Raw genomic sequence first — 115,343 nt, forward strand, 5'->3', positions numbered from 1 at the left:
CCGTTGGTCGGCAGGAACACCAGACCGGTGGCGTACTGCCCGGCCGGTGGCAGCGGGAAGTCGACCACCTCGCGCAGGAACGCGTCCGGCACCTGCAGCAGGATGCCGGCGCCGTCGCCGGTCGTGGTCTCGGCACCCCGGGCGCCGCGGTGGTCGAGCCGACACAGGGCGCCCAGGCCCTTGGCGACCACGTCGTGGCTGGGGCGGCCGTGCACGTCGGCCACGAACGCGACACCGCAGGAGTCGTGCTCGAAAGCGGGGTCGTAGAGGCCGACGGCGGCGGGAGCCGCGCTGAGGGGCTGCAGGGGGTGCGGGTACGGCGATGCCACCGGGCCTCCTGTCGTCACGGGGAAAGAACTTCGGTAGCGGAGGCGAGCGATGCCTCTTCCGAGCGGGACGACGTCGGCCCTGTCGCAGAACTGCAGTGCGATTGTTCGCTGCGGTGCGATGTTCGCTTGTTCGGCGGTGCACGGACTCCCTCGTGCCGTGCACGAGTATGGGGACGAGTCTGTGAGTGTTGAGTCTACGTTAACCGGCAGGGGTGTCCACCAGACACAGATTGATCACACGTCCGAATGCTGGGATGCTACTTCCCAGTCTGTGTTCACCGGGGTGGCGCGGCGCAGGCAGCCAGCAGGGTGTCCGTACGCATTGCGAACGAGTTTCAGTCAGATGACATCGACATCGGCCGCGTTAACAAACGGTGCCGACCTGCGGCGGGACCAGTTTCGACATTTCTGCCGATAGCAGGCTCAAACAGCCCTAGTCTGCGGCTGAGGGCCCGTACCGGGCCACTGCACGCGGGGTCCGACCTCGGCCGCCGACGCCGGCCGACCGCCGCCGGCTCCGCCCTGGCGGAAGGTGGGAGCACGTGAATCCGACCCTGCAGAACACACTCAGTGTGCTGTCGTACATAGCGCTCAAGGCCATCGCCTGCGCCGCGATCCTGATCGTCGGCTGGATCATCTCGAAGATCATCGGATCGCTCGTCGACAAGGGCCTGGCCAAGGCCAAGTTCAACCACCTGGCCCAGCGCACCCGCTTCGACCGCTGGACGGGCAAGTACACCGCCAGCGGGCTGGTGGGCAAGCTGGTCTACTACGCCCTGCTGCTGTTCACGTTCCAGATCGCGTTCAGCGTGTTCGGGCCCAACCCGATCAGCGACCTGATCGACACGGTCATCGCGTGGCTGCCGCGCCTGATCGTCGCCTGCGTGATCGTGGTGGTCGCGGTCGCGATCGCCAACGCGGTCTTCGACGTGATCACCAACGCGCTCTCGCACTTCTCGTACGGCCGGATGCTGGGCCGTATCGCCCAGGTCGCCATCATCGTGTTTGGCGCCATCGCCGCGCTCAACCAGATCGGCGTCGCCACCGTGCTCACCGCGCCGATCCTGTGGGCCATCCTCGGCACCATCTCCGGCATCCTGATCGTCGGCCTCGGCGGCGGCCTCATCCAGCCGATGCGGGCCCGCTGGGAGCGCATGCTCGACAAGGTCGAGGTGGAGGGCGGCCGCGTGTCGGCCCACCTGAAGGCCCGCGCGGCCGAGCAGCAGGCAGCGGTGGTCTCCGGCGCCAAGCCCGCCGGCGACGGCGGCATGATCCAGCCGCCGTACGCGGGGACCGCGCCGACCGACGTCAAGACCCCGTCGGACGCCCGCTCACTGTCCCAGGAGGCCGCCGAGCGGCTGAGCTCAGAACTCAAGCCCGGCCAGGACCGCTGACCCCGGCAACCCGCGAGGAAGGGCACCTTCTCCTCGCTTTCGCGGCAGAGGGTGCCCTTCTTGACCGGGTGCGCCTCAGGCGGCCGGGGGCTGCCACTGGGCGGCCGCCTCGGCCGCCTTGTCCAGGACGCGGGGTGCCAACGCGCCGAAGGCGCGATCGCGGGCGCGCGTCACCAGCGTGCCGCGCGGGGCCAGCACCGCACCCACCCGCTGGGTCTGCTTGCCGACCTGCGCCGCCCGCGGCCGCCGCGCCGCCGAGTACGCGGCCAGCGCCGCGTTCAGCCCCGGCCCCGGGATCGCCGACAGCACCATTGCCTTCAGCGTCGCCGCGTCCTCCAGCGCCAGGCCCGCGCCCTGGGTCAGGTGATGCGGCATCGCGTGCGCGGCGTCTCCGAGCAGCACGAACCCACCCGGCCCGCACGGGAACGCCAGCTCCGAGGGCAGCGGCCGCAGCTGGCGGCCGTCCTGCTGGACCAGGTCGTCGGGCTCGGTGGCCGCCAGCAGGTCCGAGATCGGCGCGTGCCAGCCCGCGAACCAGCGCTTGAGCAGGGTGAGCTGGGTGGCCTTGGACTCCGGCCGGGCCGCGCCCGCCACGGTGGCGGTCCAGTAGATGCCGCCGCGAGTGGAGGCGCCCGAGCTACCTCGCTGGCCGAGCGAGGCGGCCAGGAAGCGGTAGCCACCGCCCAGCGTCTCCCCCGCCAGGACCAGGTCGTCGGGCAGCTTCGGGGCGCGATACCAGGGAATGACCGCGCGCCAGGCGGCGTAGCCCGAGCTGACCGCGATGGACTGGGGCGCCAGCCGCGAGCGCAGTGCGCTGTCGGCGCCGTCGGCCGCGACGACCAGGTCGGCTTCCCAGGTCATCCGGCCGTCGCCGATCGCGGGCCGCTCGCCCGGCCGCGCCTGCACGGTGCGCACCGTGACGCCGGTACGGATCTCGATGTGGTCGCCCAGCCCGGCGATGAACGTGTCGTGCAGGTCCTCGGCGTGTACCACCACCGGCGCGGCCGCGCCCTGCGGCGCGGGCTGGGCCAGCCACTGGCCGTCGGCGCGGCGCAGACCGCCCGCGGGCACCGGGGTGGCGATCGCGTCCAGGCCCCCGCCCAGGCCCAGCGACCGCAGCGCGGCCACGGCGTTGGGCCACAGCAGCAGGGCGGCCGGGTCGGCGCGCAGCCGGTCGCCGCGCTCCAACAGGGTCACCCGCCAGCCGGTACGCGCCAGCGCACCGGCGGTGGCCAGTCCACCGACACCCGCTCCGACCACCACCGCGCTGCGCATCAGACCCAGCCCCCTGCCCATCCGCCGTTTCCGGCGCGGCCCGCCCCCGCGAGCCGCGCCGCTGCCGTCATTCGCGCGTCGACGTGCTGCTCTTGTGCTCGGCCTCGTCGTCGGTCGCGTGGTCGGACTCGGCCGGCTTGGCCGGGGTCACCACGGTGTCCTCGGGGCGGGTGCCGTTGGCCTGGAAGGCCTCGTACTGCGCCTGGGTCACCGACTGGAAGCCCTTGGCCGGGTTGCCCTCGGCGTCGATCGCCGGGATCAGGAACTCCTGCGCACCCTTGACCAGGAAGAAGTAGGCGGCCGCGGCCAGGAACACGATGATCGAGGTCCAGACGTTGAGGCGCATGCCACCGATCATGGTGGCCGCGTCGGTGCGCATCGCCTCGATCCAGCCGCGGCCCAGCGTGTAGAGCATGACGTACAGCGCGAAGGCGCGGCCCTTGCCGAACTTGAACTTGCGGTCCAGCGCGTATACGGCGCCCGCGACGCCGAGGTTCCACAGCAGCTCGTACAGGAACGTCGGGTGGTAGAGGCCCGGCAGCAGCACCGGCTCACCATCCGGCCCGGTCAGCGCCCGGCCCGGGGTCTCGTCCGACATCACGTGCACCTGCAGGCCCCAGGGCAGGTCGGTCTTGCCGCCGAAGAGCTCGTTGTTGAACCAGTTGCCCAGCCGGCCCACGGCCTGCGCCAGCGGCAACCCGACCGCGATGCAGTCGGCCACGAAGGTGAACCTGATGCCGAGCTGGCGGCAGGCCAGCCACGCGCCGACCGCGCCACCGGCGACGCCGCCCCAGATGCCGAGGCCGCCCTCCCAGATGTAGAGGGCCTTGACCAGGTTGCCCTCGGCGCCGAAGTAGGCGTCGGGCGAGGTGAGCACGTGGTAGATCCGGGCGCCGACGATGCCGAACGGCACCGCCCACACCGCGACGTCGAGCACGGCCCACGGCGGGGCGCCGCGGCTGCGCATGCGGCGGTCGGTGACGTAGCACGCGAGGATGATGCCGGCGATGATGCACAGGGCGTACGCGCGCAGCGGGACCGGTCCGAGGTGCCAGACCGCGGTAGACGGCGACGGGATGGAGGCGAGGTTCACGGGCACGAACGATACCGCCCCGACCCCCTTCCCCCACACCCCCGCCCGCCCCGACATTTAAGTCGATCATGAACTTATGGCACGGCTGAACGGCGTGTCACTGCCACAACTTCCTGATCGACCCAGGCGTGCCGGTGCGCGGAGTGCCGCGGACGGCAGGGAACCACGTCGATGTCCAGCGTGAAGGGGTCACCGACGGTGGCCCTTCCGGGACGCGGAGTTCAGGCAGGCATGGCTGTACTGCGGGCCGGCGGGGTCCGCCGCGCGTACCGCGGCCGATCGATCAGGAACCTGTGGCGGCGACACGCCGTCGAGCCGTGCCACAGGTTCATGATCGACGTGAAAGGGGCGGGATCGGTCAGGCGGAGAGGCCGGTGCGCAGGGCGGCGGTGAGGGTGCGCAGGGCGGGGAGGCCGCCGTCGGCCAGGGCCGAAACCAGGGCGCTGCCGACGATGACGCCGTCGGCGAAGGCGCCGACCTCGGCCGCCTGAGCCCCGTTGCGTACGCCGAGACCCACGCCGACCGGCAGGCTGCCCGACACCCGCTTGATCCGCTCGACCAGGGTCGGGGCGGCGCTGGAGGTGTTGTCGCGGGCACCGGTGACGCCCATGACCGCGGTCGCGTACACGAAGCCGCGGCAGTGCCCCACGGTCATCGCGATCCGCTCGTCGGTCGACGAGGGCGAGACCAGGAAGACCCGGTCGAGCTGGTGCGCGTCGGAGGCGGCCAGCCACTCGTCAGCCTCGTCCGGGATCAGATCCGGGGTGATCAGACCGGCGCCCCCGGCCGCGGCCAGGTCACGCGCGAACGCGTCCACGCCGTACCGCTCGACGGGGTTCCAGTAGGTCATCACCAGCACCGGCACGCCCAGGCCCGAGGTGGCCGCCACGGTGGCGAGCACGTCGCGGGTGCGCACCCCGTTGGCCAGGGCCGTCTCCGTGGCGCGCTGGATGACCGGGCCGTCCATGACCGGGTCGGAGTACGGCAGGCCGATCTCCACCACGTCGACCCCGGACTCGATCATCGCGGTGACCGCGGCGATGCCCTCGGCCACCGTCGGGAACCCGGCGGGCAGGTAGCCGACCAGGGCCGCCCGGCCCTCGGCCCGCGCCTTCTCGTACGCCACGCTGACGCTCATCGGACCTCGTCTCCCGAACCGAACAACCCGAAGTACTCGCCCGCGGTGTGCATGTCCTTGTCGCCGCGCCCGGACAGGTTGACGATGACGACCGGCTCGTGGCCCAGTTCCTCGCGCAGCGCCGGGATGACCTTGATGGCCCCGGCCAGCGCGTGCGCGCTCTCGATCGCCGGGATGATGCCCTCGGTGCGGCACAGCAGCGCGAACGCGTCCATCGCCTCGGCGTCGGTCACCGGGGAGTACCGGGCCCGGCCCTGCTGGTGCAGCCAGGCGTGCTCCGGGCCGACCGCCGGGTAGTCCAGGCCCGCCGAGATCGAGTGCGACTCGATGGTCTGGCCGTCGTCGTCCTGCAGCAGGAAGGTGCGGGCACCGTGCAGCACGCCGTGGCTGCCGCCGGTGATGCTGGCCGCGTGGCGGCCGGTCTCCACCCCGTCGCCGCCGGCCTCGAAGCCGTACAGGCGCACGTCGGCGTCCGGCACGAACGCGTGGAACACGCCGATGGCGTTGGAGCCGCCACCCACCGCCGCGGCGACCGCGTCGGGCAGCGCACCGGTCAGCGCCAGGCACTGCTCGCGGGCCTCCACGCCGATGCCCCGCACGAAGTCGCGCACCATGGCCGGGAACGGGTGCGGGCCCGCCGCGGTGCCCAGCAGGTAGTGGGTGCTGTCGACGTTGGTGACCCAGTCGCGCAGCGCCTCGTTGATGGCGTCCTTGAGCGTGCGCGAGCCGACCGTCACCGGAATGACCGTCGCGCCGAGCATCTTCATCCGGGCCACGTTCAGCGCCTGGCGCTTGGTGTCGACCTCGCCCATGTAGACCACGCACTCGAGGTCCAGGTACGCCGCGGCGGTGGCGCTGGCCACGCCGTGCTGGCCCGCGCCGGTCTCGGCGATCACCCGGGGCTTGCCCATGCGCTTGGTCAGCAGCGCCTGGCCGAGCACGTTGCGGACCTTGTGCGCGCCGGTGTGGTTGAGGTCCTCGCGCTTGAGCAGGATGCGGGCGCCACCGACGCGCTCCGACAGCCGGGTGGCGTCGTACAGCAGCGACGGGGTGCCCGCGTACTCGCGCAGCATCCGCTCGAATTCGCCGGTGAACTCGGGGTCTGCCATGGCCTTGCGGTAGTGCGCGTCCAGCTCGTCCAGCGCCGCGATCAGCGCCTCCGGCACGAAGCGGCCGCCGTACGGGCCGAAGTGGCCCTTCTCGTCGGGCAACATGCGCCCCTCCTCGGGCTGTTCCAGCCGTTCCTCGGCGACGAGGTTCAGCGTGTCGGGCGTGGCGTGGCCGGGTGGTTGCCCGCGTTGACCAGCTCGGCGACGGCGTCGCGGGGGCTCTTCTGGGTCACCAGGCCTTCACCGACCAGCACCGCGTCCGCACCGGCGGAGGCGTACTTGATCAGGTCGAGCGGACCCCGCACGCCGGACTCGGCGATCTTCACCACGTGGTTGGGCAGGCCGGGCGCGATGCGCTCGAACACCGACCGGTCCACCTCAAGTGTGCGCAGGTTGCGGGCGTTGACACCGATGACACGGGCGCCCGCCTCCAGCGCGCGGTCGGCCTCCTCCTCGGTGTGCACCTCGACCAGCGGGGTCATGCCCAGCGACTCGATGCGGTCGAGCAGGCCGGACAGCACCTTCTGCTCCAGCGCGGCCACGATCAGCAGCACCAGGTCGGCACCGTAGGCGCGCGCCTCGTGCACCTGGTACGCCGAGACGATGAAGTCCTTGCGCAGCACCGGGATGCCGATGCGGGCCCGGACGGCGGCCAGATCGTCCAGGGAACCGCCGAACCACCGGCCCTCGGTCAGCACGCTGACCGCGCGGGCGCCGCCCGCCTCGTACTCGGCGGCGAGTTCGGCCGGGTCGGGGATCTCCGCCAGCGGGCCCTTCGACGGCGACGAGCGCTTCACCTCGGCGATCACACCGACGCCGGAGCGGCGCAGGGCCGCGTACGCGTCCAGGGGCGGGGGGGCCGCCGCCGCGCGCTGCTTGATCTCGTCCAGGGACACCAGGCGCTGGCGCGCGTCGACGTCCTCACGGACCCCCGCGATGATCTCGTCGAGCACGCTGCCGCCGTTGTCGTGCGTCGATGCGTTCGGGCCCGGCTCACCTGGCTCCATGCTGCTCAGCTCCTCGGATGCCATGCGCAGACTGTAGGCATCGCCCCGGCGCGCAAGGTTAACGGGGTATGGCGTGCCTCACCTAGTGGGCTAGGGCATAATGCGCCGCTTCGCTGACTCACGTCATTCATTCGTCCCACCTAGCCTGGGCGTTGCGGACGAATTCGGCCAGCTTGGCGCCGTGCTCGACCCGGGCGCGGGTCGGGTCGGCCGCGATGCGCCGGGTCAGCCGCCGTATCCCCGCCGGGTCCTCGCCCGCGACCAGCACCAGGTTGCCGGTGCCCCGCCCGCGCAGCAGCGCCGCGTCGGCCACCACGGCGACCTGACCGAACGCCTCCCGCAGGGTGGCCGCCTGGCGGCGGGCGAACAGCAGCGGCGCGCTGTCCATCACGTTGGCCAGATACCAGCCGCCCGGGCGCAGCACCCGCCGCGCGGCCCGCGCGAACTCCACCGTCGTCACGTGGACGGGCACCCTCGAACCGGCGAAGATGTCGGCGACCACGACGTCGGTGCTGGCGGGCTCCGCCTCCGCCAGCGCGGTGCGGGCGTCGGCGATGACCAGCTCGGTGAGCTCGTCGGGCACCGGCAGCCGGGTCTGCACCAGCTCGGCCAACGCCCGGTCGATCTCCACCACCCGCTGGTGACTGCCCGGTCGCAGCACCGACAGACAGCGCGGCAGGGTGAGCGCGCCACCGCCCAGGTGCAGCAGGTCCAGCGCGCCCGCCGGGGCGACGGTGTCGATCACGTCGGCCAGGCGGCGGATGTAGTCGAACGCGATCAGGGTCGGGTCGTTGAGGTTGACGTGCGACTGCGCGGTGCCGTTGAGGCGCAGCAGCCACGCGTCGGGCAGGTCAGGGTCGGGGATCAGCTCGGCGGTGCCGGTGTCCACCCGTACGACCAGGGCCCGGTCACCGGTGCGCATCATCGGTCAGGTCCTCGCCCCGGTCCAGGGCGTCCCAAAGGTCCCGGGTGCCGGGCGCACCAGGCGCCGCGGTCGCGGCCCGACCGGTCGTGCCGTACCCCGCCGAGCGGCGCCAGTACCACGCCGCCACCGCGCCCGCGCCCACCGCGAGCAGCGCCGGGCGCAGCCACGGCACTGCCGCCCCCGGGGCAAACCACAGCACCACCAACGCCGCGAGCAGCGCGAGCAGCAGCCACCGCAGCCGGGGCATCGTGCGCGGCCGGGTCATCGAGCGGCCGCGGCGGTGTCGGCGGTGACGGGCAGCTCGTCGGTGAAGCAGGTGCGGGTACCGGTGTGGCAGGCCGGTCCGACCTGGTCGACCGAGAGCAGCAGCGCGTCGCCGTCGCAGTCGAGCGCGACCGACTTGACGTGCTGGATGTGGCCGGAGGTGTCGCCCTTGACCCAGTACTCCCCGCGGCTGCGCGACCAGTAGGTGGCCCGGCCGGTGGTCAGGGTGCGGTGCAGCGCCTCGTCGTCCATCCAGGCCAGCATGAGCACCTCGCCGGTGTCGTACTGCCGCACCACGGCCGCGACCAGCCCATCGCGGTCCCGCTTGAGCCTGCCTGCGATGTCCTGGTCGAGCTGTTCGATGCCTGCCACACCGCCATCCTCCCTCATCGCGGACCCGTCCCGTACGGCGGTGCGCCGCCGCCGGGGCATCCGTCCGAAAACGGGTGGGCCACATCACAGTTGTGCCCGCTGGTATGAAGCGCTTTCACAGCCCCTGGCGGTACGTTGACGGGCATCTACGCGCAGCGCCGCGTGCGGCGCGCCCCTCACCGCGAGAGCCGAGGAAGCATGACCAATCCCCACTTCTCGTCCATGCCACCACGCATCCCCTCCTACATTCCCCCGGCACCGCCCATTCCCCCCGCCGCGGAGTTCGCCGACCAGGAGCCCGACACCGCCGCGGCGTCCGACGCGGCCCTGCACGAACCGACCAGTGAACTGCCGACCCTGGTCCGACCGGCCGCACCGTCCGAGGACGACGCCGACACCCCGGAAGCCGCCGCCGACGACGCCCCCGCGGCAGTAGCCGAAGACGTCACCGCGGACGACGAGGCCGCGGCCCAGGAGGCCGTGGCTGACGAGGCCGTGGCTGACGAGGCCGAGATCGCGGAGGCCTACGAGGCGCAGGCCGAGGGTGAGAGCTCGGCCGAGGGCGCGAGCGACGTCGAGGACTCGGACGAGCCCGCTGCCGTGGTGGACGCCGACGACGCACCGCGGGCCGCGGTGGAGACGGACGAGGCCGAGGAAGCCGCGGTCGTCGAGTCCGCTGACACTGATGGCGGCGATGCGGCGGCCGAGACCGACGCGATCGCCGGTGAGTCGGCCGAGGCGGACACGGCGGCAGAGGAGTCCGCCGAGACCGACGCCGAAGCCGAGACCGCCGAGTTGGAGACCGCCGGGGCCCAATCGTCCGAAGCGGAGACTGCCGAGGCGGGCGACGAGGTCGACGCTTACGAGGCGAGCGGCGACGAGGCGAGCGTGACGGAACAGCCGGAGGCCAGCAGCGACGACACCGCCGAAGCCGACGCCGACGACCAGCCCGAGGCCAGCAGCGACGACACCGCCGAAGCCGACGCCGACGACCAGCCCGAGGCCAGCAGCGACGACACCGCCGAATCTGAGGTCGAGGACCAGCCCGAGGCCGTCAGCGGCGAGGCTGCCGAGGTCGATGACCAGCCTGAGTCGCAGACCGAGGCGGCGCAGGCCGACGAAACGGCGGAGGCTTACGCCGGGACGGCCGGGCTGGACGCGGATGCGGAGGGTGTGGCGGAGGCGGCGTCGGACGAGGGACCGGACGCCGAGGTCGACGAACAGCCTGCGGCCGAGGCTGGCCCGGACGAGGAGCCCGAGGCAGCGGCCTATGGCGAGGAGGCGGCAACGGAGGCTGCCGCGTCCGACGCCGTGGTCGACCAGCCCGAAGCCGCAGCGGACGGCGAGGGCGAGCAGGCCCAAGACGACCTCGGCGGTGAGCCGGAGGCCGAGGCGGCGACGTGGTACGAGGTGGCGACCGAGGCCGCGGTGGCGGAGTCCGGTGCGGCAGAGGGCGACGAGGCGGACGAGCCGGTCGCCGAAGTGGCGGCCGAGGTCGCGGAGGTCGCGGAGCCGGTCGCAACGGCGGAGGCCGAGGACAACCTGGAGGTCGACTACGTCGTCGTCCCGGTGACGGTCTGGCGGACGCTCGAGACCGCCGAACCGGTGGCGCAGGCAGAGGACGAGGCCGAGGACGAGGTCGTGGACGCGGTGTTCGACGCGGCCGACACCGACCTGACCGGGACCGCGTCAGCCGAGGCGGTGGCCGAGGCCGAGGGTGGGGTGGACGAGACGGTGGCGGCGGCCGAGGAGGTCGCGGCGCAGGATGAGCCGGTGGCGGCCGAGGAGACGTACGAGCTGGTCGCGATCACGGTCGTGGAGTCCGCCGCCGAGGAGGCCGAGACGACGCTGGTGGTCGTCGGGACCGATCTGGAGGAGGTGCTGTCGGTGGCGCCGACGGCCACCGCGCTGCGCCCGGGTGACCTGATCGAGACCCCGATCGCGATCTGGGAGTCCGACCAGGCGCAGCGGTTCCGGGATGCCTTCCGCGAGGTGCAGGCGCGCTTCGTGGACGAGCCGGAGGCGGCGCTGGGCGAGGCGCAGGAGCTGGTGACGCAGGCGGTGCAGACGCTGGCGTCGGCGCTGCTGGCGGAGCAGAACGGCCTCGATCCGCGTGAGGCGGCCGCCGCCGACACCGAGGCGATGCGGATCGCGATGCGCGGGTACCGGAACTTCCTGGAGCGCGTGCTCGCGCTCTGAGTTTTGGCAGTTTTGGCAGTTTCGGCAGTTTCGGCAGTTTCGGCAGTTTCGGGGAAAGTGCACCTATCCGACCCAGGATTCGTGCACTTTCGCCGAAACTGCACCGCACCCCCCGGGTACCCATGGAGCAGTGGGCTTGCGGGTGGCCGGGTAATTCATCTAGCGTTGAGTTCAACAAGTGTTGAATTAGGAGGATGTCGATGACAATCGCGATCGAGGTCGCCGACCTCGTCGTGCATCGGGGTTCCCGACCCGTGCTCCACGGCCTGACCTGCGCCATCGAGGCCGGGAGCATCACCGGGTTGCTGGGACCTTCGGGCAGCGGGAAGACCACGCTGATGCGGGCCGTGGTAGGCGTACAGGTGGTGCGGTCGGGCACGGTCACCGTGCTGGGTCACCCCGCGGGCCACACCGCGCTGCGCCGCCAGATCGGCTACCTGACCCAGGCCCCCAGTGTGTACGCGGACCTCACCGTCCGCGAGAACGCCCGCTACTTCGCCTCGCTCTACGGCCTGGGCGCGGCCGAGGCCGACGCCGCGGTCCGCGACGTGGGCCTGGCCGGGGCGGCCAAGCAGCTCGTCGGTGATCTTTCCGGCGGACAGCGCAGCCGCGCCTCGCTGGCCTGCGCGATCGTCAGCAAGCCGAAGGTGCTGATCCTGGACGAGCCCACGGTCGGGCAGGACCCGGTGCTGCGCGACGAGCTGTGGGCGCAGTTCCGCGGCCTGGCGGAGGCCGGGTCGACGGTGCTGGTGTCCAGTCACGTCATGGACGAGGCCAACCGCTGCGACCGACTGCTGCTCATCCGCGAGGGCCTGCTGATCGCCGACGACACCCCCAGCGCGGTCAAGGCCGCCGCCGGGACCGACGACCTCGATCAGGCCTTCCTCACCCTGATCCGCCGTCGGGAGGCGGTGCCCGCATGATCCTGCTGCACACCACCGGGCGCATCCTGCGCCAGTTGCGCCACGATCGTCGTACCGTCGCGATGCTCGTGGCCGTGCCCACCCTGCTGCTGACGCTGCTCTATTACATGTTCGACGGCCAGGGCATGGTCTTCGACCACCTTGCGCTGGTCATGCTCGGGGTCTTCCCGTTCATCATCATGTTCCTGATCACCAGCATCGCGATGCTGCGCGAGCGGACCACCGGCACGCTGGAGCGGCTGCTCACCACGCCGCTGCGCAAGACCGACCTGCTCTTCGGGTACGGCCTGGCGTTCGGTCTGGCCGCCGCGCTCCAGGCGGCGGTCGCCAGCGCGCTGGCGTACCTGCTGCTCGGGCTGGACACCCAGGGCAGCCCCGGGCTGGTCATCATGATCGCGGTGGCCAACGCCGTGCTGGGCATGGCGTTGGGCCTGCTGGCCAGCGCGTTCGCCAAGACCGAGTTCCAGGCGGTGCAGTTCATGCCGGTGGTGGCCATCCCGCAGCTGCTGCTGTGCGGGCTGTTCGTGCCGCGCGGGCAGATGGCCGGATGGCTGGAGGGAGTCAGCAACGCGCTGCCGCTGACGTACGCGGTCGAGGCGCTGCAGGAGGTCGGGGCGCACGCCGACGCGACCGGCACCATGTGGCGCGACTTCGCCGTGGTGGTTGGCGCGGTGCTCGTCGCGCTGCTCGCCGCGGCCGCGACGCTGCGCCGCCGCACCCCGTAGGCCGCGTCGGCGGCCCGGTCCGGAAGAATCGGACCGGACAGGGCCGCCGACGGGGGAAGGACCAGATGAAGCGCAGCCGTTCGGGGCGCCGACCGGGCAATCCCGACACCCGTGAGTCGATCCTGGCCGCGGCCCGGAACCTGTTCGCCGAACGCGGCTTCGACGCGGCGACGATGCGCGCGATCGGGGCCGAGGCCGAGGTCGACCCCGCCCTGGTGCACCACTACTTCGGCACCAAGGAGAAGCTGTTCATCGCGGCCATGCAGTTCCCGGTGGACCCGGAGACGCTGGTCTCGCAGGTGACCGCGGGCGGCAAGGAAGAGGCCGGGGCCCGGCTGGTGCGTACGTTCATCGGCATCTGGGACTCGCCGGTCGGCGCCATCGGGGCGTCGCTGCTGCGCTCGGCGGTGAGCAACGAGTGGACGCTCAAGCTGCTGCGCGAGTTCCTGACCACGCAGATCCTGCGCCGGGTGCTGGCCGAGCTGCAGCTCGACCCGGCGCAGGCACAACTGCGGGCGGGCCTGGTCGTGAGCCAGATCGGTGGGCTCGCGTTCGCCAGATACATTCTGAAGCTCGAACCGATCGCGTCGCTGCCACCCGAGCAACTCGTCGCCGCGATCGCCCCGACCGTCCAGCGCTACCTGACCGGCGAGCTCGACACCTCGGGCTCGGCCGCGGCGTAGTCGTCGGCGTCCACCTCGGTCAGGTGCCCGGCCGGGCACTGCAGCCGCACCTCGGCCACGTCCAGCCGGTACAGGCGGAACCCTCGTCCCACGTCGAGCAGGTCGCCGGCCGGGTTGGTCTCGGCGAACTCCAGCGCGGCGGCCCGAGCCGCCAGGCCCTCCAGCACCGACGCCCAGCCCGAGATCCAGACCCGGCTGCGGTCGTCGCCCACGGCGAGCACCAGCGCGATGTCCTCGTCGCCGTCGCGGGGCGTGAGCGCCTGGTCCAGCGCACCGGCCGCGCGGACGAGCAGTAGCGGGCGGCCCACTGAATTGACGGCGTGGCGCACCCGGAACGGGCTCTTGGCCCACGGCACCTGCGCGATACCGGCGTGGTGTCCGCAAACGAGAGTCCGGGCGATGGCGGCGGGGTGCGACACGGCGTACCTCCAACATAAGTTAGGCTAACCTTTGTTAGGCCAGCCTAACTCATACCAAACATCGCGCGTTGGAGGCACCCTCGTGAACCAGTCCCGGCCCAAGGCGAAGCTGTCGCGCGCACTGGGTATCCCGCTGACACCCAAGTGCGTCAAGTACTTCGAGCGTCGGCCCTTCCCGCCGGGCGTACACGGCCGGGCCCGCAAGAAGCCCTCCGACTACCAGGTCCGGCTGCTGGAGAAGCAGCGCCTGCGGCACCAGTACTTCATCAGCGAGACGCAGCTGCGCACCCAGTTCGACAAGGCCGCCCGGGGCGCGGGCAAGACCGGCGAGCGGCTGCTCGTCGCGCTGGAGTGCCGCCTGGACGCCCTCGTGCTGCGGGCCGGGTTCGCGCGCACCATCTACCAGGCGCGGCAGGCCGTGGCGCACGGGCACATCGAGGTCGACGGGCGCAAGGTGGACCGGCCGTCGTACCGGGTGGCACCGTGGCAGACGATCCGGGTCCGCGAGCGCAGCCGCGTCAAGCCGCCGTTCCAGGTCGCCGCCGCCGGGGCGCACCTGGACGGGCCGACCGCGCCGTACCTGGAGGTGTCGCTGTCGGACCTGCGCGCGACGCTGACCCGCGAGCCGCAGCGCAGCGAGATCCCGGTGAGCTGCGACGAGCAACTCGTCGTCGAGTTCTACTCCCGCTGACGCCCCGCTCCGCGCCCCCACCCCCGCCGCACGGCACGGACGTTAAGAAGGGCCCCTTCTACATCGCAAAGCGATAAGAAGGGGCCCTTCCTTACTCTCTCAGCGGGTTTGTTCGAGCCAGCTGGCGTAGAGCTTGGCGTAGATGGAATCGGGGTGGGTGACCAGCTCGTCGTGCGGGCCGCGCTGGACGACCACGCCCCGGTCGACGACGATCACCTCGTCGGCGGCCTGGGCCGTGGACAGGCGGTGCGCGATGGCGACCGTGGTGCGGCCCCGGGTGACGGCGTCGAGGGTGCGCTGCAGGCGCACCTCGGTGGCCGGGTCGACGGCACTGGTGGCCTCGTCGAGCACCAGCAGGTCCGGGTCGGCGACGTACGCCCGGACCAGCGCGACCAGCTGCCGCTCGCCCACGCTCAGCGCCTCACCCCGCTCGCCGACCTGGGTGTCCAGCCCGTTGGTGAGCCCCTGCGCCCAGTCGAGCAGGCCCAGCTCGGCGAAGGCGGCGGTGAGCTGCTCGTCGGTCAGGTCCGGGCGGGCGAAGCGCACGTTGTCGGCGATGGAGGCGTCGAACAGGAAGCCGTCCTGCGGCACCATCACCACCCGCGAGCGCAGCGAGCCGAAGCGCACCGAGGTCAGCGGGGTGCCGGACAGGTGCACCGCGCCGTCGGTCGGGTCCATCAGGCGGGTGAGCAGCTTGGCGAACGTGGTCTTGCCGCTGCCGGTCTCACCGACGACCGCGACCCTGGTCTTGGCCGGGATGTCCAGGTGCACCTCGTGCAGCACCCGGGGACCGGTCTTGCCCGGCTCGCCGCTGGGGTAGGCGAAGCTGACCCGGTCGAAGCGCACGTCCAGCGGGCCATCGGGCAGGTCGACGCCGTTGTGCGCGGGGTCGGCCACGTCGGGCTTCAGCTGCAGCACGTCCAGCACCCGGCTCCAGCCGGCGGTGGCGTTCTGCATCTCGTTGAGCACCTCGGTGGCGATCTGCACCGGCTGGATGAACAGCGTGACCAGGAACAGGTACGCCGTCAGCTTGCCCAGACTGATCTGCCCGTCGACGCCGAGCAGGGTGCCGACGACCACCACCGCGGCCAGGGCGAGCGCCGCGGCGACCTCGCCGGTGGAGAAGCTGGTGACGCTCAGTCGCAGGGCACGGCGCTGGGCGCCCTGGTAGTCGTCGATCGTCTCGGACAGCTTCGCGCCGCTGCGCTCGGAGATGCCGTACGCCCGGATGACGCTCGCGCCGACGACCGACTCGGAGACGGCGCCGAGCATGACGCCGATGCGGCGCCGGCTCTCCGCGTACGCCCCCGCCAGGCGCTTCTGGAACGCCCGGATGACCAGCACCGCAGGCAGGAACGCGGCCAGCACCACCAGCGTGAGCTTCCACGAGAAGATCGACATGACGATGGTGGTGACCACCAGCTGCCCGCCGTTGACCAGCAGGATCACCCCGCCCCACTGGAGGAACTGGGTGATGGTGTCGATGTCGCTGGTGACCCGCGAGACCAGGGTGCCGCGTCGCTCGGACTGCTGGTGCAGCATGGACAGGTCGTGGATGTGCCGGAACGCACGCACCCGCAGGTTGGCCAGCGCCGTCTCGCTCACCGTGAACAGCCGCCGCATCATGAAGTAGCCGCAGGTGGTGGTGACCGCCAGGATGCCCACCGTGATGGCGACGATCCGCAGGATCACGGCCATGTCGGCGCCGTCGGCGCTGAGGCCCTTGTCGATGCCCTGCTGGATGGCGACCGGTACGGCGACCCGGCCGACCATCGAGACCACCGCCAGCGCGACGGTTCCCGCGAGCCCGGCCCGCAGTTCGGGCGAGAGCGCCAGCCCTCGCCGCAGCGTCCGGAACGTGCCCGTCGGCTGCGCCTTGTTCTCTGCCTGCGCGGTCACGCCGCCACCTCTTCCTCACGTACAGCGGCGTCGTCGGAGTCGTAGCCGGCGTCCCGTTCCCGTTCGGCTTCGGCCTTCTCGTACGCGGTGACCAGGTCGGCGTAGCCGGTGACCGTCGACAGCAGCTCGTCGTGGGTGCCGTGGGCGACGACCCGACCCTGCTCGACGTAGATCACCTCGTCGGCCAGCGCGATGGTGGCCCGGCGGTACGCCACGACCAGGATCGACGCGGCGTGCGACGCCCCGCGCAGCGAGGCCAGGATGCGCGCCTCCACGCGCGGGTCGACGGCGCTGGTGGCGTCGTCGAGGATGAGCAGCCGGGGCTGCCCGGCCAGGGCACGGGCCAGGGTGACCCGCTGGCGCTGGCCGCCCGACAGGGACGTGCCCCGCTCGCCGAGCGCGGTGTCCAGGCCGTCGGGCAGGCGGGTGACGAAGGTGTCGGCCTGGGCGGTGGTCAGCGACTGCCACACCCGGTCGTCGTCGGCGCCGGGGCGGTCCAGCGCGACGTTGCCGCGCACCGTGTCGTCGAAGACGAACGCGATCTGCGGGACCAGCGCCACGGTCGCGGCGAGCGCGTCGGAGGACAGGTCCCGCACGTCGACGCCGTCGAGGGCGACGGTACCGTGCTGCGGGTCGAGCAGGCGGGTGGCCAGCGTGGCGATGGTCGACTTGCCGGAGCCGGTCGGGCCGACCAGGGCGACGGTCTTGCCCGCCGGGATGGTGAAGCTGACGTTGTGCAGCACCGGCTGGCCGGTGTCGTAACCGAAGTGCACCTGCTGGAAGCTCAGCCGCGCCGGGCCGGTGCCGGTGGCGCCGCCCGTGCCGTACGGCATCTCGCCGGTGGCCTCCAGCACCCGCTCCACCCGGTCCCAACCCGCTACCGCGCGGGGAAGGTCGCCCAGCACCCAGCCGATCGCCCGCACCGGGAACGCCAGCACCGTGAACAGGAAGGTCACCTGCACCAGTTGGCCCAGGTCGATCGCGCCCGCCTGAAGCCGCAGCGCGCCGACTACCAGCGCGGCCAGCGTGCCCAGGAACGGCAGCGACTCCATCAGCGGGTCGAACAGGCCACGCAGGCGCCCGACGCTGATCAGCGCGTCGCGCAGCTCGCGGGCGCGGACCTCGAACCTGCGGGTCTCCAGGTCCTCGCGGCCCATCGTCTTGACGACCAGCGCGCCGTCGAAGCTCTCGTGTGCGATCGCGCTGACCTCGGCGCGCAGATGCTGGGCGCGGGCGGTGCGCGGGGCCATCCGGCGGGAGAAGACCACGTTCATCACGAACAGGACCGGGAAGACGACCAGGCCGACCAGGGCCATCGCCCAGTCCACCAGGAACAGCGCGACCACTGCGGTGACCAGCATGAAGACGGTGCCCACGGCGAACGGCAGCGGCGCGACGGGCAGCCACGCGGCCTCGACGTCGGAGTTCGCGTTCGACAGCAGCGTGCCGGTGGCGTGGCGCTGGTGCCACGACAGCGGCAGGCGCAGGTAGCGGCCGGTCACCTCATGGCGGTAGCGGGCCTGCAGCGCGAACTGCATGAACCCGGCGCCGAGGCGGCGGCCGAAGATGCCGAGCACCCGGCCCAGCCCCATCGCGATCAGCACGGTCGCCGACAGGACCAGCGCCCCGGTGGTCACGTTGCCGCCGGGGGCCAGCGCCGGTGACACCACGTCCTCGACGATGTCGCCCACCACGAAGGCCTGGCCGATGACCAGGCTGCCGAACAGGCAACTGCCCACGACCGCGAGGGTGAAGCGGCGGGGCTCGTCCCGGATGCCGCGCCACATGACCCTGGCGCCGCGCGCCAGGACATCGCGTCCAGTGACCTGGGGTTTGGCCGTATCGGCCGGTTCGTCGGTCGTCACCTGTACTGCCCCGTCGATCGGTAAGTAATTAGCTTGGCTTCCTATCCTTACCGACTCGCCCCGCCGCAGGCGAGCGGGTTACCGCTGTGCCGGGCGTCACACTTGGACCCAGATCCGTAGTATCGCCGACATGACCCGGTACGCCCTCGCCGAAAGGCTAGCCCTGGCCGACCTGATGGCGGAGGTCGGACCAGACGCCCCCACCCTGTGCGGCGACTGGACCGTGCGGGACCTGCTGGCCCACCTGCTGCTGCGGGAGCGACGGCCGGACGCGGCGGGCGGCATCCTGATCAAGCGGCTGGCCGGGCGCACCGCGCGGGTGCAGCAGCGCATCGCCGGGCGCGACTTCGCCGAACTGCTGCGCGAGCTGCGCGACCCGCCGTGGTGGAGCCCGGTGAGCAACCCGCTGGTGGACGAGGCGGCCAACCTGACCGAGATGTTCATTCACCTGGAGGACGTACGCCGGGCGGCGCCGGGCTGGCTGCCGCGGGGCCTGTCCGCCGGGCTGACCGAGGCGCTGTGGCGGGCGGTGGGCCGCCAGGCCAAACTGACGTTGCGCCGCTACCCGGTGCAGGTGCGGGTGACGGCGCCCGGCCACGGGACGATCATCGTCGGGCGGCCCGGCACGCATCCGCTGTCACTGACCGGCACCCCGGGCGAGCTGCTGATGTTCCTGTCGGGGCGGCAGGCGCACGCGCGGGCCAGCGTGGACGGGACGCCCGAGCAGGCGGCCCGGTTGCGCACCGCGCGGCTGGGCGTCTGAGGGTGCCGGTGCTGCAGAAAGATCTTCGCGAGGGGTTCCGCGCGCCCGATCACGGCATTACCCTTCGGTAACACCCAAGTTAAAACGTGTCCCCCGTCACCGTTGCCTACCCCAGAGGCGGCCTTCACCCATGACTCTCGACGTGCCGTACCGTTCCATTCCGGACATGTTCCTGCGGCGGGTGGCGGCGTCGCCCGACGGACGCGCCTTCGGCGCGCCGGGCGCCGACGGCCAGCCCGTCTGGTTCACCTGGACGCAGATCGCCGCTCGGGCCAAGGCCATCGCGGCGGGGTTGACCACGCTGGGCGTCGGGCAGGAGGACCGCGTCGCGATCCTGTCCAGCACCCGGCTCGACTGGATCGTCGCCGACCTGGGCATCATGTGCTCCAGCGCCGCGACCACCACCGTCTACCCGACCACCGAGCCGGAGGACGCCTGCTTCATCGTCGCCGACTCGGGCTCGAAGGTGCTGTTCGCCGAGAACCCCGCCCAGGCCGCCAAGATGGACCCGGCCGCGGTGCCCACGCTGACCCAGGTGGTGCTCATCGACGGCGAGACCGACCCGGGCGCCGCGATCCCGCAACTGACCCTGGCCGAGCTGGAGCGGCGCGGCAACGAACTGCTGGCCGCGACGCCGGACCTGGTCGACACGATCGTCGCCGGGATCGCACCCGAGCACCTGGCCACCCTGATCTACACCTCCGGCACCACCGGCCGCCCGAAGGGCGTCGAGCTGCTGCACCGCGGCTGGTGCTGGGAGGGCGTGGCGCAGGCCGACGTCGGCGTGCTGCTGCCGACCGACGTGCAGTTCCTGTGGCTGCCGCTGTCGCACTCGTTCGGCAAGACGCTGATCTGCGGCATCCTGCACGTGGGCGTGCCGACGTACGTCGACGGGCGGGTCGACAAGATCATCGACAACCTGAGCCTGATCCGGCCGACGCTGATGTGCGCCGCGCCGCGCATCTTCGAGAAGGTCTACAACCGGGTCGTCACCCAGGCCACCTCGGCTGGCGGCCTCAAGGCGAAGATCTTCGGCTGGGCGGTGCGGGTCGGCCGCGAGAAGACCGCGCTGGAGCAGGCGGGCAAGCCGGTGCCGGGCGGGCTGAAGCGCAAGTACGGCATCGCGCACAAGCTGGTCTTCGTCAAGCTGCACGAGCGCCTCGGCGGCAACATCCGCTACATGGTCTCCGGCTCGGCCGCCCTGTCGGTGCCGATCGCCGAGTTCTTCGCCGCCGCCGGGCTGCCCATCAGCGAGGGCTACGGCCTGACCGAGAGCAGCGCGGGCAACTTCGTCAACCGCCCGAACCAGCTGAAGATCGGCACGGTGGGCCAGGTGCTGGCCGACCTCGAAGTGAAGATCGATGAGGACGGCGAGATCCTGCTGCGCGGCGCCCCGGTCATGCGCGGCTACCACAACCTGCCCGACGAGACCGCCTCGGTCTTCACCGAGGACGGGTTCTTCCGCACCGGCGACATCGGCGAGTTGGACGGTGCGGGGTACCTGAAGATCACGGACCGCAAGAAGGACCTGGTCAAGACCTCCGGCGGCAAGTACATCGCGCCCAGCCACATCGAGGGGCTGTTCAAGGCGCTGTGCCCGTACACCTCGCAGGTGCTGGTGATCGGCAACGCGCGCAACTACTGCAGCATGCTGGTCACGCTCGACCCGGAGTCGATCGTCGGCTGGGCGGCGGGCGGCCCGCTGGAGGGCAAGAGCTACGCCGAGATCGTCGGCTCCGACGAGGCGAAGGCCATGGTCAGCGGGCACATCGACGAGCTGAACGCCAAGCTGAACCGGTGGGAGACGATCAAGAAGTTCACCATCCTGCCGCGCGATCTCACCATCGAGTCGGGAGAGATCACCCCATCGCTGAAGTTGAAACGACGCACGGTGGAGACCAATTTCGCGTCAGAAATCGAGAAGATGTACCAGGGATCGCTCGTCGAGATCTGACTCGGCACCCGCGCAAGTGAGGTACGGAGGGGCGGCCACAAGCCGCCCCTCCGTTTTGCTCGCGTTCTACTGCTCAGGCGAGCATCTGCCTGCTCAGGCGATCAGGGCGGGCTCGCTCCACTGCGGACGGCCGGTGCGGTCCAGGTCGTAGCGGGCCGCGGCGATACGGCGTACGCCGTCGACCAGCTCCGGCACGGGCAGCGTGAACGGCAGCCGGACGAAGCGCTCCAGGGTGCCGTCGACGCCGAACCGCGGACCCGGTGCCAGGCGCACCCCCAGTGGCTCCACCGCCCGCGCCAGCGCGCTGGAGACCGGGCCGTCCAGCTCCGCCCACAGCGTCACCCCGCCCGAGGGCACGGTGACCCGCCAGGTGGGCAGGTGCTCGCGTACCGCGGCGACCAGGGCGTCCCGCTGGGCGGCCAACTGCGCCCGGCGCTGTGGAATCACCTCGTCGGCACGGGCCAGCAGCCGCACCGCCACCAGCTGGTCCAGCACCGGCCCGGCGGTGTCCACGCCGACGCGTACCGCCGCGAGGCGCTGCACGATCGGGGCCGACGCGCGGATCCAGCCGATCCGCAGCCCGCCCCAGAACGGCTTGCTCATGCCGCCGATGGTCAGCACCCGACCGTGCCGGTCGTACGAGGCCACCGCGGGTGGCAGCTGCTGCCCGTCCAGGGCGAGGTCGACGAAGGACTCGTCGATGACCAGGTCGGTGCCGGTGCGCTGGGCCGTGGCCACCAGCTGCTCGCGTAGGTGCTCGCCCATCACGTGGCCGGTCGGGTTGTGGAACTCCGGGATCAGGTACGCCAGCCCCGGCCGTGTCTGCCGCAGCGCACCCAGCAACAGCTCGGCGTCCCAGCCACCCTCGTTCAGTCCGTGCGTGCTGATCCGGGCCCGCCGCCCGGCCAGCGCCGCCAGCGCGTTCGGGTACGTCGGGGACTCCACCAGCACCTGCGCCCCGACCGGCACCTGCAGCCGCAGGATCAGGTCCAGGGCGTGCAGCACCCCGTTGGTGATCATGATCTGTTCGGGGCTGGTGGGCAGGCCGCGCGCGGCGTACTGCTCGGCGACCGCCTCGCGCAGCTCGAGGATGCCGCTCGGGTGGTACCCGGCCCCGCCCAGGTAGCGCGGCAGCTCCTCGACCGCCTCCCGGGAGGCCGCCAGCAGCGACTCCGGGGCGGCCAGCGCCGCGCAGCTCAGGTCGATCAGATCCAGGTCGTCGTCGGCCAGCCACAGGCCGCTGCTGGCCACCCGGTGCCCGCTGGGCAGTGTGGTCCAGCTCCCGGCGCCCCGGCGACTGGTCAGGTGGCCGGAGTCGCGCAACTCGCGGTAGGCGGCGCTGACCGTGGTGCGCGACACCTCCAGCGCCTCGGCCAGCTCACGCTCGGCGGGCAGCCGCACGCCCAGGGGCAGCCGGCCGTCGGCCAGCAGTCCGCGTACGGCCGAGGCGAGCGCGGCGTAGTCAGGGCTGCGGCGACGGGCGGGCAGGGCGTGCCAGCGGCCTAGCAGGCGGGCGAGCTGTCCGCCGCGTACCGAAACGCTCATGTCGCGCTCCCCACTCTTGCCGCAACCGTCCAGGTCAGCGATTTGACCCAAGCCACCTGGAGAGAATTGGCACTTCCTGACTCTTGAATTGGCCTCCAGACTGGCAGACATGACCGGCCCAAGCAAGCCACTGACCATGCCAACCGCCGCACCCCGCACTGGACACCGCCTCGCGCCCATGCCCCTGCGCGAGCGGCTGCCCCGTCGCCTGCTCCAGCTCACCGCCGGTCTGGCCGCGTACGGCGTCAGCATCAGCCTCATGCTCCACGCCCACCTCGGCAACCAGCCCTGGGACGTGCTCCACCAGGGCATCGCCCGCCACCTCGGCGTCACCGTCGGCACCGTGCTGATCGGCATGGGCGCGCTGGTGCTGCTGTGCTGGATCCCGCTGCGTCAGCGACCCGGCATCGGCACCATCGCCAACATCGTGGTCATCGGCCTGGTCGTCGACGCCGTGAACCCGCTGCTGCCGGACCTGGACCACGTCGCCGGGCGATGGGCGTTCATGCTCGGCGGGATCGTGCTGTGCGGCTTCGCCAGTGGCCTCTACATCGGAGCCAATCTGGGGCCGGGGCCGCGGGACGGGCTGATGACCGGCCTGGCCGCCCGCCGCTGGTCGCTGCGCGGCTGGCGCACCCTGCTGGAGGTGACCGTGGTCGTGGCCGGGGCACTGCTCGGCGGCACCGTCGGCATCGGCACCATCCTGTACGCCCTGGCCATCGGCCCCCTGGCCCAGTTCTTCCTGCCGATGCTCGCCGCCACCCCCCGTCGCGCCCCGGCCACACCCGTCGCCACCCCCGAACCCTGCCCCGCCTGACACCCTCTCCCTGTCGGGCCCTCCCCGTCGGGCCCTCCCCGCCGAGCCGCTTCGCGCCCGGCCGCACCCGCCGGGCACTTCGCGTCGGGCCGCATCGCGGCCGCCTGCGGCCAGCGCATGCAGTTTCGGGGAAGGTGCACAAATCTTGAGCAGCGTTCGCGCAGTTTCCCCGAAAGTGCACGCCGATCCGGGTGGGGCGGCGCGGCGCGGCGGGGGTGGCAGCATGATGATCCCTAATCGTGGACGCTGGGTGCTGCTATAGCGACACCCAGCGTCCACGATTAGGGATCATGCCGACCACACAAGATCATCAACGGTCGCGACGACCCTGGTGGCGCGCACAAGCCGAGTCGGTCCGGCAATCGGGGTCGCGCTGCGCCAAGGCGCGACACGGCCAGCCGGTGACGTGAAAGGTGACGAAGTCAGTCCTGCTCCACCAGGGGTGGCGGCGTCGTTCCGGCCGGGCCAGGGGTGGCAACACCGTTTCGGCCGTGTCAGGGGTGAGGGCGTCGGTTCGGCTGCGGCAGGGGGTCGGGTTCGGGGTCCGGGTCTCCTGACAGCGGAGCGGTGGCGGTCGGGCGCCAGACGTAGCGGCGGCTGAGCAGGCACGCGGTGGCGATCACCGTCACCAGCCAGGCGGCGCCGAGCGCGGCCCCGCCGATGACGTCGGTGAGCCAGTGCACGCCCAGATACACCCGGGAGAAGGCCACCAGCAGCACCACCAGCCCGGCCCCCAGCCACACCGCGACCCGGGCGCGGCCGCGTACCCGTAGGGAGATCAGCAGGGCGAGCAGGCCGTAGGCGGCGGCCGCCTGGGCGGTGTGCCCGGACGGGAACGCGTAGCCGCCTGCGGCGGTCAGCGCCTCGGACACCTCGGGCCGGGCTCGGGCCAGGGCCAGCTTGGCCACGCTGACCAGCGCGGCGGCGCCCACGGTCACCACGATCGCCAGCAGCGCCGTCCACCGCCGCGAGCGCCAGAGCGGAATGGCGACCGCGGTGGCCAGCAGCAGTGGGATGGTGACCCAGCCGCTGCCCAGCCAGGTAAGCAGCTGCAGGCAGTTCGTGAGCCAGCCGGTACGGTGCGCGACCAGCCAGCCGGTGACCGCGGGGTCCGTACTTCCGGATTCGTCCTGGGCCGCCAGGTCGTCGGCGAGCGAACCGAACACCCAGGCCGCGAGCACGACAGCTGCGGCGCCGAGAGCCAGCCAACGCCGCAGCAGACGATCAGGCAACGCACACCCTCCCGTAGCAGCCGGTGAGATACCTGGACAACCGGGCCAGCGCCGCCGCCGTCACGCCGGTCGCCCGCGCCCGCCGTCTGGTGCCCCGGTCGACTCTTCCGATCACATTCCGCCGGAGATCGCCGATCGCGGCCATCAACTCAGGTTCCCACCAGCGTCCGGACCACAAACGGCGATCATGAAGCCACGCGGCGCAGGCAGCCGCGCGGGCGGCAGCGCAGACAGCAGCGAAGCCGACGGCCCAGGCCGCCGCATAGGCAGCGGCCAAGCCGACCACGAAGGCAGCCGCAAAGGCAGCGGTGAAGGCGGCAAAGCCGACCGCGAAGGCGGCGCCGAAGCCGACCGTGAAGGCGACCGCGAAGGCGGCGTTGAAGGTGACCGGGAAGGCAGCCGCGACGGTGGCGGTGAAGGCGGCGGTGCCGTCGGCGGTGGCCGGGCGGCCCGGGGCGCCGGACGGCAGCGGCCCGTCCGGGGCGGTCGTCGCCGAGGCCCGGCCCGCCTTGCCCTTGCCGAAGCGCAGGTACAGCGCGGGCAGGACGAACAGGTTGAGCAGGGTCGAGGTGACCAGCCCGCCAAGGATGACCACGGCCATCGGGTGCTCGATCTCGTGCCCGGGGATGTCGCCGAGCGCGACCAGCGGCACCAGCGCCAGCCCGGTCGCCAGGGTGGTCATCAGGATCGGCGAGAGCCGCTCCTTGGCCCCGCGCAGCACCAGGCCCAGGCCGAACGGCTCGCCCTCTTCCCGTTCCAGGTGCTGGAAGTGGTTGATCAGCAGGATGCCGTTGCGGGCGGCGATGCCGAGCACGGTGAAGAAGCCCACCAGCGACCCGAGCGTGATCAGACCGCCGGTGAGGAAGGCGGCGAGCACGCCGCCGACCAGGGCCGAGGGCAGGGTGAGGAAGGACAGCAGGGCCAGCCGCCAGCTGTCGTACGACGCCTGGAGCAGGAAGAAGATCGCCACCACGGCCAGTACGGCGAACAGCAGCAGCCGCTTCTGGGCGGCCTGCCGTTCGGCGTACTCGCCGAGCAGTTCGGCGTGGTAGCCGCGCGGGAAGTCGACCTGCTCGGCCATCTTGGTCTCCAGCTCGTTGACGACCGAGCCGAGGTCGCGGCCGTGCACGTTGGCGCCGACATCGATCTTGCGGGAGGCGGCGTCGTGCTCGATCTGGTTGGGCGTCGCGGCGACCTTGACGGAGGCCACCTCGCTCAGCGGCACCGTGCCGCCACCGGGCACGTCGATCGGCAACTGCTTGATCGAGTCGACATTCTGCCTGGTCGCGGGCGTGCTCCACACGTTGACGTCGTATGCCTTGCCGTCGCGGAAGATGTCGCCGACCTCTTCCCCGGCCATCAGCGTGGCGGCGGCGCGGCGTACGTCACCGGGTTTGATCCCGAGCGCCTGCGCCTTGGCCAGGTCCACCTCGACCTGCACCTGTGGCACGTCGGCCTGCAGCGAGATGTGCTCGTCGACCACGCCGTCGATGCCGCCCAGGATGTCGCGCACCTGCTCGGCCTGTGCCTTCATGGTCTTCAGGTCCTCGCCGTAGATGCGCACCACGACCGCGTCGCCCGCGCCGGACAGCACCTCGCGCACCCGCTCCTTGAGGTAGGTCTGCACGTCGCGACGCAGGCCCGGGTAGCTCTGCACCACGGCTTCGATCTTCTTCAGCGTGGTGTCGTAGTCGGCCGACGGGTCGACGCTGATCCAGTTCTCGCCGAAGTTGACGCCCACGACCTCGTCGGCGATGAGCGCCTGGCCGATGTGGGCGCCGAAGTTGCGTACCCCCGGAATGGCCATCAGGTCCTTGCTGGCCTGCTGGGTGATGCGCACCTCCTCCGGGTGCGAGGCGCCCGGCTCGGTGACCCAGTGCATCAGGAAGTCGCGTTCCTTGAACGAGGGCAGCAGTGCCTGGCCGAGGCCCGGCAGCACCGCGACCCCGGCCAGCACGATGATCGCGACCAGGGCATACGCCCGCCCGGGGCGCTTGGTGATGCGCGCCAGCGCCGCCGTGTACCCGCGCTGCAGCCAGCGCACCAGCGGCGACTCGCGCCGCTCCAGCGGGGCCTTGCGCAGCAGGATCAGCGCCAGCGCCGGGGTGACCGTCAGCGCCACGACCATCGAGGCGAGCACCGCCAGCATGTACGCCAGCGCCAGCGGCCGGAAGAACGAGCCGGTCAGGCCCTCTAGGAAGAACACCGGGACGGCCGAGGCGATGATGATCAGGGTGGCGTAGACGATCGGGCCTCGGACCTCCAGCGACGCGTCGAGCACGGTCCTGGCGGTGGTGCGCAGCGAAGCGTCGGCGCCGTCGCGCCGGGTCTGGCGCAGCCGTCTGACGATGTTCTCGATGTCGATGATCGCGTCGTCGACGACCACGCCGACGGCGATCACCAGCCCGGCGAGGATCATGGTGTTGATGCCGAACCCGAACGCGTTGAGCAGCAGGGTCGCGGCGGTCAGCGACAGCGGGATGGCGATCAGGCTGATCAGCGCGGTACGCCACTCGAACAGGAACAGGGCCAGCACCAGCACGACCAGCAGGCAGCCCAGCGCCAGGGCGCGGCCCAGGTTGCCGATGGCGGTCTCCACGAAGGTGGCCGGCCGGAAGATCGTGGTGTCGACGTCGATGCCGGTCAGGCCGGGCGCGAGTTCCTTCATCGCCTCCTCGACGCCCTGGGTGACCTCCAGCGTGTTGCCCCAGGGCAGCTTCTCGACGATCAGCATCAGGCCGGGGCCGCCGTTGATGACGGCGTCGCCGATGAGCGGCTGGTGGTCCTCGGTGATGGTGGCGACGTCGGACAGCTTGACGGTCTGGCCGTCGCGTTCGGCCACCGGCACCTGGGCCAGGTCGGACGGCAGCACGATGGGCAGCACGTGCTGGATCGGCATGCGCTGGTTGGGCGTGTCCAGGTGGCCGCCGGTGCCGACGACGGCGCCCGCGGAGTAGCGCAGCAGGCCGGAGTCGAGCGCGTTCGCGGTCACCTCCATGACCTCGTCCAGGGTCACGTCGTGCTGCTTCATCCGCGCCGGGTCGACCTGGACCTGCATCATCTGGATGCGCTCGCCCCAGATGGCGACGTTGGCGACGCCGGGCACGCGCAGCAGGCGGTTGCGGATGGTCCAGTACGAGATCATCGACAGGTCGATCAGCGACCGGTCCGGCGAGGACAGCCCGATCTTCATGACGCGGCTGGTCGACGACAGCGGTTGCAGCATGAACGGCGGGCTGGCCCAGGTCGGCAGGGTGGCGGTCACGTCGTTGAGGCGCTCGGAGACCAGCTGCCGAGCCCGCAGCAGGTCGGTGCCGGGCTTGAAGATGAGCACGATCGACGACAGCTGCGGCACCGACTTGGACCGGATCGCGTCCAGCCCTTCGACGCCGTTGAGCGCCTGCTCCAGCGGCACGGTGACCAGCGATTCGACCTCAGCCGCGGACAGGCCCAGGCTGGGCGTCTGGATCTCCACCCGGGGCGGGGCGAACTCCGGGAAGACGTCCACCGGCATGTCGCGCAGCTGCCCGACGCCGAAGAACATCAGGCCGCAGGCGATCGCGACCACCAGGGCCCGGAACTTCAGGCTGGAACCGACGATCCACCGCATCATGGCCGCTGCCCCGTCACTTACCGACGCCGGTTTCCGCGCCGTACAGCTCGGCCACGCCCACGGTCACCACGGGCGTGCCCGCGGCCGGGCCCTGGGCGAGCAGCACCTTGTCGCCCTGGATCGCGGTCACTGTCAGCGGGTGGCGTACGAACGCCAGCGGGTGGTCGGTTGGCGTGTACGCCCAGGTGGTGCCGTCAGGCAGGTACATCAGCGCTGAGTACGGGATGGTGGTGATCGCGCGCTTGCCGGCCGTGGCCGCCGCGACCGGCTGCGTCTGCAGGCCCAGCCGTGCCGCGCCCTCCTCGGTGAGCACGACCTTCTTCTCGGTACGGCCCGGCAGCGCCTCCACCTTGGCCGGTTTGGGCGCCGCAGCCGTGCTCTCCGGTTCCCGCAGCACCGCCGCCACCCCCAGCCCGGCGACCAAGAACAGGCCCACCACCAGGGCGATGACGGTCCAGCGGTCCCACTTGCCGCCCCAACGCTTCACGACGGTCATCTCCTTCGGGCTCAGATCGCCTGCGGTTCGGCGGGCAGGGACAGCTCGTCGCGCAGGCTGTCGCGGCCGAACCGCAGGTACAGCGCGGGCACCACGAACAGGGCCAGCAGCAGCGCCACCACCAGACCGGCCAGCAGCACCCACACGATCGGGCGCAGCACCTCCAGCCCCGCCACCCAGCCCAGCAACAGCACCGGCAGCAGCGCGGCGGCCGTGGCGACCACGCTCACCAGCAGCGGTCCGGCCTGCTCGGCCGCGGCGCGGGCGACCAGTTCCGGCCCGAACGGCAGCCCCGGCGTGTCCGGGGTGCCGCGCTCCAGCCGCTGCGCGTGCTTGACCTGCTGCAGCACCATCCGCAGGCTGAGCCCGGCGATGGCGATGAACGCCGCCAGTGAGCTGATCGCGGTCAGCTGCGACCCGATCGCCCCGGCGACCAGCCCGCCCGCGACGGCCACCGGCAGCGTCAGGAACAGCAGCGTGGACAGCAGCCAGCTGCCGACGGCCGCCTGCAGCAGCAGGAAGATCAGGACCAGCGCGGCGAACGCGGCCAGCAGCAGCCGGTTCTGGTCGTCGATGCGGTGCTCGTACGCGCCGAGCAGCTCGGCGTGGTGCTCGAGCGGGAACGACACGTGCTCCAGCCGGTCGTCGACCTGCTGGACCACGGCCCGGTAGTCGCGGGCCTTGATCCCGGCGCTGACGTCGATGTAGCGCGACACCGAGTCGCGTTCGATCACGTTCGGCCCGGCCACCACGTTCACGTCGGCGACGTCACCCAGGCGCACCTGCCCGCCGGACGGCGTATTGATCATGAGGTCGCGTACGCCGGAGAGGCTGTTGCGCACCTCCGGGGTGCCCCAGACCACCACTTCGAAGACCTTCTGGTCCTCGAACAGGTTGCCGACCTGGATGCCCGACAGCATCGTCGCGGCGGCGCGGCGCACGTCACCGGGCTTGAGCCCGGCCTGCTGCGCCTTGGCCAGGTCCACCTTGACCTGCACCGTGGGCTGCTCGACCGGCAGATCGGCCTGCGGGTTCACCACGCCGTCGATCCCGCCGAGCAGGTCGCGCACCTCGACGGCCTTGGCCTTGAGCACGTTCAGGTCCTGACCGTAGACGCGGACCACGATCGCGTCGTCGGCGCCGGACAGCAGCTGCGTGATCCGCTGCTCCGGGTACGTGACCACGTCGGTGTCCAGCCCCGGGTAGCTGGCCACCAGCTCGCTGACCGCCTGGCGCGTCCGGTCGTAGTGGGCGCCGGGTTCGAGGGTCACCCACAGCTCCCCGGAGTCGACGTTGACGACCTGGTCGGAGGCGATCGCCCGGCCCAGGTGCGCGCCGACGTCGCGTACCCCCGGGATGGCCCGCAGCTCCTGGCTGGCCCGCTCGGTGACCCGGGTCATCTCCTGGGCCGACGTGCCCGGCACCGCGTCCCACTGGACCAGCAGGTTGCGCTCGCGCAGCGCCGGGATGGCCGACTGGGCCAGCGGCTGCAGCAGCGCCACCGCCCCGCCGAGCAGCACCAGCCCGGCCAGGCCGTACACCAGCGCCGGGCCGCGCAGCACCGCGGCGAGCCCGTCGGCGTAGACCCGGTGCCACCAGCTCAGCACCGGCGACCGGTGCCGCTCCAGCGGCGCCTCGCGCAGCAGCACCGCCGCCATCGCGGGCGTGAACGTCAGCGACACCAGCGACGAGGCGAGCACCACCGCGACGAACGCCAGCACCAGCGGCCGGAAGAACAGCCCGGTCAGCTCCGGGAGCAGCAGCAGCGGCGCGGCCGCGACCAGGATGATCAGCGTCGCGTACGTCATCGGGCCGCGCACCTCGAGCGCCGCGTCCAGGATGGTCCGGCCCGCCGAGATCTCCTGCCCGGTGTCGCGCCGGGCGATGCGGCGCTCGCGCAGGCGCCGGGACAGGTGCATGGTGTCGCCGACCGCGTCGGCGACCGCGAAGACCAGTCCGACCAGCACTCCGGCGATGAGCATGAACGTCAGGCCGTACCCGGCCAGACTCAGCACCACCCACGCCAGCGCGACCGACAGCACCACCGCGAGGAACGTGATCAGCGCGGCCCGCCACTCCCACAGCAGCAGGATCAGCACCAGCGCCAGCAGCACCAGCCCGAGCAGCGCGGCCAGGCCGACATTGCCCAGCGCGTGGTCGATGAAAGTCGCCGGCCGGTACATCTCGGAGTCGACCTGGATGCCGGTCAGGCCGGGCCGCAGCGACTCCAGCGCCGCCTCGACGCCGCGCGACACCTCGACCGTGTCGGCGTTGGGGAACTTCTCCACGACCAGCATCAGACCCGGTCCGCCGGACACCAGGGCGTCGCCGATCAGCGGCTGGTGGTCTTCGACCACGGTCGCCACGTCGCCCAGGCGCAGCCGCTTGCCCGACGCCTGGTCCTCGATCGTCACCTGGGCCAGGTCCTCCGGCGTACGGATCGGCAGAATGTGCTGGATGCCCAGCCGCTGGTTGGGCGTGTCGATGAAACCGCCGGTGCCCGGGGTCGACGCCTCCAGGAAGGTCAGCGGCGACACCCACAGCGAGTTGCCCGCCGTGGACACGACCTGGTTCAGCGTCACGCCGTTGGCGCGCAGCTTCTCGGGGTCGACCTGCACCTGCAACTGGCGCTCGCGGTGGCCCCAGACGGACACGTTGGCCACGCCGGGCACGCCGGTCAGCCGCGGCTTGACCACCCAGCGGGCCAGCACCGACATCTCGGTGAGCGACAGGTCCTTCGCGGTCAGGCCCACCATCATCACGCGGTTGGTGGACGACAGCGGCTGGAGCATCACCGGCGGGCTGGACACATTGGGCAGCGCGTGGGCCTGGGTGAGGCGCTCCTGGACCATCTGCCGGGCCCGGAACACGTCGGTGCCCGGTTCGAAGATCATCTCAATGGAGGACAGCCCCGGCACCGATTCGGAGTTGATGTCGTCGAGCCAGGCCACGCCGTTGAGCAGGTCCGACTCCAGCGGGACGGTGATCAGCTGCTCCACCTCGGTGGCCGACAGCCCCAGCGCCTCGGTCTGCACCTCCACCCGGGGGGCGGTGAACTCCGGCAACACGTCGCGCGGGGCGCTCTTGAGCCGGACCGCGCCGAGCACGAGCAGCGCCGCCGCGAGCGGAATGATCAACAATCGGAAGCGCAGGCTCGCCCGCACCAGCCACCGCATCATGACCTCACGCTCCCCGCCGAGGCGCCGTCAGGCGCGGTCCGGACGAAGCAGCCCCACGTACCAGGCGCATAGTGGGAAACTTACTCACATAATGGGTTCCAAGCGCCAATTCGGAGAATTCCGATAAGTTCCAGGAGACGTCCAGGTGGCATACAGGGGGATGACAGCGACATGATGCAGAGCTCCAATCCGGTGCTGACCCGGCCGCTGAACCCGCCGGTCCTGGAACGCCGGGAGGTCGGACGGGCCACTGTGGACGGTGTGGCCGGACGCACCTTCGTGCTGGTCGCCGTCACCGTCATCGCGGCCGCGCTGTCGTGGAACCTGCTGCACTCCCCCGGCTGGACCGGGCTGGCCGTGCTCGGCTCGACCCTGGCCACCCTGGTGCTGGTCCTGGTGATCACGTTCAAACAGATCACCAACCCGTTCGTCATCGGCGGGTACGCCGTGCTGCAGGGCGTCTTCCTGGGCGTGGTCAGCCGGGAGCTGGAGCAGCAGTTCCCCGGCATCGTGGTGCAGGCGGTGATCGGCACCTTCGGGGTGTTCCTGGCGATGGCGCTGCTCTACCGGATGCGGATCCTGCGCGCCACGAAGCGGTTCACGCAGATCATCGTCGGCTCACTGGTCGGCATCCTGCTGCTGTCACTGGTCGACTTAGTGCTGCGGCTGTTCGGCACCGGCCTGGGCATCTACAAGCCCGGCACCGCGGGCATCGTCTTCGCGCTCATCTGCATCGTGGTCGGCGCGCTGACCTTCATCGTCGACTTCGACCAGGTCGAGCGGGCGGTGAACGGCGGCCTGCCCGCCCGGTACGGCTGGTACCTGGCGTTCGGACTGCTGGTGGGGCTGATCTTCCTGTACTGGCAGATCATCCGCCTGCTCAGCTACGTCCGCGGCCGCTGACCTTGAGGTAAGGAAGGGCCCCTTCTTATCGCTTTCCGTAGCAGAAGGGCCCCTTGCTGACGCAGTCCCGGCGCAGGGGTGGGCGGCCTCGGCCGATGATCCGGAATCGTGGACGCTGGGTGTCGCTATAGCAGCACCCCGCGTCCACGATTCCGGATCACGCTTCGTGACCGGCGGCTCTGCGTCAGCCCACGGCGACTCCGCGTCAGCCGACAGCGGTTCAGCGCCAGCCGAGGCCAGGTCCGCGCCAGCCGACGCCAGGTCCGCGCCAGCCGAGGCCAGGTCCGCGCCAGCCGACGCCAGGTCCGCGCCAGCCGAGGCCAGGTCCGCGCCAGCCGACGCCAGGTCCGCGTCAGCGGACGGCGTGGCCGCTGGTGCGCAGTGCGGTCTTGACCTCGCTGATCGCGACGTCGCCGAAGTGGAAGACGCTGGCGGCCAGCACCGCGTCGGCGCCGGCGGTGACCGCGGGCGGGAAGTCGGCCGCCTTGCCCGCGCCGCCGGAGGCGATCACCGGGATGTCCACCACCGCGCGCACCTGCCGGATCAGCTCCAAGTCGAATCCGTCCTTGGTGCCGTCGGCGTCCATCGAGTTGAGCAGGATCTCCCCCGCGCCCAGTTCCTCGACCCGGCGCGCCCACTCGATCGCGTCGATCTCGGCCGACTGCCGCCCGCCGTGCGTGGTCACCTCGAACCCGCTCGGCGCGTACGGCGCGTCGGCGACCCGGCGCACGTCCAGCGACAGCACCAGCACCTGGTTGCCGAACCGCTGGCTGATCTCCGTGATCACCTCGGGGCGCCGGATCGCGGCCGTGTTCACCCCGACCTTGTCCGCCCCGGCGCGCAGCAGCACGTCCACGTCCTCGGCCGAGCGCACCCCGCCGCCGACGGTCAGCGGGATGAACACCGTCTCGGCGGTACGCCGCACCACGTCGAGGATCGTGCCGCGCCCCTGCGCCGAGGCGGCCACGTCCAGGAACGTCAGTTCGTCGGCCCCGGCCTGCCCGTACGCGGCGGCCAGCTCCACCGGGTCGCCCGCGTCGCGCATGTCGACGAAGTGGACGCCTTTGACGACCCGCCCGGAGGCGTCCACGTCCAGACAGGGGATGACTCGCACCGCGACGCTCATGCCTTCTCCTCGCTGCGCCGGTCGGCGGCGCGAGAGTCCGGTGACCGGTCGCGCCCGCCGAGCTCGATCATGCCGTCGACGCTACCTGGGCGGCGACCGGGGCGGTGACGACGCCCGGCGCCGGGACCGGTTGGTGGGACCGGCGGGCCGCGCCCAGCAGCACCCCGCCGATCACCAGCGCGCCCGCGAGCAGGTCGGTGGCGTGCAGGGGCTCGTCGAGCAGCAGCGCCGCCGAGCTCATCCCGAAGAAGGGCACCAGCATCGAGAACGGGGCCACGCTCGCGGCGCCGTACCGGCGCAGCAGCGCGCCCCAGCCCGCGAACCCGGCCAGGGTGGAGATCGCGGCGATGTAGGCCAGGGCGCCCAGCCCGGTCAGGTCGAGACCGCGCAGCGCCGGGCCGATCCGGTCCGGACCCTCGATCAGCAACGACAGCCCGAACAGCGGCAGGGTGGCGACCGCCGACACCCACACCATGAAGCGCAGCATGTCCGGCGGCGCTGCCCGGCGCATCACCACGTTGGACAGGCCCCAGGCCACGGCGGCGGCCAGGACCAGCACGAACCCTTCGACGGGGCGGTCGGTGCCGAGCCGGGCGGCGACCACGGCCACGCCGAGCACGGCGATGGCCAGGCCCGCCCACTGGCGCAGGGCGGGACGCTCCCGCAGCAGCGCCACCGCGAACACGGTGGTGAAGATCGCCTGGCTCTGCAGCACCAGGGAGGAGAGACCGGCGGGCAGGCCCGCGGCGACACCGGCGAACAGCAGCGAGAACTTGACCACGCCCAGGATCAGGCCGACCGCGATCACCCAGCGCCAGGCGACCTGCGGCCGTCCGACGAAGAACACGGCCGGTACGGCGGCCAGCCCGAAGCGCAGCGCGCAGAACAGCAGCGGCGGCATCCGGTCCAGTCCGGCCTCGATCGCCACGAAGTTGAAGCCCCACGCGGCGGCCACGGCCACCGCCAGCAGGATGTCTCTGGGTCGCATGTGCCGATCGTGACCCGCCGCTATTATGAAGCACCAGCGAATAGTTCTTCACGATTCGTTTAGTATGGCTACATGTTCGACCTAGGCCGTCTGCGCGCCCTCGACGCCCTCGCCCGGCACGGCACCGTCCACGCCGCCGCGTCCGCGCTGCACTGCACCCCGTCGGCCGTCTCGCAGCAGCTGGCCAAGCTCGAACGCGAGGCGGGCACCACACTGTGCCACCGGGACGGCCGGGGCCTGCGCCTGAGCGGCGCGGGACGGCTGCTCGCCGAACACGCCGCGACCGTGCTGGCCGCCGCCGACGCCGCCGCGGCGGCACTGGACGCCTACCGGGGCGAGGTCGCGGGCACCCTCACCATCGCCAGCTTCGCCACCGCCTGCCGGGGACTACTGCCCCCGGCCCTGGCCCTGCTCGCCGCCGAGCACCCCCGGCTGCGCCCGCAACTGGTCGAGTGCAACCCGTACGAGGGCCTGCAGGCCCTGGACCAGGGGCGGGTGGACCTCGCGGTGATCGACGACTGGCGAGAGGTGCGGCTGGTGCTGCCGCCGGGCGTGTCCGCGCGATCGCTGGGCGAGGACGCCGCCGACCTGATCGTGCCCGCGGGTCATCCGCTGGCCGCCGCCGGTCCGGTGCCGCTGGAGAAGGCGGCCGCCGAACGGTGGATCGCCTCGCCGGAGGGCACCATCTGCCACGACTGGCTGATCCGCATCCTGCCGGGGCTCAAGCCCGACTTTCTCGTCGGCGAGTTCGAGAGCCAGTTCTCGCTGGTCGCGGCGGGCCTGGGCGTCGCGCTGATCCCTCGTCTGGCCCGCATCGCCGCCGTCCCGGGCACCGCGGTGGTCCCGCTCGACCCGGTGCCGACCCGCCGCGTCAGTGTGGTCTGGCGGGGCGCCGCCGATCACCGCCCCGCCGTGGCCGCCGTCATCGACGCCCTGACCCGCGCCTGGCACTCCCGCACCACCGCCGGTCTGCCCGCCTAGGCCTCCGCGAGGGCGGCCAGCGCCTCTTCGACGGTGAAGGCGCCCGCGTAGATGGCCTTGCCGGTGATGACGCCCTCGACGCCGATCGGCGCCAGGGTGGCCAGGGCGCGCAGGTCGTCCAGGGTGGACACGCCACCGGAGGCGATCACCGGGGCGGGCGTGGCGGCGCACACGTCGCGCAGCAGGTCCAGGTTCGGGCCCTGGAGCATGCCGTCCTTGAGGATGTCGGTGACGACATACCGGGAGCAGCCGGCCTTGTCGAGACGGGCCAGCACCTCGTACAGGTCGCCGCCGTCGCGGGTCCAGCCGCGCGCCGACAGCGTACGGCCGCGCACGTCCAGCCCTATGGCGACCCGGTCGCCGTACTCGCCGACGACGCGGTCGCACCACTGCGGGTCCTCCAGCGCGGCGGTGCCGATGTTCACCCGGGCGGCGCCGGTGCCCAGGGCGGCGGTCAGCGACGCGTCGTCGCGGATGCCGCCGGACAGCTCCACCTTCACGTCCAGGCGGCGCACCACGTCGGCGAGCAGCTCGGCGTTCGAGCCCCGGCCGAAGGCGGCGTCGAGGTCGACCAGGTGGATCCACTGCGCCCCGGCCCGCTGGAAGTCCAGCGCGGCGGCCAGCGGGTCGCCGTACGACGTCTCGGTGCCGGCGGCGCCCTGCACCAGGCGCACCGCCTGACCGCCGGCGACGTCCACGGCGGGCAGCAGGTCCAGTGCCATCTAGGAACTCCTTCGATCGAATGCGACCAGTACGAACACGGGCAGGGTCAGCAGCAGCACCAGGGTGAGCACGACGGCGAGCTCGACCGACGGCACCAGCTGCCAGATCGCGAACAGGGACACCAGCACGAACACGGCCACGATCGCGCGTTGGGCCCGGGTCTGCCCGACGGACAGCTTGCCGTTGCTGCGGCGGCGCAGGTCGTACAGCGTGATCCGGCGCCACAGCTCACGCCGGGCCAGCCGCCGCGTCGCACGTCGGGCCTCTGCCTCCTGCGCCTGGCGCGCGGCCAGCTCGCGCGCCTCACGGCGCAGCTTGCGCTCCTTGCTCACCGGATCACCCGCATCATCACCACTGCCCGCCGGGGGTCGGCGGGATCGCGACTCACGATGACAGACTCTCGATCCAGTTGCGCAGTAGGGCGGCGCCCACGGCACCGGACTTCTCCGGATGGAACTGGGTGACCGACAGGCTGCCCCGCTCGGCGGCGGCCACGAACGTGGCCCGCTCATGGGTCGTGGTGGTGACCAGGGCGACCGCGTCGAGTTCGGCGGTGGGCACAGCCGCGTACGAGTGCACGAAGTAGCACCGCGCGTCCGCCTCGATGCCGGTGAACAGCCGCGACCCGGCCGGGGCGTCGACGAGGTTCCAGCCCATGTGCGGCACCCGGCGGGCGTCGAGCCGGGTCACCGAGCCGGGCAGCAGCCCGAGTCCCTTGGTGACCACGCCGTGCTCGTCGCCCTCCTCGAACATGATCTGCGCGCCGACGCAGATGCCCAGCACCGGGCGCCCGGCCAGGACCCGCTCGGCGATGATCGGGGCGGCCTGCACCTCGTCCATCCCGGCCATGCACGCCGCGTACGCCCCGACGCCCGGCACGACCAGGCCGGTGGCCCGCTCCGCCAGGCCCAGGTCGGCGGTGACGGTCACGGTCGCGCCCGCCGCCTCCAGCGCGCGCTGGGCCGAGCGCAGGTTGCCCGACCCGTAGTCGAGCACGACGACGTCGACGCTCACAGCACCCCCTTGGTGCTCGGCACGGCACCCTTGCTGCGCGGGTCGATCTCCACGGCGGTGCGCAGGGCGCGGGCCAGGGCCTTGAACTGGCCCTCCACCACGTGGTGCGCGTCGGGCTTGGTGCCGGGCCGGGCCGCGCGCAGCACCGACACGTGCAGCGTGATCCTCGCGGTCTGCCCGAACGACTCCAGGATGTGGCGCGTCATCGAGACCGGGTAGACCGGCCCGATGTACGGCGCGAGATCCATCGGCTCGTCGTGCACCACGTATGGGCGGCCGGACAGGTCGACGGCGGCCTGCACCAGCACCTCGTCCATCGGCACCGCCGCGTCGCCGTACCGGCGGATGCCCGCCTTGTCGCCCAGCGCCTGCGCGAACGCCTCGCCCAGCGCCAGCGCGGTGTCCTCCATGGTGTGGTGCGCGTCGATCTCCAGGTCGCCCTCGGTGCGCACGATCAGGTCGAAGCCGCCGTGGCGGGCGATCTGGTTCAGCATGTGGTCGAAGAAGCCGATGCCGGTGCTGATCTCGGCCCGGCCCGTTCCGTCGAGGTCGATCTCGACGGCGACCTTGGTCTCCTTGGTGACCCGCTCGACCCGGCCGGTCCTGCTCATGCCCTCAGCCCCTTCATCGCCTCCAGGCGATCCTCAAGCTTCCTCATGGCGATGAGGAACGACTCAGTCTCCTGCTCGGTCCCGGCGGTGACCCGCAGCCAGCCGTCCAGTCCCACATCACGGACCAGGACGCCCCGGTCCAGCAGCATGCGCCAGGCCGCCTTCTGGTCGGCGAAGCGTCCGAACAGGACGAAGTTTGCGTCCGAGTCGGCCACCTCCCAGCCGTCGGCGCGCAGCTCGGCCACGATCCGGTCGCGCTGCACCTTGATCGCCTCGACCGTGCCCAGCAGCACCTCGGCGTGGGCCAGGGCGGCGCGCGCGGCGGCCTGGGTCAGCGCCGACAGGTGGTATGGCAGCCGCACCAGCTGCACCGCCTCGACGATCGCCGGGTGCGCGGCCAGGTAGCCCACACGCGCGCCGGCGAACGCGAACGCCTTGCTCATGGTCCGGGTGACCACCAGCCGCTCGTGCTTGTCCAGCAGCTCCAGCGCGCTGGGGGTGCCGGGGCGGCGGAACTCCGCGTACGCCTCGTCGACGACGACCAGCCCCGGCGCCTCGGCGAGCACCGCCTCGATCACCGCGAAGTCCAGTGCGGTGCCGGTCGGGTTGTTCGGCGAGCACAGCAGCACCAGCGCGGGCCGGTGCAGTCGCACCTGCTCGGCGGCGTGCTCGGGCGTCAGCTCGAAGCGCTCGCCGCGCAGGCCGTCGACCCAGCCGGTGGCGGTGCCCTTGGCCAGCAGCGGATGCATCGAGTACGCCGGGCCGAAGCCCAGCGCGACCCGACCCGGCCCGGCGAAGGCCTGGAACAGCTGCTGCTGCACCTCGTTGGAGCCGTTGGCCGCCCACAACTGCTCGGCGGTCAGCCCGTGCCCGCAGTAGGCGGCGAGGTCGGCGCGCAGCTTCACCGCGTCGCGGTCGGGGTAGCGGTTCAGGTCGGCGATCTCGCCCGCGATGGCCCGCTGCACGGCACGCACGACCTCGTCGGGCAGCGGGTACGAGTTCTCGTTGGTGTTGAGCCGCACCGGCACGTCCAGCTGCGGCGCGCCGTACGCGGTCAGGCCGCGCAGGTCCTCGCGCAGCAGTTGCTGCACCCACTCGGTCATGCCGCCGCCTCGCTACGCTCGTTGGCGGCATCGCGCCGCATCATGATTCGCTCACTACGCTCATGCCGCACTCTCGCGCTCGAAACGCGCGGTCACGGCCTCGCCGTGCGCGGGCAGGTCCTCGGCGTTGGCCAGCGCCACCACGTGGTGGGCGACCTCGCGCAGGGCGGCCTCGTCGTACTCGACGATGTGGACGCCGCGCAGGAACGACTGCACCGACAGGCCCGAGGAGTGCCGGGCGCAGCCCGCGGTGGGCAGCACGTGATTGGAGCCCGCGCAGTAGTCGCCCAGCGACACCGGCGCGTACGCCCCCACGAAGATCGCGCCGGCGTTGCGCACCCGCATCGCCACCGCACGGGCGTCCCGGGTCTGGATCTCCAGGTGCTCGGCCGCGTACGCGTCGACGACCCGCAGCCCGGCCTCGACCGAGTCGACCAGCACCACGCCCGACTGCGGCCCGGACAGGGCCGTGGTGACCCGCTCACTGTGCTTGGTGCGGGCCACCCGCACCGCCAGCTGCGCGTCCACCGCCTCGGCCAGCGCGGTCGAGTCGGTGACCAGCACGCTCGCCGCCATCGGATCGTGCTCGGCCTGGCTGATCAGGTCGGCGGCGACGTGCGCCGGGTCGGCGGTGTCGTCGGCCAGGATCGCGATCTCGGTCGGCCCGGCCTCGGCGTCGATGCCGACCACCCCACGCACCAGGCGCTTGGCGGCGGTCACCCACACATTGCCGGGGCCGGTGATCAGGTCGACCGGGGCGCAGTCGTCGGCGGGCGACAGCTCACGCGTCGGGTCGGCGCTGCCCCGGCTGCCGTAGGCGAGCATCGCCACGGCCTGGGCGCCGCCGACGCCGTACACCTCGTCGACGCCGAGCAGCGAGCAGGCGGCCAGCACCCGGGCGTCCGGCAGGCCGGTCTCGCGCTGCGGCGGGCTCACCACGACCAGGCTCTCCACGCCCGCGGCCTGGGCCGGGACGACGTTCATGACGACGGTGGACGGATAGACGGCCAGTCCGCCGGGCACGTACAGCCCGACGCGGGAGACCGGCAGCCAGCGTTCGGTGACGGTGCCGCCGGGCACGACCTGGGTGGTGTGGTCGGTGCGACGCTGGTCGGCGTGGACCTTGCGGGTGCGCGCGATCGCCTCCAGCAGCGCGGCCCGCACCTGCGGCTCCAGCGCCTGCTCGGCTTCCTTGATCACTTCAGCGGGCACCCGAAGGGACTGCGACTGCACCCCGTCGAACCGATGTGTCGCCTCGCGGATCGCCTCGACACCATGGACCCGGACCCCCTCCACCAGCGGGCGGATCTGCTCGACCGCCTGGGAGACGTCGAGCTGGGCACGGGGCAACAGGGTTCGCGGATCGGCGCCGGCACCGGCGAAATCCCGTCCGCGCAGGTCGATACGGGTCAACACTTCCCAAAGTCTACTGGCGCCGCGGCTCGCCGCGGTCAACCGGCCCAGGCACTGGGAAGTGACCCCCGCCACTCGCGCCCACCACCGCCTTAGCATCGACACTGGCCTATCTGAGAGACGAAATTCGAAGAATCGTCCACCAGATAGGCCACCGTCAATGCAAGAGCGGGGTGGTGCGGCCGGAGCCCGGCGACGCATGGGGTCGGTGGCCGCGCGGAACACAGACCGCCCGCGGAAGCGGACGCGCGCCACCGCGAGTTAGTCTCAGCGAATGACCGGCACGCTGCCGCTGTTCCCGCTGGGCACGGTGCTCTTTCCGGGCCTGGTGCTGCCGCTGCACATCTTCGAGGAGCGCTGGCGCACCCTGGTGCGCAACCTGATGGACCTGCCCGACGGCAGCCCGCGCGAGTTCGGCGTGGTGGCGATCGAACGCGGGTTGGAGGTCATGCCGCCCCCCAACGACGGCCTGGCCACCTCCGAGGTGGTGGTGCACGAGGTCGGCTGCGTGGCGCAGCTGCGTCAGATCACCGAGCACCCCGACGGCAAGTTCGACATAGTCACCGTCGGCCAGCGGCGGTTCCGCATCACCGGGTTCGTGCCGAGCCCGCACCCGTACCCGGTGGTCGGGGTGGAGTGGCTGCCCGAGCCGGAGCCCGACGCGGCCGCCGACACGCTGGCACCGCGCGTGCTCGCCTCATTCCGGGAGTATCTGGGCGTGCTGCGCGGCAACCCCGACGACCAGCTGCCCGACGACCCGGTGGTGCTGTCGCACCTGGTCGCGGCCAGCGCCTCGCTCACCATCGCCGACCGGCAGCAACTGCTCAGCGCACCGGACCCGGCCACGCGGCTGCGGCTCGAACTGAAGATCCTGGCGCGGGAGACGTCGCTGCTGCGCGAGGTGCGCGCGGTGCCCGCCCAGCTGGCGCAGCTGGGACCCGCGCCCTCGTCGAACTGAGCCGGGCCGTTCCGGCCTCACCCGCTCGCTCAGACGTCCTGGCGCGGCGGTTCGAGGCCGTAGCCGAGGCCGTCGCCGAACGGCTCGTCCGGCTCCTCGCCACGGCGCAGCGACGGCCAGCTCGACCAGGCGGCGAGCAGCGCGTACATGACCACCGCGCCCAGTGCCGGGACCAGCAGGCTGCCGCCGATCGCGTACGGGAAGAAGTCCAGGTGCTTCACCGCGCGCAGGTCCACCGGCTTCTGGATCAGCGTGTCCACCGGCGCGTGGGCCAGCAGGTCCTGGTAGTGCGCCAGCCCGATGTTGTGCCCCAGCCACCACGCCGCCCACCCGGCGACCAGGCAGCCGAGCACCACTCCGGCCAGCTGCCACGGACCGCGTCGCCTGGGCAGCAGCACCCAGACCAGCAGTGCCACCAGCAGCCCGAACCCGAACCCGAGCAGCACGAACCAGCTGTCGGAAGCGGCGAGCTGCTCCGGCTCGGCCGAGGTGTAGACGGCGCCCTCTGCCACGATCTTCAGCGGCAGGGTCGGCGCCAGCGCGTACCACGCCCAGCCCAACGCCAGCCCGAGCACGCCGATCCCGAGCGCCACCGCCACCGCGGGCCACAGCTCGGAGGCCACCGTCGGACGGGGCCGGGGCTGGAGGTCGAACGGCGCCTCGTAGGAGGACGTGTCGTCGGAAAGCATGCTCATACGGTAGTCCCATCCGCTGCGGTGCCCGTGGACCGATCCGGCGGGATAGGGCGTTCGTGCCCTCCTGCGATAGGTTGTCCGGACCGAGCCATCACGGGAGCCGCAATGATTTCACAGGACCGGCTGCAGGAGATCGTCCGGCACTGGGGAGCGACCGAGACGCTGCGTCGGGGCCACCTCTGCCAGCCGCGACTGTACGAGTTCGACGGCGGCTGGGTGGTGTGGTCGCCGCCGCCCGCCGACGCGCCCGAGGCGCAGCCCGGCAGCGGTGAGACCGTGATCATCGACCGCAACACCGGCGAGCTGTCGGTGGTGCCCGGCCTGCCCCCGCAGGTCGCGATGGACAGGTACGTCCCGCGCCCGCCCCTCGAACTGCCCGACCTGCCCACCCCGCCCCGGTTCGACGCCTCCACCCCGCCGGCGCCACCGGCGTTCCCGTTCTCCACCTTCGGCCCCGCGCCGCTGCCGCCCGCGGTGCTGCGTGAGCGGGCCGCCGCGGCCGCCGCCGAACTGGCCCGGCTCGGCGTCGAGGCCAGGCTGCCGCAGGTGGCCGCGGCCCTGACCGTGGACGGTCGGACGTTCGAGGCCGCCGCCCACACCGACGACGACGAGTACGACCACCACCCCGCGGTCCTGCGTGCCCTGGCCGAGATCCCGGCCGCCGCCCGCAGCCGGGGCGCCGCCCGGCACCCGGAACTGATCGCGGCCTCCCGGGCCCTGTTCTCGCTGGCCGGGGAGGAAGCCGATCCGGCCTGGCTGGCGCACCTGCTCGCCGAGGCGACCCTGGATCTGCGCCGCCTACGCGAGGCCGCCGACCCGGCGGAGGTTCAGCCCGCCCACGCCTGCCACACCTGCGCCACCGTCCTGACCGGGCTCGGGCTGCCCGGTGAACCGCCCCGCGACGTGGTCACCCCGTCGCTGCCCGAACGGGAACCGGGTGGCGCGGAGTACATCGCCCCGATCCTGGTCGAGGCGCTGTCGGCGACCGCGGCGGTGCCCGGTGCGCGGCATCGGCTGACGGCGCTGCCGTTCCTGGTCGAGGTGCTGCTGCCGTACGCGCCGATGACCCCCGTGCTGCAGAGTTCGCCGGGAGCACAGCAGCGGGTCGAGTCGTACACGATCAACGCGTGGGTGTCCGAGCACACCGCCGACACGCTCGGCGACCTGGCCGAACGCATCGGCGCGCGGCTGTTCCCGATCGGCACCGAGGAGGGCGGCTACTACGGCCTGCTCGCCATCGACGAACTGCGCCGGGTGTACGCCGTCGACCACGCCGGAGCCTGGTTCCTCGGCGTCGATCTGCCCAGCGCCCTCCACACGCTGAACACCGGCGCGGCCACCCCGCGCGTGCGGGCCGACGGGAGCTGGTGACTACTGCCCCGGCGGGGCCAGGTTGCCGTCGTCGCGCACGCGCGGCATCGGGTGCCCCTGCAGCAGCACCGTGAACGCGGTGTCCAGGTCGGGCCCGGCGTACCACTCGCCCGCCTGGTCCAGCACCCACACCCGGCCCAACGCGTCGATCGCGACGACGCCGTCGCCGTCGTGCTCGGCCCCGATCGGCGCCAGCGGCACCCCGCTCACCTCGGCGAACCGAGCCAGCGTGGCCGCGGTGTGCGACACCAGCTCGGCGCCGAACTCGAACGGCTGCACCCGGTTGGCCACCCCGGGCCCGCGCCGCACCGACGCCAGGTAGGGGAACTTGACGATCGCCGCCCGCAGCGTCTCCAGCGGCGGGTGCCCGTGCGCGGCCAGCGCCCGCACCGACAGGTCCGCCCACTCCGCCGAGGTCAGATCGCGGCCGCCGACCCGTACCGGGCGATCCCAGCCGCCCGCCGCGAGCGTGATCGCGATGTCCTCGGGCAGCCCCGCCAGCGCGGCCGGGACGCCGGTGATCGGGGCGACCGGCTCACGCGGTGGCTGGGCGGCCGACTCGGGTGCCAGGCCGACGTGGATCCATACCGCCAGACAGGTGTCGCACGGGCCCCCCGGGGTTCCGTCCAGCGGATCGCCAGGGTCGCGCAGCAGCGTGATGCGCAGGTCCAGGATCGACGCGGTCAGCTCACGGACCATGGCCAGGTCGACCGCCGGGGCGCCGTCGCGGGCGGCGCGCTGGTCCAGTTCGTGCAGCCAGTCCGACAGGACGATCAGCTCGGCGTGGCGGGCGGCGCCGCGCACCAGCGTTCCGGTCGGCTGGTCGGCCAGCCAGTCGCCGACCAGCCGGTGGTGGCGCAGCAGCTGGTCGCCCTTGGCGCCGGTGGCGCGGCGGGTGCGGCCGTCGGCGGGGGTCAGCTCGGCGGCGATGCCCGGGGACTCGCCCCGACCGACGCGGCGCAGCGCGGCCAGCGGGTCGGCGGTGACCGGGGCGGGCGGGTGCTCGGCCAGGCGCTGCCGGTGCAGGCGGCGCACGTGCTCCAGCGGGACCGACGGGTAGGTGCTCAGGGCCGCCGTGCCCCGGTCGATGACGGTACGGGCGCCCGCGCCGGGCGGGGGCGGGACGTCGTCGTGTTCGTCCGGCAGCGCCCAGACGATGAAGCACTCGGGGAACTCGGCGACGTGCGGGACCAGCGCGGGGGCGCCGGGTTCGGCCGCGGCGCGGGCCAGGTGCTCGGCCAGCCGCCGCGCCTCCAACTCAGTGACCACAGCTCACCCTTCCCGTGCTTCGTCGCTGTCGCGTTCGAGCGCCGCCAGGCGCACGGTGACCATCGCCATGTGTGGTTCATCGATCGCGTCGAGTGCGGCTTCGCTGATGTCGTACGGCGTCCTGTCCACGAGCTTTTGCGGGTCCGGAAGACTGATTCCGCGCCCGTCGATCTCCAGCGTGCAGGTCAAGCCGAAGTTACCGCCGCGCTCGAAGCAGCGGATGAGCGGCTCGTTCGGGTCAGGCAGCACAGGTAGCGCCACCTGCAGCGACACGAACCTCAGCGCCTGAGCACAGGAATGGTGATGCGGGCCTGCGACACCACGCACCTCCAAGACCCGCCACACCTGACGAATGAACCGCTCGTCGACGCAGGAATCCGGGCCGATCCCCATCAACCTCAGAGCCAGTCGCCGACCGGGCGGACCCACTGGTGACAGGTCGACCTCGGGATAGTCGGCGGCGGTCCGATCCGGCGCCGTCCGCAGGTGCAGTTCATTGACCACGGATCACCTGTTCTTCGCGCGAGCCGAGCGTGCTTCGATCTTCGCCCGCCACGGCGCATCCAGCTCATCCAGGACGGCCTCGCTGATGTCGAAGGTGAGACCTGGCGTGAGGTACGGGTCGATCTCGACGGCAGAAACGCGTTGGGTGTGGCCGATCAGAATCGCTCCGCCCTCCCGGCTGAAGCTGCCGCCGCGTTCCCAGAACCGCAGCAATGGCTCGAACGGGTCAGGCAGATCCGTCGGTGGGCTGGACAGCGCGACGAATGCCAGCACGTATGGCACCACCAGGTGATTCGGCCAGATCACGCCTCGGCGGTCCATCTCCTGCACGAGCTCATGGACCAGTTCTGGGTCGATCTTCAAGTCCGGCTCCAGGACTCCGGCGATGTCGAAGAACGGCCAGCGTTCAACCGCACCGAGCCGCTGTGCCCAGAGCGCGCTGCGACGCAGGAACTCCCGCATGAGACGCATCCGCGACGGCACGGTCAGCTGGCTCTCCTCCCAGTCGACCTCAGCCAACCGCAGCGCCATACGGCAGACCCGCAGCCCGACGGGCGCCGAACCGATCTCGGTACGGTCGGCTGCGGCCCCTGACGTCGTCATCCGTTCGCCCGAGCGTCCATCTCGGCGAGCGCCTGCTCGCTGATGTCGTACCTGAGCCCCGGCTTGAGGTAGCGCTCCATGGGCCAGACGAGAACCTGCAATGTGTGGTCGACGAGGATGATGCCGTGTTCCATGTCGAACAAGCCACCACGTTCATAGACCTGCAGCAGAGGTTCGTACGGGTCGGGCAGGTCCGGGTGAGGCGGCACCGATCCGGCGAAGGCCAGCATGTACCGGCAGAATTGGGTGTGCGGGTAGGTCAGTCCGCGACCGCGCATTCCCTCCAGTACGGCATCGGCGAACTCGGTGTCGCGCCCGACCTCGGGATCGAACTCCGCCGCGATGTCGAAGAACGGCCATTTGTCGAGCACACCCAGCTCACGCGCCCACAGCGCGCTGCGACGTAGATACTCCCGCATCAGTCTCACCCGTGACGCGGAGTGCTGGAAGTTCGGTCCCCAGTCGACCGCTCCCAGACGCAATGCCACCTGGTCCGCTTGTTCTCTGGCCGTCATCGTCGAGGCACCCCCATGAGGTTCAGGATTACATCCACGACCCGGTCCAGGTCTGTCAGGTCGAGCGGCACCGGCACATCCGGTGGCGCAACCTTGAAACGCCCCAGGTAGTGCGCGAACGGGTGGCGGAAACGCAAGAGGGGAGCCAGATCATGTGCCCCGAACAGCTCAGGAGTGGCTTGGTGCTGCCATTCGCCGTCGTCGTCGACGTGCCAATAGCGCGGGTCCGAAGGCGCGTAGGGCAGATCAGTCAGCTCCATGATCCGCGACTCGATGTACTCGTGCGCCAGTATGGCCAGCGCCCCCTCGCGTTCGTCTTCGGAGGGGAATTTGCCGGAATATGCCCAGTTCCAATGTTTGACAATGAATTCAAATGCCCTGAAGTAGTGATCCGGGAACAGGTTTTCCGACCCCGGACCGGTCGCAACGTCATGCACCTGCAGGAACAGGTTGTGCCGAGCGCGCGCCACTACCTCCTCAGGTACACCCAGATTGCGCGCGATCCGCTCCACATCGTCGGTACGCGCACGGATCTCGGCGTAGTCATCGACAGCCTGCTGATCCGACCCAGGCGTGTGCTCGGCAGGTCCATCCGGTAGCCGTCCGGCCGGATCCGGTGGTTGGACGTCGACATCCAGCACGCGGGGCTGATGTTCGAGATTCTGCTGCGCCTGGGGTTCGGCGGTGGGCGACAAGACAGTTTCTTGCTCGGGCACTTGCTGCTCAGGCGTCTGCTGTCGGGCATTCGACTGCTGTTGAATGTTCCTCTGTTGGTCGGCGTTCGCCTGCTGGCCCCAGGAGGTCTGGGCGAGCGCCGGGATCGGCTGGGCCGTCCCCTGGGCGTCGAGGAAGATCGCTTCCATCGAGACCACGTTCATCGGTCGGTTCGGGTCGCCGGTGTGCCCGTACATCGGCACGTTCTCGCTGATCTGACGGGTCTGCGGATCGAGGAACAGGATCGTCCCGCCCTGGTTGACCGCCAGCCAGGCGTGGCCGGACCCGTTCTGCCACCTCGTCGCGATGAACACCGCCGACCCGTGCCCGCCCGCCTGCAGCTGGTGGGTGAGCGTGGCGAAGCCCCAGTCCGACCACTGCCGCATCTGGTCCGGCGCGAGCTGCCGGGACATGTCCGGGAACACGGTCTCCCACTGCCGCCCGACCACCGCGGCGGCCCGCTGCTGCCCCCACTCCTCGCCCCGGTCGATCCGCCAGGCGTCGGTGCCGCGATAGCGGTCCCAGGTGCGCGGCGCGGAGACCCGCGGGTTGCCGCGCCAGGTCTGCCAGAGCGAGAGCATGCAGTCCAGGCAGTTGAGGCCCCGGGACGGGTCGAACTCGGGGCCGCTGTCGTTGGCCAGCCCGAACCACCCGCCGACGCGCGGGTCGGGGAAGAGCTGGAAGCTGCCGTCGGCGTTGCGCGGCATCGCGGCGACCAGGTCGTCCTGGTGCGCGCGCAGCGGCGGCCGCAGGCCGCCGACCTGGTGGTACGGCCGCCCGTCGACCGGCTGGGGGTCGAGGTACAGCTCGCCCACGTCGGTGTTCAGGTGCGCCCACTGGTCGGCGGTCACCGCGTTGACCTCGTTGGCGGTGAACGTCCCGTTGTAGGCCCCCCGGGACCGGTTGCCGTACTCCACCGACCAGGCGCGGTGGTAGTCGACCCACTGCTCGCACAGCGCCCCCTGCGACGAGTACGGGTCCTCGCCGCGGTAGTGCCGGGCCCAGGCCTCGAACCGGCGGCTCTCCGACAGGTGCCACGCCGAGTGCCTGGCCAGTTCGTCCGCCTCCTGCTGGCGCCGCCGCAGCTCGAACGAGGCGAGCCGGGTCTGCAGGGCGGCCCGGTACGACCACTGCGGGTGCGCCGGGTCCGACGGGGCGGGCCGGAGCAGACCCGCCGGGTCCGACGGCACGTCGCCGTTGACCGGCCCGCGCTGGGTGGGGGTGTCGGCCGGGTCTACTCCGGCAGGGTCCCCTCCGCGCGTCTGCGGTGGGACTCCCGGAAGATCTCGGCGATCTCCGCCTCGCTGGGCAGCGGTTGCGCGCCGTTCGTGATCGTCAGACCGATCCGCTCCGCCTCGTCCCGCTGGACCAGCCTGCGCCGGAAGTCGTACCGCCAGCTGCCCATGATGCTGCCCGCCGTCGCCGGGTTGTAGCGCCACGCCTGCGCCCGGTGGTCCCACATCATCGATTCCCGATAGCCCTCGCCCTTGATGATCAGGCCGGTCGGCTTCTGGTCCGGATGGTCCTCGATGTCCTTCACGTAGAGCGCGTAGTAGTACAGCATCCGTCTCCTTCAGGGTGGCCGCGACCTTGTCGGTGATCGGGAAGTCGTCGGCCGCCAGGTCGTACTCCGCGATCACATCATCCGGCGTACGGCCCCGCGCGGCGAGGTCGCGCCCGAACTCGCCCCACGCGTACGGATGCTCGGCGATCCACTTGGCCAGACCGGTGTCCTTGGCCGCACCGCCCATCCCCGGCGGGATCGCGTCGACCATCCCGGTACGGCGGTTGGCCTCGATCATCCGCAGCAGTGCCCGCACCCGCGCCTCCGGCCGCGCGTCCTCGTCGCGCAGCACCTCGTAGTCCGCGTGCGTCGCGTGCCACACCTGGTAGGACAGTTCGGTCGGGAACTGCACCTCGAACAGCGTCCCGTCCGGGGCCCGGAAGGTGGTGTTGGTGCCGTAGAAGCGGTTGCCCACCCGCCAGAAGTCCTTGGGCGCGCCGTCCAGCTCGTACCCCGCGGCGATCAACTGCCGGATGACCGCGTCCAGCGCGGGCTGGTAGCCGTCGCCGTCGGGCAGGACCATCGAGAAGCGCACGGAGTCGTTGACCGCCGCCGCGAAGGCCTCCGGCCCGAAACCCTCCCCCTCGGTGACGTACTTGCGCTCCAGGGACTCGCGGCTCTTGACCCGGTGGTCGGTGTCGCGCAGCTCCAGGGTGCCCGGGGGCAGGCCGAGGCGCCGCTCGACGTCGTCGGCGACGTCGGTCAGGTCGTCGAGGATGACCGCGGAGCTGCGTACCGCCCGCGCGTGGACGTCGTCGAGCACGCGGTGCTCGTGGTCGGTGAGGCCGGTGTCCGGGCGGGGCTCGAAGGCCCGGCCCATCGGGTCGGGCGGGACGTCGTCGGTCAGCGCGGATTCTGGTCCGACCAGTCCTCGCTCTGCGGAGGGTCGCCCTTCCACTGGAAGATCCAGAGGATGGTCTCCTCGTCCGGGAACTCGTCGTTCGGGTGACTGATCGTCCGGAACACGGCTTCGGCCTCCTCCCGGCTGATCCGGTCGTACCGGTCCGCGTTCTGCGGCTTGAACCGGAACTCCGCTATCGACCACGGGTCGTACGCCCACGCCTGGTTGTCGAAGTCCCAGAGGATCGCGTCCTCGTCCTCCCCCACTATGAAGATCCCGCGGGGTAGTCCGTCCTCCTTGTCGCGCACGTAGGTCTGATAGTAGTTGATCATCATTGCCCTCCAGCTCCCGCGCGAACTCCGGGTCGAGCACCAGGTCCGACCCGTGCAGGCCGAACTCGTCCAGCACGTCACCGAAGCTCTCGAAGCTCGGCTGCTGCTGATCCAACCACGCCCGGTACTTGCGCCAGAGCTCGCGCTCGCCGGCGATCCACTTCAGCAGGCTGCTGTTCTGTACCGTCTTGGCGCTCGGGAACCGCTCCTGGATCAGTTCGGCGACGCCCGGCGGAATGTTGTCGTTCAGTAGGAGTTCGTTGTTGACGGCGAGCATGCCGAGCAGCGCGTGAACCCGGCGTGGATCCAGTTCTTCCGTGCGCCGGAACACCTCGTACGCTTCGTGGGTAAGCTGCCACGCACGGTACGAATTCGCCGTCGGGAACTGCACCTCCATCAGGCCGCCGTCCGGGGCCTTGAAGGTCGCGTTCAGTCCGTGGTAGCGGTTGCCCGGCCGGAAGAAGTTCTTCAGCTCGGTGAGCTGGTAACCCTGGCCCTCCAGAGCTCCGACGACCTGCCGCAGTGCCACCGGATAGTCGGCTCCGTCAGGCAGCTGCACCGAGAACCGCGCGGCATCGTTGACCTGCGCCGCGAACCGTTTCGCACCAAGCTGACGGCCCTCGGACCAGAACTTGCGTCGCAGCGAGTCCAGCGACTTGACCATGTGCTGGATGCCCTGCAACCGCAGGCTTCCAGCACTGTCGACAGCCAGACCACGGCGCCCGTTCAGATCAGCCACGATCGCCTGGAGATGGCCGAGCGCGGTCGTCGCACGAGCCTCGGCGGCGGCGTGCACTCCGGCCAGCACCCGCGTCTGGGGCTCGGTGAGCCGCACCTCCGGCACGACCGGAGCGGGCGGCTTGGTGATGATCACGGAGGCGGTCTCGGCGCCGTACAGGCGGCCGGGCAGGAGACTGCGCTGCGAAGCCGCTCGGAACAGGGCCGCCTCACCGTACGTCCTCGGCTCGGTGCCCTTGGCGTACACGATCTCACCCTGGTCGCCGCCGATGACGAGCGTCCCGTCGTCGAGGCGGCGCAGGTCCACGACGAGCTTGTCGCCCTTTTCCCCGTTGAGCGGCTCGTTCGGGGTGTGCAGGCAGACCGGCACCTGGTCCAGTCCACCGAGCCGGGCGGCACGCAGCCGCCGGTTGTCCAGACTCGACAGCGAGCCGTCGCCCCACACCACGACGTGCGCCGGACCGCCGCGCCAGCCGGTCTCGCCCATCTCCCGGGCGAACTCCTCCATCGACTTCGTGCCGCTGAACGGGCTGACCGACCGCTGGCTGACCCGCACATCCAGGGTCGGCACCACCGCGACCCGCGGCAGCAGTTCCGCCAACCGCGCCCGCTCCGCGTCCGACAGCACCGACGGGTCGGGGTAACCCAGGTCGGCCAGCGTCGCCCGGCCCGCACCGAGCCGCGAAAGCTCCGCCGCGGTCAGGTCCCGCATCATCAGGTCATGCGGTGGCGACGGCACCGCCGCGCCCATCGGGTCGGGCGGGGTGTCGGCGGCGGCGGGCTCGGCTAGTCCGCGCTCTGCGGCGGGGCGCCCTTCCACTGGAAGATCCAGCGGATGGTCTCCTCGTCCGGCAGGGGCTCCATCCCGTTCGTGATCCGCAGGGTCAGCTGCTCGGCCTCCTCCCTGCTGATCACCTCCGACCGGTCGACGTAGGTCGGGTTGTCCAGCAGCCAGTGCACCCCGTCCGGGTCGTACACCCAGGCTTTCTGGCGATGGCTCCACATCATCGCGTCCAGGCCGTCCGAGATCAGGATCCCCGTCGCCGGCGGCTGGGACTTGTCCACCGCGTAGAACGCGTAGTAGTCCATCATCGAGCTGCTCCAGTCGTGCGGCGATGTCCGGGTCGATCGGGAAGTTCTCGGCGTCGAGGCCGAACTCGGCGAGCACACCGGCGAAGCTGTCGAAAGATGCCCCCTGGCCATCCAACCATGCCCGGTAACGCGCCCAGAGCCTGCGATTCTTGCTGATCCACTTGGCGAAACCGGTGTCGGCGGCGCCGACGGGGCGGCCGTCCGGGCCCGGGATCTCCGCGACGCCGGGAGGCACGGCCTGATCCAGACCGAGCTGGGCGTTCACGGCCAGCATGGACAGGAACGCGTGCACCCGGCGGGGTGGCAACTCGCCGCGTCCGAGGTCGTCGTCGGCCGAACCGGGCTCGGCCGCGTCCGGCGGCAGTTCGTTGTCGTCCCGGCTCGCCCGGCGCATGACCTCGTACGCGTGGTGCGTGAGCTCCCAGGCTCGGAACGAGTCCGCCGTCGGGAACTGCACCTCGAAGAGCTGCCCGTCGGGACTGGTGAAGGTGGCGTTGAGGCCGTGGAACCGGTTGCCGGGACGGAAGAAGTTCTTCAGCCCGGTCAGCTGGTACCCGTACCGCGCCAGGTCTGCCCGCAGCTGGTCGAAGGCCTGCCGGTAGGCCGCACCGCCCGGCAGCTGCACGGAGAACCGGACGACGTCGTTGACGCCCGCGGCGAAGGCGTCGATACCGACCACGTCGCCTTCGAGCAGGAACTTGCGGGTGAGTGAGGCGAGCGACTTCACTCGTTCGTCGGTACCGCGCAACTGGACCCGGTCGTCGCCGGACAGACCGAGCCGGTCGCTCACGGCGTCCGCGAGTCCGGACAGGTCACCCATGATCGTGTCCGCGTTCGCCGCCGCCCGAGCGTGCAGCGACCGCAGGACCTCGGCCTCCACGGAGGTGACCTCACCCGCCACCACGACAGGGCCGGGCGGCTTGCCGATCGTCACCGGTGCCACGTCAGCACCGAACAGGCGACCGGGTAGGAGGCTGCGCTGCTCGGCGGAGCGGAACATCGCCGCCTCACCGAAGGTGGTCGGCACGGTGCCCGGTGCGTACACCACCTCACCGCGATCGCCGCCCACCACCAGCGTCCCGTTCGGCAGCCGCCGGATCTCCGTCGTGAGCGGCGCCCGGTACCTCCGGCGCTGCGGATCCTCCCCGTCGGGCAGCGTGGTGAGCGGTTCGTCCGGGGTGTGCACGCACACCGGCACCGAGTCCAGGCCACCGAGCCGCGCGGCCCGCATACGCCGGTTGTCCAGGCTGGTCAGGCTGCCGTCGCCCCAGGCCACGACGTGGGCCGGGCCGCCGCGCCAACCGGTGTCGCCCATCCGTCGGGCGAATTCCGCCATCGACATCGTGCCGCTGTTGGGGCTGACCGACCGCTGCGTCAACCGCACGTCCGCCGTGGACACCACCGCGACCTGCGGCAGCATCGCCTCCAGGGTGGCCCGTTGCGCGGCGGACAGTTGCGACGGGTCCGGGTAGCCGAGGTCGGCCAGCGTCGCCGTGCCCACGCCGAGCGCGGCCAACTCGGCGTCGGTGAGGTCGCGCAGCATCACGTCGGCGGGCGGCTCGGCCGGTCCCCGCCCGGTCCCCGCCGGGTCGGACACCGCGTCGGCGGCGTCGACTCGTGCCGCCGCCATCACCGTCGGCGTCGGCGTCGGGCCGTCGGCCCGCGGCGCGGCGACCGGGGCCGGGTCGCTCGGGGTGAGGTCCGCGTCCGGCGAGGCGGCCGGGTCGGTGGCGGGGTCGGGGCCGACGGCCGTCGGGTCCGCGGTGGTCGCCGTCCGGGTGGCGGCGTCGGGTGTGGCCGTGGTCGCGGCGGCGTCGGGGGTACGGGCCGAAACCGTGCCCGGCCTCGGCCGGTCCTGCGACCAGGCGCCCACCGGGGCGTCCGCGATCCTCGACTGGGTGCCGTCGGGGGCCACCACCAGCGCGTCCATCCGGCGGATGCCGTCGGTGAACGGGGGCGTGGTGGTCGGCTCGCCGGGCGGCTGCTGCGGGTCGGCGTACCTGATGACGCCGTCGTCGTTGAAGACCGGCCAGGTGTGCGAGGTGCCGTCGGCGGCCTGGTGGATGATCACGGCCAGCGCGCCCGGCCCGGCCGCGAGCAGCTGCTGTTCCAGCCGGGCGTACGCATCGGTGACGGCGTCGGCGGCCTGGTCGGGGTTCAGGCCCCGGGTGTTCGGGCACAGCTGCTGCAGGCGGCCCCCGAAGAAGTCCTCGATCCGGCGCGGTCCGCCGGGCTCGCCGCCCGACGGCACGGGCCGCCCCGCCGAGAACCCGTCGAGGGTACGCGGCGCCGCGCACCGGGGCCGCCCGTGCAGCCAGGTGTCGGCCACCGACAGCACCACGTCGACGCAGTTCACGCCCCGGCTCGGGTCGGCCTGCGGGCCGCCGTCGTTGGCCAGGCGCAGCCAGCCCGACGACAGCGACGGGAACCGCCGTGGCCGCCCGTCGGCGCCGCGGGGCACCGCGTCCTCCAGCTCGCGCTGGTGCCGGGTGAGCACCGGCCGATAGCCGCCGCGCTGGTGGTAGCGGCGCGAGGCGTCCACCGAGGGCGGGGTGTCGGTGCCGGTGAGCGCGGAAACGTCGTCGGTGGTGACGCCGCCGTCGGCGAAGTCGGGGCCACGGTGCCGGTTGAGTGCGTCCCAGGCCGCCGCGGCGAGCGCCCCGGGGGCGCCCATCGAGGCGAGGATGGCGCGCCGCTGTGCGCGCACACCGCCGTGGTACGCGTCGCTCCAGCGTCGCGCGTCGGTGTCGGGCAGCCCGCCGCGCCCGGTGTCGTCGGGGCGGGCGTCGCTGCCGTCAGGGCGGGTGCCTGTGGCGGGCAACGGGGTGGACACCACGGTCGCCGGGACGGGGGTCGTGCCGTCGGGCGTGGATCCGTCCGGCGCGGCCGGTCGCACGTGCGGCGCCGTCGCGGGGTGGCGCCCAGCCGTCGTGTCTTCCGGGGTGGCGCCAGGACCGGTGCCGGACGTCGCCGACTGAGCCGGACCTGCCGGGCTCGGGCCGGTCGGGCTCGGGCTGGTCGGGCTCGGGCTGGTCGGGCTCGGGCTGGTCGGGCTCGGGCTGGTCGGGCTCGGGCTCGACGCCGGATTGGTCGAGGTCGAGCCAGGTGTGGCCGACGATGATGGCGCGGTGGGCGAGGTCGACGTGCTCGGGCCCGTTGGCCCCGACGGCGTCGGCGACCCGGCCGGACTGGTCCGACCCGGTGTTGCCGGGGCGGAGGCCGACGTGCCGGGGTTGGCGTTCGTCGAGGCGCCGCCCGACGTGGACGAGGTCGAGGTCGTGTTCGTGGCGGCGCCACCGGTCGAGGTGCTGCCCGCAGCGGTTGAGGTGGCGGCGCTGCTCGTCGGGGTGGACGTGGTCGCGGTCGCGCTGGTCGAGGTGGCGCCTGGGGTGGTCGAGCCGCTGCTGGCAGTCGAGGTGGACGCCAGTCCGGCGGAGGTGCTGGCGCCGCCGGTGCTGCTGGAGAGACCGGTGCTGCTGGAGAGGCCGGTGCTGGAGGCGCCGCCGATGGCCGGAGCGGCCGCGGCCAGGCCGGGGGCTGGCGCGGTCTGGGCTTGGCTGCCGACTGGCGCGGCGACGACCGGACCCGTGGCCGGGCCGGACGGCGCGGCGGTGGTGCTGGTGGCGGCGCCGGACGAACCGGGCGGCGGGTAGCCGGTGTCGGCGGGGGCGATACCGGCCAGCGAACTCGAGCCGCCGGTGCCGTGGTGGCCGTCGCCGTCGGAGCTGCCCGCCGGCGCGCTGGGCCACTGCGAACTGCCGTCGTCGGTGACGTTCACCGGCTGGGTGTTCGGTGGCGAGCCGCCGCCCGTGGCCGCCGCGGCCGCGGTGGTGATGCCGCCGCCGGCGTCGCCGTCGAGGCTGATCGCGGCCAGGTTGCCCACGATCGTGTTCGTCATCGCGTTGAACTCGGACGTGACGTGGTGGGTGGCGCTGCCGCGGGCGCCGGAGACCGCCGACATGCCCAGGTTGTCCAGGCCGGGCAGCTGCCCGGTGGCGGCGGAGCCGCCGAGCTCGCCCAGCACCTCGGCCCGCGCGCCGTGCGCCATCTTGCTGGTGAAGGAGCCGTTGTGGCCGCCCGCCAGGGTGCTGGCCGCGCCGCCCGCGAAGCCCGCACCGGCCGAGACGGCCAGGTCCACAAGGTCGACGCCATGTCGGCGGCCGATGGCGTTCTGGTACGCCTGGATGCCGCCCTGGGTCAGCAGCTCCTCCTTGGCCTCGTCCAGGCCCTCCTTGCCCGCCTTGATCGCCCACTTGCCGAGCTTCTTGCCGAAGTCCTTGCCCAGGTCCTTCAGCTTGTCCTTGACCGCCCGCTTGATGCCCCGCTCGATCAGTGACCTCAGCAGGCGCTTCAGGATCTCCTTGATGGCGAAGCGGGTGGCCATGCACATCGGACCGGCGGCGGCGGTGGAGGCGCCGAAGGTGAAGAACGCCGCGACCGCCATCGCGATCAGCTCGATCAGCAGCAGGCCCAGCTCGACGTAGTACTCCAGCTTGGCGCCCTGGATGTCGCAGCCCGCGCCTTCCAGCATCTCGCCGAGGGCGTGCGTGACGAAGGCCGCGGCCTGCAGCGCCGACTTGTCCGACCCGCTGCCGATCTGCAGCCAGGCCTCCTTGATCGCGGCGGCGACCTGGCCCTCGGCGCCGCCGAACGCGATCACCGCGTCGAGCGCGGCGCGTTCGGACTCCAGCAGCGGGTCCTGCAGATCGGCCGAGGCGGCGTACCAGTCGTCGGCGATGTCCCAGGTGGCCTGCTCGTCACCCTCGGGCCAGTCCATGCCGATGACCCAGTCGAGCAGCTCCTTGCACCAACCAGGAGCGTCGAAGTAGGACAGCGGATGCGGAATAGGTGAAGGCAACCAAGACATCCCGCACCCTCCCCAAGGCAGCCGAGCGACGCCTTGGGTAAGTTACTCGATGCCTCCAAGACCGCGCCAACCCTGAGCGAAGCCCGTCCCGGCGCGAAATCGCCGCAGCGGATACAGTCGCGGAGGGTGGAACGCGGGAGAGGCGGAGTCGTGGCGCAGCAGTCCGATCGCGACGCGAACTGGGCGCTCAAGGAGCGCTTCGCGCAGGTGAACGACCAGTACACGCGGCTGCGTACCGGGATGGGCGAGCTGCAGGCCAAGTTGGCGTCCCTGCGCAGCAGCGCGAAGACGGCCGACGGCCTGATCAAGGCGACGGTCGACGCGCGCGGCCGCCTGGTGCACCTGGAGCTGCACCCGAGCAGCCTGCGGGAGTACGGTGCCGTCAAGCTCGCCGAGGAGATCACCAAGACGGTGTCCCGGGCCGCCGAGGCGGCCGGTGCCGGGGTGACCGCGTTGATGTCGCAGGTGCTGCCCGCCGAGTCGGGAGCGATGGAGTTCCTGCGCACCAACGACATCAACGCGATGATGCGCCGCCACGACGGCATCATGGGCTACGAGCCCGAGGAGCCCGAGGATGGTCGGCGGTGAGCGGCGACGAGATCCCGGTCCGGCACCTGTCCTGGCCACCCGGCGACGGCACCAACCTCGACCTGGACACCGGCCGCGACGCGGGGCGGCGCATGTTCCTGGCCGGGCAGGAGGTCAGCGGCCTGCGCGACGGGATCGGCGCCCGGATCGAGGCCGGGGGCGACGCCCGCCCGTGGGGCAACGACGACTCGGGCAAGCAGATCCAGCAGAACTACGAGCAGATCGGCCCGACCATCCTGACGCTGTGGCGCCAGGTCGGCTCGGCACTGCAGAGCATGGGCGTCAACATCACCGCCGCCGCCAACGAGACCACCGGCACCGACGTCGCCACCAGCCAGAACGTCGACAAGGCCGGTAACCACCACCCGCAGATCCCCTGACGGGCCCGCCCGCAGGCCCGTGATCGAGTGCAGCTTCGGGGAAAGTGCTGGAATCTTGGCCTCGATTCGCGCACCTTCCCCGAAACTGCAGTGTCAGCCTAGGGCGGTGGGGCCCAGGAGGGCTTTGAGGTCGGCCATCAACGCGGGGACGGGAGACACCCGCATCGGGCCGAGGCGATAGGTGCTGGACCTCTGCCCGTTGGTGATGCGTACGTGCACCTCGGCCGGGCCGGGGTGGGTGGACAGCACCTCGCGCAGTCGTTCGGCCAGCGGTGGCGTGCACCGGTTGGCAGGCAGCGCGAGCACCACGGGTTTGGCGTCGTCGGGGGCGGAGGTGTCGGGGATGGACAGGTCCATCGCCATCATCCGGGCCTGGTCGTCGCGGCGGTCCACGCGCCCCTTGACCACGACGATGGCGTCCTCGGCGATGTACTGCCCGACCAGGTCGTAGGTGTTGGGGAAGAACAGCACCTCGACCGCGCCGTCCAGGTCCTCCAGGGTGGCCGAGGCCCAGGCCTTGCCCTGCTTGGTGATGCGCCGCTGCACGCCGGAGAGGATGCCCGCGAGGGTGACGATCTGGCCGTCGGAGACCGAGCCCTCCTCGGACAGCGCCGCGACGGACATGTCGGCGGCCTTGCTCAGCACGTGCTGCAGGCCGAACAGCGGGTGGTCGGAGACGTAGAGGCCGAGCATCTCGCGTTCGAAGACGAGCAGGTCGGTCTTGTCCCACTCGCCGGTCGGGATGGGCGGGGTGACGACCATGGTGGGCGCGGCGGCGTCGTCGGCGAAGGCGGCGCCGAACAGGTCGTACTGGCCGATGGCCTCGTTCTTCTTGACGCCCATGAACGAGTCGATGGCGTCGGCGTGCACCGACAGCAGGCCCTTGCGGCTGTGCCCCATCGAGTCGAACGCACCGGCCTTGATCAGCGACTCGATGGTGCGCTTGTTGCAGGCGACCTGGTCGATCTTGCGCAGGTAGTCGTAGAAGTCGGTGAAGTTGCCGTGCTCCTTGCGGGCCCGCACGATCGCCTCGACCACGTTCGCGCCGACGTTGCGCACCGCGGCCAGGCCGAAGCGGATGTCCTGGCCGACGGGGGTGAACCGGGCGGTGGAGTAGTTGACGTCCGGCGGCAGCACCTTGATGCCCATGCGGCGGCACTCGGCCAGGTAGACCGCGGACTTGTCCTTGTCGTCGCCGACCGAGGTCAGCAGCGCCGCCATGTACTCGGCCGGGTAGTTGGCCTTGAGGTAGGCGGTCCAGTACGAGACCAGCCCGTATCCGGCGGTGTGGGCCTTGTTGAACGCGTAGTCGGAGAACGGGACCAGGATGTCCCACAGCGTCTTGATCGCCTCGTCGGAGTACCCGTTCTCCTTCATGCCGCCGGAGAACGGCACGTACTCCTTGTCGAGGATCTCCTTCTTCTTCTTGCCCATGGCGCGGCGCAGCAGGTCGGCCTGGCCGAGGGTGTACCCGGCCAGCTTCTGCGCGATCGCCATGACCTGCTCCTGATACACGATCAGGCCGTAGGTGTCGCCCAGGATCTCCGCGAGGGGTTCGGCCAGCTCCTTGTGGATCGGCACCACCGGTTTGCGGTTGTTCTTGCGGTCGGCGTAGTCGTTGTGCGCGTTGGCGCCCATCGGACCGGGCCGGTACAGCGCGAGCACCGCGGAGATGTCCTCGAAGCCGTCGGGGACCATCGAGCGCAGCAGCGCGCGCATCGGGCCGCCGTCGAGCTGGAACACGCCCAGGGTGTCGCCGCGGGCCAGCAGTTCGTAGGTCGGCGCGTTCTCCAGCGGCAGCTCCTCCAGCACCAGGGTCTCGCCCCGGTTGGACTGGATGCCCTCCAGGCAGTCGTCCATGACGGTGAGGTTGCGCAGGCCCAGGAAGTCCATCTTGAGCAGGCCGATGGACTCGCAGGCGCCCATGTCCCACTGGGTGATGATGGCGCCGTCCTGCTCGCGCTTCTGGATCGGCAGCACGTCCATCAGCGGCTCGCCGGACAGGATCACGCCGGCCGCGTGCACGCCCCACTGGCGCTTGAGACCCTCGATGCCCTTGGCGGTGTCGACGACCTTCTTGGCGTCGGGGTCGGACTCGTACAGCGCCCGGAACTCGACCGCCTCCGGGTAGCGGGGGTGGCTGGAGTCGAAGATGCCGGTAAGCGGGATGTCCTTGCCCATGACCGCGGGGGGCATCGCCTTGGTGATCTTGTCGCCGACCGCGAACGGGTAGCCGAGCACCCGCGCCGCGTCCTTGATCGCGGCCTTCGCCTTGATCGTGCCGTACGTGATGATCTGCGCGACCCGCTCCTCGCCCCAGCGCTCGGTCGCGTATCGGATCATGTCACCGCGCCGACGCTCGTCGAAGTCCATGTCGATGTCGGGCATCGAGACGCGGTCGGGGTTGAGGAACCGCTCGAACAGCAGGCCGTGCGCCATCGGGTCCAGTTCGGTGATGCGCAGCGCGTACGCGATCAGCGCACCGGCCGCCGAACCACGCCCCGGCCCGACCCGGATCTTCTCCTTGCGCGCGTACTCACACAGGTCGGCGGTGACCAGGAAGTAGCCCGGGAAGCCCATCTTGCAGATGACGTCGAGCTCGTAGTCGGCCTGGCGCAGCCGGTCCTCGGGCACCCCGTTCGGGAAGCGCTCGCGCAGGCCCCGGTGCACCTCGGCGCGCAGCCACGACTCCTCGGTGTGCCCCTCGGGCACCGGGAACGACGGCATCAGGTCCCGGTGGGCGAACACGCTCTTGTAGTCGCCGATCCGCTCGGCGATCTCCAGGGTGTTGTCGCAGGCCCCGGGCATCCGCTCGTCCCACTGGGCGCGCATCTCCGCGGGCGACTTGAGGTAGAAGTCGCGGGCGTCGAACTTGAAGCGCTTCGGGTCGGCCATCGTCGAGCCGGACTGCACGCACAGCAGCACCTCGTGCGCGTCGGCGTCGGCGGCGTAGGTGTAGTGCAGGTCGTTGGTGACGATCGGCTTGAGGTTCAGGTGCTTGCGCAGCCGCTCCAGGCCGTCGCGGGCCGCCTTCTCGATCGAGATGCCGTGGTCCATCAGCTCCAGGTAGAAGTTCTCCTTGCCGAAGATGTCCTGGAACTCACCCGCCGAGGCGACGGCCTTGTCGAAGTCGCCGATGCGCAGCCACGTCTGGATCTCGCCGGACGGGCACCCGGTCGTCGCGATCACGCCCTTGCCGTATGACTGCAGCAGCTCCCGGTCGGCCCGGGGCTTGTAGAAGTAGCCCTCCAGGCTGGCCCGCGACTGCATCCGGAACAGGTTGCGCAGGCCGTCGGCGTCGGCGGCCAGCATCGTCATGTGGGTGAACGCGCCACCGCCGGAGACGTCGTTCTCGCCGCCGTCGGCCCAGCGGACCCGGGTGCGCTCGGAGCGGTGCGTGTTCGGGGTGACGTAGGACTCCACGCCGATGATCGGCTTGATGCCCGCGGCGGTGGCCTGCTTGTAGAAGTCGTAGGCGCCGAACATGTTGCCGTGGTCGGTCATCGCCAGGGCGGGCATCCCGAGCCGGGTCGCCTCCTTGAACAGCTCCTTTAGCCTCGCCGCACCGTCGAGCATCGAGTATTCGGTGTGCACGTGCAGGTGAACGAAGGAGTCTGACACGGCCGCCAGCCTACCTCGCCGGGCTGTCGGGGACGCGCCCGCCGACCCGACCGCGTCACCGGACGAACGGCTCCATCATCACCGCGGCGGCGTGCAGCCAGGCGCGCTTGGTCGCGGGCTGCAGCGCGCCGTACTCGATCGAGGAGCCGGTCTCCAGGGCCGGGTCGAACGGCACGACCACCACCGCGCGGGTACGGGTGGCGAAGTGCTTGCGCAGGTCCTCCAGCATCGGCGAGTGGCCTGGCGTGGCGCACGAGAGCAGCGTCACCGCGTTCTCGGCGAGCTTGCCCAGGCCGACCTCGTGCAGCAGGTCGATCATCCAGTCGGCGGTGAACGCGGCGTCCTCGCGCGGCACCGTGGTGATCACGAGCTGGTCGCACGCGTTGAGCACGGTCTGCCAGTTGGCGCTCTCCACGTTGTTGCCGGTGTCCACGCAGACCACGTCATGGGTGCGGCACAGCAACTCCAGCACCCGACGCACGGTGTGCGTGTCCAGCCGCTGCGCGAAACGCGGGTTCTCCTCCCCGGCGAGCACGTCGTATGACCCGTCGGAGGCGTGGCGCAGGTAGTCGTCGAGCCGCTCTTTGAGCTCGTACGGCGGGCAGTTCTCGATCTCCAGCAGATCGCCGAGCAGGTGCCGGATGGTGCGGGCGTGCCGGGCGCTGCCCGCGCGCAGCCCCAGGGTGCCGCGCAGCTCGTTGTCGTCCCAGGCCAGCACGCCCCGGCCGCGCACGCTGCCGATGGTCGCGGCGGCCAGCACGGTGGCGGTGGTCTTGTGCACGCCGCCCTTGGGGTTGGCGAAGGCGAGCACCTTGGGCCGGTCGAGCTGGCCGCGGAGCAGGTTGACGGCCTGGTCGATGTCGGAGGTGGGGGCGGCGGCGCGCCACTCCACCCGGCCGGTGACCCCACTGCCGCCCGCCGACGGCATCCCGACGCTCGGACCGGGTGACGGCCTCGTCTCACCGGGGCGCGGCGGCATCTTGGCCCGGTCGAGCAGCACCCGCCAACGCGAGGTGTCCGGCACCGGCAGGTTGCCCGGCTGGCCCCAGGAGGCGGGGTCGTCGGGTCCACGCTGCCCGTTGCGCTCCACGGTGCGTCCTCCCGACCTGCCCAGACTGATCAACGCGGCCCAGGCTACGCACCCGGCACCAGCTTGACCACCCTATGTGCTCGGGCCCCCACACCTCCAGCCCTGTTTTGCGCCTACCGGGGTGTAACTAGGGGGCCTGGCTGGGGGATATGGCGCTCGGTGACTCGGCCGGGGTCGGGTCGGCGGAACCGGTGACCGCCGGTTCGGGCGACGGCGACGGTGACGGCGCGGCCGAGACCACCGGCTCGACCGACGGGCTCGCCGACGGCGTGGCGGCGACCGGGGCCTGGCCGACCTGCTCGGGCAGGGGCGGCAGGAACACCGCCCGGTCGAGGCGGCGCACCTCGGGGGCGGGGTCGACGGCGCGCACCTCGGGACGGGCGGCGATCTCGTCCAGCGCCGCCGGGGTCGCCCGGACCACGGCCGCGTAGACGCAGGCGCACCCGGCCCGGTACGCCTCCGCCTCGGCACCGGCCACGGTCGAGTCGTCCAGGTAGCCCCGGCGCAGGTCGACCTCGGTCGCATCGGTCGTCTGCAGCTTCGCCGCCACGTTGCGCAGGTCGGCGGCGTCGGCGGCGCGCTTCTTCGCCACCTTCGCCATGCCCTCGACCACATCGGTCGGGATGGTGAAGGCGGGGATGCGCACCGACTGGGTCACCGCCCCGCTCAACGGCACCCGCGCGTAGACCTCCACCAGGGACACGCCGCCCAGCACCGGGGTCAGCCGCTCCGGTGCCAGGTAGGCGCGCAGGCTGACCAGGGCGTACGTCTCGACAGGCGTGGCGGTCGAGCGCTTGAGCAGGCCGGCGAGCTCGGAACGGGCCTGGCGCGCGTACAGCGGCACGCTCTGACCCTGCACCACGCCGACCCGCACCACCTCGGCGGCCGCGCCCTCGGCCGGGAGCACGGCCGGGCGGCGGGTCACCCACACCGCGCCCAGCAGCGCACCGACCACCCCGACGACCGCGACCGCGGTCAGCAGGCGCAGCCGCAGCCCGCCCCCGCCCGCGCGGGCGAACCCGCGCGCCAGCCGGGGCACCACCACCTGGTCCAGGTGACGCAGCAACCTCTGCACTGAGGTTCCTTCCGTGAAGGTAGGCCCGCGCCCACCCGGAACCCGGGCGGGCGCGTCGGCCTAACCGGCGTCGCGCAGCAGCGACAGCGCGTGCGCGAGATCTGGCGGGTACTCGCTGACGAAGCGGACCTCTTCCCCGCTGCCCGGGTGGACGAAGCTGAGCTCCCGGGCGTGCAGCCACTGCCGGGCCAGGCCCAGCCGGGCGGACAGGGTCGGGTCGGCGCCGTAGGTCAGGTCACCTACACAGGGGTGGCGCAGCGCGGAGAAGTGCACCCGGATCTGGTGGGTGCGACCGGTCTCCAGCTTGATGTCGACGAGGCTGGCGGCCGGGAAGGCCTCCAGCGTGTCGTAGTGGGTGATGCTGGGCTTGCCGCCCGACATCACCGCGAACTTGTAGTCGTGCGTGGGGTGGCGGTCGATGGGGGCGTCGACCGTGCCGCGCAGCGGATCCAGGTGGCCCTGGACCACCGCGTGGTAGCGCTTGTCGACCTCGCGGTGCTTGAACGCCCATTTGAGGGCGCTGTACGCGGACTCGCTCTTGGCGACGACCATCAGCCCGGTCGTGCCGACGTCGAGGCGGTGCACGACGCCCTGCCGCTCGGCCGCGCCGGAGGTCGCCACCCGCTGGCCGAGCCCGGCCAGGCCACCGAGCACGGTCGGGCCGGTCCAGCCGGGGCTGGGGTGGGCCGCGACGCCGACCGGCTTGTCGACCACCACGATGTCGTCGTCGCTGTGCACGATGCGCAGGCCCTCGACCGTCTCGACCACGACGGTCGGCGCCGACGGGGGTGCGGGCAGGGTCACCTCGAGCCAGCTGCCGCCGGAGACCTTGTCGGACTTGCCGCGGACCGTCCCGTCGACCAGCGCGTCCCCGGCCTCGACCAGGGTGGCGGCGGCGGTGCGGGACAGCCCGAACAGGCGGGAGACAGCCTGGTCCAGCCGCATGCCGTCCAGTCCGTCCGGGACCGGCAGGCTGCGGCTCTCGCCCTTCAGGACCATGCCTGCGAACCACGCTCGGAGTGCGCCGCCGCCGAGTCCGCCTCGCGGGCGTCGCCCTCGGCGGCCTTCTTCTCGTCGTCGCGCTGCGACAGGCGCGAGCCGTCGCGCTGGCGGCCGGTCAGTTCCAGCAGGATCGCCAGGCAGACGCCGCCGACCAGGGCCATGTCGGCCACGTTGAAGATCGGCCAGGTCCGCCCGTACGGGTCGAACAGGCTGAGGAAGTCGACCACGTGCCCGTGGAACGTGCCCGGTGCGCGGAAGATCCGGTCGAGCAGGTTGCCCAGCACGCCGCCCATGATCGAGCCGAGGGCCAGCGCCCACGGCAGCGAGCGCAGGCTGCGGGAGGCCCAGAGGATCCACGAGAGCACGCCGACTGCGATGATCGGGAAGATCCAGGTGTGGTCGCGGAACAGGCTGAACGCCGCTCCGCTGTTGCGGGTCAGCGACAGGTACAGCCCGCCGCCGAGCAGCCGGACCGGCTCGTCCGGATCGAGCTGCTTGGTGGCGATCTCCTTGGTGACCACGTCGAGCAGCACGGCGAACGAGGCCATTCCCGCGAAGATCGCGACGGCCCGGCCGTGCCCGATGACACGGGGGGAGTGCTCCGGCTCCACCTGTTTGGTCTCTTCCACCGACAACACTCCCCTACGTGGCGCTCGCACGCCCTTCGTCACATCCGGCCGACCTCAGGTCAGGGCCACACTAGTTCACCCGGCGCGGCGCTCTCAGCGTCGCTCCTCCAACTGCTTGCACGTCACACACAGCGTGGCCGACGGGAACGCGGCCAGCCGCTCCACCGGGATCGGGTTGCCGCACCGCTCACACCATCCGTAGCTGCCCTCGTCGAGGCGTTCCAACGCGCGCTCGACCTGGGTGATCCGCTCCAGGATGTTGTTGGCCAGCGTGATCTCCTGCTCGCGCTCGAACGTCTTGGTACCGGTGTCGGCCTGGTCGTCGCCGGCCGAGTCGGTCAGGCGCTCGCGCTGCAGCTCCGCGATCTCGACGAGCGTGTGGTCGTACTCCTCCTGCAGCTCGTCGCGGCGGGCCGTCAACGCGACCCGGATCTTCTCCGTCTCCGCGGCGCTGCGGTCGCCCTTCTTCGCCGCGGGCGCCGCCTTGGCGGCGGTGCGGCTGGCGGTCTTGGACTCGGCAGGTTTGACCATGGTCGCTCCCTCGGCCGCGGTCGTGGCGGCGCTCGGCGTTGCCTGGGCGGGGGGATGTTCCTCCGACCCGGCGGCGTGCCGCCGGGTGGTCTGCGGGGCCGCGGTGGCGTCGTGCGCCGCCGTGGTGACCTTCTTCTTCGCGGCCGCCCCCGTCGCCGGGGCGGCCTTGCTCGCCGTGGCCTTCTTCGCGTCGGCGGTCGGCTTGGCTGTCGTGCGCTTCGTGGTGTCCGAGGTCGCCGTCACCGTCTCCCCCTTTGCCGTGGCCGCCCCCGCAGCCACTGTCTTCACGGAGCGCTTCGGCGCCGCGGTGGTCTTCGCCGCGGCCTTCTTCGCCGCCGCGCTTGTCTTGCTCCCGCCTGCCCGCTGTTCGGCCATGGCGTCCCCCAGATGCAAAACGGGCGCGCGGCTCACGCCGCGCACTCCAATAGGCTGGCAAGAATACGGAACGTATGGACGGTCCACAAACATGCCACGCGAACCCGGCCGGATTCGAGAAAACGTGCCAGCTCGCACCGGGGCGGCCGCCCTGGGGCGACTTGTCCGGTGTGGCCTCGGGACGATGGCCCCGGGCGCCGCCGGATCGGCGAAAGCTGGCAAAACGGACTTTAGCATCTAGTCACGGCTCTCTCGGCCGTCCTCACCGAACCAGCTGGCCAGGCGGCCGCGCCTGCTGACGGCGCGCAGCCGCCGCTCCGCCTCGTCCCGAACCGCCTCGGTCGTCACGATGAGCAGGCTGTCACCCGTACGCAAGCGGGTGTCCCGGTCGGGCACGAAACCCACTCCCGACCGCAGCACCAGGGTCACCGAGGCGCCGACCGGCAGCCGCAGCTCGTCCAGGTGCACCCCGGCCAGGCCGGAGCCCTGCGGCACCTCCAGCTGCAGCAGATCGGCGTGCATGCGTTCCAACGGAGCGGTCTCCACGCGCAGTTCGGTCGCCTCCCCCGGCGCGATCACCCCCAGCAGCCGCGCCACCTGGGGCAAGGTTCCCGTCTGCACCATCGTGAAAACCACGACCAGCACGAACACGATGTTGAACAGCGCCTCGGCCCCGGGCAGGCCCTGGGCCGCCGGGATGGTCGCCAGGACGATCGGCACCGCCCCACGCAACCCCGCCCAGGACAGGAACGCCTGGTCGCGCCAGCTCAGGCCGAACGGGGTGGCGCAGGCGAGCACCGACAGGGGCCGGGCCACCAGCAGCAGCGCCGCCCCGATCAGAACACCGGGCAGCAGCACGGCCCACAGTCCGGAAGGCGACACCTGAAGCCCCAACAGGACGAACAGCCCGATCTGTGACAACCAGGCCAACCCGTCGGCGAACCCGAGGATCGCCTGCCGGTGCGGCAGCCGCGCGTTGCCGAGCACGACCCCGGCGGCGTAGACGGCCAGGAAGCCCGAGGCGTGGGCCACCGCGCCGCCCGCGTAGGCGAGCACGGTGAGGCCGACCGCGGCCAGCGGGTAAAGGCCCGCGGCAGGCAGGGCCGCGCGGCGCAGCAGCGCCCGACCGGCCAGGCCCACCAGCACGCCGATGACGGCGCCGGCCGCCAACTCGTACGTGATGAGCAGCAGTTCATGCCACCACGGCCCGAGCCTGCCCGGCGTCGACAGCAGCACGACCAGCAGCACCACCGGCGCGTCGTTGATGCCCGACTCCGCTTCCAGGGTCGCCACCAGGCGGGGGCGCAGCCGCAGCCGCCGCAGCGTGGAGAAGACGGCCGCCGCGTCGGTCGAGGCCAGCACCGCACCGACCAGCGCCGCGGTGCGCCAGTCCCAGCCCAGCATCAGGTGCACCGCCACCGCCACGCCCACCACGCTGACCGCCACCCCGAGCGTGGCCAGCAGCGACGCCAGCGGCAGCACCGGGCGCAGCATGCTCCAGCGGGCGGTCAGGCCACCCTCGGCGATGATCAGCACGAGCGCGCAGGTGCCGAGCATCCGGGTCAGCTCGGGGTTGCCGAAGCGCAGGCCGAACACCGAGCCCAGCAGCACCCCGATGGCCAGGTAGACCAGCAGACTCGGCACGCCCAGGCGGGTCGACCAGCGCACCGCCGCCACCGCCACCAGCAGCACGGCCGCCCCGATGAACAGCGCGAGATCCAGGAACTCGGTCATCGGACCGGACCGGCGCCGGCATCGCCCGGCGGCCTCACGGCGCGCCGCCGTACAGGGCGGCGAGGCGGTCGGCCAGGTCGGCCGGTGGCGCCGCGACGGTGAACAGCTTGTCCCGGCTGGTGTGGCCGGTGCGCAGCTCGACGGCGGCGGCCGACACCTCCAGCGCCGCGGCCAGCGCACGGCGCGCGGCCTCGGTGGCCCTGCCGTCGACCGCGGGCGCCGCCACCGCCACGATCAGCGCGGTCCCGTGCGGACCGTCGTAGCGCCCGCCCACCCGGGTGCGGCCCGCGCCGGGCTTCACCCGCACCGCGACGACGGCGGACTCGGTCGGGGACGGGTCACGTGCCATAGCCCATTGTGGCGGGGCACCCGGGTGCCACCGGCCTCACCCGCGGATCGTGTCGGATCGTGGACACGAAAGATCCGGTGTCCCCCGCCGGACCGCACCCGAGGCGGTCGGCGGGGGACACCGGATCAGGTGTCGGTCAGACCCGGCGCGCGTCCGCGAGCAGAGCGCTGTCCGGCTCGCACAGCCCGCACGGGCTGAACCCGAGGTCGACCGCCTCGGCGACCGGCAGCGGCTCACACGGACGGCCGAGCAGGTGCACGCACCCGGCCACGTGGTAGCGGGGCCGGCCGTCGATGACCAGCACCTCGGTGGACATCCGGGCGACCCGGGCCGCGTCGGCGGCGGACACCCGCTGCGCGACCGGCTCGTCCGGCGGATCCTCGTCGTCGTAGTCGTCCGCCCGGCCGCCGGCGCCCTGCTGCGGCAGGACCACCTCCGGCTGCTGCGGCGGATACCCTGACATCATCATCGTGTCGGTGTCGGAACGTCCCAGGTCGGACCGCCCGTTCTCGGACCGCCCGGTCTGTCGCACCGGCTCGTCGGCCCAGGGCTCACGCTCCGGGGCACGTGGCGGCACCGTCGTACGGCCGGCCCTGCGGCCCACCGGTTGTTCATCCTCGTCACCGTCGAACTGCTCGTCCTCGTCATCGAGGCCCCCTGCCGCGGCGCGTGCCGCGGCGGCCTGGCGGGCCCCCACGACGAGTGCGACCGCGGCCAACAGGCTGGTGCCGATGGAACCGACGAGCAGACCGCTCGACCCGTTCAACAGCCCCAGTACGAGCAGCACGACAGCACCGAGAATGAGCAGCAGACTTGCGACTATCACAGCTCACCCCCGCCGCGTCGGCTAGATCAGGTGTCGAGGGCTCGCCGAGCAGCGATGAACGTGACCGCACGCCGCGGCCCGCCGAACCCATCTCGCTCCGGGCGGGAGGGTCCCGCGCCGGCCGACCTCGAGCCCCAGCACCGGCCCGGACGGCCGGCCCGGCGGGCGCCGGGTCGTCTTCTCTCTGCTATCTGCGTGCGACGGCAGCGACGAGGGGTGAGGCTGCCGCGGTGCTTCGACGTGCGTGAGGGGCGATGCTGCGGTGCGGTTGGATCTCAGATGGTGCCGGGGGACGGGCACACAGCGGCCGTCCCGTCCCGGCGGCCCGCTGTTCGCGCGGGCCGACCGGGAGGTTCGGAAGACGACCGTCAGCGGCCGTTGAAGGAGCCGGAACCGGCGGCGGCCAGGCCGCCCGCGGCGCGGTCATCGCCCCGCCCGATCTCGGCCTCGAGGCTCTGCCCGCGGCCCTCAAGGTCGCGCAGCTGGCTCTCCAGGTACGCCTTGAGGCGGGTGCGGTACTCACGCTCGAACTGCTTGAGCGTGTCGATGTGCTGCTGCAGCGCGGTGCGCTTGGCGTCCAGGCCGCTGATGGCCTCCTGGTGGCGCTGGCGGGCGTCGCGCTCGAGCGCGTCGGCCTTGGCCCGCGCGTCGCGGGTGACCTCCTCCGCCTTGGCGCGCGCCTCGGACAGCACCTTGTCCGCCTCGCGGCGGGCGTCGGAGACGTGGTCGTCGGCGGTGCGCTGGGCCATCATGAGCACCCGCAGCGCCTGCTGCTCGCCCTCCGGGCCCGACATGGCCGCCGCGGCGGCCATGCTGCTCGCGCCGCCACGCAGCTGGTCCAGCTCGCCCTGCATCGCGCGGGCGGCCTGCTCGGCCGCCGACTTGTCCCGCTGCATGCGGTCCAGCTGGGCCTTCATCTCGTTGAGCTCAGCGGCCAGGCGCGGGTCGGGGCCGCCGGGGCCCGCCGGGCGGCCACCGCCGCCTCGCTCGACCTGCATGCGCAGCTCGCTGTTCTCCTCGATCAGACGGGCGAGTTCGCGCTCAACCTCATCAAGGAAGGCGTCGACCTCCTCCTCGTCATACCCCCGCTTGCCGATCGGGGGCTTCTTGAAGGCGACGTTGTGCACGTCGGCCGGGGTGAGCGGCATCGAAACTCCTCGGGTCAGTCGCGGCCGCGCGGGAAAGCCGGGCCTCGGGTGGGGGTCACCCTCAGATCAACTTTCCGACGATATACATCAGAACGGAAATGATAACCAGTAGAACCAGCGAACTCAGGTCGATGCTCACGGTACCAATGCGCAACGGTGGGATCACACGCCTCAACGCTTTGAGGGGCGGATCAGTGACGCTCCACACGACTTCCAGCGTGGCGGCAGACCCCCGTGCGGGGTGCCAGCGCCGACCGTAAGCCAGCACCGCACCCAGCACGAACCTGGCGATCAGCACCAGGTAGAACAGGTATAGCGCCAGGTAGACGACTTGCAGCACAGGTGAGAACACGTCTTTGGGAGTCCCTCGGTAGGACTAGCTCTGGTTGAGGTACCCGCCCTCGGCGATCTTGGCCTTGTCCTCGGCGGTGACCTGGACGTTGGCCGGTGAGAGCAGAAACACCCGGTTGGTGACGCGCTCGATCGTACCCCGCAACCCGAATGCGAGTCCCGCCGCGAAGTCCACCAGCCGCTTGGCGTCGGCCTCGTCCATCTCCGTCAGGTTCATGATCACGGGCGTACCGTCGCGGAACCGCTCCCCGATCTGCCGCGCCTCGTTGTACGTCGTGGGGTGCAGGGTGGTGATCTGCGGCCGGTTGTCCTCGGCCACCGGGGCCACCCGCTGCTGCGGCTGCGCCACCGGCGCCAGCGCGAGGTTGTCGCGCGTCGAGGCGGTGGACGTGGTGGCCGTGAGCGGTCGCGTGTTCGCGGTGATCGGACGGACCGTGGCCCGCTCGGCCCGCGCCGCTTCCAGGCGCGCCTCGACGTTCAGCCGGGTCGCCTCGGCGCGCGCCGACTCACGCGCGGCCTCCAGGCGGGCCGAACCGCTGCGGTCGGCCGCCACCCGGGTACGCGGCACCGCAGGCGCCTCGTCCAGGTCCTCGTCGTCGTCCTCGCCGAGGTCGTCGTAGCGGCCCGCGCCACGGCCGTACCGGTCGTCGCCGCGCTCACCTCGGCGGCCCCCGCGGTCACGGTAGTTGGAGGTGTAGCCCTTGTCGTAGGCAGGCTCGTCGTACTCGTGCTCGTCATCGTCCTCGACCAGCCCGAGCCAGACCCCCGCCTTCCGCAGTGCGCCCATTGCCGCGCCCCTCCGTCCGCCGTGCGGCACAAACCCCCGTGCCTGTGCCGCTCTCGCGCAGACACCCGCTTCCCGAAGGAGGTCCGCCCCGCCGGCGCGTTCGCGCGCGCCGCCGAGATGCTCCCACCTCCGGCCATCGACGCCGCCGCACGGCGTCCCCGCCTCGAAGCCGGTACCTGCTGCACCTCTTATTTCACTCGCGTGGGTTAACCACACTCATGTAATTCGGTGCCCGCCGCCAGGCTACCGCAGGGGTGGTCGCATTCCGAGCAATGCGCTGCCGATACGCACATGTGTCGCGCCCGCGGCCACCGCCTCGTCCAGATCGTCGCTCATCCCCGCGGACATCACCGTCGCTTCAGGATGCACCGCGCGGACCAGTGTGGCGCACTTGGCCACCTCCGCGAAAGCGAGATCCGGGGCCCATTCGAGTGGGGCGACAGCCATCACGCCGCGCAGCCGCAGCGCCGGTTCGGCGGCAACCGCCTCGGCCACCCGCAGCATCGCCCGGTCGGGGTCGTCACCGGACGCCAGCGCGCCGCCGCGGTGCGGGTCACCGTCCACACTGAGCTGGATCAGCACGTCCAGCGGGTGCTCGCGCAGGCGCGCGGCCGCCTCGCCCAGCGCCGTGGCCAGACGCACGGAGTCGACCGACTGCACCATGGCCGCGTACGCCGCCACCGAGCGGCACTTGTTGCGCTGCAGTTGGCCGATGAAGTGCCAGTGCGGGGCAGCCCCGGCCGCGGCCACCTCGGCCGCCTTGGGCGCCGCCTCCTGGTCGCGGTTCTCCCCCACCTCGGTGACGCCGAGTTCGACCAGGTGCAGCACGTCGCCGGCCGGGTACGTCTTGGTCACCGCGACCAGCGTCACCTCGGCCGGGTCACGTCCGGCGCGGGCGGCGGCGGCGGCGATGCGCTCCCGCATGGCCGCGAGATTGTGCGCGATCTGCTCGCGGCGCTCCAGGTCAGTCATGGGTACGGCCGTTCGGGTCGGGGTCGGGGTGGGGGCATGGTACGGGGTTTAGCATCGACAGTGGCCTATCTAGAGGACGGATTCCGGGAAACTGTCCTCTAGATAGGCCACTGTCGATGCTAAGCGGGCGGGGCCGGGCGGGGCCGGGCCGGGCGGGCGCAGCGGCCGCGGCGGGTTCGGGCCCGCCGCGGCCGTCGGTCACGACCCGTTCTTGAGGAAGTCGGGCACGTCCACGTCGTCGAACAGCACCTTTCGCTGCGACTGCGCCGGGGGCGTACTGGTGGGCGTCGGGTGGCGCAGCGTGGGCGTCTCCACCGGCGGCGCCACCTTGCGCGGGATCTCCACCGGCTTGTACGACGGCGACCCGCCGTCGAACCCGGCCGCGATCACGGTCACCCGCACCTCGTCGCCGAGCGCGTCGTCGATCACCGCGCCGAAGATGATGTTCGCGTCCGGGTGGGCCGCGTCGGTGACCAGCTGCGCCGCGTCGTTGATCTCGAACAGGCCCAGGTCGGAGCCGCCCGCGATGGACAGCAGCACGCCGCGCGCGCCGTCCATGCTCTGCTCCAGCAGCGGGCTGGAGATGGCGCGCTCGGCCGCCTCGACCGCGCGGTTGTCACCGCGGGCGCTGCCGATGCCCATCAGCGCGCTGCCCGCGCCGGACATGACGCTCTTGACGTCGGCGAAGTCCAGGTTGATCAGACCTGGGGTCGTGATCAGGTCGGTGATGCCCTGCACACCGGAGAGCAGCACCTGGTCGGCCTGGCGGAACGCGTCCATCATGGTGATGCCGCGGTCGCCGAGGGCGAGCAGCCGGTCGTTGGGAATCACGATGAGCGTGTCGCACTGGTTGCGCAGCTCCTCGATGCCCGACTCGGCCTGCACCTGGCGGCGCTTGCCCTCGAACGAGAACGGTCGGGTGACCACGCCGATGGTGAGCGCGCCCAGCTTGCGGGCGATGTTGGCGACCACGGGCGCGCCACCGGTGCCGGTGCCGCCGCCCTCGCCGCAGGTGACGAAGACCATGTCGGCGCCCTTGAGCACCTCCTCGATCTCGTCGCGGTGGTCCTCGGCGGCGTTCTTGCCGACATCGGGGTTGGCGCCGGCGCCGAGGCCCCGGGTCAGTTCGCGGCCGACATCGAGCTTGACGTCGGCGTCGCTCATCAGCAGCGCCTGCGCGTCGGTGTTGATGGCGATGAACTCCACGCCCTTGAGACCGACCTCGATCATGCGGTTCACCGCGTTCACGCCGCCGCCGCCGATGCCGACGACCTTGATGACCGCGAGGTAATTGTGCGGAGGTGTCATCGGGCCCTTCCTTCGAGGCTCTTGTGCCACAAGGGCGAGAGCAGCGCCCTCACCCGGCCTAGCGTGTCGCGGCGGAGGAGGAGGGCCTCCGTGCCGCGCTCCGGCAGCGGTTCGGGCGGAAAACCCTAAACCTCTACTAGAGCCTTATGGTTATGTCAATCATTGTCTCGTACGAAAACGTAAGCGTCGGCACGCCGTGATCCAAGGACCGCGACGGCGTGTCACGTCTTCCACTGTGGAGCAGCCGCGCCACTCAGCCCAGCGTGACCACGTCCGGCACGCCGCTGACGTCGATCAGCTTGTCCGGCTTGGTCAGCAGCGCCGTGGCCACCTTCGCCTTGTCGTCGCTCTCCTCCGCGTCTCCCCAGGCCACGATCCGGTCGCCGCGCAGTTCCAGCCGGATGCGCGCCGGACCGTCGACGACCAGGGTGTCCAGGTCCTCGCGCAGCTCCTTGGTCAGCGCCCGGATGACGGTGAGCGCGGACTGGGTGGAGACGTCCTGCGGACCCGGCGTGGCCAGCCGCACCCGCACGAGGCCGGACGGCAGGCTGGAGACCGTACGGTAGATCACACCATGATCGTCGAAAAGATCATACTTCTTTCCTACCGGGACACCGGCGACGGCGGTGCGCTCCACGACGGTGATGACCAGAGTGGACGGCCAACCGCGCGACACCTCGACCTTGAGCGCGGGCGGCAGCGCGGCGACCCGGGCGGCCACCGCGTCGGTGTCCACCCGGGCCAGCGGCGTGTCCAGCGGCACCGCGGCCGCCTCGCGCACCTGGTCGGCGTCGAGGATCAGCGCCCCCTCGACCTGGATTTCGCGTACGCCGAGGACCGGGGAGGCCAGGATCAGCCAGCCGACCGCCCCGGCCACCAGGGCCAGGGCGGTCACGGCGACCAGCCGGGCCAGCAGCACCCGGCGGCGACGGGCCGGGCGCATCCGGCCCCGCTTGCGCTGCAGCACCTGGCGCCAGGCGAACTGGCGGCGCATGAACTGACGCAGCGCCGGCGGGATGGCGTCGGTGCCCGCCCGCACCAGCCGCCAGCGGCGCCGCGAGTCCCCCGGCGAGTCCGGCATCAGGCAGGCTCACCCGGCTGGGCGTGGCGGGCGACGTACCCGTTGCCGGGCCCGTCGTGGCTGCCCTGACCGCCGAGCGCGGCCAGCAGCTCGTCACCCATCAGCGAGATCGGCGGGGCGCCCATGGTGACCACCACGTCGCCCTCCCGGGCCCGGCGCACCACCTCGCCCGGCACGTCCTCCCAGGACGGCACGAACACCTTGTGGTCGGCGGGCAGCGGGATCGCCGCGGTCAGCGCCACCCCGCCCTCACCCGGCTCGCGGTTCTCGCCCGGCCCGAAGACCTCCATCACCACGGCCTCGTCGGCCAGCGCCAGCGCGGTGGCCATCTCGGTCTGCAGGTCACGGGTGCGGTAGAGGCGGTAGGGCTGGAAGACCACCACCAGTCGCCCGTCTCCGGCCACCTCGCGCAGCGTGCTCAGCGCGGCGGTCATCGAGGTCGGGTGGTAGGCGTACTCGTCGTAGATCCGTACGCCCGCGGTGATGCCCTTGAGCTCGAAGCGGCGACGCACCCCCGGGTGCGCGGCCAGCGCGGCCGCGACCACCTGCGGGTCCAGCCCGAGCCGCAGCGCGGTGAGCACCGCGGCGGCGCTGTTGAGCCCCAGGTGGCGGCCGGGCACCGGCATGGAGAACTCGCCGAGGGACTCCCCGTCCAAACTGGCCAGGTAGCGCACCCCGGCCGCGGTGGTGGTGATGTCGGTCAGCCGCAGGTCCGCGTCGGGCGACTCGCCGTACGTGTACACGACCCGGCCCTGCTCGCGCAGCCGCTGCGCGACCCGGCGGCTGCCCGCGTCGTCGGCGCAGGTGACCACGAAGCCCTCGGGCTCGACCAGGCCGCCGAACTCGACGAACGCGTCCTCCAGGTTGGCCAGCGTGCCGTACGTGTTGAGGTGGTCCTCCTCCACGTTCGTGATGATCGACACGTGCGGCCGGTACAGCAGGAACGAGCGGTCGCTCTCGTCGGCCTCGGCGATGAAGTACTCACCGGTGCCGTGGTGCGCGTTCGACCCGACCTCGGACAGTTCCCCGCCGATCACGAAGGAGGGCGACAGCCCCGCGTGCTGGAAGATCAGCGTCAGCATCGACGTGGTCGTGGTCTTGCCGTGCGTGCCCGCCACCGCGATGGTGCGCCGCCCCGTCATCGACGCGGCCAGCGCCTCCGACCGGTGCAGCACCCGCAGGCCCCGGCGGCGCGCCTCGGCCAGCTCCAGGTGGTCGGCCGGGATCGCGGTCGAGTAGATGACCGTGTCCACCCCGTCGAGGTTGGACACGTCGTGGCTCATGTAGATGGTGCCGCCCAGGGCGCGCAGCCCGGCCAGGGCGGGCCACTCGCGCAGCTCCGAACCCGACACCGGCACCCCGCGGGTCAGCAGCAGCCGGGCCAGGCCGCTCATGCCCACCCCGCCGACGCCGATCATGTGCACCCGACCGAGGTCCTCCGCGGTGAGCACCCCCGCCGGGATCATCTCCGCCGTCTCCACCTGCAGCCTCCTCAGTTGCGCCTGTCCGGGGCCGCCAGGGCGGCCATCAGGAACGAACGCAGCTGCTCGTCCCCATCACGTCGACCGTACGCGGCCGCGGCGGTGCCCATCGCGTGCAGGCGGGCCGGGTCCGTCACGAGCGGCACCACGTTCTGCTCGATCCAGCCCGGCGTCAGGTCGCCGTCGTCGACGATGAGACCACCACCTGCCTCAACGACCGGGAGCGCGTTGCGCCGCTGTTCGCCGTTGCCGAAGGGCAGCGGCACGTAGATCGCGGGCAGCCCGATCGCGGCGGTCTCGGCGCAGGTCATCGCACCGCCCCGGCACAGCGCCAGGTCGGCCGCGGCGTAGCCGAGTTCCATCTCGTTGATGAACTTCACCCGCACGTACGGCGCGTTCAGGTCCGTGGGCACGTCGAAGTCCTCGTTGCGGGCCCCGATGACGTGCAGCACCTGCACCCCGGCGTTGGTGATCGCCTTGGCCGCCCCGGCCACGGCCAGGTTGATCGAGCGCGCGCCCTGCGAGGCGCCGAAGACGAACAGGGTCGGCCGGTGCGGGTCGAGCCCGAAGTGGGCGCGGGCCCGCTCGCGCAGCGCGGCCCGGTCCAGCCCGGCGATGGAGCGCCGCAGCGGCACGCCGACCACGGTGCCCGAGCGCAGCGACTCGTCCTGGTACGGCTGGTGCGGGAAGCCCAGCGCGAGGTTCTCGGTGAAGCGCATGCCCAGCTTGTTGGCCACGCCCGCGGGCACGTTCACCTCGTGGATCACGATCGGGGTGTTGCGCCGCCACGCGGCCAGGTAGGCCGGGACCGAGACGTACCCGCCGAAGCCCACCACCGCGTCGGCCTGCACCTCGTCCATGACCGCGCGCGCCGCCTTGGTGGACCGCCACATCCGGTCCGGGGTGCGCAGCAGGTTCATGTTGAGCGAGCGCGGCAGCTGGTACGCCGGGATGTGCCGCAGGTCGTAACCCGCGGCCGGGATCAGCTCGGTCTCCAGCCCGCGCGGAGTGCCCAGGCAGGTGATGCGGATGTCGGGGTCGTGCCGCCGCAGGCAGTCCGCGAAGGCCAGCAGGGGGTAGATGTGCCCCCCGGTCCCACCACCGGCCAGCACCACCGAACGCAGTCGGCCACCACCGCTCACCATCACCGTCTCCTCTCGGTCGGTCCACCTCGCCGGGCCGGCGGCTCTTTCGCCTTCGGCTCCGTGCGCTCCGGCTTGCCCGCCGGTTCCGCCGCCGCGTCCGCGGGGCGGGCCGGCGTCGGAAGCGCGGGCAACGGCGCCCACACTAGCTGCACCCACTTCGGTGCCGGACGGGCGTGCAGGGCGCGGGCCGCGTCGGGCTCGGCGCGGGCGAACGACGCGAGCATGCCGACGGCGGCCAGGGTGACCACGAGCGCGGTGCCGCCGTCGGAGATGAACGGCAGCGGCAGACCGGTGATGGGCAGCAGTTTCACCACCCCACCGATGTTGATCACAGCCTGGGAGACCAGCCACAGGGTCACCGCGCAGGCCGCCATCCGCCGGAACGGGTCCTGCACCCGCCGCGCGATCCGCAGCCCGGTGTAGGTCAGCACCGCGAACAGCGACAGCACCACCAGGCAGCCCACCACGCCCAGTTCCTCGGCGATGACCGCGAAGATGAAGTCGTTGTGCGCGCTGGGCAGCCAGTTCCACTTGAGGCTGCTCTTGCCCAGGCCCACCCCGAACCAGCCGCCGTCGGCGATCGCCAGCAGGCCCTGCTTGGCCTGGTAGCAGGTCTCGTCCCGGGCGAAGCAGCTGATGATGTCGGCGTCGGACTGGAAGAACGCGCCGAACCGGCCGGACCGGTAGCCGCCGCCGACCGGGGCCATGATCAGCAGGGCGATACCGGCCAGACCGGCGCCGATCAGCATGCCGAAGAAGCGCATCGGCACACCCGCGGCCCACAGCAGGCCGGTGAACAGGATCAGCAGGCACAGCATCGTGCCCAGGTCGGTGTAGCCGACGAGCACGAACAGCAGGCCCACCACGGGGAACAGCGGGGTCAGCAGCTCGCGCGGGTTGACGATGGACTTGCCCTTGCGGGTCAGCACGTCGGCGCCCCACAGCACCAGCGCGAACTTGGCCAGCTCGGAGGGCTGCAGTTGCAGCGGGCCGAGGTAGAGCCACAGCGTCTCGGAGTGGACGAAGCCGATGCGGGGGGCGGGCAGGGCCTTGGCGGCGTACAGCACGGCGATGCCGTCCATGATCACCAGCAGCACCAGCGACACGGTCAGTGAGATCTTGGCGATGGCCCGGAAGGTGCGCCGCGGCAGCCGCTGGCAGACCCAGAACGCGGCCAGACCCACCACCGCCGCGCCGATCTGCTGTGCGATCACGGCGTACGCGTTGCCGCTGGTGTTGTACGCCTGGACGCTGGTCGCGGAGAAGACCATGGCCAGGCCGATCACCAGCAGCAGGCCCGCGCTGGCCAGCAGCAGGTAGTACGACGCGAGCGGGCGGGCCAGCAGGCCGCGCAGCGCCAGCAGCCAGGCGAAGGGGTCCAACCGGGGGGTACGGGCGCCCGGGGCGCCCGGCGCGGTCTCGGCGGGCGGGGGCGCGGTGGCCGTACGGGCGTCACCGGTCATCGTCGGCTGCTCCGATCTCGGCGAGTGGTCGCGGAGCCCCGCCCTAGCATTGACGCTGGCCTATCTAGTGGACCGTTTTCGGTTATTCGTCTTCTAGATAGGCCAACGTCAAAGAAAAAGCGGTGCCCGCGCGGGGCGGACGGGACGGCGCTGGTTCGGGTCAGGTGGCGGGTAGGGCGTGCACGGCCTTGGCGAAGGCGTCGCCGCGGGCGGCGTAGCTGGTGAACATGTCCAGAGACGCCGCGGCGGGCGCCAGCAGCACCGTGTCGCCGGGCGAGGCGAGGCGGGCGGCGGCGGCCACGACGGCTTCCATCGCCCCATCATCGGTGCGCGCCACGTCCACCACCGGCAGGTGCGGCGCGTGTCGCGCGAGCGCGGCGGCGACCTGGGCCCGGTCGACGCCCAGCAGCACGGCTCCGGCCAGCCGGGGCGCCACCAGCGCGGTCAGCTCGTCGATGTCGACGCCCTTGAGCTGGCCCCCGGCCACCCACACGATCCGCTCGTAGGACACCAGCGACGCCTGCGCCGCGTGCGGGTTGGTGGCCTTGCTGTCGTCGACCCAGCGCACCCCGCCGACGGTGGCGACGGTGGCGTTGCGGTGCGGCTCGGGCACGTACCCGGCCAGGCCCCGCTGGATCGCCTCGTGCGACACCCCCGCCGACAGCGCCAGGGCTGCGGCGGCCAGGGCGTTGGCGACGTTGTGGGCGCCGACGGGTCGGATGTCGGCCAGGGTGGCCAGTTCGTGCGCGTCGCCGTCGCCGGTGCGGTCGACGAGCACGTCCTCGACCACGCCGACGCAGCCGCGCGGCGGCACGTCGAGGGTGAACCCGACCAGGCGGCCGGGCGACCCCGCCGCGTGCAGGCCTTCCAGCAGCCTCCTGACGCGCGGATCGTCGAGGTTGCCGACCGCCGTGCCCCCGGCCGCCGCCGAACGCCACACGGCCGTCTTGGCGCCCGCGTAGCGGTCGAAGTCGCCGTGCCAGTCGAGGTGGTCGTCGGCGAGGTTGAGCAGGGCGCCACCGTGTGGGGCGAGCGTGGACGACCAGTGCAGCTGGAAGCTGGACAGCTCGACGGCGAGCACGTCGTAACCGTCGGGGCCGCCGTGCTGGCAGTCGACCAGCGGGCGGCCGATGTTGCCCACGGCGGCGGTGCGCAGGCCCGCCGCCGCCAGCATCGCCGCCAGCATGGTGACGGTGGTGGTCTTGCCGTTGGTGCCGGTGACGGCGAGCCAGCGGGGTGCGTCCGGGCCGCGCAGGCGCCAGGCCAGCTCGGGCTCGCTGTACACCTCGATGCCCGCGGCCGCGGCCGCGACCGCCAGGGGGTGATGCGGCGGGAAGCCGGGCGAGACGACCAGGTCGTCGACGCCCGACAGCAGCCCGGCCGGGTCGGGCTCGCCGATCACCACGGCGATGCCCGCGTCGGCGAGCCGCTCGGTGTCGGCGGAGGCCGCCCGGTCGACCACGGTCACCTTGGCACCGAGGCCGGCCAGGGCGGTGGCGCAGGCGGCTCCCGCCATCCGCGCCCCGGCCACCAGGACCGAGCGGCCCTCGTACATCGAAGTCACCCCATCACACGCAGGAAGTCGCTGTAGAAGATGCCCAGGCCGACCGCCACCCCGATACCTCCGATGATCCAGAAGCGGACGACGATGTTGACCTCGCTCCAGCCTGCCAACTCGAAGTGGTGCTGCAGCGGCGACATGCGGAACACGCGTTTACCGGTGGTCCGGAACGAGATCACCTGGATCACCACCGACATCGTGATGATCACGAACAGGCCGCCGACGATGAGCAGCAGCAGCTCCGTACGCGTCGCCATGGCCAGGCCCGCGATGAGGCCGCCCAGGCCCAGCGCGCCGGTGTCGCCCATGAAGATCCGCGCCGGGGAGGTGTTCCACCATAGGAAGCCCACGCACGCCCCGGCCGCCGCCGCCGCGATCATGGAGATCTCCAGCGGGTCGCGCACCAGGTAGCAGTAGTGCGCCGCGTTGCCCAGGTAGCCGCGCATGTAGCCCTCGTCGGCGCACCAGTGCTGGTACTGCCAGGCCGCGATGAAGCTGTACGCGCCCAGCACCATCACCGAGGCGCCGGTGGCCAGGCCGTCCAGGCCGTCGGTGAGGTTCACGCCGTTGGTGGCGCCGAGCACGATGAACACGAACACGATGATCGCGCCGACCTTGCCCAGGTCCAGCCAGCTGATGTCGCGGATGAACGAGATCTTCGTCGAGCCGACCGTCTGCAGGTTCGAGCTGGGGTCCGACAGCGCGATGACGCCGAACACCGCGCCGACGATGAGCTGGCCGAGCAGCTTGCCGCGCTTGTTGAGGCCGCCGCTGTTGCGCCGGCGCACCTTGAGGAAGTCGTCGATGAAGCCGACCGCGCCGCAGAAGACGAACAGGCCCAGCAGCACCAGCGCCGTGGTGGTCGGCTTGACCTGGGCGATCTGCTGCTCCGGGAGGGTGGTCAGGCTAAGGTGGGCCACCACGTACGCGATGACCGTCGCGGCGATGAACACCACGCCGCCCATCGTGGGCGTGCCCTTCTTGCCCAGGTGGGACTGCGGGCCGTCGCTGCGGATGGGCTGACCCGCCTTGAGGCGGCTGAACGCCTTGATGGCGATGGGGGTGCAGAAGAGGGATATCGCGAACGCCACCAGGATCGCGACGATGATGGATCTCATCGGTGGCCGTCTCCATTGCTCGCGCCCAGCGGCGCGTGGGTCTCCCGCAGCGCGTCCACCACGTCCCAGGTCCGGTAGCGCGACCCCTTCACCAGCACCACGTCCGCGGCCCGTAGCCGTTCCCGCAGCGCGCCGATCGCCGCCGCCTGATCGCTGACCAGCACCGACTCACCTTCCCAATGCCGCACCGAGGCCGCGCCGTCGAGGATCGGCGCGGCGGACTCGCCCACCACGATGAGCAGGCCGACGCCGAGCGTAGCGGCCAGTGCGCCGACCTCCGCGTGGCCGTCGCGTTCCGCCTGACCCAGCTCGGCCATGTAGCCGAGCACCGCCACGGTCCGGCGGCTCAGGCCACCGGTGTCCGCACCGGCGCCGCCGCCCAGCGCCGACAGGGCGCGCAGCGCCGCCGCGGTGGAGGCCGGGTTCGCGTTGTACGAGTCGTCGATGACCGTGACACCGTCGGCACGGTCGAAAACATCCATCCTTCGGGTCGAGACTGTGCGCAACCGGGCCAGCGCCGCGGCCAGTTCGGCCCAGGGCATGCCGCAGTGCAGCGCCACGGCCGCGGCCAGCAGCGAGTTGCCCACCTGGTGCGCGCCGGTCAGCCCCAGCTCCACCGGCGCCGAGTGCTCCCCCCGCACCAGCGTGAACGACGCCCGCCCGCGCTCGTCGAGCACCACGTCGACGGCCCGCAGGTCGGCGCCCTCGGCCTGCCCGGCCAGGACCACCGGCGCCGCGGTGACCGCCGCCATGGCGGCCACGCGCGGGTCGTCGGCGTTGAGCACCGCGAGCCCGCCGGCGGGCAGCGCCTGGGGGAGCTCGGACTTCGCGGCGGCGATGCCGTCGACCGAACCGAACTCGCCGATGTGCGCGACGCCGACGTTGACCACCACGCCGATGCGCGGCGGCGCGATCTCGCACAGGTCCTTGATGTGCCCGATCCCCCGCGCGCCCATCTCCAGCACCAGGTACCGGGTGTGCTCGTCGGCCCGCAGCACCGTGTACGGCAGACCCAGCTCGTTGTTGAGACTGCCCGGCGGCGCCACGGTCGGCCCCAGCTCCCCCAGCAGTTGGCCGATCAGGTCCTTGGTGGTGGTCTTGCCGGACGAGCCGGTGATCCCGACGACGGTCACGTCGAGTGAGTCCAGCACCGCGCGCGCCAGCCGGGTCAGTGCCGCCAGCGGGTCGTCGACCAGGATCATCGGCACGCCCGGCAGCGGCCGGGTGCCCAGCACCGCGGCGGCGCCCGCGGCCATGGCCGTCGGGGCGAACTCGTGGCCGTCGACCTTCTCGCCGACGAACGCGGCGAACAGGCCGCCCGGGGTGAGCTTGCGGGAGTCGTACTCCACCGTGCCGAGCACGCGCGCGGCCGGGTCGGCCTCGTGCAGCGTGCCGTCCACGGCGGCGGCCACCTCGGCCAGCGTCATCGGGATCATCGAGCGTCCTCCTCGGCACCGAAGCGGGCGGTGAGAGCGGCGGCGAGCTCCACCTTGTCATCGAAGGGCAGCACCTGCCCGCCGACCTCCTGGCCGGTCTCGTGGCCCTTGCCCAGCAGCGCGATCACGTCGCCGGGCAGCGCGCGGGCGACCGCCTCGTCGATGGCGCGGCGCCGCCCGGCCACCTCGACGACCTCGGCGGCCGGGTCCTGCGCCACCGCCCCGGCGAGCACGTCGCGACGGATCGACGCCGGGTCCTCGGTGCGCGGGTTGTCGTCGGTGACGATGAGCAGGTCGCTGCCGTGCGCGGCGGCCGAGCCCATGTGCGGGCGCTTGCCGGTGTCGCGGTCGCCGCCCGCGCCGAGCACGCAGATGACCCGCCCGCCGCGCGAGTCGGCCAGCGAACGCAGCGCGCGCAGGGCCGCCACGATGGCGTCGGTCTTGTGCGCGTAGTCCACGACCCCGATCACCGGGCCGGGCGCCTCGACGCGGTCCAGGCGGCCCGGCACGCCCCGGCAGGCGGCGATCCCGGCCACGGCCACGGTCGGGTCGACGCCGGCGGCGGTGAGGCAGCACAGCGCCAGCAGCGCGTTGGCCACATTGTGCCGGCCGGGCAACGCGACCGCGGCGGGCAGCCTGCCGGGCGGGCCGACCGCGGTGAACCGCTGGCCGAACGCCTCCTCGACCACGTCCTGCGCGTGCCAGGTGGCCGCGGGGTTCCCGGCGGCGGAGAAGGTGACCGTGTGCGGGCGCAGCAGCACCGACAGCGCCGGGTCGTCGAGGTTGAGCACCTCGTGGTGGCAGCGGCCGTCGAACAGGCGCGCCTTGGCCTGGAAGTAGTCCTCGGTGTCGGTGTGGAAGTCGAGGTGGTCGGAGCCGAAGTTGGTCCAGCCGCCGACGGCGAAGCGCACCCCGCCGACCCGGCCCATGGCCAGCGCGTGGCTGGACACCTCCATCACCACCGCGGTCACGCCGCGTTCGACCGCCAGCGCGAACAGCGCGTGCAGATCCGGTGCCTCGGGGGTGGTGCGCTTGCTGGTGACGGCCAGGTCGCCCAGCCGGGTCTCGACCGTGCCGATCAGGCCGGTGACGTGCCCGGCGGCGCGCAGGCCCGACTCGACCAGGTACGCCGTGGAGGTCTTGCCCGCGGTGCCGGTCAGCCCGATCACGGCCAGCTTCGTGGTGGGCGAGCCGTAGACGAGGTCGGCGACGGGTCCCAGGGCCTGGCGCGGGTCGGCCACCACCAGCACCGGCACCCCCGCGGCGGCCGCGACGGCGACGCCCTCGTGGGCGGCCCCGGCGTCGTCGGTCAGCACGGCGACCGCGCCGGCGGCGAGCGCGGCGACGGCGAACTCGGCCCCGTGGCGCCGGGCGCCGGGCAGCGCGGCGTACAGGTCGCCGGGCAGCACCTGGTCGCTGGCGTGGGTCACCCCGGTGACCACGATCCCGTCAGGCTCCAGCGCGGTGCCGACCAGTGCCGCGATGGCCGACAGGTCCACCGGGACGATGTGGGTGGGGCGCAGCGCGGCCGCCGACGCGGTCCCGCCGGACTGCTCGGCGGCGGTGAAGCTGAGTTTGCCTGGCACGGCGTCAGACCTTACCCGCTGCGCGGTGACGTGCCGTACACCTGTGCCCGCTGTGTCTGACTTCTAGTGACATTGATCAGTAATACGTCACAAACGTGGGCGACTTCTGCGTGCTCGGCAGCACCTTGAAGTGACGCAGCGTGAATGCCATCATGTCGCGGAACGCCGGACCCGCCACCTTGCCGCCGGCCCCGAGTCCGGGCGCCTTGACGAACACGGCGATGACGTAGCGCGGCGCCTCGGCCGGGGCCATGCCGATGAACGACCCGACCTCGCCCTTGACGTACTTGCCGTTGACGACCTGCGAGCCGGTGCCGGTCTTGCCCGCGATCCGGTAGCCCGCCAGTGCGGCCGAGCGGCCGGTCGCGCCGTCGACGGTGGTGACCGCCTCCATGATCCGGCGCAGCGAGGTCGCTGTCTCGGCGCTGATCACCCGGTGCGACTGCGGTGCCGGGCCGGGGGCGTGCACGCCCTTGGGGTCGATCGTCTCCTTGATCAGGTGCGGCTGCATCCAGACGCCGTCGTTGGCGATGGTCGCGTAGACCTCGGCCATCTGCAGCGGCGTCACGGCCACCCCGTGGCCGATCGGGATCGAGCCGTACGACGATCCGCTCCAGTTCTCCGGCGGCTGCACCAGCCCGGACGACTCACCGGGCACCCCGATCCCGGTCGGCTGCCCGAGCCCGAACTTGCGCTGGTACTCGTACAGCTTCTCCGGGCCCAGCTTGTCGGCGATCTTGATGGTCGCCACGTTCGACGAGTACGCCATCAGCCCCGGCAGCGTGATCTTCGTGCCCTCGGCGAACATGTGCGTGTCCCGGTACGCCGACCCGCCCTTGTAGATCACCGGACCGATGCTGATGGTCGAGTCGGGCTTGACCACGCCCTCCTCCAGCGCCGCCGACAGGGTGACCGCCTTGTGCACCGAACCGGGGTCGACCACGATCGAGGTGGCCGCGTCGACCAGCTCGTTGGGCTTGGCGTTGCCCCAGTCGGCGGCGTTGAACGTCGGGTACGACGCCTGCGCGATCACCTCGCCGGTCTTGACGTCCAGCACCACCGCGGCGCCCCAGATCGCGTGCTCCTGCTCCATGTTCTGGAACAGGATGCGCTGGGCCTGGTACTGCACGTCCCAGTCGATGGTGAGCACCAGCGAGCTGCCCGGCTGCGCCGGCGTCTCGTGGCGGTAGCCGCCGGGGATGGGTTTGCGCAGCTCGGCGTTGCCGACCTCGTACACCAGCTCGCCGTTGTGGCCGCGCAGCACGTCGTCGTAGCGGGCCTCCAGCCCGGCCAGGCCGGTCATGTCGGTGCCGGTGAAGCCGATCAGGTTGGCCGCCAGGTCCGCCCCCGGCACGTCGCGGCGCTCGTCGCGCTCGACCCGGATCCCGGGCAGCTTCATCGCGCGCACCACCTCGGCGGTCTCCACGCTCAGGCCCCGGGTCAGCCAGCGGAACCGCACCGGCCCGCCGATGACCTCCTGGGTGCCCTTGCGCAGCAGCGGCTCCAGCTCGGAGGGGGCCTTGCCCAGCAGCGGCGCCAGCTTCTGGGCTGTACCCACCGGATCGGTCACCAGCTCCGGGTCCACGGCGACGAAGCGGGCCTCGACGCTGCGCGCCAGCACCGCCCCGTCCCGGTCGAAGATCGCGCCGCGCGGCGCGGCCAGGCCGACCTCGTCCAGGCGCTCCTTGAGCCCGGCCGCCGCGAACGCGGGCGCGTCGGCGAGCTGGAACTGGACCAGCCGGATGCCGATGACCACGAACAGCAGCAGCGACAGCACCGTGGCCAACCGCAGCCGCCGGTTGGGCGAGCCCAGGCGGGGCGGGGTGGGCGTGGTCGCACCCGGCCGGTCCGGGCCGCCGCGTCGCTGCGGGCCGCGTCGCTGCCACGGGGGTACGACCACAGCCTCGCGCCGGGCCGCCTCGCGCGCCCTGACGGGACCCCGCTTCGGTTCCCGCCCCGCGGGTTCGCCGCGTCCGGCCGTGCGCTTGAGCCCGGCGGCCGCCCGGGTCGGCGGCTCGTCGGCGCGGCCGCCGCGAACCATGCGCAGCGCGGCCCGGCGCCGCTGCAGCTCCCGCTCGGCCAGCGCGTCGAGTTCGTCCTCGTCCTCGACCGGCGACGCTTCTCTCGGCGCGCTACGGGCGCCGCGCGGGGCCGCGTCGGCACGGGCGCGGCCGACCGGGGGTACGTGCTGAACGCGCGGGTCCTCGCCCCCGTCGGCGGCGTCGGTGTCCCCGGCCCGGGGAGCCCCGTCGCGCACGGTGCGGCCACGCGGCGTGAAGGCGCGTGCGTCGGAGATGCCTGAACGGCGGCCGGTCCCGCGCCGGGGTGATTCCTCGTCCTCGCGTCGCGCCATGGTCTCTCCTCACATTGGAGCCGCCCGGTCCTCACTGGCCCCAAGATCCGCCGAGTCGCCGAGCGGTCGGCCACTGGACGAGCCCCGACAGGCCCGAGTGCCCGGCGACTCGGAACACGGCGGCGCCCGGCGCCGTCGGCGGGGGTGCCGCGACGGCACCGGGCGGGCCGCAACGGCGCCACGGCGCGACCCGGGCGGGGCCGCGCCGTGGCGCGCTCACGTATTACTGGCTGGTGATGCTGGGCTTGCCGGTGGCCGGCTGCGGCACCCCGATGATCTTGCCGTCGGGCAGCCGGATGAACGCGGGTGAACCCGCGGGCACCAGGCCCAGCCGCTTGGCCGCCGCCTCCAGGCGACCCGGCGACTCCGCCTCCGCGATCTCCTGGCTCACCTGCTGCTCACGCAGGTCCAGCTGGGCCTGCTTGTGCTTGAGATCGGTCAACTGCAGGCCGCTCTCGGCGATCTTGGTGTTGAGCACCAGGATGCCGAGCACCCCGGCCACCACGACCAGCACGATGAGCAGCACGAACGGCGTACGCGGCGCGGCCACCGGCACCGGGGGCGCCAGCCGCAGCCGCGGCCGACGCACCGGCTCCTCGGCCGGCTGCGCCGCCAGCGCGGCGTTGCCATTGGTGCGGTACCGCCCACGCGCGGTCCCGCGCTCGGGCAGGGCCACCGTCTCGTGCGTCGCGCTCCGACCCCCCGGGCGCGGCGCCGCCTGCGGCGGCTCGTTGCTGCGGCGCGATGCCCGCAGCGGTGTCACGTTCATCTTTGCCCCCTTTGCTCGCAGCTGTCGGTTCATGGACCGTGGTCCCTGTCGATCGTCTCCGCCGCGCGCAACCGCACCGATCCGGCTCGCGGGTTGCGCGCCACCTCCTCGTCGCTGGGCAGCTCCGCCCCACCCCGGGTGAGCAGCTTCAGCGTCGGCCCGGTCCCCGGCAGCTCGATCGGCAGTCCGATCGGAGCGGTGCTGCGGGCGCGGGCCACGAAGGCCTGCTTGGTGATCTTGTCTTCGAGCGAGTGGTACGACAGCACGACCACCCGCCCTCCCGGCGTCAGCGCGTCGATCGTCCGCGGCAGTGCCCGCTCCCAGGTGGACAGCTCGCCGTTGACCTCGATACGCAGCGCCTGGAACGTCCGCTTCGCCGGATGTCCCCCGGTACGCCGGGCCGGGGCCGGGATCGAGTCCCGCACCAGCTCGGCCAGCAGCGCCGATGACGTGATCGGCGCCTTGGCACGTTCGCGCACGATCGCCGCGGCGATCTTGGACGCGAACTTCTCCTCGCCGTACACCCGCAGCACGCGGGTGAGCTCGGCGTGGGAGTAGTTGTTGACGATCTCCTGGGCGGTCGTGCCGGTGGTCTGATCCATCCGCATGTCCAGCGGCGCGTCCTGGGCGTAGGCGAACCCGCGGTCGGCCGCGTCGAGCTGCAGCGACGACACGCCCAGGTCGAACAGGGCGCTGTCGATCGCGTCGAGGCCCAGCTTGACCAGCACGTCGGGCAGCTCGTCGTAGACGGCGTGCACGAGATGGATCCGGTCGGCGAAGGGAGCCAGCCGTCGTTGCGAGTGGGCCAGGGCCTCGGTGTCGCGGTCCAGTCCCACCAGGATCGTGTTCGGGTGCGCGGTGAGCACCGCCTCGGCGTGGCCGCCGAGACCCAGCGTGCCGTCGACGTGGATGGTGCGTCCGTCGGGGCCGCGACCGGGCCGGTCGAGAGCGGGAGCCAGCAGTTGTAGGCATCGATCGAGCAGAACCGGTACGTGAACGCCACGCGGTTCCACCATGGTCGAGCCCCCCTGTTCGCTGTGCCTGCCGTCGTACCGCCAGATCCCCATCCGCTTCCCCGTCCCGCCTCGCGGCCGAGGTGGGAGCGAATGCGCCTGGCATCGGGGAAGTGATGCCAGGTGCCGGAGCGGGTGGAGATCTCGCGGTACGGCGGCCCGGGTCCGGCTTTCGCGCGCCGGGACCCGCCCATCCTCATAGACCGCCGGGCAGCACCCCCTCCTCGATGTCGGCGAACTCGTCCTCGTTCGCCGCGAGGTAGGACTCCCACGACGGTTTGTCCCAGATCTCGACCCGGGTGCTCGCCCCGATGACCACCAGGTCACGGTCGAGCCCCGCGTATTCACGCAGGTGGGGCGGGATGGTGACCCGGCCCTGCTTGTCGGGGACCTCGTCGTGGGCGCCCGCGAAGAAGACCCGGCCGTAGGCGCGGGCCGCCTTGTTCGTCATGGGCGCCTCGGCGAGCTGTCCCGCGATGCGCTGGAACTCGGGCACCGTGAAGACATAGAGGCAGCGCTCCTGCCCTTTGGTGATCACGACACCTCCCGCCAGCTCGTCCCGGAACCGGGCAGGCAGGATCAGCCGACCCTTCTCGTCCAGCCGGGGAGTATGGGTGCCCAGGAACATCGGCCCCCACCCCCTCTTAGACCGACGCCGCGACTGCGCTCGTTTCGCGGACGAGCCCATACGCGGTGCCTGCGGGGCCGGCGGACCCACGGCCCGCCATTGCGCCCCACTTTACTCCACTTCCCTCCACCGTCAATGCGAAATCAGCCTTCCGGGTGCCTTACCGCTCCATATCGCCGCAGCTCATCGCCGGTGGAGTGGAGTGGAGCGGCGGCGCGCCGGGTAACCAAGGTCATTCTTTTGACACCCGGTTGCGGGTACGCCGAAGGGCACTGCTCGTCACATGGCGCTGCGCGAACGTCGCGGAGCGTGGCGAGACAGTGCCCTTCGGCAGCGTCTTCGAAAGTTTTCGGATCAGGCCGTTTCGTCTTCGTCCGGCAGGGTGTCGGCGTCCGGCGGCTGCGGACGCTCGTCGTCGACCGAAGCCTGCGCCGAGGCGGGCGGGCGGGGCGCCGCCGTCGCGGCGGGCGCGCCCAGCAGACTCACCGCGGCCAGGCCGGCGCCCAGGGAGAGCACGAGGCGGGTGGGGTCGAAACGGGGACGGCGATCGGAGGGTTCCTGCACGGCGGGTCCTTCCCGGGTCCAGCGGCGGCCGCACCGGTACGCGCGGCGACTCGCCCCTGCCCGGGATCCATCGTGAGGGGGTGGCGCAAGCGGACCGGGCAGGGCTCGGTTGATCCGCCTGGCGCAGCAGCTCGGCACCTGGGTCACAGGTTCCGCCACACGCGGCTGCCCACTCGTTTTATCCCATTGCGGCCAAATAGGCAATACGCAGGGAAAACTCGCGGTCAGACGGTGTTCTGCGCCACAGGTCCGGCGCACCTGCCGGGTCAGGTAGCCTCTCCGGCGTGACGGAGAAGAAACTGCCGCTGCGCGCCACCCTTGCGGCGTCGGTGTCGCGTACCGCCGCGGCGCTGTCGCGCGCCACCGGACGCGGTGACGGATCGGTCATCGGCGGGCGCCTCGGCATGATGATCGACCCCGACCTGCTGGCCCACCTGGCCGCCGGCCGCCGGATAGCCTTGGTCTCCGGCACCAACGGCAAGACCACCACCACCCGGTTCACCGCCGCGGCGGTCGGCGTGCTGGGCGAGGTCGCCACCAACTCGTTCGGCGCCAACATGCCCACCGGGCACACCTCCGCCCTGGCCCGTGCCGGCGCCACGCCGTACGCGGTGCTCGAGGTCGACGAGCACTACCTCGCGCAGGTGCTGACGGCCACCACGCCCCTGGTCGTGGCGCTGCTGAACCTGTCGCGCGACCAGCTCGACCGGGCCAAGGAAGTCGCGATGATGGCGCAGCTGTGGCGCGACGCGCTGGCCGACCACCCCGACGTGCACGTGGTGGCCAACGCCGACGACCCCATGGTCGTCTACGCCGCCGCCGCGCACGCCGCCGCCGGCACCGGTGGGGTCACCTGGTTCTCGGCCGGGCAGCGTTGGCGCGAGGACGCGCACGTCTGCCCCGCCTGCGGCGCCCACATCGACCGCGACGGCACCGACGACGGCTGGCGCTGCGCCACCGGCGACCTGGTCCGGCCCACCCCGCAGTGGACCGTCGGCGACAGCGCCGTGATCGACCCCGAGGGCGTGTCGCACGAGCTCAAGCTGCAGCTCCCCGGCAAGGTCAACGTCGGCAACGCGGCGACCGCGCTGGCCGTGGCGCACCGGTTCGGCGTCGACCCGGCCGCGGCCGCGCCCCGGCTCGCCGAGGTCGCCAGCGTCGCGGGCCGCTACGCCCAGGTCGACCGGGACGGCCGCAACATCCGCCTGCTGCTGGCCAAGAACCCGGCCAGCTGGCTGGAGGCGTTCGACATGGCCGAGCAGCAGCCCACGCTGCTGTCCATCAACGCCCGCGACCCCGACGGCTTCGACACCAGCTGGCTGTTCGACGTCGACTTCGCACCGCTGCGCGGCCGCCAGGTGCTCATCACCGGCGACCGGGCGTACGACCTCGCCGTCCGGCTGGAGGTCAACGAGGTGCCGTTCACGCACGTCAAGACCTTCGCCGAGGCGGTCGCGGCGGTGCCGCCCGGCCGGCTGGAAGTGATCGCGAACTACACCGCGTTCCAGGACATCCGAGCGGAGTTGGATCGAGTTGTCTAGCGCACTGCAGATCGTCTGGGTCTACCCCGACCTGCTCTCCACGTACGGCGACCGGGGCAACATGCTGATCCTGGCGCACCGGGCCAAGGCGCGCGGCATCCCCGTGCAGACCGTCGAGGTCCGCTCCGACGAGCCGCTGCCCACCGGCGACATCTACCTGCTCGGCGGCGGCGAGGACGGCCCGCAGGCCCTGGCCGCGCAGCGGCTCAACGCCGACCGGGGGCTGCACCGCGCCGTCGACCGGCGCGCCGTGGTGTTCGCCGTGTGCGCCGGGTACCAGCTGCTCGGGCGCAGCTTCTACGCCAAGGGCGCCGAGTGCGCCGGGCTGGACCTGCTCGACCTGTACTCCGACCGCGGCCCGACCCGGGCCGTCGGCGAGCTGGCCGGCGAGGTCGACCCGACGCTGGGCGTGCCCATGCTGACCGGGTTCGAAAACCACGGCGGCCGCACCCACCTCGGGCGCGGCGTCCGGCCGCTGGTCCGGGTGAAGACGGGCATCGGCAACGACGGCGTCAGCGAGGGTGCCTGGAAGGGCACCGTGCTGGGCACGTACTCCCACGGCCCCGCCCTGTCGCGCAACCCCGGCCTGGCCGACCTGCTGCTGCGCTGGGCCACCGGCGAGGAGACCCTGCCGGCGATGGACGACACCTGGCCCACCCGCCTGCGCAACGAGCGCCTGTCCGCCACAGGACTCGCGTGACCGGCACCGCCCGCGCCTCCGACGCCGTGACCAGCGATCCCGCATCGCAGGCACACGCCGAGGCCCTGACAGAGGCCACCGCCAAGACCAACGCATCGGCGCCTCGGGCGTCGGCGACGCGCTGGACGCGGGCCGTCGGGCTGGCCCTGCTGGTTGCCGCCGCCGCGATCGGCGCGTGGCTGCTGCCGCTGGAGCGGCTGCCGGCGTGGGTGGACCAGCTGGGTCCGGCGGCGCCCGTCGTGGCGGTGCTGGTGTGCGCGGGGCTGCTCAGCGCGCTGGTACCGCGTACCGCGATCTCGCTGGGCTGCGGCGCGCTGTTCGGTGCGGTGATGGGCGCGACCTGGTCGATGGTGGCGGCGCTGCTCGCCGCGGCGTTCACCTACGCGGCGGGGCGGTGGGCCGGGCGTGACCTGGTCGCGGCCCGCGCCGGGGACCGGCTGCAGCGGCTGGACCGCTGGCTGGCCGCGCACGGCCTGCTGGCCGTGGTCGTGGTGCGGTTGCAGCCGATCGCCCCGTTCGGGCTGGTCGGGTATGCCTACGGCACGTCGACGACGCGGTTCCGGCACTACCTGCTGGGCACGCTCATCGGCGGGGTGCCGTCCTCGTTCAGCTACGCCACCATCGGGGCGGCCGCCGTGGCGCCGCACACGCTGAGCTGGCTGACGTTCATACCCGCCGCCAGCGGCATTCTCATCAGCGCCGCCGCCGCGGTGCACTGGCGCCGCCAGTCCCTGCGCAACCGGCGGCTCGCCCCGGCGTGATCCGACCGCCCCCGGCCGCCGAGTACGACTGCGGGGCGCCCGATGGCCGGAGCCGCAGTCAGTCGGCGGTTCCGGCCGGGACCACCCACCGCGTCGGCTGGCCGGTCACGGCGGCGATGGTCTCGAAGTCGCGGTCGTAGTGCAGGACTGTCAGGCGCTGGGACTCGGCCGTCGCGGCCAACAGCAGATCAGGGATGGAAGCTGCCCGGTGCTGCCCGCGGCGGGCCAGCTCGTGCTGCACCTCGGCGGCCCGGTCCCAGGCTCGTTCGGGCACGGGCACCCAGGTGAACGCCAACCGGAACCGGGAGGCACCGGCCTCGTACTCGGACAGGTTCCGGGCGGAGTAGAGGGTCTCCAACTCGGACACCGGACACATCGCCACTCGGCCCGCTTCGATCAGCGGTCCGAGCACCGCCTGCACGGCCGGATGGCGCAGCCGGTGCAGCGCGCTGGTGTCGATGAGATAGGTCACGACCATGCCGCGCGGCGGACCTCGTCGTCGCCCAGGTCCGCGAAGGCGCCCTCGGCGAACATCTCGATCAGTTCGCGGCGGGCCTTGGCGGCGATGACCTCGCGGATCGCCAGCCGGACCACCTCGGTGTTCTTGGTCGTGCCCAGGATGTCCTTGGCCTTGGCCAACTCCTCCTGGTCGATGTCCACCAGCACCTGCGTCATGAACATCCTCCCCAAATCTTTAAAGATTTCCTGCAAGAAAGTTTAGTTCTCCACCTGGAAAAACGTAAGCCCTCGGCCGGACGGCGGCCGAGGGCATACGCGGGGGTCGCGGGTCAGACGACGATGCTGACCAGGCGGCCCGCCACGACGATGACCTTCTTGGGGTCCTTGCCGCCCAGCGCGTCGGTCACGGCCGACAGGGCGGCCGCGCGGATCTCGTCCTCGCTCGCGTCCGCGGCGACCTCGACCCGACCGCGCACCTTGCCGTTGACCTGCACCGGGTAGGTGACCTGCTCGGCGGCCAGCAGCGCCGGGTCGGCGACCGGGAAGTCGGCGAAGGTCAGCGAGGCGTCGTGGCCCAGCTTGCGCCACAGCTCCTCGGCGATGTGCGGGGCGACCGGTGCCAGCATCAGCACCAGCGGCTCGGCGATCTCGCGCGGGGTGGCACCGGCCTTGGTCACCGCGTTGGTCAGCTCGATCAGCTTCGCGATGGCGGTGTTGAAACGCAGCGCCGCCATGTCCTCGCGGACCCCGGCGATGACGCGGTGCAGCAGGCGGCGCAGCTCGTCACCGGCCGGGGTGTCGACCACCACGACGGCGCCGGTCTGCTCGTCGACGATGGAGCGCCAGACGCGCTGCAGGAAGCGCTGCGCGCCGACGACCGCGCGGGTGTCCCAGGGGCGGGACACTTCCAGCGGGCCCATCGACATCTCGTAGACGCGGAAGGTGTCGGCGCCGTACCGCTCGCACATCTCGTCGGGCGTGACGACGTTCTTCAGCGACTTGCCCATCTTGCCGTACTCGCGGTTGACCTTCTCGCCGTTCCAGGTCCAGATCGTGGGCTGCTCCTCGGTCACCTCCTCGGCGGGCACGTAGGTGCCGCGGTCGTCGGTGTAGGCGTACGCCTGGATGTAGCCCTGGTTGAACAGGCGGTGGTACGGCTCGAAGCTGCTGACGTGGCCCAGGTCGAACAGCACCTTGTGCCAGAACCGGGCGTACAGCAGGTGCAGCACGGCGTGCTCGACGCCGCCGACGTACAGATCCACGCCGCCGGAGTCGCCCGCCTCGCGCGGGCCGACCCAGTACGCCTCGTTCTGCGGGTCGACGAACGCCTTGTCGTTGGTCGGGTCCAGGTAGCGCAGCTGGTACCAGCACGAGCCGGCCCACTGCGGCATGGTGTTGGTCTCCCGGGTGTACTGCTTCGGCCCGTCGCCCAGGTCCAGCGTCACCTCGACCCAGTCGCCCTTGCGCGACAGCGGCGTCTCCGGCGAGGAGTTGGCGTCGTCGGCCGCGAACGTCTTGGGCGAGAAGTCGTCGACCTCGGGCAGCTCGACCGGCAGCATCGACTCGGGCAGCGCGATGGCCTGGCCGTCCTCGGCGTACACGATCGGGAAGGGCTCGCCCCAGTAGCGCTGGCGGCTGAACAGCCAGTCGCGCAGCCGGTAGGTGATGGCGCCCTGGCCGCGACCCTCGGTCTCCAGCCACTCGATGATCTTCGCCTTGGCCTCGGCGACGCCCAGCCCGTCCAGCATGCCGGAGTTGATCGCCGGGCCGTCGCCGGTGAACGCCTTGCCGTCGAAACCCTCGGTCGGCTGCACGGTACGGATGATCGGCAGCTCGAAGACCTCGGCGAACTCCCAGTCGCGCTCGTCCTGACCGGGCACCGCCATGATCGCGCCGGTGCCGTAGCCGGCCAGCACGTAGTCGGCGATGAACACCGGCAGCTTCGCCCCGTTGACCGGGTTTACCGCGAACGCGCCCGTGAACACGCCGGTCTTGGTCTTGGCGTCGGCCTGGCGCTCCACGTCGGTCTTGCTCGCCGCGAACGCCCGGTAGGCGGCCACGGCCTGGGCCGGGGTGTCGTGCCCGCCGGTCCACACCGCGTGCGTGCCGTCCGGCCACGCCGCCGGGGCGATCTCGTCGACCAGCTCGTGCTCGGGCGCGACCACCATGTACGTGGCGCCGTAGACGGTGTCGGGGCGGGTGGTGAAGACGCGTACCTGCTGGTCGGAGCCGTCGACGGCGAACGAGATGTGGGCGCCGGTGGAGCGGCCGATCCAGTTGCGCTGCATCGCCTTGATGGCCTCGGGCCAGTCCAGCGTGTCCAGGTCGTCGATCAGGCGGTCGCCGTACGCGGTGATGCGCATCATCCACTGCTTCAGGCTGCGCTTGAAGACCGGGAAGTTGCCCCGCTCGCTGCGGCCGTCGGCGGTGACCTCCTCGTTGGCCAGCACGGTGCCCAGGCCGGGGCACCAGTTGACCGGCGCCTCACTGACGTACGCCAGGCGGTGCTCGTTGATGACCGCGCGGCGCTCGGCGACGGACTTGCCCGCCCAGGTCGGGTCCTCGGCCGCGAACTTCGCCTCCAGCTCGGCGATCGGGCGGGCGCGGCCCGCCTCGGCGTCGTACCAGGAGTTGAAGACCTGCAGGAAGATCCACTGGGTCCAGCGGTAGAAGTCCACGTCGGTGGTGGCGACCGAGCGGCGCGGATCGTGGCCCAGGCCCAGCATGCGCAGCTGCTCGCGGTAGCGCGCGATGTTGCGGTCGGTGGTCACCCGGGGGTGGGTGCCGGTCTGCACCGCGTACTGCTCGGCGGGCAGGCCGAAGGAGTCGAAGCCCATCGTGTGCAGCACGTTGAAGCCCGCCATGCGCTGGAAGCGGGCGAACACGTCGGTGCCGATGAAGCCCAGCGGGTGGCCCACGTGCAGGCCCGCCCCCGACGGGTACGGGAACATGTCCAGCACGAACTGCTTGGCCGCGCCGAAGCGGGGGTGCGCCGGGTCGGCCAGCGGGCCGGTCGGGTTCGGGGCGTGGAAGGTGCCGTGCTCGTCCCAGTAGTCCTGCCAGTGCCGCTCGATCTTGCCCGCCAGGGCGGCGGTGTAGCGGAACGCGGGGACGTCGGCCGAGGTCTCGGCTTGCTCACTCATGTCAAATCCTCAACGAAATCAGTTCGCGATCTCAGGCTCGGTTCTCAGCGGAGAGAGGCCGCCACCGCGCGGCCACCGGGAGCTGGGCATGCTGTGCCTCCGTTTATGTCCGCTCCGCGGGCATAAAAAATCCCCTCGCGCAGGAGGGGTCGCCGTGCTCACGCGCGCTCTGTCGCGTCAGCACGGCCTGCTAAGGAGCACCAGCTTCCGGGCCATGTCCGCATGATACCGCGTACGCGCGCGGGACGGCATCTCGCATACCGCCCATTGCGCGCACACCCCCCGCGCGTAACACTGCGGTCACGACGGAACGTGCTCGTCCGCTCGCGCGTCGCAGACCCTGCGCGTGAACGGCGGGTGTTCCGCAAGGCAACCAACGCCGCGACCTTGAGCGTTCTGGTCGGGGCCAGGTGATCAGAATGGTGGGAGGCCTGGGTGACCAAGATCAGCGTGCACCACACGCCCCACGGTTGCGAACTTCAGGAGGACATGTGACCACGCAACGAGGTGGGAGCGAACTCACCGACCCCATGACGGTCGAAGAGTTCAAGGCCACGACCAACGCGATCGTGGCCAACATCGAGCAGGTCATCGAGGGCAAGACCGCCACCGTGCGGCTGGCGCTGGCGGTGTTGCTGGCCGAGGGCCACCTGCTCATCGAGGACGTGCCCGGCGTCGGCAAGACGAAGCTGGCCAAGGCGCTGGCCCGCTCCATCGACTGCTCGGTGCGGCGGATCCAGTTCACCCCCGACCTGCTGCCCAGCGACGTCACCGGCGTCAGCGTCTACAACCAGGAGACGCGCGAGTTCGAGTTCAAGCCGGGCGCGGTCTTCGCCAACCTGGTGGTCGGCGACGAGATCAACCGGGCCTCGCCGAAGACCCAGTCCGCGCTGCTGGAGTGCATGGAGGAGCACCAGGTCACCGTCGACGGCGAGACGTACGCGATGGACATGCCGTTCATGGTGATCGCCACGCAGAACCCGATCGAGATGGAGGGCACGTACCCGCTGCCCGAGGCGCAGCGCGACCGCTTCACCGCGCGCATCGCGATGGGCTACCCCGACGCGGCGGCCGAGTACGCGATGCTCGACGGCTACCACTCACACGACCCCCTCGAAGACCTGACCGCGGTCGTCGACGCGGGCACGGTGCGCCGCCTGATCGGCACCGTACGCAGCGTGCACGTGGCCGAGGCGGTCAAGCGCTACGCCGTCGAACTGGTCACCGCCACCCGCGAAGCCCCCGAACTGCGCCTGGGCGCCTCCCCGCGCTCGACGCTGCAGCTGCTGCGCACCGCCAAGGCGGTCGCGGCGCTGGACGGCCGCGACTACGTCGTCCCCGACGACCTGCAGACCCTGGCCGTGCCGGTGCTCGCGCACCGGGTCATCCCCACCGCCGACGCGCAGCTGGCCCGGCGGACCACCGACGCGATCCTGTCGGAGCTGGTGCACCGGCTGCCCGTGCCGCACGACCGGCGCTCGCAGTACGACACCCGCCCCGCCACCCCGCCGAACTCCTTCTACGACCGGCGGGGCTGACCGATGCGCGAGGCGCTGCGAGGGCTGACCACCCGGGGCCGGTCCTTCCTGGCCGCCGGGGTCGCCGCGCTGCTGTGCGCGGTCGTGCTCGGCGAGAAGGACCTGATGCGGGTGGCGGTGCTGCTGGTGGCACTGCCGCTGCTCGCGGCGCTGCACGTGGGCCGGGCGAGGTACCGGCTCGCGTGCACGCGCAGTCTCGACCCGTACCGCGTGCAGGCGGGCGCCAGCGCCCGCGTGCTGCTGCGGCTGCAGAACGTGTCCCGGCTGCCCACCGGCACCCTGCTGCTGGAGGACCGGCTGCCCTACGCGCTGGGCAGCCGTCCCCGGCTGGTGCTGGAGCGGCTGGGCGCGCAGCAGGCCAGCTCGGTGGCGTACACCGTGCGCGCCGAGCTGCGCGGCCGCTACGACGTCGGCCCGCTGACCCTGCGGATGACCGACCCGTTCGGCCTGTGCGAACTGACCCGCTCCTTCCCGAGCACCGACAAGCTGACCGTGATCCCGCAGGTGTCACCGCTGCAGCTGGTGCGCCTGGCCGGGGAGTACTCCGGCACCGGTGACAGCCGGGCCCGCTCGGTGGCGGTGCACGGCGAGGACGACGCGGCCACCCGCGAGTACCGGCGCGGCGACGACCTGCGTCGGGTGCACTGGCGCTCGACCGCGCGCGTGGGCGAGCTGATGGTGCGCCGCGAGGAGCAGCCCTGGGAGAGCCGGGCCACGGTGCTGCTGGACACCCGCGCCGCCGCCCACCGGGGCGAGGGGCCGACCGCCAGTTTCGAGTGGGCGGTGTCGGCGTCCGCGAGCATCGCGGTGCACCTGCGCCAGGCCGGATACCGGCTGCGCATGGTCACCGACAGCGGCGCCGACCTCGACGCCACCGAGGCGACCGGGGACGGCCTGCTGCTGGACCACCTGGCCGAGGTGAAGACCTCCCAGCGCGGCGACGTGTCGAGCCTGGTCGACCAGGTGCGCCGCCGCGCCGACGGCGGCCTGATCATCGCGGTGCTGGGCTTGCTCACCCCGGGCGAGGCCCGGCTGCTGGCGGCACTGCGCACCAGCGGCACCACCTGCGTGGCGCTGTTCATGGACACCAACACCTGGCTGAACCTGCCCGCGGCCACCCGCGAGGCCGCCGAGCGCGAGCACGCCACGGCGGCGCTGGCGCTGCTGCAGAGCGGCTGGCGCGTACTGCGGGTCAAGCACGGCGACCAGCTGCCCACACTGTGGCCGCAGGCCGCCAAGGGGCAGCAGGGCTTCGCGGTCCGCGCCGCGATGGCCGAGACCGTCGGTATGGGAGGCAGTCGATGAACTCGCGACGGCATCTGGGCCTGGTCGCGGCGGGCACGACGCTGCTCGCGTCCGCCCCGATCTCGCTGATCTTCGAGGGGTACACCTGGCTGTTCCACGCCCTGCTGATGGTCGGGCTGGTGGCCGGGGCGGCGCTGGCGACGCGCTCGCTGCGCGGACGCACCTGGGCCCAGCTGGCGGGCATGATCGCCGCCGTGCTGCTCGGCCTGACCTGGCTGTTCGGCGACGGCACGGCGGCCCTGGGCCTGATTCCCACGCCGAGCACCCTCCGGCACTTCGGCGAGCTGCTGTCGCTGTCCGGCGAGGAGATCCGCAGCAGTTACGTGCCGGTCCCGGACCTGCGCGGCCTGCTGTTCATCAGCGCGATGGGCATCGGCGCGGTGGCGGTCCTGGTGGACCTGTGCGCGGTGAGCCTGCGCCGCCCGGCGCTGGCGGGCCTGCCCATGCTGGCGATCTACTCGGTGCCGGTGGCGGTCTACGTCGACTCGGTGTCGCCGTTGCCGTTCGTGATCGGCGCCGTCGGCTTCCTGTGGCTGCTGGTCAGCGACAACGTCGACCGGGTACGCCGGTTCGGCCGCCGCTTCACCGGCGAGGGCCGCGGCGTGGACGTGTGGGAGCCCTCTCCCCTGTCGGCCACCGGTCGGCGGCTGGCCACGGTCGGCGTCGTCGCCGCGGTGCTGCTGCCGCTGGCGGTGCCCGCGATGGGCGTGGGCTTCTTCGGCCAGTTCGGTACCGGCGAGGGTCTGGGCCAGTCGGGCAAGGGCGGCCGCGGCGCCACCCGGGTCGACCTGTTCGCCGAGCTCAGCGGGCGGCTGCGCGCCTCCCAGGTGCAGGACATGGTCAAGGTCAGCACCACCGACGCCCGGCCGTTCTACCTGCGCTTCGGCGTCGCCGACGAGATCGGCGACAAGGGCTTCTCCAGCCGCCAGCCGGCCGGACAGCCGGTCAACGACAACATGCCGATGCCGGTCGGCCTGGACACCAGCAACGTGGTCACGCTGCGCAACACCGCGCGGGTGGAGGTCACCCAGCAGTTCGCGATGCCGCTGATCCCGGTGTTCGGCGCCCCGGTGTCGATGCGCAAGCTCGGCTCGGCCTGGTCGTACGACCCCAACATGCAGATCGTGTACTCGCAGCGGGAGAACTCGTCGGGGCGCTCCTACGAGTTCGACTACCTGCGCCCGGACTTCACCCCCGACCAGCTGCGCACGGCCCAGCCGCTGCAGGCGTCGGACCCGGTGCAGCGGCAGTTCAGCCGGGTGCCGCAGGTGCAGCTGGTGCAGGACCTGGTCGAGCGGCTGACCAAGGACAAGACCACGCCGTACGACAAGGTCCGCGGCCTGTACGACTACTTCTCGTCCAAGAACGAGTTCCGCTACGACCAGTTGGCCCCCAGCGGCACCAGCGGCGACGCGATCGTCGACTTCCTGGAGGCCAAGCAAGGCTTCTGCGAGCAGTACGCGGCGGCGCTGGCCTGGATGGTGCGCACCGCGGGCATGCCCGCGCGGGTGGCGTTCGGGTTCGCGCTGGGCAACAACTTCCACGACGGCGTCTACACGCTGACCAACAAGAACCTGCACGCCTGGACCGAGGTGTACTTCGCCGGGTTCGGCTGGGTGCCGTTCGACGCCACCCCGGCCGCGTTCGTCATGGGCTCGGTCAACCCGGCCTGGGCACCGAACGTGGACGCGCCGGACCTGACCCCGGGCAACCGCCCGTCGATCGCCCCCGGCGCCAGCGGCGGACCGGACCCGAGTGCCGGGCCGACCCGCCGCAACGTGGACGAGGGTGGCGAGCTGGGCAGCGGCCAGATCACCCCCACCGCGATCCCGCCGGGGGTGTGGTGGTCGCTGGGCGGCGCGTTGGTGCTGCTGCTGGTGCTGGCCGCACCGGCACTGCGCCGGTCGATGCTGCGGCGCCGCCGCGGTCTGCGTACGGCGGCCGGTCCGCGCGCGCCGCTGCCAGAGGGCGCCACCGACACGGCGGCCCCGGAGCTGACCGTGACCGGTGACCTGGACGCGGCCCGCCGCCGCGCCCACCTGGCCTGGGACGAGCTCATCGACACGATGATCGACTTCCGGGTGGCGGTGGACCCGGCGGAGACGCCGCGGGCCACCGTGGAGCGGCTGATCCGGACCCGGCTGACGGGCGCCACCGAGGCGGCCAAGCTGCTCGGCATCGCCGAGGAGAGGGCCCGCTACGCCCCGGCGCCGCTGGCGGCCGACCGCCTCGGCGGGGCGGTACGCGCGGTGCGGGCGGCGCTGGCCGCCGACGCCGACCGCGGCGTACGGCTGGCGGCGGTGCTCATGCCGCCGTCGGTGCTGCTGCGCTGGCGCAACGCCATCTACTCGGCCACCGCCACGCTCTCGGCCCGCTCCACGGCCCTGGGCGACCACCTCGTCCGCCTCACCCGCCCCCTGCGCATCCGCCGCCCCAAACTCCTCCGCTGACCCCCCGCCCGCCGCCCACCTGCCCACCCTTCCCGGCGGGCGGCGGGCGGCGGGCGGCGGCCCAGCGACCCGGGGGTGCCTGCAGTTTCCGGGAAACTGCGCGAATCTTGGCCCGCTTTCATGCAGTTTCCCCGAAACTGCAGCCTGCCGGACGCGACACGACGCGACACGCGCGGCGGGACGCTGCGGGCGGGGCGCGGGCGGCGCGGCGGGACTGGCGGGACGCGGCGCGGGGCATGGGTAGGTGGCGTGGCAGCGACGGCGAAGGGCCGCCCCATCCGGGGCGGCCCTTCGCCGTTGTCGAGGTAGGCGGGGAGGGTTTAGCGGTCGAACTCGCGGCGCTCGCGCCAGCGGCTCTCCAGTCGGTCGATCAGACCCATGCCGCGACGGGTACGCCGCGTGGCGGTTCCTCCGACCGAGCGCAGTTCGGTGCTCTGGCTGCGACGGTGCGCGATCATCCAGTACGCGGCCGCGCTCAGCATCAGCACGAACCCGACCACGCCCAGCCACAGCTTCGAGCTGTCGGCCACGCCGTAGACCACCAGGCCCAGGCCGGCGAGGATGAGCACGATCGAGATGATGATCCGCCGGCGGGCATGGAACTTCGGATCGCTGTGGCGCACGGCCGAAGCGAACTTCGGGTCTTCGGACAGCGACCGCTCGATCTGCTCGAACAGCCTCTGCTCGTGCTCGGATAGCGGCACGGCACTCCTCCCCGGTCCGCCGGGTCTGGCGGTTCGTCTCCTAGGGTGCGTCGAGTCGCCCCATTCCCCAGGTGATGATCGCCAAACCGTGAATACGTGTCGCAGCCGGACGACTGCTACCCGTCAGTCTACGAGGGCAGTGGCGGGTCGGAAAGCGGGACGACCATGCCCGGAGCGGGATTTTGCGACCCCGTCTCACGGGGTGCCGAATCGCGCCGATTCGGCCCGAGAAGACTGGCCGGACGTACGGCCCCGCGACCGAATCGGGCGATCACCGCGTCGGCGGCCACCTCCGCGTCGCGCCACCCCTGTTCCGGCTCGTCCAGCGCGAGCTGGCGCACCGCCCCCTCGGCGTCCAGCAGGCCCTCCAACCGTACGCCGACCAGCCGGATGCGCTGCTGGGAGCGGACCGGCTCGAACAGCTCCCAGGCGGTGGTGAACACGTCGTGGGCCACATCGGTCGGCCCGCCCAGCGTCCGCGAGCGCGACACGGTGCGGAAGTCCGCGAACCGCACCTTGATCGACACGGTGCGGCCCGCCTGGCCGGAGGCGCGGGCCCGCCCGGCCACCTTCTGTGCCAGGGCCAGCAGCGTGCGGCGCAGCGCCTGCGGGTCGTCGACGTCGGTGTCGAAGGTCACCTCGGCGCCGATCGACTTCTCCTGGTGCTCGGTGGTGACCCGACGCGAGTCCCGCCCCGCGGCCAGCTCCCGCAGGTGGGCCGACAGGGCCGGGCCCAGCGCCCCGCGCAGCAGCCCGTCCGGTGCGTGCGCGACGTCGCCGACGGTGCGCAGACCCAGTTTGCGCAGCGTCTCCTCGGTGCGCTCGCCCACGCCCCACAGCACCGACACCGGCAGCGGGTGCAGGAACGCCAGCACCCGGTCGGCCGGGATGACGAGTTGACCGTCCGGTTTGGCCAGGGTGGAGCCGAGCTTGGCCACGAACTTGTTGGGCGCCACCCCGATCGAGCAGGTGAGCCGCTGCTCGGCGGCGACCCGGCGGCGGATCAGGTCGGCGATCTGGGCGGGCGGACCGAACAGGCGGCGGGAGCCCGCGACGTCGAGGAACGCCTCGTCGACCGAGAGCTGCTCGACCAGCGGTGTGACGTCTCGGAACATCGCCATCACGGCGCTCGAGGCCTCGGCGTACGCGGCCATGTCGGGCGAGATGAAGATCGCCTGCGGGCAGCGGGCGCGTGCCATCGCGGTCGGCATCGCGCTGCGTACGCCGTAGGCCCGCGCCTCGTAGCTGGCCGACGACACCACCCCGCGTCCGCCGGTGCCGCCGACCACCACGGGCAGCCCACGCAGCTCGGGGCGGCGGCGCACCTCCACCGAGGCGAAGAAGGCGTCCATGTCGATGTGCAGGATCGGGCAGCCCGAATCGTCGCCGGTCGGCCCGAAGCCAGGCACCGGCGCACCGCCACCGGACGCGCGCCCCACGGGTGCACGCTACCGCGCCGGTCGGACAGCCGTTCGAACGCGACGCCGATGGCTTTCGCCGACTACCGCCGCTGTGCCCGGCGTCGTCCTTCGGACTGGCCGTGCCTGCCGCCAGGCCGGACGGCAGCCCGGTGACGGTCGCGATGCTCCGCAGCGCTGCGGAGCACACCGAGCGGCCACTACCGCGTGCGACCTGCCGTAACGCCGGTCAGCCGCGGTAGACCAGCAGCGGGATCTGCATCTCGACCGGGGTGAGCGAGCCGTGCATCGCGATCATCGGGGCGATGGTGGGGGCGTCGGTGCGGGAGGCCAGCAGCGCCCAGTCGTCCCGGCAGACCAGCACCACGTCGCCGATGCGGGCGGCGTGGTCGGCGACGACCGGGCCGTACCAGCCGGTGGCGATCGCCTCCTCGCGGGTGCCCGCCCAGATCGCGTGGTCGAACCTGGCCCGCCACACCGCGACGAGGTCGTCGGCGGCGCCGGGGGCGGTGTGCAGGTAGCGCACCCGCGGCTCACCGGCGACGTGCCGTACACCCTCGCACAGCTCCGGATCGCCGTGCAGGTCGATCCGTCGGTGCAGGGGAATGTCGCGCTGGCCGTGGTCGGCCGTGACCAATAGCGCCGCGTCGTCGGGCAGCCCCTCGACCAGGACGGTCAGCAGCCGGTCGACCTCGGCCGCGGCGTGCTCCCACTGCGGCGAGGTGAGCCCGTGGTTGTGCCCGGCCTTGTCCAGCTCGGGGTGGTAGCCGTAGACCAGGCTCGGGCCGGGGCCGTCCTTGAGCGCGGCGAGCATCCCGGCGGCGAGCTCGTCGACCCCGACGGCGGGCAGGTAGCGGGCTCCGGTGCTGGTCACGGTGGTCAGGCCGCTGCCGACGTACTCGGGGCGGCTGACCACGACGGTGTTCAGTCCGGCCGCCGCGGCGGCGGCGTAGACCGACGGCACCGGCGACCACCGCGCGGGCTCCGGATCGTCGCGCCACTGGATGTGGCTGATCACCGTGTCGGTGCCGGGCACCAGGCTGTAGAAGCCGAGCACGCCGTGGGCGCCCGGGGCGGCGCCGGTGTTCAGGCTGACCAGGCTGGTGGGGGTGGTCGAGGGGAAGCCGCAGGTGGTGTATCCGGCCGTGCCGAGCCGCCCGGCCAGCGTGTCGGCCACGGTCGGGCCGAACCGCGCCATCGCGGGCAACTGGCCCCAGCCCATGCCGTCGACCAGCAGCACCGCCACCCGGCGTACGTCGGGCAGCCGCGCGGTCAGGCCCAGCCGGTCGGACAGGCCGGGCACTCCGAGCGCGGTCAGCGCCCCGGGCAGTACGTCGGCGATGGTGCCCTCGTCGTAGCGCGGCGCCTGGAACATACGGCCACTCCCCTCTCCGGCTCGCGGCCGGTGCCTCAGCGCGCGGCGCGGCGCCGCGCGAGCAGGTGCACCTGGGTGGCCACGTCCCGGTACGGCGGCAGCGCCGACACGGCCAGCTCGAACGCCGTCAGCGCCTCGGGATCGGCGTCGGCGATCACCCCGGGCACCGCGTCGGCGACGACGCGCACGCCGTGCGCCGACTCCACCGCCAGAGCCGCCCCGGCCAGCAGTGCCTGCGCGTCGGCCAGGTCGAAGCGGCGCCGGAGCGTGTCGCGCGCGGTCAGCCGGGCCGCGGGGTCGGCGAGCAGGTCGGCGGCGGCGCGCCACTGCCCGGCCATGGCCCGCGACAGCACAGCCGCGGCCCGGTTGGCCACGAGCACGCTGGCCGCGCCTCCGGGACGCAGCGTGTCGTGCAGCGCCTGGGCGACCGCGGCGGGGTCGTCGACGACCTCCAGCACCGCGTGGCAGAGCACCAGGTCGGCGCCGCCGGGCGGGACCAGGTCGCCGAGGGAGTCGGCGTCGCCCTGCATGGCGTGCACCCGGTCGGCGACCCCGGCGTCGGCGGCCCGGCGCAGCAGCGAGGCCAGCGCGTCCGGGCTGGGGTCAACCACGGTGACGCTGTGGCCCGCCTCGGCCAACGGCACCGCGAACCCGCCGGTGCCGCCGCCGACGTCGACGACGGTCAGCCGCCGCCCGTCCTGGGCCGCCAGCTCCGCCCGCAGCACCGACCAGATCACTGCGGTCCGGGGTCCCGCGATCCGCGGCTGCGCCACACTCGTCCGCTCCACGCTGGCGAGCCTAGCCGACCGAGGCACCGCCCCCGGCGTGCCGCCGCGCTCAGTCGCGCCGCACGTCCCCCCGGCGCACCACCAACGCGCCCCGGTAGCGCGCGGTCAGCTCGGCTATCTCGCCGTCGCTGAGCTGCACGGTCATCAACACCGCGCAGGCGATCGGGTCGATGCCGGTGCTGAAGGCGAGCTTGTCGGCGCCGGGCAGGAAGTCGCGGCGGCCCAGCTCGATCTGCACCCGGGTCAGTTCGACCCAGCTGCGCTCGCAGGTCTGCACCCGGTAGGGGGCGCTCCCGGCGACGGCCTTGAGTCGCTGCAGCGTCTTGGGCAGGTCGGCGGTGGCGGAGACGGCCACCACCCAGGAGCCGTCGCGGTCCTTGGCGAGGCCGACGAACGTCTCGCGGTCGGCGTCGACCACGGCGGACAGCTTCGCGGCGGGCGACCCGGCCACCACGATGGTGACCACGGTGCCCGCGGGCACCCGGGTGCCGGGCGCCGGCACCGTGTTGACCACGGTGTTGGCGTCGGCCACGACGCCCGGTTCGTACTTCATGATCGGCACGAGCTCGCCGTCGAGGATCTCCTTCTCCACCACGACCGGGTTGTCGGAGGTGAGGTTGGGCACCATCGACATCCGGGCCGAGGCGGTCGGGGACGGCACCGGGGCCGGATCGGCGGCGGGCTGCTGCGCGCATCCGGCCAGGCCGGCCAGTGCCGTCGCGGCCAGGGCCAGTGTCCACTTGTGCATGTTGACTCCCTCTGCGGTTGCGGGGTCAGACGTGGCCGGCGAGCCCGTGGTTGCCATCGATCTCAGGAGGTCAACAGCGTCACACCGAGATGGGCTTCGATGGTCGCGATCCGGTGCGACAGCACCTGGGTGCCGCCGGCGCGCGAGCCGATGTGCATGCCGATCGCGTACGCGTTGGCGGTGCCGGACCGGTAGTAGACCGGCGCCCCGGAGTCCCCGGCCTGCGACAGCACCTCGTTGTTGCGCCAGCCCGACATGAGCCCGGTGGTGCAGCCGTCGGCGTCGCAGAGCTGGTCGAGCAGGCTCAGCACCTCGATGTTGCAGGTGGCCTTGGTCTTCATGCCGCTCTGGCAGAACAGGTCACCCACCAGCGGGTTGTACCGGCCGATGATGTTGCGCTTGACCGGGCAGCACGGGTCGGAGTGGATGACGTTGTCGTACGTCTCCGTCGACGACAGGACCGCGATCATGTCGTAGTCGGGGTAGCCGAACTCCCCGGTGCTGGCGCCCCAGTAGTTCGGACCCGAGTAGATCGACTGGCCGTTGGCGAAGCAGTGCCCGGCGGTGACGCCGCCCTTGCGCCCGTCGCTGTTGCGCTTGACGATGAACCCGGCGGTGCAGGTGTTGTTCGAGGCGGTGCCCACCCCGGCGCGGATCCCGGCGCCGCCGAAGTGCGGCTCGCCGTCGTCGAGGCGCCCGTCGCGGCGCACGTCGCCGAAGTCGACCACGACCCGGCCGCCCAGCGCGTCCCGCAGCGCCTGCGCCGCCTGCGGGAACCGCGGGTCGAACCCGACGTGGAAGCGCGAGTCGCGCGGGTCCAGCCCGAAGCTGAAGACCGCCTTGGCCGCGTCGGCGTGCCAGGCCCGAGCGTGCAGCACCCGCTCCGCCTCGACCAGTTCTGCGGCGCTGTGGCAGCCGACCATGGTGCGGGTCTTCACACCCACCACGCGCGCGGTCGCACCGGCTGTGTCCAGCCGTTCCTGCAGCCCGGAGGCGTCGCGGTAGTCGGGGGTGACCACGGTGACGATCGTCTGCGTGGCGTGGTCCATCACCGTGCCGATGAGACCGGCGGACAGCTGCTCGGCCAGGGTGCTCGCGGGCGTCAGGCCCAGGGCCGCGTCCCGGTCCGCCTGGACCCGGTGGTTGAGGTCGATGGCCTTCGTATCGGCCAGCCACGCCTCGTACCGGGGCAGTTCGGTGGCGGCCAGTGAGCTGTCGAGGGTGACCGGCCGGGAGTCGACGGTGCATGCCGGTGCCGCCACCTCGACCGCGTGTGCCGCATCGCCCAGAAGGGTGGCCAGCAGCAGCCCGCAGGTGGATGCGGCAAGCAGCGTTTTCCTCATGCCGGTGTCCGATCGTCTCTGAGGTGTAGGTCGGACAGACGGTATCGGCACGATGCGGTCCACACAAGACTTTCTCATGTCTGATATGGACTAGCAGTAATCGATGGACTACCCGAAGTCGCGATACGTGAAAGCGGCCCCCATTCGGGGACCGCTTTCACACCTTTACTGCCGGGTCTTTCACAGGCTGCGCGCGCTGATGTCGCCGTAGTCGGTGGTCGCGCGGATGTTCAGCCCGGCGGCGTCGCCCTCGGTGTTGTTGAGCGCGTTGTGGATCCGGCCGTAGCTGGTGCCCGCGTCGAGAATGGCGGAGACGCCGCGGGCGGCGCCGACGTTCACGTTGCCCATCCGGGTGCTCAGCACGACCACACCGGCGCCGGCCTCGGCGATGTCGATGTCGCCCTTCTGGACGCTGATCTCGGCGGGCCCGGTGAGGCGGCCGATCGCGACGTCACCGGCGTGGGCGTTCACCCGTACGCTGGCGGCCTCATCGATCTTGACCACGCCGTGCGCGCCCTCGCAGGCCACGTCGCCGAGCCGTCCGACGCCCCGGAACTCGGTGGCGGCGGCCTTCGCCTCGACCCGCGAACCGGCGGGCAGCTGGACGGTCACCTCGACGGACCCGGACGCGCCGAGAATCTGGTTCTTCTCGGCCGGACCCTTGATCCGCAGGACGCCGTCGCCGAACTCGACCTCGGTCTGTTCGGCCGCCCTGACGTCGCGGCTCTTGGCGGCGTTGGCGGGCCGGACCTCGACGGTGGTGTCGCTCCGATCCGCGGCGATGACCTGGATGCGCCCGGCGGGGATGTCCAGGACGGCGGAGATCGCGGCGGGGGTGTCGAACTTCTGCATCTTGCTCTCCTGTACCTCGTTGTTTCTGACAACGGAAACGCTACGTTGCGTTCGAGAATCTCGCAACAAGCTCGTTGCGTCTTAATTGCATTACCACAGGTAAATGGCCGATTTTCGTTGCAACAGATGAAGAGCTAACGCAATGCACGGCAACCCGCTTGTTGCATTGACCCAGCGCGAACGCTACGCTGTGCGGCACAGGCGACGAAATGTGGAGGGAGACGGCGGTGCCGGGAGGCAGACTCAGCCAGCAGGAACGTCAACAGATCGCGCTGGGGCTGGCCGACGGCCTCGCCTACGCGGAGATCGCGCGACGCCTCGACCGCCCCACCTCGACGATCACGCGTGAGGTGATGCGCAACGGCGGCCCCACCGCCTACCGTGCCGACCTGGCCCACCGCGCCACCGAACGCCGCGCCCGCCGGCGGACCCCGTCCCGGGTGCAGGGCACCCCGGTGCGCGGGGGTGGCCGCGACGACGAGGCCGTGCGGGAGTACGAGGAGGCGTTCACCACCCTGCTGATGCACCAGGGCCTGCCCAAGATGATGTCCCGGGTACTGACCTGCCTGTTCGTCGCCGACGAGGGCAGTCTCACCGCCTCCGAGCTGGTCCAGCGCCTCCAGGTCAGCCCGGCGTCGGTCTCCAAGGCCATCGCGTTCCTGGAGGAGCAGGGCCTGATCCGCCGCGAGCGCGACGAGCGCCGCCGCGAGCGCTACTCCGTCGACAACGACGTCTGGTACCAGTCGACGATCGCCAGTGCCCGCGGCATGGCCCAGATGGCCGAGACCGCGCGGCAGGGCGTCGGCGTCCTCGGCCCCGGCCCGGCTGCCGCCCGCCTGGAGAACATCGCCCGCTTCAGCGACTTCATCAGCGAGAGCATCATGCGCGCCGCAACGCAGGTCCGCGAGATCCTGCACACGACCGCCGCACCTGCTCGCGAGCAGTGAAGAAGGGTCCCTTCCACGTCACATTCCGATAAGAAGGGCCCCTTCCTTACCCCGGAGGGTGCTAGCACCCTTGGCGGGCGCTAGCGCCAGTCGCGGGACGCGGGCTTCGTGGCGATGTGCAGCGGCGTCACCTTGTCGGCCACCAGGTTCATCACCCCCGAGGCGCTCTCCAGCCGCCCGCGGACGATCAGCGCCGAGTTCAGCTGCACGATCTTCCGGCTCCGGGTGAACAGGCCCGGCGAGCACACCACGTTGAGCATGCCGGTCTCGTCCTCCAGGTTGAGGAAGATGACCCCGCCCGCCGTGGCGGGCCGCTGCCGGTGCGTGATCAGGCCGCCGACGGTGATCCGGGCGCCGGACTCCACCCCGGACAGTTGCGCCACCGGCAGCACGCCGTCGGCGTTCAGCCGCGGCCGTACCAGCCGGATGGGGTGGTCGTCCGGGGACAGCCCGGTCGCCCACACGTCGGCGACCAGCCGCTCCACCTCGTCCATGCCCGGCAGCATCGGCGCGTGCACACCCACCGCGGTGCCCGGCAGCCGGTCCGGGGTGTCGGTGGCGGCGGCCCCGGCGGCCCACAGCGCCGCGCGCCGGTCCAGGCCGAAGCAGGCGAAGGCGTCCGCGGTGGCCAGGGCCTCCAGTTGGGCGGCGGTCAGGCCGGTGCGCCGGGCCAGCTCGGTCATGTCCGCGTACGGCCGATCGCCGCGCACCTCGACCACCCGCTTGGCCGCCTCCTCCCCCAGCGTGCGCACCGTGTCCAGGCCCAGCCGCACCACCGGGCCGCCCAGCCCCCACTTCGAGGGCGGCTCGCCCGGCGCGCTGCCCCACCGCGTACCCGGATCGCCTTCCAGCGTCGCTTTGACCCCGCTGGCGTTGACGTCGGGCCGCAGCACCCGCACCCCGTGCCGCCGCGCGTCGTCGACCAGCGACTGCGGCGAGTAGAAGCCCATCGGCTGCGCCCCCAGCAGCGCCGCGCAGAACGCCGCCGGGTGGTATCGCTTGAGCCAGGCGCTGGCGTACACCAGGTAGGCGAAGCTCATCGCGTGGCTCTCCGGGAAGCCGTAGTTGGCGAACGCGGCGAGCTTGTTGAAGATGTCGTCGGCCAGCTCGCCGGTGATGCCGTTGTGGGCCATGCCGTCGTAGAGCCGGTCCTTGAGCCGTTCCATCCGCTCCATCGAGCGCTTGGAGCCCATCGCCCGGCGCAGCTGGTCGGCCTCGGTCGGGGTGAAGTCGGCGACGTCGACGGCCAGCTGCATCATCTGCTCCTGGAACAGTGGCACGCCCAGGGTCCGGGCCAGCGAGTTGCGCATCCGCGGGTGCGGGATGTCCACCTCCTCCAGGCCGTTCTTGCGCCGGATGAACGGGTGCACCGAGCCGCCCTGGATCGGGCCGGGCCGGATCAGCGCCACCTCCACCACCAGGTCGTAGAAGCGCTCCGGGCGCAGCCGGGGCAGCGTCGACATCTGCGCGCGGCTCTCCACCTGGAACACCCCGACGGTGTCGGCGCGGCAGAGCATCTCGTACACCTCGGGGTCGTCGGGTTTGAGGTCGCCGAGGTCCAGTTCGTCGCCGAGGAAGTCGTAGGCGTAGTGCAGCGCCGACAGCATGCCCAGGCCCAGCAGGTCGAACTTGACCAGGTCGATCGCGGCGCAGTCGTCCTTGTCCCACTGCAGCACGGTGCGGCCGGGCATACGGGCCCACTCCACCGGGCACACCTCGATCACCGGGCGGTCGCAGATCACCATGCCGCCGGAGTGGATGCCCAGGTGGCGCGGCGCCTGCAGCAGCTGCCCGGCGAAGTCGACCACGTGCTGCGGGATGCCCTCGACGTCGGCGGCGGAGATGCCGTTCCAGCGGTCGATCTGCTTGCTCCAGGCATCCTGCTGGCCCGGCGAGAAACCGAAGGCGCGGGCCACATCGCGCACGGCCGAGCGCGGCCGGTACGAGATCACGTTGGCCACCTGCGCGGTGTGCTCCCGCCCGTAGCGGCGGTACACGTACTGGATGACCTCCTCGCGCCGGTCGGACTCGATGTCGACGTCGATGTCGGGCGGGCCGTCGCGCTCCGGGGCCAGGAACCGCTCGAACATCAGCCCGCCGTCGGGGCCGAGCGGGTCCACGTTGGTGATCCGCAGCGCGTAGCAGACCGCCGAGTTCGCCGCCGACCCCCGCCCCTGGCAGTAGATCCGCTCCCGGCGGCAGAAGTCGACGATGTCCCACACCACCAGGAAGTAGCCGGGGAACTCCAGCTGCTCGATCAGCGCCAGCTCACGGTCGATCCGCTCGTACGCCTCCGGGTACGCCTGCCGCGGCCCGTACCGGTCCGCCGCCCCCGCGTACGCCCGCTCCCGCAGGAACCCCACCTCGTCGACCCGGTTGCCCGCCAGGTCGGTGAACGGCGGCAGCTTCGGCGCGACCAGCCGCAGATCGAACGCCAGCTCCGCCCCCAACCGTGCCGCGTACGCCACCGCCCCCGGGTACGCCCCGAACCGCGCCGCCATCTCCGCCCCCGACCGCAGGTGCGCGGTGGCGCCCGCGGGCAGCCAGCCGTCGAGCTGATCCAGGCTGCTGCGGGCCCGCACCGCCGCCGTGACCGTGGCCAGCCGCCGCCGCCCCGGCGCGTGGTAGTGCACGTTGTTGGTGGCCAGCACCGGCAGCCCGGCCGCGGCCGCGAGCTGCGCCAGCGCGTCGTTGCGGTCGCCGTCGAGCGGGTCACCGTGGTCGGTCAGCTCCACCACCACGTTGTCCTGGCCGAACAGGGTCACCAGCCGGTCGAGCTCCTTCGCGGCGGCACCCATGCCGCCGTCGCCGCCGCTGCCCGGCGGAGCCAGCAGCCCGTCCTGCAACGCCCGGGGCACCAGCCCCTTGCGGCACCCGGTCAGCACCACCCCCTGCCCGTCCAGCTGCCCGGCGATCTCCTCCAGCCGGTACTTCGGGCGCCCCTTCTCGCCCCCCGCCAGGTGTGCCTTCGACAGGGTCCGGGCCAGGTTGGCGTAGCCCTGCGGGCCTCTGGCCAGCACCAGCAGGTGCGCGCCGGTCGGGTCCGGCACGCCGCCGCGGGGCGTACCGGCCAGGTTCAGCTCGGCGCCGAAGACGGTGGGCAGGCCGTGCTCACGGGCCGCCTCGGCGAAGCGGACCACGCCGTACAGGCCGTCGTGGTCGGTGATGGCCAGGGCGCCCAGCCCCAGCCGCACCGCCTCGGCCACCAGCTCCTCGGGGTGGCTCGCCCCGTCGAGGAAGCTGAAGTTGGTGTGGCAGTGCAGCTCCGCGTACGGCACGCTCGTGCGCGGCCGGACCACCGGCTCCGGCCGGTACGGCTCCCGCTTGCGCGAGAACGCGGGCGCGTCGCCGCCGTCGGCGAGCGGGTCGACGGCCTTCCCGCCCCGCATCCGCCGCTCCAGCTCGGCCCACGACAGGTTGTCGTTACTGCTCCATCCCATGATTCGAACAAGTGTACTACCAAGTCGATCATGAATACACGGGGTCCCGGCATGCCGTGAGCTGCGGGTCAGTCGAAGTGGAGAGTTACGGTCCACTCGGCGGCGGACAGGGTGAGCAGGAGGGCGCGGCCGTCTGCCAGCAGAACCTGGAGGCGGACCGCGCGGACCGCGCGGCGCGAGTCCCACCACTGCTCGTCCACCGGCCACGGCCCGGCCCAGCCGACGACCTCGGCCGCGCCGCCCTCCAGCACCAGCCGGGCCGGGTCGGCGGTCAGCTCCAGTCGCCCGCTGACCCCCACGAGCTGCCCGGACGCGTCCAGCAGCCGGGCGGGCAGCGGCTGGTCCAGCACCACCGCGGGCGACGGCGGCGGCAGCCGCCCCGGCCACGGTCCGGCCGGCCGGGCGGTCACCCGCTCGTCGCCCCACGGCACCAGGGTCGCCTGCTCGCGCGGGTCGCGGCCGCCGCCCAGCACCGCGGTCACCACCGCTTCCGGGCCGAGGATGCCCTGCACCCGGTGCAGGGCCCGGTGGGCCCGGTCGCGTTCCACCCCGGGGTCGCCCCACAGCCCGGCCTGCAGCCCGACCTGGCGCACCAGCCCGTCCGGGACCAGCCGCAGCGCGACGATGCCCTGGTCGAGGCGCTTCTGCGTGATCCAACCTTCGAGCTGCCAGCGGGTACGGTCGGCGATCCCGCTCGCGGTCAGGACGCCGTCGTGGCGCCATACCCGGTGCAGTTCGCGGCCGTCGGCGGTGACCGCGCCGATCGCCAGCCGCGTACACGCCATCCCGTATCCGGCCAGCCGCTCGTGCAGCCGTTCGGCCAGCGCCCGCGCCGCGAACGCGGCCGTGTCGACCCGGTCCACGGGTTCGTCGAACCGCTCGTCGACCTCCAGGTCGGGTGGGGCGTGCCGGACCGCGAGCGGCCGGTCGTCCCGCCCGGCGGCCAGCCGCTGCGCCAGGGCCGCGTCCAGCCCGAACCGGGCCAGTACGTCGCCGGGCGGCAGCGCCGCGAAGGCACCGAGGGTGGTGATGCCCAGCCGGCGCAGCAGCCCCACCAACTGCGGGCGTTCCAGCGTGGCCACGGGCATCTCGGCCAGGAACGCGGGCGTCTGCCCCGGCGGCACGACGCGGCCCATCCGCGCGGCCAGCAGCGCGGCGAAGGTGCCGTCGGCGACGCCGATCTGGGCCTCGACCCGGCACTCCTGCGCCACCTGCTCGATGATCCGTTCCGCCGCGGCCTCCTCGCCGCCGTGGTAGCGGGCCGGACCACGGGCGGCGAACGCGCACACCCCGGCCCGCAGCACCGCCACCGAGGCGGCCACCTCCTCGACCGCGACCAGCACCGGCTCGAAGGCGCGCACGTCGCGCACCGGGTCGTAGTCGACGACGATCAACTGCGGGCAGCGGGCCTGCGCCTCCCGTTTGCGCAGCCCCCGGCGTACGCCCTCGGCGCGGGCGGCGCCGGAGGAGGCCACCACCCGGTTGGCGTGCAACACCGCCACCGGGCGGTCGGCGGGGACGCCGTCGACGAGGTCGGCGGCGATGACGGGCCAGTCGGGGCACCAGACGAGCATGGTGCGCAGGGTGTCGCGCATCCCGCTCACACCAGGTGCAGTCGGCGGACGGGCGCGTCGGGGTGCCTGGGGGCGGCCGGGGGCGGGGACACCTCGGCGCGGACCTTGCCGTACAGGGTGGCGGCCAGGTCCGCGGTGGCGGGCAGCCATACGGTGGCGCGGCGGGGGCGGGCGGCGGCGCCCCGGCCGGACGCGCTGATGCTCAGCTCCCGGCCGCGCAGCCGCCCCCGACCGGGTCCCAGGCCCTGCCAGGCACCGTCGATCAGGCTGAGGGTGAGGTCGGCGCCGTCCCAGGCGCGGCCGGGGCCGCAGAACGGCACCAGCACGCTGCCGCGCTGGCGGGCGCGAGCGGCGAGTTGGCCGCGCACGGTCGGGGCGACCGAGCCGGGCGGGGCGACCACGACCACGTCGAACCCGTCGAGCAGTGCCCCGGCCACGGTGGCCCACTGCGGACCCGGG

At 72.1% G+C, this 115,343-nt stretch carries 92 protein-coding genes and 1 pseudogene (2 of these 93 running past the window's edge); 22 read left to right on the forward strand and 71 right to left on the reverse strand.

Annotation, left to right across the window (positions count from 1 at the left end):
- Positions 1-329 carry the start of a glutamate synthase large subunit gene (gene gltB / locus KUA19_RS19885; RefSeq protein ID WP_217397630.1) on the reverse strand. The gene continues 4,249 nt to the left of window position 1, outside the view, so 329 of the gene's 4,578 nt are visible here — the first part of the coding sequence; it begins with the start codon at positions 327-329; the stop codon falls past the left edge of the window.
- Between the two features lie 542 nt (positions 330-871).
- Between gltB and KUA19_RS19890 the strand changes: the two genes are divergently transcribed.
- Positions 872-1,723 (forward strand): mechanosensitive ion channel family protein, encoded by an 852-nt coding sequence (locus tag KUA19_RS19890; protein WP_308167530.1) that lies wholly within the window; start codon positions 872-874, stop codon positions 1,721-1,723.
- A 75-nt stretch (positions 1,724-1,798) separates the two neighbouring features.
- On the opposite strand, the gene KUA19_RS19895 is transcribed toward KUA19_RS19890, so the two are convergent.
- The 8 genes from KUA19_RS19895 to hisI all read right to left on the reverse strand — a co-directional run bounded on the left by KUA19_RS19895 (position 1,799) and on the right by hisI (position 8,906).
- The gene (locus KUA19_RS19895) at positions 1,799-2,998 is read right to left on the reverse strand and encodes an FAD-dependent oxidoreductase (RefSeq protein ID WP_217397632.1); all 1,200 of its coding nucleotides are present in this window, start codon (positions 2,996-2,998) and stop codon (positions 1,799-1,801) included.
- Between the two features lie 67 nt (positions 2,999-3,065).
- Positions 3,066-4,148 carry a prolipoprotein diacylglyceryl transferase gene (gene lgt, locus KUA19_RS19900; RefSeq protein ID WP_217397634.1) on the reverse strand — a complete coding sequence of 361 codons (1,083 nt, stop codon included), beginning with the start codon at positions 4,146-4,148 and terminating at the stop codon, positions 3,066-3,068.
- Positions 4,149-4,449: 301 nt separating this feature from the next.
- Entirely contained in the window at positions 4,450-5,229 is a 780-nt protein-coding gene (gene trpA, locus KUA19_RS19905) for a tryptophan synthase subunit alpha (protein ID WP_217397636.1), read from the reverse strand.
- Complete coding sequence (gene trpB / locus KUA19_RS19910) at positions 5,226-6,443, reverse strand: tryptophan synthase subunit beta (RefSeq protein ID WP_217397638.1); 1,218 nt, start codon at positions 6,441-6,443, stop codon at positions 5,226-5,228. Before trpB ends, trpA begins: the two co-directional genes overlap by 4 nt.
- A 44-nt stretch (positions 6,444-6,487) precedes the next feature.
- Entirely contained in the window at positions 6,488-7,291 is an 804-nt protein-coding gene (trpC, locus tag KUA19_RS19915; RefSeq protein WP_217397971.1) for an indole-3-glycerol phosphate synthase TrpC, read from the reverse strand.
- A 181-nt stretch (positions 7,292-7,472) separates the two neighbouring features.
- On the reverse strand, positions 7,473-8,270 hold the full coding sequence (locus tag KUA19_RS19920; RefSeq protein WP_217397640.1) for a spermidine synthase: 798 nt from the start codon (positions 8,268-8,270) through the stop codon (positions 7,473-7,475).
- Positions 8,254-8,535: a hypothetical protein gene (locus KUA19_RS19925; RefSeq protein ID WP_217397642.1), complete on the reverse strand. Its 282-nt coding sequence runs from the start codon at positions 8,533-8,535 to the stop codon at positions 8,254-8,256. The genes KUA19_RS19920 and KUA19_RS19925 overlap by 17 nt, the downstream gene beginning before the upstream one ends.
- The gene (gene hisI / locus KUA19_RS19930; RefSeq protein WP_308167531.1) at positions 8,532-8,906 is read right to left on the reverse strand and encodes a phosphoribosyl-AMP cyclohydrolase; all 375 of its coding nucleotides are present in this window, start codon (positions 8,904-8,906) and stop codon (positions 8,532-8,534) included. The genes KUA19_RS19925 and hisI overlap by 4 nt, the downstream gene beginning before the upstream one ends.
- Positions 8,907-9,104: 198 nt before the next feature.
- On the opposite strand from hisI, the gene KUA19_RS19935 reads away from it, so the two are divergent.
- The 4 genes from KUA19_RS19935 to KUA19_RS19950 all read left to right on the forward strand — a co-directional run bounded on the left by KUA19_RS19935 (position 9,105) and on the right by KUA19_RS19950 (position 13,436).
- Positions 9,105-11,105: a midas domain-containing protein gene (locus KUA19_RS19935; protein WP_217397646.1), complete on the forward strand. Its 2,001-nt coding sequence runs from the start codon at positions 9,105-9,107 to the stop codon at positions 11,103-11,105.
- 200 nt (positions 11,106-11,305) lie between these two features.
- Positions 11,306-12,028 (forward strand): ABC transporter ATP-binding protein, encoded by a 723-nt coding sequence (locus tag KUA19_RS19940; protein ID WP_217397648.1) that lies wholly within the window; start codon positions 11,306-11,308, stop codon positions 12,026-12,028.
- Positions 12,025-12,753, forward strand: a complete 729-nt coding sequence (locus KUA19_RS19945; protein ID WP_217397650.1) for an ABC transporter permease — start codon at positions 12,025-12,027, stop codon at positions 12,751-12,753. The genes KUA19_RS19940 and KUA19_RS19945 overlap by 4 nt, the downstream gene beginning before the upstream one ends.
- A 65-nt stretch (positions 12,754-12,818) precedes the next feature.
- Complete coding sequence (locus KUA19_RS19950) at positions 12,819-13,436, forward strand: TetR/AcrR family transcriptional regulator (protein WP_217397652.1); 618 nt, start codon at positions 12,819-12,821, stop codon at positions 13,434-13,436.
- Here the strand turns inward: KUA19_RS19950 and KUA19_RS19955 are convergent.
- Positions 13,391-13,855: a hypothetical protein gene (locus KUA19_RS19955; RefSeq protein ID WP_217397654.1), complete on the reverse strand. Its 465-nt coding sequence runs from the start codon at positions 13,853-13,855 to the stop codon at positions 13,391-13,393. The two genes, KUA19_RS19950 and KUA19_RS19955, sit on opposite strands and share 46 nt — an antisense overlap.
- Before the next feature lie 82 nt (positions 13,856-13,937).
- Here KUA19_RS19955 and rpsD point away from each other — a divergent pair, with 82 nt between their 5' ends.
- A complete protein-coding gene (gene rpsD / locus KUA19_RS19960; protein ID WP_217397656.1) occupies positions 13,938-14,546 on the forward strand; it encodes a 30S ribosomal protein S4 in 609 nt (202 codons plus the stop codon).
- Between the two features lie 99 nt (positions 14,547-14,645).
- Here rpsD and KUA19_RS19965 read toward each other — a convergent pair whose 3' ends face one another.
- Together KUA19_RS19965 and KUA19_RS19970 are read right to left on the reverse strand one after the other, a co-directional pair.
- Positions 14,646-16,445, reverse strand: coding sequence for an ABC transporter ATP-binding protein (locus KUA19_RS19965; RefSeq protein WP_217397658.1), 1,800 nt, complete (start codon positions 16,443-16,445; stop codon positions 14,646-14,648).
- Entirely contained in the window at positions 16,442-18,232 is a 1,791-nt protein-coding gene (locus KUA19_RS19970) for an ABC transporter ATP-binding protein (RefSeq protein WP_217397973.1), read from the reverse strand. The genes KUA19_RS19965 and KUA19_RS19970 overlap by 4 nt, the downstream gene beginning before the upstream one ends.
- A gap of 208 nt (positions 18,233-18,440) precedes the next feature.
- Here KUA19_RS19970 and KUA19_RS19975 point away from each other — a divergent pair, with 208 nt between their 5' ends.
- Together KUA19_RS19975 and KUA19_RS19980 are read left to right on the forward strand one after the other, a co-directional pair.
- Positions 18,441-19,073, forward strand: a complete 633-nt coding sequence (locus KUA19_RS19975) for a TIGR03085 family metal-binding protein (protein ID WP_217397660.1) — start codon at positions 18,441-18,443, stop codon at positions 19,071-19,073.
- A gap of 130 nt (positions 19,074-19,203) precedes the next feature.
- Positions 19,204-21,027 carry an AMP-dependent synthetase/ligase gene (locus tag KUA19_RS19980; protein WP_217397661.1) on the forward strand — a complete coding sequence of 608 codons (1,824 nt, stop codon included), beginning with the start codon at positions 19,204-19,206 and terminating at the stop codon, positions 21,025-21,027.
- 93 nt (positions 21,028-21,120) lie between these two features.
- Here KUA19_RS19980 and yczR read toward each other — a convergent pair whose 3' ends face one another.
- Positions 21,121-22,572: a MocR-like transcription factor YczR gene (gene yczR / locus KUA19_RS19985; protein WP_217397663.1), complete on the reverse strand. Its 1,452-nt coding sequence runs from the start codon at positions 22,570-22,572 to the stop codon at positions 21,121-21,123.
- 178 nt (positions 22,573-22,750) lie between these two features.
- Between yczR and yczE the strand changes: the two genes are divergently transcribed.
- A complete protein-coding gene (yczE, locus tag KUA19_RS19990) occupies positions 22,751-23,389 on the forward strand; it encodes a membrane protein YczE (RefSeq protein WP_217397975.1) in 639 nt (212 codons plus the stop codon).
- 494 nt (positions 23,390-23,883) lie between these two features.
- Here yczE and KUA19_RS19995 read toward each other — a convergent pair whose 3' ends face one another.
- The 4 genes from KUA19_RS19995 to KUA19_RS20010 are packed head-to-tail and all read right to left on the reverse strand — an operon-like array spanning position 23,884 to position 31,909.
- Entirely contained in the window at positions 23,884-24,621 is a 738-nt protein-coding gene (locus tag KUA19_RS19995; protein WP_217397665.1) for a phosphatase PAP2 family protein, read from the reverse strand.
- Positions 24,614-28,234, reverse strand: coding sequence for an efflux RND transporter permease subunit (locus KUA19_RS20000; RefSeq protein ID WP_217397667.1), 3,621 nt, complete (start codon positions 28,232-28,234; stop codon positions 24,614-24,616). The genes KUA19_RS19995 and KUA19_RS20000 overlap by 8 nt, the downstream gene beginning before the upstream one ends.
- 13 nt (positions 28,235-28,247) lie before the next feature.
- Positions 28,248-28,730: a hypothetical protein gene (locus KUA19_RS20005; protein ID WP_217397669.1), complete on the reverse strand. Its 483-nt coding sequence runs from the start codon at positions 28,728-28,730 to the stop codon at positions 28,248-28,250.
- 11 nt (positions 28,731-28,741) lie between these two features.
- Positions 28,742-31,909 (reverse strand): efflux RND transporter permease subunit, encoded by a 3,168-nt coding sequence (locus KUA19_RS20010; protein ID WP_217397671.1) that lies wholly within the window; start codon positions 31,907-31,909, stop codon positions 28,742-28,744.
- 171 nt (positions 31,910-32,080) lie between these two features.
- Between KUA19_RS20010 and KUA19_RS20015 the strand changes: the two genes are divergently transcribed.
- Positions 32,081-32,812 carry a Bax inhibitor-1/YccA family protein gene (locus KUA19_RS20015; protein WP_254549773.1) on the forward strand — a complete coding sequence of 244 codons (732 nt, stop codon included), beginning with the start codon at positions 32,081-32,083 and terminating at the stop codon, positions 32,810-32,812.
- A gap of 352 nt (positions 32,813-33,164) precedes the next feature.
- Here the strand turns inward: KUA19_RS20015 and hisF are convergent, their stop codons facing one another.
- Both hisF and KUA19_RS20025 read right to left on the reverse strand, forming a co-directional pair.
- Positions 33,165-33,938: an imidazole glycerol phosphate synthase subunit HisF gene (gene hisF, locus KUA19_RS20020; protein ID WP_217397673.1), complete on the reverse strand. Its 774-nt coding sequence runs from the start codon at positions 33,936-33,938 to the stop codon at positions 33,165-33,167.
- A gap of 67 nt (positions 33,939-34,005) precedes the next feature.
- A complete protein-coding gene (locus KUA19_RS20025) occupies positions 34,006-34,926 on the reverse strand; it encodes an EamA family transporter (protein WP_217397675.1) in 921 nt (306 codons plus the stop codon).
- Positions 34,927-34,998: 72 nt separating this feature from the next.
- Between KUA19_RS20025 and KUA19_RS20030 the strand changes: the two genes are divergently transcribed.
- Positions 34,999-35,907 carry a LysR family transcriptional regulator gene (locus KUA19_RS20030; RefSeq protein ID WP_217397677.1) on the forward strand — a complete coding sequence of 303 codons (909 nt, stop codon included), beginning with the start codon at positions 34,999-35,001 and terminating at the stop codon, positions 35,905-35,907.
- Here KUA19_RS20030 and priA read toward each other — a convergent pair.
- From priA to hisD, 6 genes are read right to left on the reverse strand one after another with little or no spacing between them, the layout of a single operon-like run.
- Positions 35,904-36,629, reverse strand: coding sequence for a bifunctional 1-(5-phosphoribosyl)-5-((5-phosphoribosylamino)methylideneamino)imidazole-4-carboxamide isomerase/phosphoribosylanthranilate isomerase PriA (gene priA / locus KUA19_RS20035; protein WP_217397679.1), 726 nt, complete (start codon positions 36,627-36,629; stop codon positions 35,904-35,906). The two genes, KUA19_RS20030 and priA, sit on opposite strands and share 4 nt — an antisense overlap.
- On the reverse strand, positions 36,630-36,962 hold the full coding sequence (locus KUA19_RS20040; RefSeq protein ID WP_217397681.1) for a hypothetical protein: 333 nt from the start codon (positions 36,960-36,962) through the stop codon (positions 36,630-36,632).
- A 52-nt stretch (positions 36,963-37,014) separates the two neighbouring features.
- Complete coding sequence (hisH, locus tag KUA19_RS20045) at positions 37,015-37,644, reverse strand: imidazole glycerol phosphate synthase subunit HisH (RefSeq protein WP_217397683.1); 630 nt, start codon at positions 37,642-37,644, stop codon at positions 37,015-37,017.
- Positions 37,641-38,255: an imidazoleglycerol-phosphate dehydratase HisB gene (gene hisB, locus KUA19_RS20050; protein ID WP_217397685.1), complete on the reverse strand. Its 615-nt coding sequence runs from the start codon at positions 38,253-38,255 to the stop codon at positions 37,641-37,643. The genes hisH and hisB overlap by 4 nt, the downstream gene beginning before the upstream one ends.
- Positions 38,252-39,358 (reverse strand): histidinol-phosphate transaminase, encoded by a 1,107-nt coding sequence (locus KUA19_RS20055; protein ID WP_217397687.1) that lies wholly within the window; start codon positions 39,356-39,358, stop codon positions 38,252-38,254. The genes hisB and KUA19_RS20055 overlap by 4 nt, the downstream gene beginning before the upstream one ends.
- Positions 39,359-39,418: 60 nt before the next feature.
- Positions 39,419-40,774 (reverse strand): histidinol dehydrogenase, encoded by a 1,356-nt coding sequence (hisD, locus tag KUA19_RS20060; RefSeq protein ID WP_308167533.1) that lies wholly within the window; start codon positions 40,772-40,774, stop codon positions 39,419-39,421.
- A gap of 271 nt (positions 40,775-41,045) precedes the next feature.
- Here hisD and KUA19_RS20065 point away from each other — a divergent pair, with 271 nt between their 5' ends.
- Complete coding sequence (locus tag KUA19_RS20065; RefSeq protein WP_217397691.1) at positions 41,046-41,729, forward strand: LON peptidase substrate-binding domain-containing protein; 684 nt, start codon at positions 41,046-41,048, stop codon at positions 41,727-41,729.
- A 29-nt stretch (positions 41,730-41,758) separates the two neighbouring features.
- Here KUA19_RS20065 and KUA19_RS20070 read toward each other — a convergent pair whose 3' ends face one another.
- Entirely contained in the window at positions 41,759-42,418 is a 660-nt protein-coding gene (locus KUA19_RS20070; protein ID WP_217397693.1) for a DUF2567 domain-containing protein, read from the reverse strand.
- Between the two features lie 111 nt (positions 42,419-42,529).
- On the opposite strand from KUA19_RS20070, the gene KUA19_RS20075 reads away from it, so the two are divergent.
- The gene (locus tag KUA19_RS20075) at positions 42,530-43,795 is read left to right on the forward strand and encodes an SUKH-3 domain-containing protein (RefSeq protein ID WP_217397694.1); all 1,266 of its coding nucleotides are present in this window, start codon (positions 42,530-42,532) and stop codon (positions 43,793-43,795) included.
- Here the strand turns inward: KUA19_RS20075 and KUA19_RS20080 are convergent, their stop codons facing one another.
- Genes KUA19_RS20080 through KUA19_RS20100 form a run of 5 tightly spaced genes read right to left on the reverse strand, consistent with a single transcriptional unit; the run spans position 43,796 to position 56,825 of the window.
- Complete coding sequence (locus KUA19_RS20080; RefSeq protein WP_217397696.1) at positions 43,796-45,064, reverse strand: SUKH-3 domain-containing protein; 1,269 nt, start codon at positions 45,062-45,064, stop codon at positions 43,796-43,798.
- Between the two features lie 3 nt (positions 45,065-45,067).
- On the reverse strand, positions 45,068-45,568 hold the full coding sequence (locus KUA19_RS20085) for a hypothetical protein (protein ID WP_217397698.1): 501 nt from the start codon (positions 45,566-45,568) through the stop codon (positions 45,068-45,070).
- Between the two features lie 3 nt (positions 45,569-45,571).
- Positions 45,572-46,171, reverse strand: coding sequence for a hypothetical protein (locus KUA19_RS20090; protein WP_217397700.1), 600 nt, complete (start codon positions 46,169-46,171; stop codon positions 45,572-45,574).
- Positions 46,168-46,686 (reverse strand): hypothetical protein, encoded by a 519-nt coding sequence (locus tag KUA19_RS20095; protein ID WP_217397702.1) that lies wholly within the window; start codon positions 46,684-46,686, stop codon positions 46,168-46,170. Before KUA19_RS20095 ends, KUA19_RS20090 begins: the two co-directional genes overlap by 4 nt.
- Positions 46,683-56,825 carry a toxin glutamine deamidase domain-containing protein gene (locus KUA19_RS20100; protein WP_217397704.1) on the reverse strand — a complete coding sequence of 3,381 codons (10,143 nt, stop codon included), beginning with the start codon at positions 56,823-56,825 and terminating at the stop codon, positions 46,683-46,685. The genes KUA19_RS20095 and KUA19_RS20100 overlap by 4 nt, the downstream gene beginning before the upstream one ends.
- Before the next feature lie 135 nt (positions 56,826-56,960).
- On the opposite strand from KUA19_RS20100, the gene KUA19_RS43995 reads away from it, so the two are divergent.
- Together KUA19_RS43995 and KUA19_RS20110 are read left to right on the forward strand one after the other, a co-directional pair.
- Positions 56,961-57,422, forward strand: a complete 462-nt coding sequence (locus KUA19_RS43995; RefSeq protein ID WP_217397706.1) for a YbaB/EbfC family nucleoid-associated protein — start codon at positions 56,961-56,963, stop codon at positions 57,420-57,422.
- Complete coding sequence (locus KUA19_RS20110; RefSeq protein ID WP_217397708.1) at positions 57,419-57,802, forward strand: hypothetical protein; 384 nt, start codon at positions 57,419-57,421, stop codon at positions 57,800-57,802. Before KUA19_RS43995 ends, KUA19_RS20110 begins: the two co-directional genes overlap by 4 nt.
- A 93-nt stretch (positions 57,803-57,895) precedes the next feature.
- On the opposite strand, the gene dnaE is transcribed toward KUA19_RS20110, so the two are convergent.
- From dnaE to KUA19_RS20245, 27 genes and pseudogenes are all read right to left on the reverse strand, one after another.
- Positions 57,896-61,423, reverse strand: coding sequence for a DNA polymerase III subunit alpha (dnaE, locus tag KUA19_RS20115; RefSeq protein ID WP_217397710.1), 3,528 nt, complete (start codon positions 61,421-61,423; stop codon positions 57,896-57,898).
- Positions 61,424-61,478: 55 nt separating this feature from the next.
- Positions 61,479-62,501 (reverse strand): annotated as a pseudogene (locus KUA19_RS20120) (MinD/ParA family ATP-binding protein); the annotation flags it as partial.
- Between the two features lie 139 nt (positions 62,502-62,640).
- Entirely contained in the window at positions 62,641-63,588 is a 948-nt protein-coding gene (locus tag KUA19_RS20125; protein WP_217397712.1) for a hypothetical protein, read from the reverse strand.
- A 60-nt stretch (positions 63,589-63,648) separates the two neighbouring features.
- Positions 63,649-64,587 (reverse strand): RluA family pseudouridine synthase, encoded by a 939-nt coding sequence (locus KUA19_RS20130; protein WP_217397714.1) that lies wholly within the window; start codon positions 64,585-64,587, stop codon positions 63,649-63,651.
- Positions 64,578-65,219: a signal peptidase II gene (locus KUA19_RS20135; RefSeq protein WP_308167534.1), complete on the reverse strand. Its 642-nt coding sequence runs from the start codon at positions 65,217-65,219 to the stop codon at positions 64,578-64,580. The genes KUA19_RS20130 and KUA19_RS20135 overlap by 10 nt, the downstream gene beginning before the upstream one ends.
- Positions 65,220-65,312: 93 nt before the next feature.
- Positions 65,313-65,750 carry a TraR/DksA family transcriptional regulator gene (locus KUA19_RS20140; RefSeq protein WP_217397983.1) on the reverse strand — a complete coding sequence of 146 codons (438 nt, stop codon included), beginning with the start codon at positions 65,748-65,750 and terminating at the stop codon, positions 65,313-65,315.
- A gap of 612 nt (positions 65,751-66,362) precedes the next feature.
- The gene (locus KUA19_RS20145) at positions 66,363-67,859 is read right to left on the reverse strand and encodes a potassium/proton antiporter (protein WP_217397716.1); all 1,497 of its coding nucleotides are present in this window, start codon (positions 67,857-67,859) and stop codon (positions 66,363-66,365) included.
- Positions 67,860-67,893: 34 nt separating this feature from the next.
- Positions 67,894-68,208 (reverse strand): DUF167 domain-containing protein, encoded by a 315-nt coding sequence (locus tag KUA19_RS20150; RefSeq protein ID WP_217397718.1) that lies wholly within the window; start codon positions 68,206-68,208, stop codon positions 67,894-67,896.
- Between the two features lie 136 nt (positions 68,209-68,344).
- Positions 68,345-69,034, reverse strand: a complete 690-nt coding sequence (locus tag KUA19_RS20155) for a hypothetical protein (protein WP_217397720.1) — start codon at positions 69,032-69,034, stop codon at positions 68,345-68,347.
- A 368-nt stretch (positions 69,035-69,402) separates the two neighbouring features.
- Positions 69,403-70,182 carry a DivIVA domain-containing protein gene (locus KUA19_RS20160; protein ID WP_217397722.1) on the reverse strand — a complete coding sequence of 260 codons (780 nt, stop codon included), beginning with the start codon at positions 70,180-70,182 and terminating at the stop codon, positions 69,403-69,405.
- A gap of 61 nt (positions 70,183-70,243) precedes the next feature.
- Positions 70,244-70,534 carry a YggT family protein gene (locus tag KUA19_RS20165; RefSeq protein ID WP_217397724.1) on the reverse strand — a complete coding sequence of 97 codons (291 nt, stop codon included), beginning with the start codon at positions 70,532-70,534 and terminating at the stop codon, positions 70,244-70,246.
- A gap of 24 nt (positions 70,535-70,558) precedes the next feature.
- Positions 70,559-71,320: a cell division protein SepF gene (locus tag KUA19_RS20170; protein ID WP_217397726.1), complete on the reverse strand. Its 762-nt coding sequence runs from the start codon at positions 71,318-71,320 to the stop codon at positions 70,559-70,561.
- 243 nt (positions 71,321-71,563) lie between these two features.
- Complete coding sequence (locus tag KUA19_RS20175; protein ID WP_217397728.1) at positions 71,564-72,292, reverse strand: YggS family pyridoxal phosphate-dependent enzyme; 729 nt, start codon at positions 72,290-72,292, stop codon at positions 71,564-71,566.
- 198 nt (positions 72,293-72,490) lie between these two features.
- A complete protein-coding gene (gene ftsZ, locus KUA19_RS20180) occupies positions 72,491-73,600 on the reverse strand; it encodes a cell division protein FtsZ (RefSeq protein WP_217397730.1) in 1,110 nt (369 codons plus the stop codon).
- Between the two features lie 253 nt (positions 73,601-73,853).
- Complete coding sequence (locus KUA19_RS20185) at positions 73,854-74,681, reverse strand: cell division protein FtsQ/DivIB (protein ID WP_217397732.1); 828 nt, start codon at positions 74,679-74,681, stop codon at positions 73,854-73,856.
- The gene (gene murC, locus KUA19_RS20190) at positions 74,681-76,147 is read right to left on the reverse strand and encodes a UDP-N-acetylmuramate--L-alanine ligase (protein ID WP_217397985.1); all 1,467 of its coding nucleotides are present in this window, start codon (positions 76,145-76,147) and stop codon (positions 74,681-74,683) included. Before murC ends, KUA19_RS20185 begins: the two co-directional genes overlap by 1 nt.
- Before the next feature lie 26 nt (positions 76,148-76,173).
- Complete coding sequence (murG, locus tag KUA19_RS20195; RefSeq protein ID WP_217397734.1) at positions 76,174-77,307, reverse strand: undecaprenyldiphospho-muramoylpentapeptide beta-N-acetylglucosaminyltransferase; 1,134 nt, start codon at positions 77,305-77,307, stop codon at positions 76,174-76,176.
- Positions 77,307-78,770, reverse strand: a complete 1,464-nt coding sequence (locus tag KUA19_RS20200) for an FtsW/RodA/SpoVE family cell cycle protein (RefSeq protein WP_217397736.1) — start codon at positions 78,768-78,770, stop codon at positions 77,307-77,309. The genes murG and KUA19_RS20200 overlap by 1 nt, the downstream gene beginning before the upstream one ends.
- Positions 78,771-78,930: 160 nt before the next feature.
- Complete coding sequence (murD, locus tag KUA19_RS20205) at positions 78,931-80,325, reverse strand: UDP-N-acetylmuramoyl-L-alanine--D-glutamate ligase (RefSeq protein WP_217397738.1); 1,395 nt, start codon at positions 80,323-80,325, stop codon at positions 78,931-78,933.
- Between the two features lie 5 nt (positions 80,326-80,330).
- Positions 80,331-81,449: a phospho-N-acetylmuramoyl-pentapeptide-transferase gene (mraY, locus tag KUA19_RS20210; RefSeq protein WP_217397740.1), complete on the reverse strand. Its 1,119-nt coding sequence runs from the start codon at positions 81,447-81,449 to the stop codon at positions 80,331-80,333.
- Positions 81,446-82,885: a UDP-N-acetylmuramoyl-tripeptide--D-alanyl-D-alanine ligase gene (locus KUA19_RS20215; RefSeq protein ID WP_217397742.1), complete on the reverse strand. Its 1,440-nt coding sequence runs from the start codon at positions 82,883-82,885 to the stop codon at positions 81,446-81,448. Before KUA19_RS20215 ends, mraY begins: the two co-directional genes overlap by 4 nt.
- Positions 82,882-84,384 carry a UDP-N-acetylmuramoyl-L-alanyl-D-glutamate--2,6-diaminopimelate ligase gene (locus tag KUA19_RS20220; protein WP_308167548.1) on the reverse strand — a complete coding sequence of 501 codons (1,503 nt, stop codon included), beginning with the start codon at positions 84,382-84,384 and terminating at the stop codon, positions 82,882-82,884. The genes KUA19_RS20215 and KUA19_RS20220 overlap by 4 nt, the downstream gene beginning before the upstream one ends.
- A gap of 163 nt (positions 84,385-84,547) precedes the next feature.
- A complete protein-coding gene (locus tag KUA19_RS20225) occupies positions 84,548-86,824 on the reverse strand; it encodes a peptidoglycan D,D-transpeptidase FtsI family protein (protein WP_217397746.1) in 2,277 nt (758 codons plus the stop codon).
- A gap of 223 nt (positions 86,825-87,047) precedes the next feature.
- Complete coding sequence (gene ftsL, locus KUA19_RS20230; RefSeq protein WP_217397748.1) at positions 87,048-87,593, reverse strand: cell division protein FtsL; 546 nt, start codon at positions 87,591-87,593, stop codon at positions 87,048-87,050.
- Positions 87,594-87,622: 29 nt separating this feature from the next.
- The gene (gene rsmH / locus KUA19_RS20235) at positions 87,623-88,609 is read right to left on the reverse strand and encodes a 16S rRNA (cytosine(1402)-N(4))-methyltransferase RsmH (protein WP_217397750.1); all 987 of its coding nucleotides are present in this window, start codon (positions 88,607-88,609) and stop codon (positions 87,623-87,625) included.
- 193 nt (positions 88,610-88,802) lie between these two features.
- Positions 88,803-89,234 (reverse strand): division/cell wall cluster transcriptional repressor MraZ, encoded by a 432-nt coding sequence (gene mraZ, locus KUA19_RS20240; RefSeq protein ID WP_217397752.1) that lies wholly within the window; start codon positions 89,232-89,234, stop codon positions 88,803-88,805.
- A gap of 354 nt (positions 89,235-89,588) precedes the next feature.
- Entirely contained in the window at positions 89,589-89,798 is a 210-nt protein-coding gene (locus tag KUA19_RS20245) for a hypothetical protein (RefSeq protein WP_217397754.1), read from the reverse strand.
- A 299-nt stretch (positions 89,799-90,097) separates the two neighbouring features.
- Here KUA19_RS20245 and KUA19_RS20250 point away from each other — a divergent pair, with 299 nt between their 5' ends.
- Genes KUA19_RS20250 through KUA19_RS44585 form a run of 3 tightly spaced genes read left to right on the forward strand, consistent with a single transcriptional unit; the run spans position 90,098 to position 92,800 of the window.
- Complete coding sequence (locus tag KUA19_RS20250; RefSeq protein ID WP_217397987.1) at positions 90,098-91,339, forward strand: Mur ligase family protein; 1,242 nt, start codon at positions 90,098-90,100, stop codon at positions 91,337-91,339.
- Positions 91,332-92,039 (forward strand): type 1 glutamine amidotransferase, encoded by a 708-nt coding sequence (locus KUA19_RS20255; protein ID WP_254549774.1) that lies wholly within the window; start codon positions 91,332-91,334, stop codon positions 92,037-92,039. The genes KUA19_RS20250 and KUA19_RS20255 overlap by 8 nt, the downstream gene beginning before the upstream one ends.
- Positions 92,036-92,800 (forward strand): TVP38/TMEM64 family protein, encoded by a 765-nt coding sequence (locus KUA19_RS44585; RefSeq protein ID WP_217397756.1) that lies wholly within the window; start codon positions 92,036-92,038, stop codon positions 92,798-92,800. The genes KUA19_RS20255 and KUA19_RS44585 overlap by 4 nt, the downstream gene beginning before the upstream one ends.
- A 58-nt stretch (positions 92,801-92,858) precedes the next feature.
- On the opposite strand, the gene KUA19_RS20265 is transcribed toward KUA19_RS44585, so the two are convergent.
- The 3 genes from KUA19_RS20265 to leuS form a co-directional block, all read right to left on the reverse strand.
- Positions 92,859-93,278, reverse strand: coding sequence for a PIN domain nuclease (locus tag KUA19_RS20265; RefSeq protein WP_217397758.1), 420 nt, complete (start codon positions 93,276-93,278; stop codon positions 92,859-92,861).
- On the reverse strand, positions 93,269-93,475 hold the full coding sequence (locus tag KUA19_RS20270) for a type II toxin-antitoxin system VapB family antitoxin (RefSeq protein WP_217397760.1): 207 nt from the start codon (positions 93,473-93,475) through the stop codon (positions 93,269-93,271). The genes KUA19_RS20265 and KUA19_RS20270 overlap by 10 nt, the downstream gene beginning before the upstream one ends.
- 113 nt (positions 93,476-93,588) lie before the next feature.
- The gene (gene leuS / locus KUA19_RS20275) at positions 93,589-96,402 is read right to left on the reverse strand and encodes a leucine--tRNA ligase (RefSeq protein WP_217397762.1); all 2,814 of its coding nucleotides are present in this window, start codon (positions 96,400-96,402) and stop codon (positions 93,589-93,591) included.
- A 530-nt stretch (positions 96,403-96,932) separates the two neighbouring features.
- On the opposite strand from leuS, the gene KUA19_RS20280 reads away from it, so the two are divergent.
- The 3 genes from KUA19_RS20280 to KUA19_RS20290 are packed head-to-tail and all read left to right on the forward strand — an operon-like array spanning position 96,933 to position 101,695.
- Entirely contained in the window at positions 96,933-97,940 is a 1,008-nt protein-coding gene (locus KUA19_RS20280; RefSeq protein WP_217397991.1) for an AAA family ATPase, read from the forward strand.
- A gap of 3 nt (positions 97,941-97,943) precedes the next feature.
- Positions 97,944-99,245, forward strand: coding sequence for a DUF58 domain-containing protein (locus KUA19_RS20285; RefSeq protein ID WP_217397764.1), 1,302 nt, complete (start codon positions 97,944-97,946; stop codon positions 99,243-99,245).
- Positions 99,242-101,695 (forward strand): transglutaminase TgpA family protein, encoded by a 2,454-nt coding sequence (locus KUA19_RS20290; RefSeq protein ID WP_217397766.1) that lies wholly within the window; start codon positions 99,242-99,244, stop codon positions 101,693-101,695. Before KUA19_RS20285 ends, KUA19_RS20290 begins: the two co-directional genes overlap by 4 nt.
- Before the next feature lie 320 nt (positions 101,696-102,015).
- Here the strand turns inward: KUA19_RS20290 and KUA19_RS20295 are convergent, their stop codons facing one another.
- From KUA19_RS20295 to KUA19_RS20325, 7 genes are all read right to left on the reverse strand, one after another.
- Positions 102,016-102,399, reverse strand: a complete 384-nt coding sequence (locus KUA19_RS20295) for an SCO2097 family morphological protein (protein WP_217397768.1) — start codon at positions 102,397-102,399, stop codon at positions 102,016-102,018.
- Positions 102,400-102,527: 128 nt separating this feature from the next.
- Positions 102,528-103,838 (reverse strand): DNA polymerase IV, encoded by a 1,311-nt coding sequence (gene dinB, locus KUA19_RS20300; RefSeq protein ID WP_217397770.1) that lies wholly within the window; start codon positions 103,836-103,838, stop codon positions 102,528-102,530.
- 208 nt (positions 103,839-104,046) lie between these two features.
- Positions 104,047-105,192, reverse strand: coding sequence for an alkaline phosphatase family protein (locus KUA19_RS20305; RefSeq protein WP_217397771.1), 1,146 nt, complete (start codon positions 105,190-105,192; stop codon positions 104,047-104,049).
- Positions 105,193-105,227: 35 nt separating this feature from the next.
- The gene (locus KUA19_RS20310; RefSeq protein WP_217397772.1) at positions 105,228-105,980 is read right to left on the reverse strand and encodes a methyltransferase domain-containing protein; all 753 of its coding nucleotides are present in this window, start codon (positions 105,978-105,980) and stop codon (positions 105,228-105,230) included.
- Between the two features lie 49 nt (positions 105,981-106,029).
- Positions 106,030-106,728 carry a PASTA domain-containing protein gene (locus KUA19_RS20315; protein ID WP_217397773.1) on the reverse strand — a complete coding sequence of 233 codons (699 nt, stop codon included), beginning with the start codon at positions 106,726-106,728 and terminating at the stop codon, positions 106,030-106,032.
- A 62-nt stretch (positions 106,729-106,790) separates the two neighbouring features.
- Entirely contained in the window at positions 106,791-108,071 is a 1,281-nt protein-coding gene (locus tag KUA19_RS20320) for a chymotrypsin family serine protease (RefSeq protein ID WP_217397774.1), read from the reverse strand.
- A gap of 180 nt (positions 108,072-108,251) precedes the next feature.
- Positions 108,252-108,923: a DUF4097 family beta strand repeat-containing protein gene (locus KUA19_RS20325; RefSeq protein ID WP_217397776.1), complete on the reverse strand. Its 672-nt coding sequence runs from the start codon at positions 108,921-108,923 to the stop codon at positions 108,252-108,254.
- Positions 108,924-109,150: 227 nt separating this feature from the next.
- Here KUA19_RS20325 and KUA19_RS20330 point away from each other — a divergent pair, with 227 nt between their 5' ends.
- Positions 109,151-109,870 carry a GbsR/MarR family transcriptional regulator gene (locus tag KUA19_RS20330; RefSeq protein WP_217397778.1) on the forward strand — a complete coding sequence of 240 codons (720 nt, stop codon included), beginning with the start codon at positions 109,151-109,153 and terminating at the stop codon, positions 109,868-109,870.
- Between the two features lie 80 nt (positions 109,871-109,950).
- Here the strand turns inward: KUA19_RS20330 and KUA19_RS20335 are convergent, their stop codons facing one another.
- The 3 genes from KUA19_RS20335 to imuA' all read right to left on the reverse strand — a co-directional run.
- Positions 109,951-113,310 (reverse strand): error-prone DNA polymerase, encoded by a 3,360-nt coding sequence (locus tag KUA19_RS20335; protein WP_217397780.1) that lies wholly within the window; start codon positions 113,308-113,310, stop codon positions 109,951-109,953.
- Between the two features lie 68 nt (positions 113,311-113,378).
- Positions 113,379-114,905, reverse strand: a complete 1,527-nt coding sequence (locus KUA19_RS20340; protein ID WP_217397782.1) for a DNA polymerase Y family protein — start codon at positions 114,903-114,905, stop codon at positions 113,379-113,381.
- A 5-nt stretch (positions 114,906-114,910) separates the two neighbouring features.
- Positions 114,911-115,343, reverse strand: the 3' portion of a protein-coding gene (gene imuA', locus KUA19_RS20345) for a DnaE2-dependent mutagenesis accessory factor ImuA' (protein WP_217397784.1). Its footprint extends 344 nt past the window's final position; 433 of the gene's 777 nt are visible here — the last part of the coding sequence; its start codon lies beyond the right edge, outside the window — the gene reads right to left on this strand; the stop codon is at positions 114,911-114,913.

The organism is Catellatospora tritici (assembly GCF_019083965.1).
Classification (GTDB): domain Bacteria; phylum Actinomycetota; class Actinomycetes; order Mycobacteriales; family Micromonosporaceae; genus Catellatospora; species Catellatospora tritici.

Excerpts from the sequence above, each read along its gene's own strand:
- KUA19_RS19895 (WP_217397632.1), bottom strand. The coding sequence starts at position 2,998 with ATGCGCAGCGCGGTGGTGGTCGGAGCGGGTGTCGGTGGACTGGCCACC.
- lgt (WP_217397634.1), bottom strand. The coding sequence starts at position 4,148 with ATGTCGGGGCGGGCGGGGGTGTGGGGGAAGGGGGTCGGGGCGGTATCG.
- trpA (WP_217397636.1), bottom strand. The coding sequence starts at position 5,229 with ATGAGCGTCAGCGTGGCGTACGAGAAGGCGCGGGCCGAGGGCCGGGCG.
- trpB (WP_217397638.1), bottom strand. The coding sequence starts at position 6,443 with ATGTTGCCCGACGAGAAGGGCCACTTCGGCCCGTACGGCGGCCGCTTC.
- KUA19_RS19920 (WP_217397640.1), bottom strand. The coding sequence starts at position 8,270 with ATGATGCGCACCGGTGACCGGGCCCTGGTCGTACGGGTGGACACCGGC.
- KUA19_RS19925 (WP_217397642.1), bottom strand. The coding sequence starts at position 8,535 with ATGACCCGGCCGCGCACGATGCCCCGGCTGCGGTGGCTGCTGCTCGCG.
- KUA19_RS19935 (WP_217397646.1), top strand. The coding sequence starts at position 9,105 with ATGACCAATCCCCACTTCTCGTCCATGCCACCACGCATCCCCTCCTAC.
- KUA19_RS19940 (WP_217397648.1), top strand. The coding sequence starts at position 11,306 with ATGACAATCGCGATCGAGGTCGCCGACCTCGTCGTGCATCGGGGTTCC.
- KUA19_RS19945 (WP_217397650.1), top strand. The coding sequence starts at position 12,025 with ATGATCCTGCTGCACACCACCGGGCGCATCCTGCGCCAGTTGCGCCAC.
- KUA19_RS19950 (WP_217397652.1), top strand. The coding sequence starts at position 12,819 with ATGAAGCGCAGCCGTTCGGGGCGCCGACCGGGCAATCCCGACACCCGT.
- KUA19_RS19970 (WP_217397973.1), bottom strand. The coding sequence starts at position 18,232 with ATGTGGCGCGGCATCCGGGACGAGCCCCGCCGCTTCACCCTCGCGGTC.
- KUA19_RS19975 (WP_217397660.1), top strand. The coding sequence starts at position 18,441 with ATGACCCGGTACGCCCTCGCCGAAAGGCTAGCCCTGGCCGACCTGATG.
- KUA19_RS19980 (WP_217397661.1), top strand. The coding sequence starts at position 19,204 with ATGACTCTCGACGTGCCGTACCGTTCCATTCCGGACATGTTCCTGCGG.
- yczR (WP_217397663.1), bottom strand. The coding sequence starts at position 22,572 with ATGAGCGTTTCGGTACGCGGCGGACAGCTCGCCCGCCTGCTAGGCCGC.
- yczE (WP_217397975.1), top strand. The coding sequence starts at position 22,751 with ATGCCCCTGCGCGAGCGGCTGCCCCGTCGCCTGCTCCAGCTCACCGCC.
- KUA19_RS20000 (WP_217397667.1), bottom strand. The coding sequence starts at position 28,234 with ATGATGCGGTGGATCGTCGGTTCCAGCCTGAAGTTCCGGGCCCTGGTG.
- KUA19_RS20005 (WP_217397669.1), bottom strand. The coding sequence starts at position 28,730 with ATGACCGTCGTGAAGCGTTGGGGCGGCAAGTGGGACCGCTGGACCGTC.
- KUA19_RS20010 (WP_217397671.1), bottom strand. The coding sequence starts at position 31,909 with ATGATGCGGTGGCTGGTGCGGGCGAGCCTGCGCTTCCGATTGTTGATC.
- KUA19_RS20015 (WP_254549773.1), top strand. The coding sequence starts at position 32,081 with ATGATGCAGAGCTCCAATCCGGTGCTGACCCGGCCGCTGAACCCGCCG.
- hisF (WP_217397673.1), bottom strand. The coding sequence starts at position 33,938 with ATGAGCGTCGCGGTGCGAGTCATCCCCTGTCTGGACGTGGACGCCTCC.
- KUA19_RS20025 (WP_217397675.1), bottom strand. The coding sequence starts at position 34,926 with ATGCGACCCAGAGACATCCTGCTGGCGGTGGCCGTGGCCGCCGCGTGG.
- KUA19_RS20030 (WP_217397677.1), top strand. The coding sequence starts at position 34,999 with ATGTTCGACCTAGGCCGTCTGCGCGCCCTCGACGCCCTCGCCCGGCAC.
- priA (WP_217397679.1), bottom strand. The coding sequence starts at position 36,629 with ATGGCACTGGACCTGCTGCCCGCCGTGGACGTCGCCGGCGGTCAGGCG.
- hisB (WP_217397685.1), bottom strand. The coding sequence starts at position 38,255 with ATGAGCAGGACCGGCCGGGTCGAGCGGGTCACCAAGGAGACCAAGGTC.
- KUA19_RS20055 (WP_217397687.1), bottom strand. The coding sequence starts at position 39,358 with ATGACCGAGTGGGTGCAGCAACTGCTGCGCGAGGACCTGCGCGGCCTG.
- KUA19_RS20065 (WP_217397691.1), top strand. The coding sequence starts at position 41,046 with ATGACCGGCACGCTGCCGCTGTTCCCGCTGGGCACGGTGCTCTTTCCG.
- KUA19_RS20070 (WP_217397693.1), bottom strand. The coding sequence starts at position 42,418 with ATGCTTTCCGACGACACGTCCTCCTACGAGGCGCCGTTCGACCTCCAG.
- KUA19_RS20075 (WP_217397694.1), top strand. The coding sequence starts at position 42,530 with ATGATTTCACAGGACCGGCTGCAGGAGATCGTCCGGCACTGGGGAGCG.
- KUA19_RS20090 (WP_217397700.1), bottom strand. The coding sequence starts at position 46,171 with ATGACGACGTCAGGGGCCGCAGCCGACCGTACCGAGATCGGTTCGGCG.
- KUA19_RS20095 (WP_217397702.1), bottom strand. The coding sequence starts at position 46,686 with ATGACGGCCAGAGAACAAGCGGACCAGGTGGCATTGCGTCTGGGAGCG.
- KUA19_RS20130 (WP_217397714.1), bottom strand. The coding sequence starts at position 64,587 with ATGGTCCTGAAGGGCGAGAGCCGCAGCCTGCCGGTCCCGGACGGACTG.
- KUA19_RS20140 (WP_217397983.1), bottom strand. The coding sequence starts at position 65,750 with ATGGTCAAACCTGCCGAGTCCAAGACCGCCAGCCGCACCGCCGCCAAG.
- KUA19_RS20145 (WP_217397716.1), bottom strand. The coding sequence starts at position 67,859 with ATGACCGAGTTCCTGGATCTCGCGCTGTTCATCGGGGCGGCCGTGCTG.
- KUA19_RS20150 (WP_217397718.1), bottom strand. The coding sequence starts at position 68,208 with ATGGCACGTGACCCGTCCCCGACCGAGTCCGCCGTCGTCGCGGTGCGG.
- KUA19_RS20160 (WP_217397722.1), bottom strand. The coding sequence starts at position 70,182 with ATGCCGCTCACCCCGGCCGACGTGCACAACGTCGCCTTCAAGAAGCCC.
- KUA19_RS20170 (WP_217397726.1), bottom strand. The coding sequence starts at position 71,320 with ATGGGCGCACTGCGGAAGGCGGGGGTCTGGCTCGGGCTGGTCGAGGAC.
- KUA19_RS20175 (WP_217397728.1), bottom strand. The coding sequence starts at position 72,292 with ATGACTGACCTGGAGCGCCGCGAGCAGATCGCGCACAATCTCGCGGCC.
- ftsZ (WP_217397730.1), bottom strand. The coding sequence starts at position 73,600 with ATGACACCTCCGCACAATTACCTCGCGGTCATCAAGGTCGTCGGCATC.
- KUA19_RS20185 (WP_217397732.1), bottom strand. The coding sequence starts at position 74,681 with ATGCCGGACTCGCCGGGGGACTCGCGGCGCCGCTGGCGGCTGGTGCGG.
- murC (WP_217397985.1), bottom strand. The coding sequence starts at position 76,147 with ATGATCCCGGCGGGGGTGCTCACCGCGGAGGACCTCGGTCGGGTGCAC.
- murG (WP_217397734.1), bottom strand. The coding sequence starts at position 77,307 with ATGGTGAGCGGTGGTGGCCGACTGCGTTCGGTGGTGCTGGCCGGTGGT.
- KUA19_RS20200 (WP_217397736.1), bottom strand. The coding sequence starts at position 78,770 with ATGACCGGTGACGCCCGTACGGCCACCGCGCCCCCGCCCGCCGAGACC.
- murD (WP_217397738.1), bottom strand. The coding sequence starts at position 80,325 with ATGTACGAGGGCCGCTCGGTCCTGGTGGCCGGGGCGCGGATGGCGGGA.
- mraY (WP_217397740.1), bottom strand. The coding sequence starts at position 81,449 with ATGAGATCCATCATCGTCGCGATCCTGGTGGCGTTCGCGATATCCCTC.
- KUA19_RS20215 (WP_217397742.1), bottom strand. The coding sequence starts at position 82,885 with ATGATCCCGATGACGCTGGCCGAGGTGGCCGCCGCCGTGGACGGCACG.
- KUA19_RS20225 (WP_217397746.1), bottom strand. The coding sequence starts at position 86,824 with ATGGCGCGACGCGAGGACGAGGAATCACCCCGGCGCGGGACCGGCCGC.
- ftsL (WP_217397748.1), bottom strand. The coding sequence starts at position 87,593 with ATGAACGTGACACCGCTGCGGGCATCGCGCCGCAGCAACGAGCCGCCG.
- rsmH (WP_217397750.1), bottom strand. The coding sequence starts at position 88,609 with ATGGTGGAACCGCGTGGCGTTCACGTACCGGTTCTGCTCGATCGATGC.
- mraZ (WP_217397752.1), bottom strand. The coding sequence starts at position 89,234 with ATGTTCCTGGGCACCCATACTCCCCGGCTGGACGAGAAGGGTCGGCTG.
- KUA19_RS20265 (WP_217397758.1), bottom strand. The coding sequence starts at position 93,278 with ATGGTCGTGACCTATCTCATCGACACCAGCGCGCTGCACCGGCTGCGC.
- KUA19_RS20270 (WP_217397760.1), bottom strand. The coding sequence starts at position 93,475 with ATGACGCAGGTGCTGGTGGACATCGACCAGGAGGAGTTGGCCAAGGCC.
- leuS (WP_217397762.1), bottom strand. The coding sequence starts at position 96,402 with ATGAGTGAGCAAGCCGAGACCTCGGCCGACGTCCCCGCGTTCCGCTAC.
- KUA19_RS20280 (WP_217397991.1), top strand. The coding sequence starts at position 96,933 with ATGACGGTCGAAGAGTTCAAGGCCACGACCAACGCGATCGTGGCCAAC.
- KUA19_RS20285 (WP_217397764.1), top strand. The coding sequence starts at position 97,944 with ATGCGCGAGGCGCTGCGAGGGCTGACCACCCGGGGCCGGTCCTTCCTG.
- KUA19_RS20290 (WP_217397766.1), top strand. The coding sequence starts at position 99,242 with ATGAACTCGCGACGGCATCTGGGCCTGGTCGCGGCGGGCACGACGCTG.
- KUA19_RS20305 (WP_217397771.1), bottom strand. The coding sequence starts at position 105,192 with ATGTTCCAGGCGCCGCGCTACGACGAGGGCACCATCGCCGACGTACTG.
- KUA19_RS20315 (WP_217397773.1), bottom strand. The coding sequence starts at position 106,728 with ATGCACAAGTGGACACTGGCCCTGGCCGCGACGGCACTGGCCGGCCTG.
- KUA19_RS20320 (WP_217397774.1), bottom strand. The coding sequence starts at position 108,071 with ATGAGGAAAACGCTGCTTGCCGCATCCACCTGCGGGCTGCTGCTGGCC.
- KUA19_RS20325 (WP_217397776.1), bottom strand. The coding sequence starts at position 108,923 with ATGCAGAAGTTCGACACCCCCGCCGCGATCTCCGCCGTCCTGGACATC.
- KUA19_RS20335 (WP_217397780.1), bottom strand. The coding sequence starts at position 113,310 with ATGGGATGGAGCAGTAACGACAACCTGTCGTGGGCCGAGCTGGAGCGG.
- KUA19_RS20340 (WP_217397782.1), bottom strand. The coding sequence starts at position 114,905 with ATGCGCGACACCCTGCGCACCATGCTCGTCTGGTGCCCCGACTGGCCC.